Annotated in this window: 82 protein-coding genes, 1 pseudogene and 1 riboswitch (2 of these 84 running past the window's edge); of the genes and pseudogenes, 36 read left to right on the top strand and 47 right to left on the bottom strand. The window is 65.3% G+C overall.

Translation table 11 applies throughout. From position 1 onward, the window contains the following. Positions 1-409, top strand: partial view of an acetyl-CoA carboxylase biotin carboxylase subunit gene (locus OU995_RS08430; RefSeq protein ID WP_267835077.1) — the end only. 1,580 nt of this gene lie to the left of the window's left edge; 409 of the gene's 1,989 nt are visible here — the last part of the coding sequence; its start codon lies off the left edge, out of view; it ends in the stop codon at positions 407-409. A 13-nt stretch (positions 410-422) separates the two neighbouring features. Beyond that, positions 423-1,334: a hydroxymethylglutaryl-CoA lyase gene (locus tag OU995_RS08435; protein ID WP_267835078.1), complete on the top strand. Its 912-nt coding sequence runs from the start codon at positions 423-425 to the stop codon at positions 1,332-1,334. A gap of 55 nt (positions 1,335-1,389) precedes the next feature. Here OU995_RS08435 and OU995_RS08440 read toward each other — a convergent pair whose 3' ends face one another. Then, complete coding sequence (locus OU995_RS08440) at positions 1,390-1,902, bottom strand: hypothetical protein (protein ID WP_267835079.1); 513 nt, start codon at positions 1,900-1,902, stop codon at positions 1,390-1,392. A 496-nt stretch (positions 1,903-2,398) separates the two neighbouring features. On the opposite strand from OU995_RS08440, the gene OU995_RS08445 reads away from it, so the two are divergent. Continuing rightward, positions 2,399-5,392 (top strand): di-heme oxidoredictase family protein, encoded by a 2,994-nt coding sequence (locus tag OU995_RS08445; RefSeq protein ID WP_267835080.1) that lies wholly within the window; start codon positions 2,399-2,401, stop codon positions 5,390-5,392. 118 nt (positions 5,393-5,510) lie between these two features. On the opposite strand, the gene OU995_RS08450 is transcribed toward OU995_RS08445, so the two are convergent. Further along, positions 5,511-6,032, bottom strand: coding sequence for a hypothetical protein (locus OU995_RS08450; protein ID WP_267835081.1), 522 nt, complete (start codon positions 6,030-6,032; stop codon positions 5,511-5,513). Positions 6,033-6,141: 109 nt separating this feature from the next. On the opposite strand from OU995_RS08450, the gene OU995_RS08455 reads away from it, so the two are divergent. The 3 genes from OU995_RS08455 to OU995_RS08465 all read left to right on the top strand — a co-directional run bounded on the left by OU995_RS08455 (position 6,142) and on the right by OU995_RS08465 (position 8,343). After that, entirely contained in the window at positions 6,142-7,632 is a 1,491-nt protein-coding gene (locus OU995_RS08455) for a C25 family cysteine peptidase (RefSeq protein WP_267835082.1), read from the top strand. After that, complete coding sequence (locus OU995_RS08460; RefSeq protein WP_267835083.1) at positions 7,622-7,900, top strand: hypothetical protein; 279 nt, start codon at positions 7,622-7,624, stop codon at positions 7,898-7,900. Before OU995_RS08455 ends, OU995_RS08460 begins: the two co-directional genes overlap by 11 nt. 140 nt (positions 7,901-8,040) lie before the next feature. Beyond that, entirely contained in the window at positions 8,041-8,343 is a 303-nt protein-coding gene (locus OU995_RS08465) for a DUF883 family protein (protein WP_267835084.1), read from the top strand. Between the two features lie 125 nt (positions 8,344-8,468). On the opposite strand, the gene OU995_RS08470 is transcribed toward OU995_RS08465, so the two are convergent. Then, positions 8,469-10,718 carry a putative bifunctional diguanylate cyclase/phosphodiesterase gene (locus OU995_RS08470; protein ID WP_267835085.1) on the bottom strand — a complete coding sequence of 750 codons (2,250 nt, stop codon included), beginning with the start codon at positions 10,716-10,718 and terminating at the stop codon, positions 8,469-8,471. Between the two features lie 149 nt (positions 10,719-10,867). Here OU995_RS08470 and OU995_RS08475 point away from each other — a divergent pair, with 149 nt between their 5' ends. Both OU995_RS08475 and OU995_RS08480 read left to right on the top strand, forming a co-directional pair. Further along, positions 10,868-11,251, top strand: a complete 384-nt coding sequence (locus tag OU995_RS08475) for a phage holin family protein (RefSeq protein ID WP_267835086.1) — start codon at positions 10,868-10,870, stop codon at positions 11,249-11,251. Further along, positions 11,251-11,736 (top strand): hypothetical protein, encoded by a 486-nt coding sequence (locus OU995_RS08480; RefSeq protein WP_267835087.1) that lies wholly within the window; start codon positions 11,251-11,253, stop codon positions 11,734-11,736. The genes OU995_RS08475 and OU995_RS08480 overlap by 1 nt, the downstream gene beginning before the upstream one ends. 95 nt (positions 11,737-11,831) lie before the next feature. Here OU995_RS08480 and OU995_RS08485 read toward each other — a convergent pair whose 3' ends face one another. Then, positions 11,832-14,240, bottom strand: coding sequence for a YgiQ family radical SAM protein (locus OU995_RS08485; RefSeq protein ID WP_267836211.1), 2,409 nt, complete (start codon positions 14,238-14,240; stop codon positions 11,832-11,834). Between the two features lie 270 nt (positions 14,241-14,510). Continuing rightward, positions 14,511-15,263, bottom strand: coding sequence for a TetR family transcriptional regulator (locus OU995_RS08490; protein WP_267835088.1), 753 nt, complete (start codon positions 15,261-15,263; stop codon positions 14,511-14,513). A gap of 259 nt (positions 15,264-15,522) precedes the next feature. Here OU995_RS08490 and OU995_RS08495 point away from each other — a divergent pair, with 259 nt between their 5' ends. The 4 genes from OU995_RS08495 (at position 15,523) to OU995_RS08510 (ending at position 22,699) form a co-directional block, all read left to right on the top strand. Further along, complete coding sequence (locus OU995_RS08495) at positions 15,523-16,776, top strand: efflux RND transporter periplasmic adaptor subunit (protein WP_267836212.1); 1,254 nt, start codon at positions 15,523-15,525, stop codon at positions 16,774-16,776. A gap of 28 nt (positions 16,777-16,804) precedes the next feature. Beyond that, complete coding sequence (locus tag OU995_RS08500; RefSeq protein WP_267835090.1) at positions 16,805-19,969, top strand: efflux RND transporter permease subunit; 3,165 nt, start codon at positions 16,805-16,807, stop codon at positions 19,967-19,969. A gap of 48 nt (positions 19,970-20,017) precedes the next feature. Further along, positions 20,018-21,448: an efflux transporter outer membrane subunit gene (locus OU995_RS08505; protein WP_267835092.1), complete on the top strand. Its 1,431-nt coding sequence runs from the start codon at positions 20,018-20,020 to the stop codon at positions 21,446-21,448. A gap of 231 nt (positions 21,449-21,679) precedes the next feature. After that, positions 21,680-22,699 carry a sce7725 family protein gene (locus OU995_RS08510; protein WP_267835093.1) on the top strand — a complete coding sequence of 340 codons (1,020 nt, stop codon included), beginning with the start codon at positions 21,680-21,682 and terminating at the stop codon, positions 22,697-22,699. On the opposite strand, the gene OU995_RS08515 is transcribed toward OU995_RS08510, so the two are convergent. Beyond that, positions 22,641-24,911, bottom strand: a complete 2,271-nt coding sequence (locus tag OU995_RS08515; protein ID WP_267835094.1) for a molybdopterin-dependent oxidoreductase — start codon at positions 24,909-24,911, stop codon at positions 22,641-22,643. The two genes, OU995_RS08510 and OU995_RS08515, sit on opposite strands and share 59 nt — an antisense overlap. A 98-nt stretch (positions 24,912-25,009) precedes the next feature. On the opposite strand from OU995_RS08515, the gene OU995_RS08520 reads away from it, so the two are divergent. Further along, positions 25,010-25,858 (top strand): alpha/beta fold hydrolase, encoded by an 849-nt coding sequence (locus OU995_RS08520; RefSeq protein WP_267835095.1) that lies wholly within the window; start codon positions 25,010-25,012, stop codon positions 25,856-25,858. 34 nt (positions 25,859-25,892) lie between these two features. Here the strand turns inward: OU995_RS08520 and OU995_RS08525 are convergent, their stop codons facing one another. Further along, positions 25,893-26,273: a PilZ domain-containing protein gene (locus tag OU995_RS08525; protein ID WP_267835097.1), complete on the bottom strand. Its 381-nt coding sequence runs from the start codon at positions 26,271-26,273 to the stop codon at positions 25,893-25,895. Between the two features lie 70 nt (positions 26,274-26,343). Continuing rightward, positions 26,344-26,769 (bottom strand): hypothetical protein, encoded by a 426-nt coding sequence (locus OU995_RS08530; RefSeq protein WP_267835098.1) that lies wholly within the window; start codon positions 26,767-26,769, stop codon positions 26,344-26,346. 280 nt (positions 26,770-27,049) lie between these two features. Between OU995_RS08530 and OU995_RS08535 the strand changes: the two genes are divergently transcribed. Beyond that, positions 27,050-27,709, top strand: a complete 660-nt coding sequence (locus OU995_RS08535; RefSeq protein WP_267835099.1) for a DUF1134 domain-containing protein — start codon at positions 27,050-27,052, stop codon at positions 27,707-27,709. 7 nt (positions 27,710-27,716) lie between these two features. Here OU995_RS08535 and OU995_RS08540 read toward each other — a convergent pair whose 3' ends face one another. Continuing rightward, positions 27,717-28,379 carry a hypothetical protein gene (locus OU995_RS08540; RefSeq protein WP_267835100.1) on the bottom strand — a complete coding sequence of 221 codons (663 nt, stop codon included), beginning with the start codon at positions 28,377-28,379 and terminating at the stop codon, positions 27,717-27,719. 159 nt (positions 28,380-28,538) lie between these two features. Here OU995_RS08540 and OU995_RS08545 point away from each other — a divergent pair, with 159 nt between their 5' ends. The 4 genes from OU995_RS08545 (at position 28,539) to OU995_RS08560 (ending at position 35,673) form a co-directional block, all read left to right on the top strand. Next, complete coding sequence (locus tag OU995_RS08545; RefSeq protein ID WP_267835101.1) at positions 28,539-31,493, top strand: adenosylcobalamin-dependent ribonucleoside-diphosphate reductase; 2,955 nt, start codon at positions 28,539-28,541, stop codon at positions 31,491-31,493. A 318-nt stretch (positions 31,494-31,811) separates the two neighbouring features. Then, entirely contained in the window at positions 31,812-32,246 is a 435-nt protein-coding gene (locus OU995_RS08550) for a glutaredoxin family protein (protein WP_267835102.1), read from the top strand. A 238-nt stretch (positions 32,247-32,484) separates the two neighbouring features. Continuing rightward, entirely contained in the window at positions 32,485-34,686 is a 2,202-nt protein-coding gene (locus OU995_RS08555) for a TonB-dependent receptor plug domain-containing protein (protein ID WP_267835103.1), read from the top strand. A 246-nt stretch (positions 34,687-34,932) separates the two neighbouring features. Continuing rightward, positions 34,933-35,673 (top strand): endonuclease domain-containing protein, encoded by a 741-nt coding sequence (locus OU995_RS08560; RefSeq protein ID WP_267835104.1) that lies wholly within the window; start codon positions 34,933-34,935, stop codon positions 35,671-35,673. Positions 35,674-35,699: 26 nt separating this feature from the next. Here OU995_RS08560 and OU995_RS08565 read toward each other — a convergent pair whose 3' ends face one another. Together OU995_RS08565 and OU995_RS08570 are read right to left on the bottom strand one after the other, a co-directional pair. Next, a complete protein-coding gene (locus OU995_RS08565) occupies positions 35,700-36,923 on the bottom strand; it encodes a Fic family protein (protein ID WP_267835105.1) in 1,224 nt (407 codons plus the stop codon). Positions 36,924-37,174: 251 nt separating this feature from the next. Continuing rightward, positions 37,175-38,590: a hypothetical protein gene (locus tag OU995_RS08570; protein ID WP_267835106.1), complete on the bottom strand. Its 1,416-nt coding sequence runs from the start codon at positions 38,588-38,590 to the stop codon at positions 37,175-37,177. A 784-nt stretch (positions 38,591-39,374) separates the two neighbouring features. Between OU995_RS08570 and OU995_RS08575 the strand changes: the two genes are divergently transcribed. From OU995_RS08575 to OU995_RS08585, 3 genes are all read left to right on the top strand, one after another. Further along, the gene (locus OU995_RS08575; protein WP_267835107.1) at positions 39,375-39,995 is read left to right on the top strand and encodes a hypothetical protein; all 621 of its coding nucleotides are present in this window, start codon (positions 39,375-39,377) and stop codon (positions 39,993-39,995) included. Positions 39,996-40,138: 143 nt separating this feature from the next. Beyond that, a complete protein-coding gene (locus tag OU995_RS08580; RefSeq protein ID WP_267835108.1) occupies positions 40,139-42,382 on the top strand; it encodes a TonB-dependent receptor in 2,244 nt (747 codons plus the stop codon). Between the two features lie 13 nt (positions 42,383-42,395). Next, entirely contained in the window at positions 42,396-43,703 is a 1,308-nt protein-coding gene (locus OU995_RS08585; RefSeq protein ID WP_267835110.1) for a PepSY domain-containing protein, read from the top strand. A gap of 107 nt (positions 43,704-43,810) precedes the next feature. Here the strand turns inward: OU995_RS08585 and OU995_RS08590 are convergent, their stop codons facing one another. The 5 genes from OU995_RS08590 to OU995_RS08610 all read right to left on the bottom strand — a co-directional run bounded on the left by OU995_RS08590 (position 43,811) and on the right by OU995_RS08610 (position 49,201). Further along, positions 43,811-44,026, bottom strand: a complete 216-nt coding sequence (locus tag OU995_RS08590) for a hypothetical protein (RefSeq protein WP_267835111.1) — start codon at positions 44,024-44,026, stop codon at positions 43,811-43,813. Between the two features lie 45 nt (positions 44,027-44,071). Next, complete coding sequence (locus OU995_RS08595; protein ID WP_267835112.1) at positions 44,072-44,284, bottom strand: cold-shock protein; 213 nt, start codon at positions 44,282-44,284, stop codon at positions 44,072-44,074. 566 nt (positions 44,285-44,850) lie between these two features. After that, positions 44,851-47,064, bottom strand: a complete 2,214-nt coding sequence (gene yccS, locus OU995_RS08600; RefSeq protein WP_267835113.1) for a YccS family putative transporter — start codon at positions 47,062-47,064, stop codon at positions 44,851-44,853. A gap of 140 nt (positions 47,065-47,204) precedes the next feature. After that, positions 47,205-48,050 carry a transglutaminase-like domain-containing protein gene (locus tag OU995_RS08605; RefSeq protein ID WP_267835114.1) on the bottom strand — a complete coding sequence of 282 codons (846 nt, stop codon included), beginning with the start codon at positions 48,048-48,050 and terminating at the stop codon, positions 47,205-47,207. Continuing rightward, positions 48,047-49,201 carry a zinc-binding metallopeptidase family protein gene (locus tag OU995_RS08610; protein ID WP_267835115.1) on the bottom strand — a complete coding sequence of 385 codons (1,155 nt, stop codon included), beginning with the start codon at positions 49,199-49,201 and terminating at the stop codon, positions 48,047-48,049. Before OU995_RS08610 ends, OU995_RS08605 begins: the two co-directional genes overlap by 4 nt. Before the next feature lie 191 nt (positions 49,202-49,392). Here OU995_RS08610 and OU995_RS08615 point away from each other — a divergent pair, with 191 nt between their 5' ends. Both OU995_RS08615 and OU995_RS08620 read left to right on the top strand, forming a co-directional pair. After that, on the top strand, positions 49,393-50,853 hold the full coding sequence (locus OU995_RS08615) for a putative DNA modification/repair radical SAM protein (RefSeq protein ID WP_267835116.1): 1,461 nt from the start codon (positions 49,393-49,395) through the stop codon (positions 50,851-50,853). Then, on the top strand, positions 50,850-51,812 hold the full coding sequence (locus OU995_RS08620; protein WP_267835117.1) for a TIGR03915 family putative DNA repair protein: 963 nt from the start codon (positions 50,850-50,852) through the stop codon (positions 51,810-51,812). Before OU995_RS08615 ends, OU995_RS08620 begins: the two co-directional genes overlap by 4 nt. A gap of 5 nt (positions 51,813-51,817) precedes the next feature. Here the strand turns inward: OU995_RS08620 and OU995_RS08625 are convergent, their stop codons facing one another. After that, complete coding sequence (locus OU995_RS08625) at positions 51,818-52,426, bottom strand: hypothetical protein (protein ID WP_267835118.1); 609 nt, start codon at positions 52,424-52,426, stop codon at positions 51,818-51,820. A 196-nt stretch (positions 52,427-52,622) separates the two neighbouring features. Between OU995_RS08625 and OU995_RS08630 the strand changes: the two genes are divergently transcribed. After that, positions 52,623-52,832, top strand: a complete 210-nt coding sequence (locus OU995_RS08630; protein ID WP_267835119.1) for a hypothetical protein — start codon at positions 52,623-52,625, stop codon at positions 52,830-52,832. A gap of 48 nt (positions 52,833-52,880) precedes the next feature. Here OU995_RS08630 and ppk2 read toward each other — a convergent pair whose 3' ends face one another. Next, positions 52,881-53,840, bottom strand: a complete 960-nt coding sequence (ppk2, locus tag OU995_RS08635) for a polyphosphate kinase 2 (protein WP_267835120.1) — start codon at positions 53,838-53,840, stop codon at positions 52,881-52,883. Positions 53,841-53,850: 10 nt separating this feature from the next. Then, positions 53,851-55,230, bottom strand: coding sequence for an MFS transporter (locus OU995_RS08640; RefSeq protein ID WP_267835121.1), 1,380 nt, complete (start codon positions 55,228-55,230; stop codon positions 53,851-53,853). Positions 55,231-55,302: 72 nt separating this feature from the next. Between OU995_RS08640 and OU995_RS08645 the strand changes: the two genes are divergently transcribed. Continuing rightward, the gene (locus tag OU995_RS08645; protein WP_267835122.1) at positions 55,303-57,072 is read left to right on the top strand and encodes a PLP-dependent aminotransferase family protein; all 1,770 of its coding nucleotides are present in this window, start codon (positions 55,303-55,305) and stop codon (positions 57,070-57,072) included. Between the two features lie 175 nt (positions 57,073-57,247). On the opposite strand, the gene OU995_RS08650 is transcribed toward OU995_RS08645, so the two are convergent. Beyond that, positions 57,248-57,808, bottom strand: a complete 561-nt coding sequence (locus tag OU995_RS08650; RefSeq protein ID WP_267835123.1) for a hypothetical protein — start codon at positions 57,806-57,808, stop codon at positions 57,248-57,250. Positions 57,809-57,869: 61 nt separating this feature from the next. Next, positions 57,870-58,841, bottom strand: coding sequence for a pyridoxal-phosphate dependent enzyme (locus tag OU995_RS08655; protein WP_267836213.1), 972 nt, complete (start codon positions 58,839-58,841; stop codon positions 57,870-57,872). 245 nt (positions 58,842-59,086) lie between these two features. Here OU995_RS08655 and OU995_RS08660 point away from each other — a divergent pair, with 245 nt between their 5' ends. Together OU995_RS08660 and OU995_RS08665 are read left to right on the top strand one after the other, a co-directional pair. After that, on the top strand, positions 59,087-60,049 hold the full coding sequence (locus tag OU995_RS08660) for a VTT domain-containing protein (protein WP_267835124.1): 963 nt from the start codon (positions 59,087-59,089) through the stop codon (positions 60,047-60,049). A gap of 188 nt (positions 60,050-60,237) precedes the next feature. Beyond that, positions 60,238-60,744 (top strand): hypothetical protein, encoded by a 507-nt coding sequence (locus OU995_RS08665; RefSeq protein WP_267835125.1) that lies wholly within the window; start codon positions 60,238-60,240, stop codon positions 60,742-60,744. On the opposite strand, the gene OU995_RS08670 is transcribed toward OU995_RS08665, so the two are convergent. The 5 genes from OU995_RS08670 to OU995_RS08690 all read right to left on the bottom strand — a co-directional run bounded on the left by OU995_RS08670 (position 60,713) and on the right by OU995_RS08690 (position 66,939). Further along, the gene (locus OU995_RS08670) at positions 60,713-63,352 is read right to left on the bottom strand and encodes a diguanylate cyclase domain-containing protein (protein ID WP_267835126.1); all 2,640 of its coding nucleotides are present in this window, start codon (positions 63,350-63,352) and stop codon (positions 60,713-60,715) included. The genes OU995_RS08665 and OU995_RS08670 overlap by 32 nt on opposite strands. Positions 63,353-63,591: 239 nt before the next feature. Then, positions 63,592-63,963: a cysteine-rich CWC family protein gene (locus tag OU995_RS08675; protein ID WP_267835127.1), complete on the bottom strand. Its 372-nt coding sequence runs from the start codon at positions 63,961-63,963 to the stop codon at positions 63,592-63,594. After that, positions 63,956-65,497: a malonate--CoA ligase gene (locus tag OU995_RS08680; RefSeq protein ID WP_420714837.1), complete on the bottom strand. Its 1,542-nt coding sequence runs from the start codon at positions 65,495-65,497 to the stop codon at positions 63,956-63,958. The genes OU995_RS08675 and OU995_RS08680 overlap by 8 nt, the downstream gene beginning before the upstream one ends. 5 nt (positions 65,498-65,502) lie before the next feature. After that, positions 65,503-66,516: a Bug family tripartite tricarboxylate transporter substrate binding protein gene (locus OU995_RS08685; RefSeq protein WP_267835129.1), complete on the bottom strand. Its 1,014-nt coding sequence runs from the start codon at positions 66,514-66,516 to the stop codon at positions 65,503-65,505. A 60-nt stretch (positions 66,517-66,576) separates the two neighbouring features. Then, a complete protein-coding gene (locus OU995_RS08690) occupies positions 66,577-66,939 on the bottom strand; it encodes a malonyl-CoA decarboxylase domain-containing protein (protein ID WP_267835130.1) in 363 nt (120 codons plus the stop codon). 136 nt (positions 66,940-67,075) lie between these two features. Between OU995_RS08690 and OU995_RS08695 the strand changes: the two genes are divergently transcribed. Then, complete coding sequence (locus OU995_RS08695) at positions 67,076-68,443, top strand: sigma 54-interacting transcriptional regulator (protein ID WP_267835131.1); 1,368 nt, start codon at positions 67,076-67,078, stop codon at positions 68,441-68,443. Positions 68,444-68,461: 18 nt separating this feature from the next. Here the strand turns inward: OU995_RS08695 and OU995_RS08700 are convergent, their stop codons facing one another. Then, positions 68,462-68,986, bottom strand: coding sequence for a response regulator (locus OU995_RS08700; RefSeq protein ID WP_267835133.1), 525 nt, complete (start codon positions 68,984-68,986; stop codon positions 68,462-68,464). A 371-nt stretch (positions 68,987-69,357) separates the two neighbouring features. On the opposite strand from OU995_RS08700, the gene uvrA reads away from it, so the two are divergent. The 3 genes from uvrA to OU995_RS08715 all read left to right on the top strand — a co-directional run bounded on the left by uvrA (position 69,358) and on the right by OU995_RS08715 (position 87,122). Next, a complete protein-coding gene (gene uvrA, locus OU995_RS08705; protein ID WP_267835135.1) occupies positions 69,358-75,027 on the top strand; it encodes an excinuclease ABC subunit UvrA in 5,670 nt (1,889 codons plus the stop codon). A gap of 329 nt (positions 75,028-75,356) precedes the next feature. Beyond that, a riboswitch (cyclic di-GMP riboswitch) is annotated at positions 75,357-75,478 on the top strand. Between the two features lie 92 nt (positions 75,479-75,570). After that, positions 75,571-86,712, top strand: a complete 11,142-nt coding sequence (locus tag OU995_RS08710) for a hemagglutinin repeat-containing protein (RefSeq protein WP_267835136.1) — start codon at positions 75,571-75,573, stop codon at positions 86,710-86,712. Beyond that, on the top strand, positions 86,712-87,122 hold the full coding sequence (locus OU995_RS08715; protein WP_267835137.1) for a hypothetical protein: 411 nt from the start codon (positions 86,712-86,714) through the stop codon (positions 87,120-87,122). The genes OU995_RS08710 and OU995_RS08715 overlap by 1 nt, the downstream gene beginning before the upstream one ends. 429 nt (positions 87,123-87,551) lie before the next feature. On the opposite strand, the gene OU995_RS08720 is transcribed toward OU995_RS08715, so the two are convergent. Next, positions 87,552-87,863, bottom strand: coding sequence for a hypothetical protein (locus tag OU995_RS08720; RefSeq protein WP_267835138.1), 312 nt, complete (start codon positions 87,861-87,863; stop codon positions 87,552-87,554). 63 nt (positions 87,864-87,926) lie between these two features. Further along, complete coding sequence (locus OU995_RS08725) at positions 87,927-88,514, bottom strand: hypothetical protein (protein WP_267835139.1); 588 nt, start codon at positions 88,512-88,514, stop codon at positions 87,927-87,929. A gap of 159 nt (positions 88,515-88,673) precedes the next feature. Here OU995_RS08725 and OU995_RS08730 point away from each other — a divergent pair, with 159 nt between their 5' ends. After that, the gene (locus OU995_RS08730; protein ID WP_267835140.1) at positions 88,674-91,382 is read left to right on the top strand and encodes a S9 family peptidase; all 2,709 of its coding nucleotides are present in this window, start codon (positions 88,674-88,676) and stop codon (positions 91,380-91,382) included. A 227-nt stretch (positions 91,383-91,609) separates the two neighbouring features. Beyond that, the gene (locus tag OU995_RS08735; protein ID WP_267835141.1) at positions 91,610-92,455 is read left to right on the top strand and encodes a hypothetical protein; all 846 of its coding nucleotides are present in this window, start codon (positions 91,610-91,612) and stop codon (positions 92,453-92,455) included. Positions 92,456-92,517: 62 nt separating this feature from the next. On the opposite strand, the gene OU995_RS08740 is transcribed toward OU995_RS08735, so the two are convergent. The 3 genes from OU995_RS08740 to OU995_RS08750 form a co-directional block, all read right to left on the bottom strand. Continuing rightward, positions 92,518-93,129: a UPF0149 family protein gene (locus OU995_RS08740; protein ID WP_267835142.1), complete on the bottom strand. Its 612-nt coding sequence runs from the start codon at positions 93,127-93,129 to the stop codon at positions 92,518-92,520. A 98-nt stretch (positions 93,130-93,227) separates the two neighbouring features. Beyond that, on the bottom strand, positions 93,228-93,455 hold the full coding sequence (locus OU995_RS08745) for a hypothetical protein (RefSeq protein WP_267835143.1): 228 nt from the start codon (positions 93,453-93,455) through the stop codon (positions 93,228-93,230). Positions 93,456-93,532: 77 nt separating this feature from the next. Further along, complete coding sequence (locus OU995_RS08750; protein WP_267835144.1) at positions 93,533-94,441, bottom strand: DUF808 domain-containing protein; 909 nt, start codon at positions 94,439-94,441, stop codon at positions 93,533-93,535. A gap of 133 nt (positions 94,442-94,574) precedes the next feature. Between OU995_RS08750 and OU995_RS08755 the strand changes: the two genes are divergently transcribed. Then, positions 94,575-95,054, top strand: a complete 480-nt coding sequence (locus tag OU995_RS08755; RefSeq protein WP_267835145.1) for a thioredoxin family protein — start codon at positions 94,575-94,577, stop codon at positions 95,052-95,054. A gap of 361 nt (positions 95,055-95,415) precedes the next feature. Next, a complete protein-coding gene (locus tag OU995_RS08760) occupies positions 95,416-96,267 on the top strand; it encodes a transposase (protein WP_267835146.1) in 852 nt (283 codons plus the stop codon). Positions 96,268-96,394: 127 nt separating this feature from the next. Here OU995_RS08760 and OU995_RS08765 read toward each other — a convergent pair whose 3' ends face one another. The 12 genes and pseudogenes from OU995_RS08765 to OU995_RS08820 form a co-directional block, all read right to left on the bottom strand. After that, entirely contained in the window at positions 96,395-96,889 is a 495-nt protein-coding gene (locus tag OU995_RS08765; protein WP_267835147.1) for a hypothetical protein, read from the bottom strand. Between the two features lie 174 nt (positions 96,890-97,063). Then, complete coding sequence (gene glmU / locus OU995_RS08770) at positions 97,064-98,437, bottom strand: bifunctional UDP-N-acetylglucosamine diphosphorylase/glucosamine-1-phosphate N-acetyltransferase GlmU (protein ID WP_267835148.1); 1,374 nt, start codon at positions 98,435-98,437, stop codon at positions 97,064-97,066. Between the two features lie 51 nt (positions 98,438-98,488). Continuing rightward, the gene (locus OU995_RS08775; protein ID WP_267835149.1) at positions 98,489-99,136 is read right to left on the bottom strand and encodes a DUF4136 domain-containing protein; all 648 of its coding nucleotides are present in this window, start codon (positions 99,134-99,136) and stop codon (positions 98,489-98,491) included. 180 nt (positions 99,137-99,316) lie between these two features. Beyond that, on the bottom strand, positions 99,317-100,273 hold the full coding sequence (ttcA, locus tag OU995_RS08780) for a tRNA 2-thiocytidine(32) synthetase TtcA (protein ID WP_267835150.1): 957 nt from the start codon (positions 100,271-100,273) through the stop codon (positions 99,317-99,319). A gap of 63 nt (positions 100,274-100,336) precedes the next feature. Continuing rightward, positions 100,337-100,705, bottom strand: coding sequence for a dihydroneopterin aldolase (locus OU995_RS08785; RefSeq protein ID WP_058937625.1), 369 nt, complete (start codon positions 100,703-100,705; stop codon positions 100,337-100,339). Positions 100,706-100,786: 81 nt separating this feature from the next. Next, positions 100,787-101,749, bottom strand: a pseudogene (locus OU995_RS08790) (NAD(P)/FAD-dependent oxidoreductase); the annotation flags it as partial. 298 nt (positions 101,750-102,047) lie between these two features. Continuing rightward, entirely contained in the window at positions 102,048-102,173 is a 126-nt protein-coding gene (locus OU995_RS08795) for a hypothetical protein (RefSeq protein WP_267835151.1), read from the bottom strand. Between the two features lie 152 nt (positions 102,174-102,325). Continuing rightward, positions 102,326-102,949: a sulfite oxidase heme-binding subunit YedZ gene (locus tag OU995_RS08800; RefSeq protein ID WP_267836214.1), complete on the bottom strand. Its 624-nt coding sequence runs from the start codon at positions 102,947-102,949 to the stop codon at positions 102,326-102,328. A gap of 94 nt (positions 102,950-103,043) precedes the next feature. Next, positions 103,044-104,033 (bottom strand): protein-methionine-sulfoxide reductase catalytic subunit MsrP, encoded by a 990-nt coding sequence (gene msrP, locus OU995_RS08805; RefSeq protein WP_267835152.1) that lies wholly within the window; start codon positions 104,031-104,033, stop codon positions 103,044-103,046. 107 nt (positions 104,034-104,140) lie between these two features. Further along, entirely contained in the window at positions 104,141-105,565 is a 1,425-nt protein-coding gene (ccsB, locus tag OU995_RS08810; protein ID WP_267835153.1) for a c-type cytochrome biogenesis protein CcsB, read from the bottom strand. Positions 105,566-105,567: 2 nt separating this feature from the next. Continuing rightward, positions 105,568-107,718, bottom strand: a complete 2,151-nt coding sequence (locus OU995_RS08815) for a cytochrome c biogenesis protein ResB (RefSeq protein WP_324288729.1) — start codon at positions 107,716-107,718, stop codon at positions 105,568-105,570. Positions 107,719-107,880: 162 nt separating this feature from the next. Continuing rightward, positions 107,881-108,501, bottom strand: coding sequence for a c-type cytochrome (locus OU995_RS08820; protein WP_267835154.1), 621 nt, complete (start codon positions 108,499-108,501; stop codon positions 107,881-107,883). A 490-nt stretch (positions 108,502-108,991) separates the two neighbouring features. Between OU995_RS08820 and yihA the strand changes: the two genes are divergently transcribed. Then, entirely contained in the window at positions 108,992-109,849 is an 858-nt protein-coding gene (gene yihA, locus OU995_RS08825) for a ribosome biogenesis GTP-binding protein YihA/YsxC (RefSeq protein ID WP_420714880.1), read from the top strand. Between the two features lie 6 nt (positions 109,850-109,855). Here yihA and OU995_RS08830 read toward each other — a convergent pair whose 3' ends face one another. The 3 genes from OU995_RS08830 to groL form a co-directional block, all read right to left on the bottom strand. After that, on the bottom strand, positions 109,856-112,312 hold the full coding sequence (locus OU995_RS08830; protein ID WP_267835155.1) for a patatin-like phospholipase family protein: 2,457 nt from the start codon (positions 112,310-112,312) through the stop codon (positions 109,856-109,858). Positions 112,313-112,317: 5 nt separating this feature from the next. Next, entirely contained in the window at positions 112,318-114,333 is a 2,016-nt protein-coding gene (locus OU995_RS08835) for a DUF1631 family protein (RefSeq protein ID WP_267835156.1), read from the bottom strand. 202 nt (positions 114,334-114,535) lie between these two features. Continuing rightward, positions 114,536-115,343, bottom strand: the end of a protein-coding gene (groL, locus tag OU995_RS08840) for a chaperonin GroEL (protein WP_058936612.1). The gene runs 830 nt beyond the window's last position; only the last 808 of its 1,638 coding nucleotides appear in the window; the start codon falls outside the window, past its right edge — the gene reads right to left on this strand; it ends in the stop codon at positions 114,536-114,538.

The following is a 115,343-nucleotide window of genomic DNA, read 5'->3' on the forward strand; positions in this document are numbered from 1 at the left end:
AGGGCAGGAGATGCCACTGAGGGTTCGCTCGGACGGAGCCGAATCGCACGAGCTGTTCCTGGCGGGGCAGCGGGTGCAGGTGCGCACCTACAAGGTCGGTGATCAGGTGGCGGTGTTTGGGGCAGAAGGTTCCGCGCTGGTCACCGAAGTGGATGTCATCGCCCACGCGGGCACAGGCGGAACGGAAGGCGGGCGGCTGAGTGCGCCGATGCCGGGCAAGCTCATCGCGTTCCTGGCCCAGCCCGGGGAACCGGTCAGCAAGGGCCAGCCGCTGGCGGTGATGGAGGCGATGAAGATGGAGCACACCATCACCGCGCCGCGTGACGGCGTGGTGGACGAATTGCTGTTTGCAGTGGGCGACCAGGTCGGCGATGGCGCCGAGCTGCTGCGCCTGCGTGCCCAGGCCTGAAAGGATCCGCATCATGAGTCATTGGCCAACCCGGGTCACCCTGGTGGATGTCGGGCCGCGTGACGGCCTGCAGAACGAGCAGGCGCAGGTCGGCACGGCGGACAAGGCGCGGCTGGTCTCCCTGCTGCAGGACGCCGGTCTCAAGGAGATCGAGGTCACCAGCTTCGTCTCGCCGAAGTGGGTGCCGCAGATGGCGGACAACACCGAGGTGATGGCGGCGGTGGAGCGGCGCCCCGGCGTGCGCTACAGCGTGCTGGTGCCCAACATGAAGGGGCTGGAAGCGGCGCTGCCAACACAGCCGGATGAAGTGGTGGTGTTTGCCGCCGCCTCGGAGGCCTTCTCCCAGAAGAACATCAACTGCTCGATTGCCGAGAGCATCGAGCGTTTTGCGCCGGTGGTGGCGGCCGCCCATGAGGCGGGGTTGAAGGTGCGCGGGGCGTTGTCCTGTGCGGTGGGCTGCCCGTATCAGGGGGCCGTCTCGCCGGACGAGGTCGATCGGGTGGCGGGCCTGCTGAGATCGGTGGGGGTGGACCATCTGGGTGTGGCCGACACGATAGGTGTGGGGACAGCGCGCCAGGTGCAGGCCGCCATGGAACGCGCGCTGCGGCATTTCCCGCTGGTGGAGGTGAGTGGGCATTTCCACGACACCTATGGCCAGGCGCTCACCAACATCTTTGCCTGCCTGGAGATGGGCGTACACAGTTTTGATGCCAGCATTGCGGGGCTGGGGGGCTGCCCTTATGCCAAGGGTGCGACCGGCAACGTGGCGACCGAAGAGGTGGTGTTCATGCTCAACGGGCTTGGTATTGAGACTGGCATTGACCTGGACCGTCTGGTGGATGCGGGAGCGTTTATTTCCGGGGTGCTCGGGCGCGCGCCCGCTTCGCGCGTGGCGCGGGCGGTGCTGGCGAAGCGGCAGGCTTAGAGGCCAGCCGTAAAGGTCAGCCGTAAAGGTCACGCATAAGGGTGCCGCATAAGGGTCAGGTCATCGGTGTCTGCGATGCGTTGGCCTGATGCAGCGCCTGGGTCAGCAGGTGGGTGCTGCCCGCCTGCTGCTCCACGGCGGCGATGAAGCCCGGCAGATCCCGCAGCCACAGAGGCACGGTCAGCGGGCTGGCATGGGCCGGAATCCCCACCTTCAAGTAGCGCAGCCCCATCAGTGATGCGGGTGTCACGGACTGGATGTCCCCCCATTTCACAGTCCGATAAACACCCCAGACGTTGAAGCATCGCAGCGCTTGCGGCTGCACCCGGACCGGGTAGGCGAGCACAACCAGACCATCCACCAGCGTCAGCAGCGCGCCGAGCACCAGCGGATCCACCACGGCGTCAAGGAAACCCGCCCCGTCAGGCAGCCGGCTGGACTGGTATTGCGCCAGTGCCTCCAGTGCGAGATTCAGCACCCCATACACCAGTACAAACCAAAGGCAGCTTCGCCACATCGGATACATCCGGGCGTGGAAGGACTGGGCAGATGCGGGGATGCTGGACATGAACGCCGTGAGGGATGCGAATCTCAGCCGGATGTTAGAGGTTGCAAGCCGGTGAAGGCGTATCCATCTGACATCTATCGCAACAGGCCGGTGGGCACATCAGTGTGCTGAACGATCCCTTCAGGGTGTTGCATCGCGACGGTTGATTCAAAGTATCACCCTGCGCGTTTATCGCCAATTTCGCGCGATGCCCGCCACGCCCTCGTCGGGCCCCGCAATCAACAAATCGCGACGACGCCGACCAATTGCGGTGGGTGAACTGACAGTATTTGTCGGTTCTGACAAAAACTGACCCCAGCCCCCACCGCTTCCCGTGGCGAATCGCATCCTTGGTACACGGCCGAGGAGGCCAAAGGTCGGACTTTCAAGGGGTGTAGACCACTTTGTGACCAATAGCAACCGGCACGTTAACTGCAAGACATACGGGGAAGACCACCTGGAGCCCGTTACCGCGCGCGTCCTGGTGTCCCGTTTCCTCGGACTTGCAGGAGCGCACATGCGCAACAACGTATCAGAGACCGACCAAAAGTTGGGTTGTCCCCCGCCCCCCGCCCTGTCGCGCGGGCTATTGTTCAGCGCTGTGCTGGCGCTCAGTGCCGTCAGCGCGCTGTCGGGTTGTGGTGGTGGATCCTCTTCTGGCGACGCCGCCGGGACGCCCCCCAGCAGCGGGAGCCCGGCGCCCGCACCGATCCCGGCGCCCGCGCCAACGGCTTCGTCACCCGAGCCGGAACTGCCGCCCACCACCACCCCTTCGCCGTCCACCGGCACGCTGCCCACCGGGGGCGGCACTGCGGCGCCGGCCCTGCCGCCCGGCCTGCAACTGCCGTCGGGCCTGGACCTGAGCAAGCCGGGCGCGGCCCTCAAGATCGCCAACGCCACCTCCAGCGCCACCGAGAACAACAACAACGGCCCGGATAAAGCCTTCGACGGCAGCATGACCACTCGCTGGTCCAGCGTGCCGGAAGACACCGCCTGGATCCAGTTCGACTTCGGCACCAAGACCCCCATCGGCTACATGCAGCTTGCATGGGAAAACGCCTATGGGAAGGAATACGCCGTCCTCGCCTCCGATGACGGTCAGACCTGGTACCAACTGCGCTATGTGGCTGGCGGCAAGGGCGGCACCGAAGAATTCTTCAATCTGAATGCCAACGTCCGCTACGTGAAGATCCAGGGCGTGGCCCGTGGCACGCAGTATGGCTATTCGCTGTTTGAAGTCAGCTTCAAATCGCCGGGTAGCGACAACACGCTGGCCTCGGTGGTGAGCTCGGCAACGCCGACGCCTCCGCTGGGCAGCTCGGTCACCTCACCCGCCATCACCGCCCCGCTGGAGCAAGTGCAGTTCACCCTGCCCGACGGCACCCTGGTGACCCGCTTCGGCTTTGTCGGCCGCTCCCGCCATGCCCGCGAACGTGGTGAGGACTGGGCAGAAATCGGCTATGGCACCAACGACACCGTGGATGCCAACGGCCAGCCTCGGGACAAGGGGCCGGGCGCCTATCTGAACTTCATTGCCAACTACTTCAAGAATCGCACCTGGGGTGTCGAGTTCATCGACAACAGCCGGGTGGCCGGGGTCACCAAGCCCCGCATCATCATCAACCAGTACTATCAGCAGGCCCAGCGCGGCGGCGGTCATTCGTTCTTCCGTCGCTTCGATGACCCGGGTGTCACCGGTTATGGATGGATGTCGCCCGGCACTTTGCTGGACAACACCACCTACACCGACGGCTTCAATGACCTGACCTCTTGCCCCGTGGTTCCCAAGCCGCCTGAAGGTGCGCTGGCCAAGCCCAATACCGGCTACAACGGCGTCATCGGCGCCAATGATGGCTGCTCCGTGGTGCTGGACAACGTGCCCGGCCATCGCGACGTGGGCCCGGACGCCAATGGCGTGCTGGTGCCCACCACCACGGTGGCATCGCGCAACCTGAAGGTGGGCGATGCCATTGAATTCACCGGCTCGTTCTTCTCCAGCCGCGCCGCCATGGACGCCATTGGTGATAGCGGCAACTTCCGCTATTACACCAATGAGGTGACGTATGTGGTGGGCAGCGGCCTGCGGCCCTGGTACGGTGTCCAGCCGCGCCTGATGAATGCGCCGCTGCCGGACGAGACGCTGCTGGGCGGCACCGGCTCCATCTCTTACGACTACGCCGACAACGCCACCTTCATGTTCCAGCAGCCGAGCACACAGATCGGTATGCAGAACATGCAGCGCTTCACCGAAGGCCGCCGCTGGATCCACAGCAACATGTGGACGGGCGATCACAATGAAGCCGGCAATGACCGCAATACGGCGGCCGTGGGTCTGCAAGGGCCGCGTTTCAACCAATCGACCTGTTTCGCCTGCCACATCAACAACGGGCGAGGACTGGCGCCCCAGGTGCTGAACCAGCGCCTGGACACCATGGCCGTGCGTACGGCCACCCTGGATGCCAATGGCAAGCAGGTGCCGCACCCGACCTATGGGCTGGCTGTGCAGATGAATGCCCGGTCGCAGACCACCGGTGCGCTGCAGGACTGGGGCATGGCCGTTCGGGTGGCCGGCTTCGACACCAAGACGGTGACGCTGGCGGACGGCACGGTGGTGACGCTGAGCAAGCCGCGGGTGAGTTTTGATGGCCCGACGCCGTCGGTGTTTTCGCTGCGTGCCGCGCAGCCGATGATCGGCATGGGCCTGCTGGAAGCGATTCCGGACGCAGACATCCTGGCGCGTGTGCGCACCACGCCCGACGAAGACGGTGTGAAGGGGCAGGCCAACCTGGTCTATGACCCGGAAACCGGCGCGGTCCGTGTGGGCCGCTACGGCTGGAAGGCCGCCAAGGTCAGCCTGCGCCATCAGGCCGCCAATGCCGCGCTGCTGGACATGTCGGTCACGTCGCCGCTCTACCCGAACCGCGACTGCCTGGCCGGCCCGGCCCAGTGCAACCGCAACAAGGTGGAGAAGGGCTTGTCCGAGGACGATCTGCAGCTGATCACCCGTTATGTGGGTCTGCTGGGCGTACCGGCGCAGCGCAGCCTCACCAGCGGCTTCCCCAAGGGGGTGACGCCGCTGCCCTACCTGGACGTGAATCCGACCCAGGTGGCCGCAGGTGCCAAGCTGTTTGCCTCCATCCGCTGCACGGCCTGCCACATCGCCGAGATGAAGACGGGCCTGGGCACGGAGCTGGCGGAAAACCGCAACCAGACCATCCGCCCCTACACCGATCTGCTGCTGCACGACATGGGCAGCGAGCTGGCCGACACCCTGGTGGAATCCCAGGCGGCCGGCAACCAGTGGCGGACCGCGCCGCTGTGGGGCATCGGTTATACCGAGTACGTGGCGGGCACCGGCGTGAAGGTGGGGTATCTGCATGACAGCCGTGCAGGGACGCTGACCGAAGCCATCCTGTGGCACGGGGGGGAAGCAGCCGCCAGCCGGCAGCGCTTTGTCAACCTGAGCACCGCAGATCGCAAGGCGCTGCTGGCCTTCTTGAACTCGCTCTGACGACGGGCGCATACCCACGCTGCGACGACGGGCGCAGCGCAACGCAACAAGGCGGCCTCGGCCGCCTTGTCCACTTTCTGGGCGCGCCGTCCAGCGTCGTTGCGACGGAACGAAGGGCTCACCCCCGCATCGCCGCTTCCACCCGTTCGCGGAACATCGCAGCGCGGCTCGCGTCTGAATGCTCCTCGATCCGTTCGCAGCAGAGGTCCACCCATTCCATGAACCGGCTGTGGGTGTCTGCCTCCCGGGAGCGGTTGCGCAGATCGGCTTCCCGGCCGGCCAGCATGCGGGTCACCAGGTCCAGGGCAAAGAAGCGCGCATTGACCAGCCGCTTGGCCGCCTGGGCCCGCTCCGCCGCCTGGGCCGCCAAGGCCATCTCCTGGGCCCGCTGCGGTGAACGCGGCGCTTCCAACGGCGCCGGCAGCTCAATCAGCCCCTTTTCCTGCAGCAACTGGACGCTGTTCTCGCCCAGCCCCAAGCCGCGGCCGAGGCGGCACAGCTCCGATGCGTCCCGTTTCCCGTCCACGGTGATGAGCAGCGCGCGCAGGGCCGGCGCCAGTTGCCGCTGCCCGGGAGCGAGCAGTTGTCGAGCGAGTTCGGTTTTGCGAGGGGCTTGCATGGCGGGGCGGATGTTGCGCATGCTCCATGGAGGCTTGATGACACCGCCATGACCCGTTCTGGGGGACGTGCATTGCGGCACAGGTCCAGCCTGTCCACAATCCACCCCATCAAAAACAGGGAGGACACTCATGGACAAGTTCATCGTCATGCACCGGGGGGCCCTGCGGTCCAAATACCGCACCGAAGGGCTGGCCCGCATCGAGGCAGCGCTCAAGCAGTTGGTGGCGGCCGACAAGCGCCGGGGTGTGGATACGCAACTGCTGCCCATCGACATGACCGGGCCGATGAAAGCCATCGGTGCCGCACCGGTGCAGGGGCCGCCCGATGCCCGCAGCCTGAAGAAGGCGGTGGATGCGCTGGTGCAGGCACGGACCCCGCACTATGTGGTGCTGCTGGGCGGCCCGGATGTGCTGCCGATGGTGCCCCTGCGCAATGCGGCCCATGGGGGCGACCTGGGCGACGGCGATCCGGTCGTGCCCAGCGACCTGCCTTACGCCTGCGAGACCGCCTACAGCACCGATCCCAATCGGTTCCTTGGCCCGACTCGCGTGGTGGGCCGGATTCCGGATCTGCCCGGGGCCCAGCGGCCGGACCTGCTGCTGCAACTCATCCGCTCGGCTGCCCGCCACAAGGCGCTGCCCAGGGAAGACTATCTGGAAAGCTTTGGCCTCTCGGCCGAGGTGTGGCAGGCGTCTACCCGGCTGAGCCTGATCAACACCTTCGGCCATGCGGACGCGCTGCATCTGTCGCCGCCCGAAGGCCCGGCATGGACCAAGGCCGAGCTGGCCCCGCGCATGCATTTCATCAACTGCCACGGCCAGAAGGACATGCCGGAGTACTACGGGCAGCAGGGGGAGGCGTATCCGGTGTCGCACCGCTCGTCCCTGATCCGGGACCGGATCACCGCCGGCACGGTGATCGCCGCCGAATGCTGTTATGGGGCCCAACTGTTCGACCCCGCCCTGGCGGAGGGCCAATGGCCGATCGCCCTGCGTTATTTGGGGGACGGCGCCACCGCCTTCCTGGGGAGCACCACCATCGCCTACGGTCCCAGTGAAGGCAATGGGTCGGCCGACCTGCTGTGCCAGTATTTCCTGCAGCGTGTGCTCGCGGGAGCTTCCACCGGCCGTGCATTGCTGGAGGCCCGGCAGAAGTTCGCCGGAGAGCGGACCCACCTGGATCCGATGGACCTGAAGACCCTCGGTCAGTTCTACCTTCTGGGGGACCCCTCGCTTCAGCCGGTGAGCTTTGTCAGCCACGCACTCACCCGCACCCGCGCCTTCCGCAAGGCCTTCGCGACCGTGCAGGACCGGGGCGTGCGCGGGCTTCGTCGCGAGAAGCTGGAACGGGACGGCCGTTACCTGGCACGCGCATTGCCCTCTCTCAAGTCCAGCGATCAACCGCCGTCCGCAGCGGTGCGGTCCGCCATCGAGCCCATGCTGAAGGAGTCCGGCCTGTCGCCGGCCACCTGCAGCCGGATCAGCTACGACGTGGCAGGCACACCCGGGCAGCGGCGGGTCCATGTGTACAAGGGTTGGAACGCGGCGCGCCTGCTGGCGCTCGTCGCGACCGAGCAGGACGGGTTGCTCCTGCATGTCAGGCGCATGCATGCCCGCTGAGTTCTCTCCCGAAGACGACGGTCGCACCTGCTTGCAGGGGCGGCTGGTCCGTGAGGTGATTGACCGGGGCAGCAAAAGCGAAAGGCTGGCGCTGCGCCTGGAACTCGAGGACGGGGAAAAGGTCCTGCTTCGCCGCCAGGGCGGGCATCCGATCCGTGACCCGGTCCTGGAGGCCTTGGAGGGACAGGTGTTGCGGGTGTCTGGCCAGCAGCGGGATGGCTACTTTTTTGTGCAAGACATCTGCCGGTTGGATGACCAAAATCAATAACCGTTCGGGAGATGCCCGTGCGGCAGGGTCGGTTACCTTCAACGACTTGCTGCGGGTGCCCGGACGGACGTAAAACCTGAGGTTTCCCCGATTCCTTTATGGGATCTCTGCATCAGCAACTCAACGAACTGGAGAAAAGCATGGCCAAGAATCCTTCCGACCGTCTGCTGGCGGACCTGCACCAGGTGGTGACCGACGCGGAATCCCTGCTGCGCGCCACATCGGATCAGACCAGCGCGACCGCTTCGGAACTGCGTGCCCGTGTGCAGGCGACGCTGGACCGTGCCAAGGGCAGCCTGGGGGATTTCCAGGCAGCCGCGATTGATCGCGCCAAGGCGGCTGGCAAGGCGACGGATGACTACGTGCACAGCAATCCGTGGGAGTCGATCGGCGTGGCCGCCGGCGTCGGCTTGCTGTTGGGGCTTCTCATCAGTAGGAAGTAAGGCCCCCCAGTCGCTTCGCTCCTGCCCCCGAGGGGCGCCAGCCTGCGGCCTGGCAGAGCCAGTTCCGCGGCTGTGGCCTGGGGGCGGGCGCCAGTCGCTTTGCTCTTGGCCCCGAGGGTCGGGGGCTAGGTGGGGCGGTGGGCGCGGAGCCAGTCTTCGAGCTGGTCGGCGGGCATGGGACGCGCAAAGTGCCAGCCCTGGCCTTCGTGGCAGCCCAGCGCCAGTAGGTGCTGGCGTTGCTCTTCGGTTTCAATGCCCTCGGCAACAACGCGCATGCCAAGGCTGCAGCCAAGATTGACGACCAGTTGCGCAATGGTGGCGCCAGCTGCACTGCTCTGCGCCTCGTGGACAAAGGCACGGTCAATCTTCAGGCGCTCTACGTCCAGACGACGGAGCTGACTCAGCGACGAGAATCCCGTGCCAAAGTCATCAATGGCCACCGTGGCCCCCGTGCTTCGAATCTCCGCCAGCACCCGTAAGACCGTCGAGACCTCTTCCATGGCCATCGATTCCGTGATCTCCAGCTCCAGCGCCGATCCGGGAATCTCGGCATCCATCAGCGCGCGACGGATCGAATCAATGAAGCCGTGGTGACGGAATTGCGCCAGTGAAATATTCACCGCAATCCGGAAATCATCAAAGCCGTTGCGCCGTAATTGAGCAATCTGGAAACAGGCCGTCCGCAGCACAAATTCACCGATCGGGACAATGAGGCCCGATTGCTCCGCCAACGGAATGAATTGGTCCGGGGGCACAAATTGGCCGTCCGCCGTGCGCCAGCGCAGCAAAGCCTCCGCTCCAATCACCTGTTGCGTCGCCAGCTCCACCTGCGGCTGATACACCACAAACAGCCGCCGCTCTTCAAAACTCGCCCTCAGGCCCTTGAGCAGCTTGAAACGCTCCCGCGCATCAATGCCCATTTCGGCATGGAAATACTGCGACGCGCCACGGTTCTGCGCCTTGGCACGCTTGAGCGCAATCTGCGCATCCAGCAAAAGCTCCGAACCCAAAGCCCGCGATTCGGCCAGACGCACCAGCCCGGTGGTGGCACTGAGCTGCAAGCGCTCGCCAGAGACAGTGAACGGGTCGTTGAACAACTCGGCAATCCGGTCCCCATTCACCACCTCTTCCGGCCCCAACAGTCCAAAGGCGTTGGAAGAGATGCGGGCCATGGCCGTGTTGTGGCCCAGTTGGCCCGCCATTCGCAGGGTGACCGCCTGCAGCACCTGGTCGCCAAAACGATGGCCAAAGGCATCGTTGATGTCGGCAAAGTCGTCCAGGTCGATCAGCGCCAGCGTGATGCCGTCCGGCGATTTGAGGTTCTGCTCCAGCACCTCAATGAAGCGCGTGCGGTTGGGCAGCTGCAGCAAGGGGTCGTTGTACGCCTGGTCCGACAGCTGGCTGTACAGCACCACATTCTCGAAGCCGGCCGCAATGTTGGAGCTGAACGCACGCAGCAGTTGCTGGTCCAGGTCTTCCATCGGCCGCGGCACTTCCACCAGCACCGCCATCTCGCGGCCGTTGGGAAGCCCAAAATACATGACGGTGCAGCCGTCTTCATGCAGATGATCACCCAGCGCCAGGCTGCGGCTCAGCAACTGCCGAACGCGCTGCACCGGAACATGGCGCAGCGGGCGACTCACCAACGAGCTGTATTGGCCCGCCGCCGCAATCACACGCGCTTCACCACTCGGGTCGTTTTCGCTTTGCAGACACACCACACCATCGGGCAGGGTGCCCAGCAAGGCACTCAGCAACGTAATGACACCTTCGGCAAAGCTCTGCATGCCACGCAGCCGACCCAGCTCGGCACTCGCCTCCACAATCATCTCCATGCCTTCACGGCTGGCCTCCAGGGCCCGGATCTGACGGTAGGAACGAATCGCCGCCGTGAGCACCGTGTACAAACGGGTGCGAGTCAGCTCTGACTTGGTCTTGTAGTCATTGATGTCGTAGGCCTGGATGGTCTCGATCTCCGGGGCATATCCCGGCTGACCGGTCCGCAGCACAATGCGCAAGGCGGCAAGCTTGAGCTCATCCCGGATATGGCGGACCAGTTGCAAACCGGCATCATCCGACTCCATCACGACATCCAGCAGCACCACGGCAATGTCATGCTCGCGGCCCAGCAGGCGCCGAGCTTCGGCGGCTGATCTGGCGTGCAGGAAGCTCAGTGGCTGGCCCTCGACGGACAGGCCCTGCATGGCCAACTCGGTGGCCTTGTGCACGTCCGAGTCGTCATCCACGATCAGCACCCGCCACGGGTGCTCGGACACGGCCGTGGTCTCGCGGGCGGCGTCCTGGTCGTCCAGGAACTGCAGCACGTCGTCGTCGTCGACGACGGCAGAGTTCGACGAATGCTGACGATCAGACATTGAGAGACCTTGTCGTGACGCCCGTGCGCGACGGCACGAGACGTTGCCTTGACTTTAGCTGAAGCCTCCCCCGCAGATGTGGCTTGTACGCCATCGTTTCCCCCGATTCAGTGGTAGGGTGACACGGTCGAGGACGAGGAGAAAGTCACATGGAGTCGCAGGAGCTGAATCTGGCGGACCGATTGCGCCGGATGGCGGCACACACGTTGTCACTTGCGCGAGTGCGCCTGGAACTGCTGGGCGTGGAGCTTCAATCCCAGCTGCTGCGTCTGTTTGCCGCCCTGACCGGCCTGCTCTTGGCCTTGCTGCTCGGGGTCGCCTCCCTGCTGATGCTGGTGTTTGCCGCCCTGTTGTGGGTGCCGGACGCATGGCGGGCCCCTCTGGGCCTGGCCCTGGGGCTGGTGCTGTTGCTGGCCGCCGTGCTGAGCTGGCAATGGGCCAAACGCCAATTGGCCGAAGGGGATCCGTTTGGCGCCAGCCTGGCCGAACTGGCCCGGGATGCCCGCGCCCTCGGTGAGACGGAGAGCCGCTGATGTGGCGAGACATGCAGCAGCGTCTGAAGCTGCGTCAGCTCGATCTGCAATTGCGCAGTGCCGAATTGCGGGTGCAATTGGCGCAGGACGTTCGAGCCCTGGAGCAGCCTTTGCGCTGGGCGGACCGGGCGCACGGCCTCTGGCGGCTGCTTCGCAGTCTGCCCAAAGCCTGGCAGGCGTTGGGAGCCCTGGGCGGGCTGGGAGGCCTGTTCGGGCTCACTCGGCTGTTCAGAAGGCCCGGTCGGCTCGCGAGGCTGTGGACCTGGCTGACCTTGGCGCTGAAGGTCTGGCGCTGGGTGCGGCCGCAGGCACCTTCGCCGTCCGGAGCGGATCCGGGGACGGAATCGCGGGCTGAATCCAGGACTGAAGCGCGGACGGAAGCACGGACAGAAGCGCGGTCGCCATCGGCGGCAGCGGTTGCACCTCAGCCCCCGGTGGCGCCGGATGTGGCGTCGTCGCAGACGCCCCCATCAACGCCCACATAGACGCCCCCCACCGCACCCCTCAACGCCCCGATCAACACCCTTACGGGCGCCTTCACGGACGCCCACGCAAACAAACGCCCCCCGCAAAGCCCCGATCAGGGCCGACCGCGTTTGAGGCTCGCACCACGCGGGGCGGTAACGCTGGACTTGCTGCCACCCGAGCGCTGCACCGGCCCCCCGGTTTTTGGCCGACCACCCTGAGTCGTCTGCGCAGTACGCGGCGCCTGGGCACCCACCGGCTTGCGCGCCGCACCGGTTTCCCGTGGCGGAAGCCCGGTGTGCTGGGTCAGGATTTGTCCCGCACGCGGTTTGTTCGGCGCGGTCTTTTGACCGGCCTGCGTTGAATTCTTGCGGCGCGCTGATTCATAACCACCGTCGGTGGCCGGCTGGAAGGTCGGGATCAGGTGATGTTTGCCGTTGCCGATCAGGTCGGCGCGGCCCATGTCCTTCAGCGCCTCACGGAGCAGCGGCCAGTTGTTGGGGTCGTGATAACGCAGGAAGGCCTTGTGCAGGCGGCGCCGACGCTCCCCCTTGACGATGTCCACCGCCTCGCTGTCGCGGGTGACCTTCTTCAGCGGATTCTTGCCCGAGTGGTACATCGCCGTGGCCGTGGCCATGGGGCTGGGGTAGAAGGTCTGCACCTGGTCCGCCCGGAAGCCATTGCGCTTGAGCCACAGCGCGAGGTTCATCATGTCCTCGTCGGCCGTGCCCGGGTGGGCGGCAATGAAGTAGGGGATCAGATACTGCTTCTTGCCAGCAGCCGCACTGGCCTGCTCAAACAACTGCTTGAAGCGGTCGTAGGTGCCAATGCCCGGCTTCATCATCTTGGAAAGCGGGCCGCCCTCGGTGTGCTCCGGCGCAATCTTGAGATAGCCGCCCACATGGTGGGTGACCAGTTCCTGGATGTATTCCGGGGACTCGATGGCCAGGTCGTATCGCAGACCGGAGCCGATCAGGATCTTTTTGACCCCACGCAAACCACGCGCACGGCGATAGAGCTTGATCAGCGGGCCGTGGTCGGTGTGCAGGTTGGGGCAGATGCCGGGATACACGCAGCTGGGCTTGCGGCAGGCGGCTTCAATCTCGGGGCTCTTGCAGCCGATGTGCCACATGTTGGCCGTCGGGCCGCCCAGGTCGGAAATGATGCCGGTGAAGCCTTTGACCTTGTCGCGGATGTCTTCAATCTCACGAATGATCGAGTCTTCGCTGCGGCTCTGGATCACACGCCCTTCGTGCTCGGTGATGGAGCAGAAGGTGCAACCGCCGAAGCAGCCACGCATGATGTTCACCGAGAACCGGATCATCTCCCACGCCGGGATCTTGGTGCCGGCGTCATGGCTGCCGTTTTCATCCGCATAGCGGGGATGCGGGCTGCGGGCATAAGGGAGGTCGAAGACATGGTCCATCTCCGCCGTGGTCAGCGGGATGGGGGGTGGGTTCAGCCAGACGTCGCGGTCCACGCCGCTGGACGAATGCCGTTGCACCAGCGCGCGCGCATTGCCCGGATTGGTTTCCAGATGCAGCACCCGGTTGGCATGGGCATACAACACCGGGTCGCTCTTGACCTGCTCATAAGCCGGAAGCCGGATCACGGTGCGGTCACGGGGCGTGGTGAGGGCACGGCCGTCCTGCCCGGTGCGGGCCAGCGGCTGGCGCACGATACGGATCGGCTTGACCTCGGGCATGCCTGCGGTCACGCCTGCGATGGCCGCAGCGCCTGCCGGGGCCTGCGCATCCGCAGTGGCCATTGCAGGCGTGGTCGCCTGGGACTGCTGCTTGGCGCAGTCGGTGCCTTGATCGGCGGCCACCTCGTCGGTGGTCATGTAGGGGTTGATCAGCGCCTCCACCTTGCCTGGCGCGTCCACCTCGGTGGAGTCGATCTCGAACCAGCCATCCAGGGATGCATCGTCCGGACGGCGCATGAAGGCCGTGCCGCGCACGTCGGTGATGGATTCAATCGGTTTCTTCTGGGCCAGGCGGTGCGCAATCTCGATGATGGCCCGCTCCGCATTGCCATAGACCAGCAGGTCGGCCTTGGCGTCCACCAGAATGCTGCGGCGGACCTTGTCCTGCCAGTAGTCGTAATGGGCAATGCGGCGCAGCGAGGCTTCAATGCCGCCGATGATGACCGGCACGTCCTTGTAGGCTTCCTTGCAGCGCTGGGTGTAGACCAGCGTGGCCCGGTCCGGCCGCTTTCCGGCGGCACCGCCCGGGGTGTAGGCATCGTCCGAGCGGATTTTGCGATCAGCCGTGTAGTGGTTGATCATCGAATCCATGTTGCCGGCCGCCACGCCGAAGAACAGATTGGGCTTGCCCAGCGCCCGGAACGGGTCGGGGGAATTCCAGTCGGGCTGGGCAATGATGCCCACGCGGAAACCTTGTGCTTCCAGCGTCCGGCCGATCACCGCCATGCCGAAACTGGGATGGTCCACATAGGCGTCGCCGCTGACGATGATGATGTCGCAGCTGTCCCAGCCGAGCTGCGTCATTTCCTCGCGTGACATCGGCAGGAACGGCGCCGGGCCAAAACGCTTGGCCCAGAACGGACGGTAGCCTGTGAGGGCCTTCGGGCGCGTTTCGTGCTCGGACGATTTCTGGCGAGTGTCCTTGGCGGACGCCTTCCGGCCGTCCTTCCCCACGGAGGGAGCGGCGGGCGTGGAACGCTCGTCAGCGGGCAGGGCGGAAGTCGGGGGCAGGGTGACGGACACGGCGGCGGCTCGGCGGGGGTAACCGGGTATTGTCGCTGTTCCCTCGGGTTCACCCCAGGGGAGACCTCACAAATCCGGGGCTTTCAACCGGGAATCGGGCTGGGCGTCGGCCGCCGTCATGGGGGATTGGGCCGATTCACAGACCGCCTGTCGGCCCAGCGTATGGCGTTCCGCCTCGGTCAGCGGGCTGAACCGGTTGGGCACCGGCACCGCCAGGCTGGACAGATAGTGCTCCAGCTGGGCCTGCCCCACCTCGATCAAATCGAAGGATTCCGGGTCCAGCATCCAGTGGTGCAGCAAGCCGCCCACCAGGGCCATCAGGCCGATGGCGGCTCGCTGGGTATCCAGGCCGGGCGGGAGCTGGCCCAACTCGATGGCGCGCTCGAAGGTGCCGCGGTTGTGCAGGGTCCAGTCCCGGTGCGCCACCACCTTGCGCGCCAGGATGCTGGTCATTTCACCAACAAACTCCACCCGCAGATTGGCGATCTCAAAAGCCCGCCGGGTGCGTGCATTGTTGACGGTGCAGTGAAACACATTGAGCAGCCCCAGCCGCAGGTCTTCCAGCGGCAGGTCGGGCGATGCGGAGGTGGCCGCTTCAATGCCTTCCTCCAGCGGCATGGTGGCCCGCTGCATCATGGCGTCGAACAGCTGGACCTTGTCCTCGAAGTGCCAGTAGACCGCCCCACGTGTCACGCCGGCCGCCTGCGCAATGTCTTGCAGCGATGTGCGGGATACGCCCCTCTCATGGAACAGCTGTTCGGCTGCGTCCAGCAGGCGGGTGCGGGTCTCCTGGGCTTCTTGTTTGGTTCGGCGGGCCATGGGGGCATTGTAGGCGGCTAAACATACATGCGTGAATGTATGTATATACTGCACGCGTTGTGTAGTCGAGTTGCGCCTGCGCGTTGGTCAAACCGCTTTTTTCGCATTTCCACCGGTCGCATCCCTGCCCTGTTGAGGTGGGGGAACCCCGATGAACATTGCGGAAGGACGGGCCGATGCCGATGATGTGCCGACGCTGAAAAGCTACGTAAAAACACCAACAAGCCACCATCTGATTCACAAGAGGAACCCCATCGTGATGTCCTTCCCTCAGCCGAAAGAACAACCGGGGGCGGAGCGCCCGGGCCTGCAGGCCGGCGCTCGTTTGCTCTATCTTCTGCCCCTGGTGGTCTCGCTGGCCACTGTCCTGACCGCCTGCGGCAAGGATGACAAGGCCGCAGCCGCCGGCAAAGGGGGGGGCATGCCGCCCGCCCAGGTGGGTGTGGTCACGGTGGGCACCCAGGCGGTGGCGCTGCAGACGGAACTGCCCGGCCGCGTGGAATCGCTGCGCACGGCGGAAGTGCGCGCCCGCGCCACCGGCATTGTGCTCAAGCGCCTGTTCACGGAAGGCGCCGAAGTGAAGGCCGGCCAAGCGCTGTTCCAGATCGACCCGGCCCCCTATCAGGCTGCCCTGGACAGCGCCAATGCCAATGTGGCCAAGGCGCAGGCCAATCTGGCCCAGGCGTCGGCACAGGCGGAGCGCAACAAGCCGCTGGCGGATGCCAAGGCCATCAGCCAGCAGGACTACATCACCTCGGTGGCCACCGCCAAGTCGGCCGAAGCTGATGTGGCGGCCGCCAAGGCCGCCGCCGTGCAGGCCCGGCTGAACCTGGACTATGCCCGCGTCACTGCGCCCATCTCCGGGCGCATCGGCCGTGCGCTGGTGACCGAAGGTGCGCTGGTGAGCTCCAGCGAGGCCACCCAGCTGGCCCTGATCCAGCAGGTCAGCAGCGTCTATGTGAACTTCACCCAGTCGGCCAACGAGGTGCAGAACCTGCGCCGCGCCCTGGCCAACGGCCAGCTGCGCAGCGCCGGCAGCGGCGCGGCCCAGGTGCAGGTGGTGCTGGATGACGGCACGGTCTACAGCCGCCCCGGCAAGCTGCTGTTCACCGACCTGACGGTGGACACCACCTCCGGCCAGGTCACCCTGCGCGCCGAAGTGCCCAACCCCGACAACACCCTGCTGCCTGGCCAGTATGTGCGCGTGCGCCTGGCCCAGGCGGAGCTGCCGTCGGCCATCCTGCTGCCCCAGCAGGCGGTCACCCGCGGCAACGACGGTGACACCGTGCTGGTGGTCGGTGCCGACAACAAGCCGCAAGCCCGTAAGGTGCGCATTGGCAACGCCGTGGGCAATCAATGGGTGGTGACGGACGGCCTGAAGGCCGGCGAGAAGGTCATTGCCGATGGCTTCCAGAAGATGATGGTGCCGGGGGCTCCGGTCAATCCGGTGCCCTTCACGCCTGCCAGCGCCGCCAGCGGTGCTCCGGCAGGCGCCTCGGCTGCCGGCCACTGAGCCCTGACGCTCAGGAAGGATCCAAGACATGGCACGTTTTTTTATTGATCGCCCCATCTTTGCCTGGGTGATCGCGCTGTTCATCCTGGTGTTCGGTGGAGTGGCCGTCACCCAATTGCCGGTGGCGCAGTACCCCACCGTCGCGCCGCCGTCGCTGGTGGTGAGCGTGGTGTACCCGGGCGCTTCCGCCAAGACCCTGGACGAGGCGGTGGTCTCCGTCATCGAGCAGGAGCTCAACGGGGCGCCAGGCCTGGCCTACATGGAATCGGTGAGCCAGGCCAACGGCACCGGCACCATCACCGTCACCTTCGAGTCCGGGACCAACATCGACCTGGCCCAGGTGGAAATCCAGAATCGGCTGTCGCGCGCCGAACCCCGACTGCCGTCGGCGGTGACGCAGCAGGGCGTGAAGGTGGACAAGTCCCGCTCCAACTTCCTGCTGTTTGTCACCTTGTCGTCGAAAGACGGCTCGATGGACCCGATTGCGCTCGGTGACTACGCCGCGCGCAACATCGTCCCGGAAATCCAGCGGGTGGCCGGCGTCGGCCAGGCCCAGCTGTTCGGTTCCGAACGCGCGATGCGCATCTGGCTGGATCCGGCCAAGATGCTGTCGTTCAACCTGACCCCGACGGAAGTCAACTCCGCCATCTCGGCCCAGAATGCGCTGGTGCCGGCCGGTGTGCTGGGCGACCGCCCCAACACCACCAGCCAGACGATGTCGGCGACCATCGTGGTCAAGGGCCAACTGGAAAACAAGGCGCAGTTCGAGAACATCGTGCTGCGCGCCAATGCCGATGGTTCCACCGTCAAGCTCAAGGACGTGGCCCGCATCGAGCTCGGAGGCCAGAGCTACTCCACCTACGCACGCCTGAACGGCCAGCCGTCCACCGGTATCGGTATCCAGCTGTCGCCCACCGGCAATGCGCTCGGCACGGCCAACGCGGTCAAGGCCCGGATGGAAGAGCTGAAGAAGTACTTCCCGGACGGCGTGCTGTATGAAGTGCCGTACGACTCGTCCAAGTTCGTGAAGATCTCGATCTCGCAAGTGGTCGAGACGCTGGTCGAGGCCATCATCCTGGTGTTCCTGGTGATGTTCCTGTTCCTGCAGGACTGGCGCTACACGCTCATCCCGACGCTGGTGGTGCCGGTGGCCCTGCTGGGCACCTTCGGCATCATGCTGGCCATGGGCTTCTCCATCAACGTGCTGACGCTGTTCGGCATGGTGCTGGCCATCGGTATCCTGGTGGACGATGCCATCGTGGTGGTGGAGAACGTGGAACGGATCATGAGCGAGGAGGGGCTCTCGCCCCGTGAGGCCACCAAGAAGGCGATGGGCCAGATTTCGGGCGCCATCATCGGTATCACCACGGTGCTGATTGCGGTGTTCGTGCCGATGGCCTTCTTCGCTGGTTCCGTGGGCAACATCTATCGCCAGTTCTCGCTGGCGATGGTGGCCTCGATGGCGCTGTCCGCGCTGATGGCCCTGTCCCTGACGCCGGCCCTGTGCGCTACGCTGCTCAAGCCGGTGGATGCCGGTCACCATCACGAGAAGCGCGGCTTCTTCGGCTGGTTCAACCGCAGTTTCTCGCGCACCGCCAAGGGGTATGAAGGCTGGGTGTCCCGCCTGCTCAAGCGCAGCCCCAGCATGATGGTGGCCTTCGTGGCCATCGTCGTGGTGGTCGGCTGGCTGTATGTGCGCATGCCGACGTCGTTCTTGCCCAATGAAGACCAGGGTTACCTGATCGTCAACGTGCAGTTGCCGCCGGGTGCCACCTCCAACCGCACGGAAGCCGCCGTGGCCGCCGTGGAGCAGTTCCTGCACAAGCAGCCGGAAGTGGCGGACACCATCGGTGTGATCGGCTTCTCCTTCTCCGGCCAGGGCCAGAACGCCGCACTGGTGTTCGTGCCGCTGAAACCCTGGGATGAGCGCAAGGGGGCTGAGCACAGCGCCAGCGCCGTGGCGGGCCGGGTGTTCGGCGCGATGATGGGCGGCGTCCGCGACGCCTTCATCTTCCCGCTGTCGCCCCCGCCGATTCCCGAACTGGGCAACGCCACCGGCTTTGCACTGCGCCTGCAGGACCGCGGCGGCCTCGGCCACGAGGCACTGCTGGCCGCTCGCAACCAGCTGATGGGCATGGCCGCGCAAAGCAAGATCATCACCGGCATGCGTCCGGACGGTCTGGAAGATGCACCGCAGCTGCAGATCGACATCGACCGCGACAAGGCGCAGGCCCTGGGCATCAACTACGGCACCATTGCGGCCACCCTGGGCACGCAGCTGGGGTCGTCCTATGTGAACGACTTCCCGAGCTCCGGCCGCATGCAGCGCGTGGTCGTGCAGGCAGATGCGCCCAAGCGCATGACGCCGGAAGACGTGCTGGCGCTGAACGTGACCAACGGCAGCGGCAAGGCCGTGCCCATGTCGGCCTTCGCCACCAGCCGCTGGATCACCGGTCAGATGCAGGCCACCCGCTACAACGGCTATCCGGCCATGCGGCTGGCAGGTGATGCGGCCCCGGGCGCTTCCACCGGTCAGGCGATTGCCGAGCTGGAAGGCATGATTGCCAAGCTGCCGGCCGGCATCGGCTACGAGTGGACCGGCTTGTCCCGCGAGGAACAGCTGTCCGGCTCGCAGGCCACCATCCTGCTGGCGTTCTCGCTGCTGGCGGTGTTCCTGTGCCTGGCCGCGCTGTATGAGAGCTGGTCGATTCCGCTGGCCGTGCTGCTGGTGGTGCCGCTGGGTCTGCTGGGTGCGCTGGCCGGTGCCACGCTGCGGGGCATGCCCAACGACGTGTACTTCAAGGTCGGCCTGATCACCATCATCGGCCTGTCCGCGAAGAACGCCATTCTGATCATCGAGTTCGCGAAGGACCTGCAGGCGCAAGGCAAGGGCTTGGTGGAATCCATCCTTGAGGCCGCCCACCTGCGCTTCCGCCCGATCATCATGACCTCGCTGGCCTTCATCCTGGGTGTGACGCCCTTGTTCTTTGCGTCGGGCGCCGGCTCGGCCAGCCAGCGGGCGATCGGTACCGGCGTGCTGTCCGGGATGATCACCGCCACGCTGCTGGCCGTGATCTTCGTGCCGGTCTTCTTCCTGGTGGTGCGCCGATTCTTCAAGGGCAGCGAACGCCAGCGCAAGATGTATGCGCATGAACTCGAAGGCAGCAATGCCAAGAACGCCGACGGCGTGTGATGAACGTTGCGAGCCCCGGCGCAAGCCGGGGCCGTGCGGAGAATTCGAATGATCAAAAACAGTTTGACCGTCCTGGCCTCGGCCGTTGCGGCCCTGGTACTGACCGGCTGCATCAACCTGGCGCCGGAGCATCAGCGCCCCGAGGCGCCGGTGGCGGGGCAGTGGCCGCAGGGGCCGGGGGCGGAAGCGCCCGGCGCCCAGGCTGCGGCCCAGTTGCAATGGGAGCAGTTCTTCCATGACGCGCGCCTGCGCGACCTGATCACACTGGCGCTGAAGAACAACCGCGACCTGCGGGTGTCGCTGCTGAATGTGGAAGTGGCACGTGCCCAGGCAGGTGTGGCGGCGGCCAATCGCTGGCCCACCATCAATGCGGGCGTGTCGGCAACCCGTGGGCCGGAGACGACCAGCTCCGGCGATGTGCAGATCGTCAGCACCTATCAGGCGGGTCTGCAGATCAATGCCTATGAGCTGGATCTGTTCAGCCGGCTGAAAAACACCAGCGAGTCGAGTTTTGCGACCTATCTCGCCACGGCCGAAGCCGCGCGGACGGCACGCATCTCGCTGATTGCCAGTGTGGCCACGGCCTATCTGGCGGTGCAGGCGGATGACGAGCTGCTGAAACTGACCGAGCAGACCGTGGCCACCCGCCAGGACAGCCTGAAGCTGACGCAGTTGAAGTTCGACAACGGGGCCTCGTCCAAGCTGGACCTGAACACCGCTCAGTCGTCCTACGAATCGGCTCGCGCAACGCTGGCCCAACTGCAGCGCACCCGCATGCAGGACATGAACAGCCTGACCCTGCTGGTGGGCCAGACGCTGCCGGACAACCTGGCCGCTGCCCAGCCGCTCAGCGGCCAGACCATGGGCGCTGTGCTGGCCGGTCTGCCGTCGGAAGTGCTGATTCAGCGTCCGGACGTGCGCCAGGCCGAACAGCAACTGGTGGCGGCGGAAGCCAACATCGGTGTGGCCCGTGCGGCGTTTTTCCCCAGCATCTCGCTGACGACCAGTGGCGGTACCGCCAGCAATGCGCTGTCCGACCTGTTCAAGCGCAGTGCCTGGAGCATCAGTGGCTCGGCCCTGCTGCCGCTGTTTGACTTTGGCAAGAACCAGAACAATCTGGAAGCCGCCAAGGCCAACCGTGAGATTGCCGTGGCCAACTACGAGAAGGCGGTGCAGACCGCCTTCAAGGAAGTGTCCGATGCACTGGCCGGCCGCGCGACCCTGGACGAGCAACTGCGCGCCCAGGATGCCCAGGCCGAAGCTGAAGCCTCCCGCCTGCAACTGGTGGAGCTGAGCTATCGCAATGGCGCGGCTTCCAACCTGGATCTGCTGGACGCCCAGCGGTCCAGCTTCGCGGCGCAGCAGTCGGCACTGCAGGTGCGACTGGCGCAGCTGCAGAACCAGGTGCAGCTGTACAAGGTGCTGGGCGGCGGCACCGAGCCGGCACCGGCGGCGCAGAACGCCAAGGCCCCGTCCTGACCGGCTGAACCCTTCGCTGGTTCGCCCCAACGGCATCGGTCCGCAGCTCAGCGGCCGATGCCGTTTTTCATTGGGGGCATCGGTTCGCCACTACAAATATTTGTGGAGTTCCTACCCTTGTTGAGGTGGCATTTGATCGGTTGATCCAACTCAACTTAGCAAGCGAGGGCCCTGACGAAAGAAGAGGCTGTCTGCATCATCGGCGCCCCAGGTTTACTTGTGGCGATCCCCATGTACTTTCCCTATCTCCACGGCATGCAAAAGGAGATGCTGGCGCTGCGCCAGTCCATCACGCTCTTGGCGTCAGAGGCATGTGTTCAACCGGTGATTGAGCCGGTGCGGCATGTGCTCGCCTCCTTGCGGCACACGCTGCAGGCGTGTGAGAGCGAAGGGCTGACGGCGTGGATGGTGGTCAATCCGATGCTTCAGGAATTTGCCGGTGTGGGTGCCGCACCAGCGCTGAGCTGGGGACGGCATCTGCTGGCCTCGGTGTCCTCACCGCGCCGGTATCTGTGCCCGACCTTGTTGCTGCATGCCGGTGTCACTCCGGATGTGGTGCGGCTGTTTGCGCAGAGTTACGCCGGGCAGGTGGTGGGCGTGGTGATGGCGGAGGAGCCGCAGGCGCTCATGCATCTGTATGAAGCCTTGCAGGGGGTGCAGGTGGCGCGGGTCTTTCTCAAGCACGGGCCCTGCTCGTCGGCGCTGCGGGAGGCGCTGGCTCCGGCCCAGGTGGTGTGGGTGGAACCGCTGGATGCCAACATGCCGGAGGCACTCAAGCGGGTGGGCATGGGCGGATTCCTCCAGGAGCGGCGGTTCTTCACCGATGCCGTCTCGCGTTTCAAGGACGTGGGCGGTGCCGGGTTTTCGGACTACACCAGCCTGCCCTCCCTGCCTTACCCCGGCGGTGGGCCCACCGGCTGCTTCCATTTGGCCTTCCACCAGATGGGCGGGCCGATGGACCAGGCGCTCTGCCTGGAATTCTTTGTGGCGGAGCGGCAGTTCCCGCCGCAGCGCCTGGCCGAAGCCCGCTTCATCCGCGCCTTGCAGCTGTTCCATCTGGCCCTGGACCGCCGCGACGCCTGCTTCGGCCCCACCGAAGCGGTGCGCCGCTTTGTGGGGTGCCACATCCGAGGCGTGCCACCGACCCAGGCGATTGCCCGACAGTGGCAGCTGATGCACCACCTGGAACTGGTCAGTGGTTTGCTGTCGGGACGCTTTCCGCCGCACTCAGGCGCACCGGCACCCCGCTGAGCACCGAGGTGCCGGAGACGGGGTCGCGGTCGTCTTCGTCCAGCAGCAGGTTCATGTTGACACCCGGATGCTGCGCGGCCACTTGCAGCCGGGCGCCGGCCAGATCATGGCCCCAGCCGTGCGGCAGGCTCACCACGCCGGGGCGCATGGCGTCGCTCACTTCCACCTGCGCCAGCACGCTGCCGCGGGCATTGCTGAGCCGGGCCGTCTGGCCGGTGTCCAGGCCGGCGCGTGCGGCATCGTCCGGATGGATCAGCAAGGTGCAGCGTTCCTTGCCCTTGGCCAGCACCGGCAGGTTGTGCATCCAGCTGTTGTTGCTGCGCGTCTCCCGCCGGCCGATCAGCAGCAGTTCAGGGTCCAGCGGACGCTGCAGCGCTGTGCGCACCGATGCCACCTCGGCCAGCAGCGCCGCAGGGGCCAGTTCGATGCGGCCGGAGGGCGTGCGCAGGACTTCGGGAATGCGGGGTGTCAGCTCACCCAGGTCGATGCCATGCGGGGCGGCGCGCACCTTGGCCAGGTTCAAGCCGTCCGGCCGTGCGCCAAAAGCGTCTCCATAGGGGCCGCTGCGCAAGGCCAGGTCCAGCCAGCGCGCGGGGCCGGCGCCGCCGTCCAGCATCGCCAGGCATTCGGCGGCACGGTCGCCCGCGCTGCGTTGCAACTCGGCTTGCAGGGCCTGGTCGTCCAGGGCCTGCAGATCGGCCTGCGGGCCCAGGCCGTTCACGATGGCCGTGAGGCGCAGCAGGGTCTGCCATTCGGCCTGCGGCGCCGGGGCAGCTGCTGAGGGCGGCAGCACCGGCCCCGACCACCGCGCATGGTTGCGCCAGGACAGCTGCGCAAACACCAGGTCGTAATGCCAGTCCTCCAGCGGCGACGGCGGCGGAAGGATCAGATGGGCATGGCGGGTGGTTTCATTGATGTAGGGGTCCAGGCTGAGCATGAAGTCCAGCCCTTGCAGCGCGCGGGCCAGCCGCGCCCCATTGGGGGCCGACAGTACCGGATTGCAGGCCACGGTGATCAGCGCATGGATCTGCCCGTCTCCCGGCGTCTCGATTTCTTCGGAGAGGCAACTGATCGGCAACTCGCCCATGATTTCCGGCGCACGGCTGACGCGGCTGTGGCGACGTCCGACGGTCACGCCCTTGCCCTGGCCGGGGCGTCCCAGCGTGTTGGCGGCAAAGGCGGCTGCCTTCGGGAACATGAGCCCCCCCGGGCTGTCCAGATGGCCGGTGAGGATGTTGAGCACGTCGATCAACCAACTGTTGATCGTGCCGAAGCGTTGGGTGCAGGTGCCGATGCGGCCATACAGCGCCGCGCGGGGGGCCGCTGCCAGATCGCGCGCCAGTTGGCGGACGGTGGCCTCGGGCAGGCCGGCATGTGATGCGCAGTGCTGGGGCGTGAACTCGGCGGCCAGCGCGCGCAGATCGTCCAGCCCGTTCAGATGCCCGGTGAGCCGGCCGGGGCGGACGAGGTCCTCGGCAAACAGCGTGTGCAGCATGCCCAGCAGCAGGAAGACATCGCCGCCCGGGCGGATGGCATGGTGCTCATCGGCCGCCTGGGCGGTTTCGGTGCGGCGCGGGTCGATGACGATGATGCGGCCGCCGCGTGCGCGCATGGCCTTGGCCTTGCCGCGAAAGTCGGGCACCGTCCAGAGGCTGCCGTTGCTCACCGCTGGATTGGCACCCAGGATGATCAGCAGATCGCTGCGCGGCAGGTCTGGCACCGGCACGCTCAGCCAGTGCCCGTACATCCAGCCGCAGGCCAGCTGCTTGGGCATCTGGTCCAGGGTGGAGGCGGAGAAGATGTTGCGGGTGCCCAGCGCCCGCGCCAGACCGGGGAAGTAGCTGAACAGGCCGATCTTGTGCGAGGCCGGATTGCCGATGCTCAGGCCCACACAGTCCGGACCGTAGGATTGGCGCAAGGCCGGCAGGCGGCGGTCGATCTCTTCGAAGGCCTCGGCCCAGCTGATGGGCACAAATTGCCCGTCCGCCTCGCGCCGCATTGGCTGGCGCAGCCGGTCGGGGTCTTCATGCAGATCTTTGAGGGCCACGCCCTTGGGGCACAGATATCCCTGGCTGAAAGGATCGTGTTCGTCGCCCCGGATGCTCACGACCTGGGGCGCGGAGCTGCCCTGCGTGCCTGTGGCCGTGCGGATCTCCAGCCCGCAGCTGGCTTCGCACAAGGGGCAGATGCGGTAGTGCGTCTGCGGGTCCATGGCTGTCTCCGTTCATTCGTCTTGTGCGGACGATTGTGAGTCGGCCTGCATACCTGGGTCGTCATGTACGCGACAGGGAGCGCGGCATACTGCTGCCCATGAAAATCGACATCGGTGGCGGCGTTCGCCTTTATGTGGATGTGGAAGGTGCGGGACTGGTGCCCGACGGCCCGCGCATGCGGGACAAGCCCACGCTGATTTGCATGCATGGTGGCCCGGGCTTCGACCACAGCGCCTTTAAACCGGCGTTCAGCCAGTTGACCGACTTGGCGCAGGTGATCTATTACGACCATCGCGGCCATGGCCGCAGCGATCCACGTCCGTCGTCCGAATGGAATCTGGATGTCTGGGCGGATGACATCGTGCGGCTGTGTGACGCCCTCGGCATCGAGAAGCCCATCGTGCTGGGACAGTCCTTTGGCGGTTTTGTGGCCCAGCGCTACATCGCCCGGCATCCGGCGCATGCCAGCAAGGTGATTCTTTCCAGCACGTCGCACCACATGGGACTGGAGCGCAAGCTGGCTGCGTTCGAGCGCCGCGGCGGCCCGCAGGCCCGTGCGTTGGCGGAAGCCTTCTGGGCGCGGCCCAGCCACGACACCTTCCAGGCCTACTGGAGCGGAGTGCGCCACCTCTACAACACCCAACCGGCGGCAGACCCGGAAGCGGGCAGCCGCACCCTGGCCAATATTGAAATCCTGCTGCACTTCGTCGGCGGCGAGAAGCAGGACCTCGGCCTGCTGCAGGGCCTGGCGGGCGCTTTGTGCCCGGTGCTGGTGATGGTGGGGGAAGACGACCCGGTCTGCCCCTTGGAAGATGCCCTGGAGATCCACGAGGCGCTGCCGGCCCAGTGGCGGCAACTGGCGCGCTTCCCGGGTGTGGGCCACGGCGCTTGGCGGGATGATCCGGTGGCGGCCTTTGAGGTGTTGCGCCGGTTCATTGCGGCGTAAGCGCTTGGGGGCGACCGATGCCGCTGGCGCCGTCTCAGGCGGGAGAGGCCGCCAGCGCCCGGAGGTCACGCTCGGCCAGCGAGGGGTCACCCAGGTTGAGTTCGATCAGCCGGCGCAGGTGGGTGATGCTTTCCAGGTCGATGCCCAGACTGAGCAGCCCGGCCCGCTGGCGGTCGATGTGGGCCACCTGGACCGCCATGGAGATCCGGCCCTCATGCGGCAGCAGCGGCAGATCCAGCAGGGCGAGCATGCCGGGTTCCACGGGCGCGTCCGGCGGCAGCAGCAGCAGCGCGCCTTTGAGCGACAGGTCCAGCACCTGCACGGCCACCCGATGCTCGACGGTCACGAGATGGGCCGAGCTGGCAAAGGCAATGCGCGAGAAATGGCGCCGCTCATGGGCAGAATCGTTGGACATCACGGCTTCCCCAGTTTCGACTGACTATCCTCTGCCTCGCGTCCGGCGTCAAAGCCGGCGGTGGGGGGGGTCAGAGGTCGGCGTAGATGGTGGATTTCTCGATCGCCTGATGCAGGCGCGAGGGGGCCAGGGATTCCAGGCCCATCGTTTCCAGCAGATACCAGGACGCCCGCAGCAGCGCGGACGTGGCCTGCCGCAGGGCCGCCACTTCCGGGGAATCCTGCCGGTCCATCATCTGCTGCAGTTGGCGGTTGGGGGCATGCCCCGGCACTTCAGGCAGTGAATAACCGGGATGGTGCTGCGCCACCCGCGACAGCAACTGCTGCACCTCAGGCCCGTGTTCCGGCGACTGGATCAGCCGCGCCAGGTCGCCCAGCAGGCGTTCGCCTGCAGCGGCCAGCAACTGGGCGGAATGGTCCGCGCCGCCAGCGATGTAAAGCGCGGAGGCCATGTCCAGGTATTCCAGGGCTCTCGCCAGACGGGGCAGGTCACTCACGGGGTCCTCCTTGATGCTTTTTCGCTTTTGTCGGCGGTGGGTCGGGTCGGGCTGCCGGGTGGCAAGGTGCCCATGGGGATGCTGGGGGTGGCTCAAAGAATGCCAATCTTGTTGTCCTGCCGCGACCCTCCGCGTTGGCGTTCGCGCAGTGTATAGAACGGCACGCCGGGTTGTCGCGCCGTTTGTCACAAGCAGGCGTAGCATCGTCTTGCAAAACGTGTCCGCCCGGAGAACCGCACCCATCTGGTGCGCCGGCATCATGGAAAACCCGGAGATGAGCATGAATCCCCTTGAGTCCCCCACCCCGAGCGCGGAAGCCCTCTTGTCCTCCCAACAAGACCCCTCCCGCCGGTTGGCGCTGGCACGCCTGGGCCGCGCGGCGGCGGGAAGCCTGATCCTGCCGGCGGCGGCTGGCCTGAGCTGGCCGGCGCTGGCCGCTGAAGGTCAGGAGGAGGAGGACACCTTCGACCAGGATTCAGTCCTCAAGGACGCGGCCGACTTCTTCGGCCAGACCACGGAGGGCTTGGCCAAGGTCATCGAGAAGGCTTTTAAGGAGCAGGGGCGCCCCAATGCCTACATCAAGGGGCAGGAAGCGGCGGCGGCCATCACCGTGGGTCTGCGCTATGGGGACGGCTCGCTGGTGATGAAGCGAGGCGGCGGTACGCACGTGTATTGGGCGGGCCCGTCGGTCGGTTTTGATCTGGGCGCCAATGCAGCCAAGGTCTTCACCCTGGTCTACAAACTGCCCAAGGCGGGCGCCATCTTCCGCCGTTTCCCCGGGGTGGATGGCAGCCTTTATTACGTGGGCGGTGCCGGCGTCAACTATCAACGAGCCGATGGCATCACCCTGGCACCGATCCGCCTGGGGGTGGGCCTGCGCGCGGGCGCCAGCGTGGGCTACATCCACTACCGCCCGGAAAAAACCTACAACCCGTTCTGACCTCGGCTCAGCCGGTGCGCAGCGGGCCGCCCTCGCGCTGGCTGCGATCCAGGGCGCCCTCGGCGCGGGCCAGGAAGGCCCCGCCGGTGTCGCCCGGGCCGCGCCAGGCGGTGAGGCCCATGGCGAGCGCGCCGGCGCTGGTATGGTTCTGGAACCAGACGGTGCGGATGCGCTCGCACACCTTGCGGCCGGTGGGCAGATCCACATCGTGCAGCAGCATCAGCATGGCTTCGCCCTTCCCCAGGGCCAGCACATCCTGGGCGCGGCATTGCTGACGCAGCATTTGCGGCAGCACGCCGGCCGGTGCGCGATTGGCGCCCAGCGCCACCAGACAGAACGACAGGTCCGGCGAGCTGCGCTGATGCTCCGTCAGCCGTGCCAGCAGTTGATCCCGCGACGCCAGCGGCGACGTGCCGGCCTGCAGGGCGAGGGTATGGAAACGCTTGTAGAAGCGCAGCGCCGCCGCCCAGTCCTCCTCGGCCTCGGCCAGGGCACTCAAGGCTTCCTGCAAGGGGGCATGCTCGTCGCCATGCTCCCGCTGCAGTGCCAGCAGCTGATCACGGGCAGCGGTGAAGGCCCCGTCCTGGATCAGGCGTCGGGCTTCAGCGCATTCATGTTCCAGCTCACCGAGGGTGCCGGGGCTGGATCGCAAGACCTTGTCGGGGTTCATGGGATTCAAGAATAGTGCGCCGTTGCGAATCGGCCCATTGGGGCTTCCCAGCGGAGTGCCTGCTCACGCCGCCAAAGTTGCAGCTTTGTGACTTGATGTAGCTCAGACCGGTAGTCCCCGACCGGACTAATATCGTTCGATCGTCTTGTGGAGATCCGAATGACGCAGCCCTCTCTGCCCTCAGTGCCAGCCCTGCCCACACAAGTTGGGAACTCGTCTGGCGCGTTTGCAGCAGACAGCCTTCCCGCCCAGGACATCAGCGCCGAGGTGCTGTTGGAAAAATACGCCAAGGGCACCGAACGCGAGTTGGAGGACGTGCGCCAGCGGGTGGCCCGTGCATTGGCCCAGGCGGAATCGGCCGAGCACCGGCAGGACTGGGAAGCCCGGTTTCTGGATGCCCAACGGCGCGGTTTTGTACCGGCCGGGCGCATTGCATCGGCTGCGGGCACCGAGTTGTCGGCCACGCTGATCAATTGCTTTGTGCAACCCGTCGGCGACTCGATTGCCGAGGAGGAAGACGGCATTCCCGGCATCTACACCGCATTGACCGAAGCCGCGGAAACCATGCGGCGCGGTGGCGGGGTGGGCTATGACTTCTCTCGCATTCGGCCCAAAGGCGCCTGGGTCAAGTCCACCCAGTCCAGCGCTTCCGGGCCGGTGAGCTACATGCGGGTGTTTGACCGCAGCTGTGAGACGGTGGAATCCGCTGGCTCCCGCCGTGGGGCGCAGATGGGGGTGTTGCGTTGCGACCATCCGGACATTGAAGACTTCATCCACGCCAAGGACCAGGGGGACCTCCGCAACTTCAACATCTCGGTCGGTGTGACCGATGCCTTCATGGAAGCTGTGGAGGCCGACGCCGATGTGGAGCTGGTCCACAAGGCCGTGCCCAGCGCCAAACTGCGGGCGGCCGGGGCGATCCAGCGTGCCGATGGGCTGTGGGTGTATCGACGCGTAAGGGCTCGCAAATTGTGGGACCAGGTGATGCGGTCCACCTACGACCATGCCGAACCGGGTGTTTTGTTCCTGGATCGAATCAATGCGGACAACAACCTTCACTACTGCGAAACCATCAGTGCCACCAACCCGTGCGCCGAACAGCCGCTGCCGCCGTATGGGTGCTGCTGCCTCGGCTCGGTCAACCTGACCCTGTTTGTGGTGGACGCCTTCAGCCCGCAGGCGCGGTTTGACGAAGAGGGCTTTGCCGACGTGTGCCGGGTGGCGACCCGCATGCTGGATAACGTGCTGGATGTCACACCGTGGCCGCTGCCCAAGCAGGCGCACGAGGCCGCCAACAAGCGACGGGTGGGGTTGGGCTTTACCGGACTGGGGGATGCCCTGATCATGCTGGGGCTGCGCTACGACGGCGAGCCGGCGCGGCAGATGGCCCGCCGCATCAGCGAGGTGATGCGGGATGCGGCCTATGAAGCCAGTGCCGATCTGGCAGTGGAGCGGGGGGCCTTTCCCCTTTTTAATGCCGACCTGTATTTGTCAGGTGGAAATTTCGCCTCTCGGCTGCCGCCATGGCTGAAGGACAAGATCCGGGCCCAGGGGCTGCGCAATTCGCATCTGCTGTCGATTGCGCCCACCGGCACCATCAGCCTGGCGTTTGCGGACAACGCCAGCAACGGCATCGAGCCGCCGTTCTCCTGGAGCTACACCCGCAAGAAGCGGATGCCGGACAACAGCTTCAAGGAATATGCAGTGGAAGACCATGCCTGGCGGCTCTACCGCCATCTGCATGGGGGGGACGCGCCGCTGACCGAAGCGTTTGTCACCGCGCTGGAGTTGAAGGCGGCCGACCATGAAGCGATGGTGGCGGCGGTGGCGCCCTATGTGGACACCTCCATCTCCAAGACGGTGAACGTGCCGGCGGACTATCCCTACCAGGACTTCCAGGATCTTTACCGCCTGGCCTGGAAGAGCGGCTTGAAGGGGCTGGCCACCTATCGGCCCAATCAGGTGCTGGGGTCGGTGCTGAGTGTGGAGCCGGTGGCGCAGCCCGAACCGCTGAAGCCCGAGGTGGGGCCCAACCAGCGCCTGCGTGTGGACCGTCTGCCCAAGCCGGTGCTGGCCTCGCTGCGCTGGCCGAGCCGGCCCGAACTGCCGGGGGGCAACCCGGCTTGGTCCACCATGATCCGGCACCCGCATGGCGACTTTGCGCTGTTTGTGGGGGAGCTTCCGGCGGAAGGGCCGGAGGCGGGGCTGTTCGGGCGCACGCTGCCCTTCGAGGTGTGGGTGAATGGGGCGGAGCAGCCGCGCGGGCTGTCGGCGCTGGCCAAAACCTTGTCGATGGACCTCCGCACCAACGACACGGCCTGGCTGCGGCTGAAGCTGGATGCCTTGGCCACGGTGGCGGAAGAACGGTCCTTTGAAATGCCGATGCCCCCGCTGGGAGAGCCGCGGCTGTTCCCGGGCGTGGTGGCGGCGACGGCGGCGGTGATCCGCTGGCGCTGTGAGCAACTGGGGGCGCTGCAGGATGGCGGGCCGACTCCGGTGATGGATGCGATGTTCTCGCGGGAGGAGCCGCGCACCGGCACGATGGGTACGCTGGCCTGGGCGGTGGACGTGGACAACCCGGCCACCGGGGAGGTGTTCACGCTGACGCTGAAGGAGGTGAGCCTGCCGACGCCCGAAGGTGGCGCGGTGACGCGACCCTGCGCGATGGGCTTCTCCGGCAACTATCCGAAGGCGCTGGATGGCTTGGCGCGGCTGCTGTCACTGGACATGCGGGTGCTGGATCCGGGCTGGATCGGCATGAAGCTGCGCAAGCTGCTGAATGTGGGGGAGCCGCTGGGCCACTTTATGGCGCCGGTGCCGACCTTGTCCGGTGAGCGGCGCCAGCAGGTGTGGCCATCGACCGTGGCGTATGTGGCACGCTTGATCATCCACCGCTATGCGATGTTGGGTGTGCTGGACGAGCAGGGCTTCCCGCTGGTGGATATGGGGCTGCTGCAGCAGGCACCGTCCTCGGCGGCCCGGACGGTGGCGACAACGGCTGGTGTTCCTGCCATGGCGGGCAAGAAGTGCCCGGAGTGCGGCAACCTGACCGTGATCCACCGGGATGGGTGTGAGTTCTGTACGGCTTGTGGGTTTGTGGGGCAGTGTGGGTGAGGGCAGGCGGAGATGAAGACGCACGGTTTGTGCGCCGCCTGGCTTTGGGCACGAACACTGCGCGGATGACGCTGCTGTTGGCGCCGTCATCCTTCAACCGGGCTGCGCTGAACTACGCAGATCTCATTCGCAGCTTGAATGACAGACCGGGCATTCATTTATTCTTCATTGTAAAGAACGCATCGTTTTGACGTGCGAAAGACACCGGGGTTATCACCAATGAAAGAGCACGGTTCGTGTATGGAATGATTCCTCGCATTACACATCGCAGTTGAAGATGCGGGCGCCTTTCCGGCAAAGGGGGTGCCAGGGAGTTTCATGCAGTTCCGTTCCGGCTCCAGGACGAGCCGCCTCATTGTTGAGGCGTTGTTGTGCCTGTTAATCGTTGCAATCGCAATTCCTGCGGGAAAGTTCACCGCGTATGCCTGGAACGACTTCAGGCAGAGAGCTGTGCAAGGTAACTTCTCAAGTTACTTCTCTGGAAAAGATCTCAAGATTTCCGTCTACGGAACAGAGAGTTGCCCGGCATGTCAGCGAGCAAGAGCCATTCTCAATGAGCAGGGCATCAGCTTCAACGATTTGAGAATCGACCAGAATTCGTCCGCCCGTTCAGAGTGGAAGGCACTTGGTCAGGATAGCTTTCCCGTATTTCTAACTGCTGGCCATCGGTTGACTGGCTTTCAGGAAGCACGCCTTCTTGCAATGCTGCAAGACGAGGGCTTTAGTCTTGATTCATCCAAGAGGCATCAGTGAGCACGACCCTTCGCAAGACCCTTGTGTTCATTTCGGTATTCGCGACCTTTGCGGTCTCATTCGGAGAGGCTGCTGCCGAGTTCGATCCCAAGCGGTGTATGGAGCGCTGCCTGGAGAGAACGAAGGACCGGGAGAAGTGTGACTACATCTGTGACCCAACCAAGAAGTAGTTTTATATCGGCTGCTGTCTCGCCATTCCCATGAGTCAGGCGCAGCCCTCTCCCGCCTAAAATTTTTGATGAAGTGCAATCAGGCCCCGGCCTTCGCCATGCTGGCCTGTGCCGGCGCAGCTCTTTCTTCTTACGCCGCCACCCCGACCCCTCAGCAGCTCGACAAGGTCGAAGTTCAAGGTGAGGCGCTCAGCGATCTGCAACAGCGGCAGGAGTTCGTGGCCGGCAAGATCGTGGTTTCTCGCAAAGCCATTGAGGCCAGCGGCCAGACGACGGTCTTTGAAGTCCTCAAACGGGAACCTGCGGTGACCGTGGGGAGCAATGGGCGTCTTGGCTTGTTGGGTCTGCCGGGTTACACGCAGATTCTGGTGGATGGCAAGCCGCCTTTGCCTGGCCGCGATCCACTCGAACAGGATGTGGTGCATATCGAGCGCATCGAAATCATCAAGGGGTCGATGGCCGAATTCGGCCCCTTCGGTATCGCTGGAACCATCAACATCGTCACCCGCCGGGTTGAACGCAAGACCAGTACTTCGCTCCGAAAGGGGCTCGCCGCTGGGCCGGCAGCCGCAGACGCAAACCAGGCCTGGTCCAACAGCATTCGTCCAGTGGATGAGCCCTGGTCTCTGTCCAACCGGATCTCCATTCGGCACAAGGAGACCGATGTTCACAAGGACACCGACACCTATGACAGCGGCAGTCCGAGCGAGGCAACGCTGCAGGACCGATCACAAAGCCGTGGCGTGGATCAGCTGTCCACGTTCAGCGCAAGCTCCACGTATGCCTATCAATGGTCGAAAGAGGTCGACATGGACGCGTCCCCAGTGCTGCTGTACTGGCAGACGGATGTGGACACCGATGAGACCCACCAATGGCAGAACCCCTCGGGTCGCATCAGCAATGCAAGCGGCAGCAACCGGGGAACGCTGTTGAGCGCAGCCCTGCCGCTGAGCTGGCGGTACCGCGCGGACGACGGTGGCCGTCTGGAACTGCAGTGGGAGTCCTCTCGAAGCTTTGTGGATCGAGATTCAGACCGGACCGATAAAGACGTAGGGGGTTCGAGCAGCACGCTTCGGCAGAGCCGCCGCAATGAGCGCTTGTTCGTCGATTCCCTGCGGGCCCAGTTCGCCCCCAAGAGTCCTGAACATCATGCGCTGAAGTTGGGTTTCAGAGCCAGCTGGCACCAGAACATGACGGCCCTGGAAAACACCGTGAACGGTGTGCCTGACGCGTCGTTCGCTACATTCGGCCAGGGGCAGGTGTTGAGCGGCCCCACCGCAAGCGCTTTTGCTCAGGATGAGTGGACCCTCTCCAAGCATTGGGCGGTTAACGCCGGCATCAGCATGGAGGGGCGGCGACTGTCCATTCGTGAGGGCAGTGAGCGCGCCCGCGCCAGCTACCGCCTGGTGTCGCCTTCGCTTCACGTCGCTCACAAGCTGAATGATGATGGCACCAGGAAGTTGCGCTTCTCCATTGCGCGCAGCTTCAATTCGCCTTCACTCGACCAATACATACAACGCCCCACCATCCATCCACTGGCGCCGTGTTCACCCACGCTGGGTTGTGGTGCCAACACACTGGCTTATGCCGACACAGCAGGCAATCCGGGCTTGAAGCCAGAACGTGCCTTGGGCATCACGCTGTCTTACGAGCATTACGTCGGCAAGGATTCGCTGGTGAATGTGGATGTCTTTCAGCGTCGATTGAATGACACCATCGGGGAGTCGGTTGCGCTGGAATCGGTGCCATGGGCTTCGGTGCCCCGCTATGTGGTTCGACCGACCAATCTGGGTCGTGCGCGGATCCAGGGCGCCAGCGTGGATGCACGGCTCAATCTGCGTGACTGGCTGCCGTCGGCCCCGCAATGGGAGCTGAGGTTGGGCACGACATTGGCCAGCTCCGAGCTGGAGAATCTGCACGGTCCCGATCACCGGATGGCCGGTCAGACACCGTGGTCCGCCAAGGTCGGCATGCGATACAAGGTGAGCAGCATGCCCCTGGAGCTGTCAGCGGATGCGAACTGGGCGCCCGGGCTCTGGTGGAGAAGTGCCGTGGATCATCGGCTGTATCAAGGGCGGAGACAGGATGTGTCGATGCAGGCGAGCTGGACCGTGAATCCGGCGATGAAGTGGCGTTTCTCCCTGAACAATCTGTGGTCGCCGGTCACGCAGCGGTCCGATGTCTACAGTGGCAGTGGGGCAGAGGCCCGAGTGGATAGCCGTCAGCGGACGGAGCCAATGGCCGGTGTTACGCTGGAATTGCGATTGTGAAACTCAGCGCTTGCGCTTGCCGGGTTCACACCGCCGTGATGCCAATGCAGCATTGGTGAAAGTCGCGCGTTACGATGGGCTCGGCTGTTTGCTCAGCGATGTTCCAAGGCTTTGAAAGAACCACACGTGAATCGAGATTTGGCGGATGTCTTTACTGGAAGTCCCGAACACTGTGTGGCAGTCATGCAGTCGGTGATTGAGGAGATCAGGCAAAGGAAGCCGAGTGCCAAGCTTGAGTTGGACTCTATGGCCACGTGGATCGCTGACTGCACGGAACGAGCCATCCGTCACGCCGAGTCGCCCATCGAGAAAGCGTGCATGGGCGGTCTGCTGCTCCGGTTCCTGTTTGACTCCCCCCATGGCGCCCTGGTGACGCAGCCCCTTCAGAACGCGAAGGCCGACGCTGAACGTATTTCGAAAGCGATTGAATTGCGGTGGGCGCTGGAGCTGGCTTGGGACCGGCACGTGGAGAACTACAACGAAGACCTTGCACAGGTCGCCGATGAACACAAGCAGCAGTTCAAGGCGGAGGATCCGCTCGAAGCCTCTTTCGAGGATTACTGCAAGCAGCTCGTCTCCAAAGGCAAGCTGAAGCCGGACGATTACGACACCATTGTCAACGACCCGATCGTGTCAGCAGGCTGGCTGGCCTGGTCCGCTTTCATCCTGTCGCCGCAATCTGTCTTCCCCGGGTTGGGGGCCGGCTCGCGAGACGCGCGGGTGGACCTGTATATCTGGTGCCCGGCGCAGCCCAAGCTCCAAATGATTGTGGAATGTGACGGCTACGAGTTCCACGGCAACAAGGACTCCTTCACGGCCGATCGTCAGCGTGACCGCAACCTGCAACGCGCAGGCTATCAGGTGTTTCGTTTCTCGGGCACGGAACTCTTCAACGACATGAAGAAGGTGGCCGACGAAGCCTTTGTGACCGCTGTGGCTCTTCGCTTTGGCGTGGAAGGTGGAGAGAAGGAACTTGATCTGACTTGATGTGGGGGTGAGTCAGAGAGGTCTCCTTATCGGGCTGCCGCCGCATCGGCCTCAGCCTCGGGCCAGAGGCTGGGAAACAAGAATCGCAGGGCATCCAACGGGATTCCGAAACGCACTTGGCCGCGCGGTGAATCTGAGCGCAACAAGCCCGTGTCCAGCAGCTTGCCGATCAACGTCGTCGCCGTGCGCTCGCCAAGGCCGGTCATGCTCGCAAAGTCGCCTCGCGAAATCTCGCCTTGAGTCGCGAAGAGGTAATGCAGTGGTCGCAACGCTTCCATGCGTAATCCACGCTTGACGACGTGCTCTTCGTGCGCCAGCAAGGCTCCCAGGCGGTTCTGCATCTCCCGCAGGTTAAGCATCTGAGACATGAAGCGCACTTGGTCCAGGCAGACGCCAATGAAGAATTCGATCCACTCCAACAACATCCGTTCGCTGAGTTGGCCTCGGCCGTCCAGGTCGCCCATTCGGGCCATGTCGGCATTGCCTAAACGCTCGCTATAGCGTTCCGCCTGGCGAGCAAGTCCACGTAGCGGTGACCATAGGCCACCAGTCAACTCAAGAGCGCCCAGCACAGCCAGGCTGTGCAAGCGAGATGCTCGACCATTGCCGTCGAGGAATGGGTGGATCCATACCAGACGATGGTGTGCCGCTGCGGCCGCAACGATCTGCAGTTCTCCTCGGCGCACGCCTCCGTAGACCTTACTCCAACGCTCCAACATGGCGGGCAGCGCTGCGGCGGCAGGCGCGACGTGGTTTTTGACTCGAACCTCCCTCGTGCGAATTTCGCCGGGCAAGACAATCATCTCTTCTGTGACCGCACCGTTGGCATCATGGAGACGGACCACCCGATCCGCGTCCTTGAGTTGCCCGAACAGATGGCGGTGGATCCTGCACAGGAACTCCGCAGAGTAAGCCTCGACCAGGCTGACCGGCTGTTCGTAGAGCCATTGTTCGGTCGCAATATGTGCCACCGCAAGGCGTTGAAGTCGGGCTTTTTCCGCGTCAGCGGAGAAGTCCAGTCGCAGGGCCTGCTCGATTTCCAACGGTCGGGTGTGCTCGCCCTCGATCTTGTTCGAGTAGTACGAGTTCATCGATCGCAACAGTCGAGCCAACTCTTGACTGACTCCGTTCTGACAAGCGCCGGTCAGGCGTGCGGCTTCGGTCCGAAGATCATGTGACATTGCCAGCACATGGTCGGCTTGGGAATCTCTCGGCAAGAGCGGTTCAAACTGCGACGGATGGTTGTACATTTGCGCATCACGTTGCGTGATCGCATTGGATCACTAATTCCTTGATTTTATGAGGTAAATTGCAACTTGTGCTGATAAGTTTGCGGATCCATATGCATGCGGGGCGGGTGAGGGCTCGGCCAGGCACTCAGCGGCGTCATCGCGAGCGCATTTGCGTAGGAGGCGTGGACCGGCGGCAGGTATTGCGCGGGCGCAACGCCGGCATCAGCATGGAATTGCGCTTGAGCTCTTCAGTACCGGCTCGCGTCGGTTCAAGACGGCAGCTGGGCTGCTTTCATGAATCGCGCCAACGTCTCCAGATGCTTGTCGTCACCCGCTTCAGCGGCCTGCGCACGCAGGTGCTCAACAACTGCCGCAGCCTCGTCTTCGACCTGGAGCGTGAGGAACACAAATGCCCAGAGCCAGAGCTGGCCGAGTTCTGTCTGCACATCGTCGTAAACAAGCGTCTTGCGCACCCGCGCTACCAGCGCCCGGTCTGCGCTCAGTTCCACGAATTTGTCGCGCTTGCTCATGATCCCCGGCATATGTGAGAAGGACCTCGCATAGCGCAGAAATTCCAGGGACGATCGGTACAAGGCCAGCGAGGGCGTCGGTTCAGAGGGCAGCCGCCCGAATTGGTCGTGCCCAAACAGGAACAGCGCCGCATGCACGGGCAGCATGCAGACCGGATAGCCGCGCCACACGATGCTGCGCAGGGCTTCATAGGCGCGGTACAGCAGCCTGAAGTCCTCCTCGGATTTCAACGAGGGAGCGTGATCCAAACGCAGAAGGTGATAGAAGAATGCCGTCTGCTCGCCCTCATTCAGAAACTTGCCGGCCCGTCCGATCAGCGGGGTGATCTGGTGATGGTGGCTCGGCCAGAAATCGCCTTGCTCACCGCGTGTGAGCGCACCGGCTTCGTTGGTCATGAAATCCAGCAGCAATCGGCGCTCAGGGGAGTCGGGGCGGGTGTCGTTTGCCGGGGTCGTCGCAGCGGTGCCCGGTTCATCCTCGCTTTCACTCCGCGCGTCTTCACTCGTAGCGCCAGCCTGGTCGTGGTCATCGCCACTGTCGTCACCATCGCCAAGGTCCGAGTCCGAGGCAGCGCCCTCCAGAAACGGCCGCTTCCAATCGTCAAAGGCCGCCTGCCACCGGGCTTGAGCCGTATCGACAACAGGCGCCGGGTCTTCGACGGCCTTCAGCCCGAGCGTCGACTTCAGCCAGTCCCTGTAGGCGTCAATGCCCTCATCGAATTCGCTGTCTTCGTCGTCTTCCTCTTCATCGTCATCCTCGTCGATGTAGAAAAAGACACGGTCGTGCGCCACGTAGGGCTCAACGTCCAGCGCCGCGAGCTGCAGCAGGTCGCGCACATGGCTGGCAATCACCCATTCCCCACCTTCGTCGCCAAACACAACCACGGGCCACTGGGACGGTAGCGAACCGTCCTCGGGATTCCACAGCGCATAAAACGACCCTGACCCGTTCGCCACGGCAAAGGCAACCAGACGTTCCAGGAACGCGGGCTCGGACGACCACCCGTGGACCAATCCATGGGTCTCGCTCAGCGTGAGATAGAGGCTTTCTGTGTATTGGGTGCCCAGGTCGTTCTGGAAAGCGAGCAGGCGGGAGAGTTCCTCCGGCACAGGGTGTCCACGGAAGAGGGCAGCAAAGTCGGCTTGGGCAATCATTGGGGCTCCAGGCGGGAGAGCGTGCGTCAAACAGCGGCGAGCCCATTGATCCCGTCATTCAGCCAGCAAGGGTAGCGGCGGTGCCCTCCGCCGTCATGTGACCTTTGTCTGCTGGCGCGCGCCGCGAGTCGATCAGCGCTGCGCCTGCAGGACCCTTCACGTCCCGCGCTCTGCGTGCCCGTTCACTGCGTCCCTGCTCAGTCCACGATCAGCGTGTACGTCACCGCCTGCGACATCGACAGCAACGAGCCGCCAAACTCCACCACGTGCCGCCTGGGCGGCAGCGGCTTCAGCACGGCGTCGTCACCATGGGCCGCCGCAGGAGGAGGTCCCGGCCGGGGCCCACACCTCGCCGCTTTGATTGTCTGCGCACAGCTCGCCGGTCTTGTCGGCGACGAGGCTCCATTCAGTCGGAAAGGAGGCGCCCAGTCCCACCAGCGTTGAGACCACACCGATGGCGACACGCCCCCAACCTGCTCATCAGGCGGCACCAGGACCGATGCCCCTGCGGGGCTGCCTGCATACGCGATGCCCCCCGCGGCAACCGGCACCAGAGCGGCCATCGCCAAACGCAGGGGGTGGAACAGCGTCACAAAACGGGACAGCGCATGACAACGCCGATGGAATGAAGGCGGCGAAATCATCACCATGGACATCATTCATTGATGCCCCCTCGCAACACCCATTCGCCCTCTTGGGGGGAGCCGGGTTCACCCGCTCGGGTCAGGCATCAAGCTCCAGCAGAATTCGCGGTTCACATTGCCTCACAAATCTGACAAATCTCATGTCTGTGCGTTACTGGATGCTGGTGCTGCTGGCTTGGTTTGGGCTGTCGTTCTCGCAGAACGCATTGGCAGCCACCTATCGTTGTAGTTCGGCGACCGGGCAGGTGTATTTCTCGGATCGCCCCTGCGGGGGCACGTCAGACGCCGCGACGGGCGGCACCAAGCTGGGGGGCGCGGGGCCGGTGGAGCAGGGGGACCCCCGCGCTCGTGCCTACAGTTACACGCCAACCATCCCCAAACCCCCGGAGCACGCCAAATATCTGGTGGGCCCCTGCGCGGAGATGGAAGAAGCCATCCGTACCGCGCCCGTGCGGGGCATCCAGGGCCAGACCTTGCGCAGTCTCTATGAGGACTACCGCACGAAATGCGATTACCAGGTGAGGGAAGCACAGGAGCGGGTGAATGCCGACAAGCGTGAGCAGGACCGTATGCGCACCGAGCAGCGCCAGATGGCTGCGGCCCAACAGGCAGAGGGCCAGCGTCTGGACAACCAGTGCGCCAACATGCGCGCGGTGATTGCCGACAAGCGCGCCAGTCTCTCCACGCTGAACGACCGTCAGCGGGAGCTGCTGCAGAACATGCAGGACAACTACAACCGCACCTGCATCAACCGCCGCTGAACTGCAACACCGCAGGCCTCTACAAATAAGAGCAATTCTCAACAACCGGCTAGAATCCCCAGCCAAGGGGCTCAGCCAACCGTTGTGTCGGACCAGCCGGTGGCCCTGTCCACCCTTCTGAGTCTGCTCTTCGAGAGTCCTGCATGCATCTGCGTTTCCATGCGCTGGCCTGGGCCAGCGTTTGTCTTTTTAGCGTCCCGTCGTCCCAGGTCCTGGCCCAGGTCCTGGCCCAAGGCGTAGCCGCCACCGGATCGGCCGCCGCTGCACCGGCACCTGCGGGCGCCGCTTCCAGCACCGCAACCGCCGCCGCTGCCAACGCTCAGGCCAACGCTGACGCCACCGCGCAGTCCGCATCCACCAACGGCGTCCAGACCCTGGGCCAGGTGGTGGTCACCGCCACCCGTGGCGCCAAGGCCTTGGACAAGATTCCCGGGGCTGTCAGCGTCATCAGCCGGCAGGAGATCGATACCCAGGGCTTGGTCAGCGAAGACCCCAGCGCGCTGTTGGCGCTCCAAATTCCCGGTTATGCGCCTTCGCGCCAGAAACTGAGCAACTTCGGAGAGGGTTTACGGGGCCGCAATGCATTGTTGCTGCTGGACGGCATCCCGCAGACCAATCCGCTGCGCCTGGGCGGTCGGGAAGGTTATTTTGCGGACCCGATGATCGTCTCTCGCATGGAGGTGGTGTCCGGCGCATCCGCCGCGCAAGGCATGGGCGCCACCGGCGGCATCATCAACACCATCACCCGACGGCCCACCGAAGAGGGCACCCGTCAGACGGTCGAACTCAAATACGGCACGCAGTTCCATGGGGACACCGCCAGCTGGAAGGCCGGCTACATGGTGGAGCACAAGAGTGACTTCGATGTGGTGGCCTACGTCGGCACGCGGCTGCAAGACATCGGGGTGGATGGTGCCGGACGTCCGTTGGCGACGGAGTCCCTGCATCAGTCCGCCGATGGTTTCATCAAGATCGGCAAGGATTTTGGTCCGCAACGGCTGCAGCTGATGCTCAACCGGTACCGTGCTGATGGTTTTGATGACCGGGTGGACGTACCCGGCGACCGGGCCACCGGGCAACCGACCACGTCGGCACCCGGCACTCTGGCGTATGACGCGCCTCGCAATGAGGTGCGCTCGGCGAGCCTGGAATGGACCCATGCCGATCTGGCGCAGGGCGCAGCGTCGCTGCAGATTTTCAAGCAGGACTTCCGCGCGCGTTACAGCGGCGGCGTGATTGCCACCTTCCAGGACGCCAGCATTGCCCCGGTGGGCACGCTGGTGGACCAGAGTGAAATCAAGGCCGACAAATGGGGCGTGCGCGCCAGCTGGGTGCGTCCGGACTTCTGGACGCCGGGACTGGAGCTGACCCTGGGCGCGGACTACCTGGACGACGAGTCGCAACAGCGCCTGACCCAGACCGACCGGGTGTGGGTGCCGCCGATGGCCTATCGCAGCCTCGCGCCGTTTGGCCAGCTGGAATACGAATGGGGCTCACTGACCGTGCGTGGCGGCTTGCGGGATGAACACAGCCGCCTGCGTGTGGACGACTACAGCACGCTGGCGTATTACGGGAGCCGCGCGGTCGAAGGCGGCGAGCGCAGCGCCAGCAAGCTGGTCAAGAACCTCGGCGCGGTCTGGCGTTTCGGCAACAGCGGCTGGTCCAGCTTTGTGTCCTACAACGAAGGATTTGGCTCCCCGGATGTGGGCCTGATCCTGCGGGCCGTCAATTCCGCCGGCCGCTCTGTCTCCAACCTGGTGGACCTGCAGCCCATCCTGACCGACAACGTTGAAGTCGGCGTGGCCTGGCGCGGCAGTGAGGGCAGTGTGTCGGCGTCGGTGTATCGCTCGCATTCGGATCTGGGCAGCCAATTGGTGGTCAGCAATGGCATCGGGTCGGTGCAACGTGTGCCGATCACCGTGCGCGGCTTCGAGATCAGCGGTGAATGGCGCCCCTCCAAGGATTGGCAGTTCAACGGCAGCTATGCATTGACCCGAGGCCGCACGGCCAGCACCGCTGATGGAAGCCTGGATCTGGACCTGGGCGCGCGTTCGCAAGGGCCGGACAAGCTGGTGCTGGGGGCGCAATGGCGCCTGGCGCCGGGATGGCAGGCGAACTGGACGCAGTCGGTGTATTTCTCGCGCGATGCGAATGTGGGCAAGTTCTCCGGCAAGACCTCGTTGGAAGAGCATTTCAAGGGCTACACCGTGGCGGACGCGTCGGTGAGCTGGGATTCGCCGTGGGGTCAGTTGGGCGTGGGCGTGGAAAACCTCTTCAATCGCAGCTATCTCACCTATTACGCGCAGGCCAACTATTCCGGCACCGCAGACGACTACTACGCTGGCCGGGGACGATCACTCACGTTGAGCTGGCGGCGCAGCTTCTAAGGCGGTCAACGGCATGTGGCGCAAGGGCCTGAGCTGGCTTCATCGATGGGCGTCTCTGGTGGCCGGCCTGGTGCTGGTGGTGCTGGGGCTGAGTGGCAGCCTGCTGGTCTGGCAGGCGGAGCTGGATGCAGCACTCAATCCTGGCTGGTTCAAGCCCCTGGCAGTGTGTGACACAGGGCCGACCACACCCCCTCCTGCGCAGACCGAGCCCACCGTGGCGCCGCCGACCACCGTCGCGCAGGTCCTTTTGCTGCTGCAACAGCATGCCCCTGGTCGTCGCGCCGCGATTGTGGTTGCGCCGCACGAACCGGGGGCGGCGTATCAGGTGTGGGAGCGCCGCGATGGGAAGGGCGTGCGCCGTGAGCATTTCATTGATCCGGTCTGTGGACGTTACCTGGGCTTTCGGGATCGAGGCCTGGTGAAGTGGGATGCTGCGCACCTGGTTCCCACCGTGTATGAACTGCATCGCTACTTCTGGAGTGGGGAAGCGGGCGCCACAGTGGCAGGCACGGGTGGACTGGTGCTGTTCGGGCTGGGCCTGAGCGGCCTGGTGCTGGTGTGGCCGAGGCAAGCCCGCCGTTGGGCGTCCTGGCAGCGTGTGCTGACCATACGCTGGGATTCAGCACCGGCCCGTCGCTGGTATGACGTCCACCGCACGGTGGGCCTGTGGCTGGCGCCCTTGCTGTTGTTGCTGAGCCTGACCGGTGCCGCGCTGGTGTTTGGCGACACCACACGGACATGGGTGGGGGCCCTGTTGCCGACTCAAGCGGATGCTCGCTTGCCCCGTATGAAAGCGTCTGCCGCCACTCAAGCGTCCTCCGACGAACAGGCGTCAACGACCGAGGCCAAAGCCAATTCCACTGCCACTGCCACTGCCACTGCCGAGACTCAGGCATTGACCCCAGATGAATGGGTCATGCGTGCCCAGCAGGAATTTCCGCAGGCGCAATGGAGCCGCTTGACGCTACCCACGGGCACCGGCCCGGTGGAGGTGCGGTTGCTGCAGCCCGGGGAGCCCCGTGCCGACACGGGCAACACACGGGTGCGGCTCAGCCCGCACGGCAAGTTGCTGAGTCGCTATGACCCCTTGCATGCGCCGGCGGGCAATGTGCTGCTGAATTGGTTGTTCCCGCTGCACAGCGCCGAAGCCTTTGGATGGGCCGCGCGAATGCTGTGGAGCGTGTTTGGAGGGGTGCCCGCATTGCTGCTGGGGACGGGGTTGTGGTTATGGTGGCGCCGTCGGCGGGCCGCCGCCAGGCAGCAGCCCTCTGCAGCGCAGATGCCCCAGGCGATGGAGCCGAACGGGCCGAGCGCGGGGTAAGTGCCAGCGCTGCCGGTACTGCCTCGGGTGGCTCACCGGAACCGCTGCTCCGAACCGCTACCGATCGGAAGCGGTCTCAGCCATGGACCCTGTGAAGGGTCCCGTGCTCAATGGCGACGTGCCCAGTTCGCCCCTTCGGTGGTGGCGTAACGCAGCGCGGAGGCAGAGGACGGGAAGCGATGGATGAAGCGCCAGATCCGGTCGGTGCTGGTAGCGCCGGTGCCGGAGCGGATGGAGACGGAGGCCACGAATTGACCTTCGGTATCCGCGTGACTCATGGGCGAGACGATGTAGCGTCCCACCTCGATATTCTTGTTTTGCATGTTCTTTTTGTGTGGGGAGGAGGGGCCGACCAGCGGCCCTTCGGATCAAAGCACTCGAATTTTGGCCGCTTGCAGGCCCTTGAGACCGTTCTTCGACTCGAATTCGACTTGCGAGCCTTCAGCCAGGCTACGACGGCCCGCATCGCTGCGGATTTCACTGTGGTGGGCGAAGTGGTCTTTGGAGCCATCAGCGGGGCTGATGAAGCCGAAGCCCTTGTCGTCGTTGAACCACTTCACGGTGCCGGTCTTGGTTGTCATGTTGTTTCCTTTGGGATGAACGGAAGTTCCCGGCGTGCGGAAGCACACAGGGTAGACACACGCAAGAACTGACAGCGGGGGGATGATGCTGAAGCGAGCCGCTCGCAATAGAGGTCTTGGGGAGACCAGCGGGGCCGCAGAAAAAGACCTCAGAGGAAAGGTCTTGGGCGAATCTATGAGCCGACTCTAACACGCGGTTCTCGATTCAGGGGTGCCTTTCGGATAAAAGGGGCATTCGCGGCAAGTTCTCTCAAAACAGACGGTCCGCGTGGAACCTCGATGCCCAGCGGGTTCACAGCGATCGGGTTTCAGGCGGCTTCACAGGACGAAAATCAAAAAAGGTGATCGTCTAAATTGAAGCGACCATCACCATTCGTGTCGCGCTCAACTGTTGGAGTTGTTTTCGATTGGAAAGCCCGATTGTTCAGAAACGGTGCTTCTCTTTCCTGAAAAAAGTAAGTGCCGGCAGGCAGTCGGCCAGCATCACGGACCCCGTCTCCCTGAACGTCTTCTCCGTACACCTGCCCAGTGACTCTTTCGATTTGGCAAGGCGCTGCGTTCAGCGCTCAACGAAACCGACTCAACCGCAATTCAGCCGACACTTCCGCAGGCGCCTCCTGGGTCGGTTCCACCAGTGCCACGGCTTGCGCATGCAGGTCCGGCAGCAAACGCAGGCACAGCGCCAGTTGTGCCTGTACGAGCCGTAGCGAGTCAGGCGCTGAGGAGGTCAGGGCCGGGACCAGTTCCGGCGCCAGAACCAGATCCGCCGCAACGCGCGGCGGTTGGGCCTCCAGCGCATTGGCGATCGCGTCCAGCGTGATCAGCAGCGTCTGCACCGCACGAGCCGCCGCACCATCCTCCGGCAGCGCCAGTCGCTGATTGCGGTGAGCCCCCAGCGCCGACAGATAGTTCAGCAAGGTGTGCGAGAGCACCAGAAACCGCATGCCTTGCGGCGCCAGATGACGCACATGCAGGGGCTCCTGACGCATCGCCGCCAACGCGCGGGAGAGCGCTGCGTCGGCGATATGCGCATTGCGTCGCGCCAGGCGATAGGCCAGATGGTCCCGCTTGCCAGTCTGGTACTGCGCCATGATCTCCCGCAGGTATTGGGCCTGGCTGCGCGCCGCCTGTCCCGCCAGGCGGTGCAATTGATGGGACTGCCAGCTCGGCAGGATCAGCCACACCGCCAGCCCAGCAATGACGCTGCCGGCCACCGTGTCCAGCAGGCGGGGCAGGATCAACCCGAATCCGTCACCCGCCTGGTTGAACGACAGCAGCACCAGCGAGGTGATGGCCGCCGTGGCCAGGGTGTAGCGGGTGTGCCGCGAGGCGAAGAACACCACACCGGCCGCCACGGTGAAGCCGGCTTGAAGCAGCAGGTCCGGGAACAGGCGCAGCAGTGCCCAGCCCACCACAAGCCCCAGCACCGTGCCGCTGATCCGCTGGGCCAGACGCGTCAGCGTGGCGCCATATTGCGGCTGGCAGACGAAGACGATGGTCAACAAGATCCAGAACCCGTGGCTGTCACCCGTGCTGAGCATCACGCCATAACCCGCCGTCAGCGCCACGGCCAGCCGCAAGGCATGGCGCAGCAACGGCGCGCGCCAGTTCAACTGGGCACGCAGACGCTGCCAGGCTTCAGCCAGGCTGCGCGGGTCTCGATCCAGCAGGCTGGTGTCGGCCAGCGGTTCCGGCGGTTGCAGGGCAGAAGACAGGGCGAGGTCCAGCGCGGTGAGGTTGGCGGCCAGACCCCGCAAGGCCGCCAGCCCTCGGTCCCGTCCCTCATGTCGTGGCCCGGGGGCCTGCTCCACGTGGCGCAATGCTTCTTGCAGGTCTTCGATCGCATGGGCCGTGGTGCCATGCCGCTTCCAGGGCGGCTGACGGCGGATGTGGCGCGCGAGGCTGCGGCAATCGCGACCCAGCAGGGCCAGCAGGCGTTGGCAGCGATACAGCACGTCACTGTGAAAGAAGTGCTGGGCCAGCACTTCATAGTGCTCATGCGAGGACGTAGTGCGCTCGTGCACATCCTGCGCCACCAGATAGGCCTGCATCGCCTCGCGCAACCAGGCCGGCGGTGTGCCAGTGCCACTGCGGCTGAAGAGGGCCTCCTTGCACCGGCTCAAGGCTTCCACCACACGGCCGTTCTGCAGCGCCAGCGCCACGCGGCGGCCTTCCAGATCAGCGCCGCGCACCGGTTCCAGCAGGCCGGACTTCAGGCGCAGGTATTCGCCCAGGCTTTCGTACAAGGTAGCGAGATGCTGCCGCACCGGCGGCGTGGGCAGAAGCGCGGCCCATGACACCGAGATCACCCCATACCAGGCGGCGCCCAGCAACAGCAAGGCCACGGCCTCCACCGCATGGGGCTTGGAGGACAGCGAGGCATAAATGGCCAGCACCAAGGTGGCAAATGCCATGGTGCGATAACGCTCACCCAGGGCGCCGAGCAGCGTGAGCACGATGGCAGCAACGGCCAGCAGCACCCCTAGCAGAACGGAGTGCCCCAGACTGGCCTGCACGGCCAGCGCCATCGCGGTGAAGCAGACGAGGGTGATCAACTGGACACGCAGGCGCCCCCGCCAGCTGTCGTCGGTTTCTGCCAGGGCGCTGGCGATCACGCCCAGCAACAGCGGCAGTGCGGCGGACATGTGGCCACCCCACCAGCAACCGGCCATCAGGCTGGCGAGTGCCAGCAATGCCCGCAAGCTGCCGGACACGGCTTCGCGCTGCCACAACTGGTAGCCCAGTTGCCACCAGCCCTTCACTTCACCCGCAGTCAACACCGTCCTACCTCCCTTGGCTTACCGGCACCGAGGTAGCAAGTATCGAGCCGAATGCGGTCGGGTTCGCGGGCGGCGTCGTTGAAGCTGCCCGCACAGGGATTCAATTGTCGTTTGTGACGGCGCGGACACACGGTAGTGCCTCACGCCGTCGACAACGCCCCCTCCACATGATGCGGCAGCACCAACCCCGGCCCTTGGACCGGCGTGACCTGCACCAGCGGCGCGAATTCCGAGCTGACATCGCCAAACAACATGGCGAAGGCCACATCCGCCGCATCGCGCCCGGTGCCGATGCGCAAATAGCCCATCGGGATGCCCAGGCCGGACGGGTCGAAGATGTACCAGCGCTCGCCCAGCCACACCTCCACATAAGCGTGAAAGTCCATCGGCTTGCTGGCGTAGTCCGTTCCCGTGACATACCGAGCCGGGATGCTCAAGGCACGGCACAGCGCAATCATCACGTGTGCAAAGTCCCGGCACACCCCCACACGGTCGGTCAGCGTCTCCACCGCGGACGTCCGTGTGGTGGAGCCGGCGCTGCCATATCTCAGCTTCTTGCGAACCCAGTCCCGCACGGCCAGCACCCGCTCGTAACCCGCAGGAAGCGCGCCAAAGGTCGCCTCGGCAAAGTTGAGCAGCCGGTCCGATTCGCAATAGCGGCTGGGCATCAGGTAGGGAAGCACCTCTTCCGGCAGACTGGACACCTCCGTCTCCATCAGCAGCGCTGTTGATTCAATCAGAGGCCGGCCGGTCACCGCCGCCTGGTAGGTCAGATGAAACCGTCCCGCCGGTGCCTTCACGCTGAGCAGCCGGTTCATCGTGCCCGGCACACCACGCTCGTGCCAAGTGGCGCCGGGGGTCATCTCCACACGTTCATCCCCGACCTGCTGATGAGCGGTGGTGGACGGCTGAACATTCAACAGCAGGCTCGCATGCCCGTCGTTCACCAGATAGTCCAGTTCGAAATGCAGATTCATCCGGATCATGTGGCCACTCCGGACATCCCATCCTGCGCGCTGGCCGAAGGGGCGTCGGAATGCGCGTCGATCAGGCAGTGGATGAAATGCAGCTTGGCCACCACGGCCGCCGGCAGCACAAAGGGATAGAAGTCCGGCTGCCCCATGGCGCGGGACATCTCATTCATGACGCAGGTCACCGCCACCCAGTCCCGCAGCAGCGACAGGAATTCAAGCCCGGTGGGATGGTCCTGTCGCCACAGGTCCCTGGCCAGAAAGGGCGCGCCACCCGGGCCCCTGCCGTCCGGGCTGTCCAGCGTCTGGGCGCCCACCACCATGCCGAAACTCTGAGCCGTGTCCAAGGTGTCGCGCAGATGCAGATAGTGGGCCCAGGTTTCCGCCCAGTCCTCCCATGGATGGGCCCCGGCATAGGCCGAGATGAAGCGCTGCTTCCAGCCCTTTTGCGGGCCCGCGTCGTAGTGGCGCTTCAGGGCGGCGGCATAGTCCTGCCGCTCGTCGCCGAACAGTTCCCGAAAGGGTGTCAACCATGCCGTCTGGACCACCAGTCGATCCCAGTAGTAATGCCCCACCTCATGCCGCAGGTGCCCCAGCAAGGTCCGGTAGGGCTCACCGAACTGGACGCGGGCCCGCTCCCGGAATGCATCATCGGCTTCTTCTATGTTGATCGTGATGACACCTCCGGCATGCCCCGTCATCACCGGTGCGCCAGGTTCGGAGTGAAGAAAGTCGAAGGCCAGGCCCCGGGCGGGATCGTCCGCCTTCGGCACCACCGGTAGTCCCAAACCGATCAGTTGAGACACCATCCGGCGTTTGGCCGACTCCATTCGGCGCCACAGTTCGGCGTTGCCCGGGTAGGACTGGTCCGGAATGATCCGGCTGAGGCGGCAGCTCAGGCACAGCGCCGCCGTGGCACCGCCGTCGTCCCGCACCAACCAGTTGCAGCCGATCGCGCTGGAGAAGTTCTGGCAGCGGCGGTAAGGAATGCCACGCCGCCCGTCCAGATAGAACCGGTCCGGCGCCTCGGCCGAACGCAGCGCATACAGCGCCCCTTCATCCGCCACATAGCCCAGGGCCGAACCGCAGGACAGGCAGGAAGAGTTGCGGAAGAACACAGGCTTGCCGCAACTGCACTGGTAATTTCGGGCAAGCGTGGAGGTCATGAGGGTATAGGAAGGTTGGACAAGGAAGGTTGGACAAGGAAGGGATACCGCCTCCAGGCAAGTCCCAAGCCTGCCAGGCGTGGGGGCGGGGCGCCATCATCGGTGGTCGGGGCCCACCCACACCAACTGTCTGCTGACATCCATGAGCCTGCAAAGGCTGTATATTTATCCAGCAATTTCGCAGAAGTACCATGGACATCAACCGCAAGCTGGCCATCCTGGCCGACGCCGCCAAATACGACGCCTCTTGTGCCTCCAGCGGCACGGACAAGCGGGACAGCACCAAGGGTCAAGGCATTGGCTCCACGCAAGGCATGGGCATCTGCCACAGCTATGCGCCCGACGGCCGCTGCATCTCGCTGCTGAAGATCCTGCTGACCAATCACTGCCAGTACGACTGCCTCTACTGCGTCAACCGTGCATCCAGCAATGTGGCTCGGGCGCGCTTCCGGGTGGATGAAGTGGTGTCGCTCACGCTGGACTTTTACCGGCGCAATTACATCGAAGGTCTGTTTCTCAGCAGCGGCATCGTCAAGAGCCCGGACTTCACCATGGAGCAGGTGGTGGAGGTGGCCCGTGTGCTGCGGGAAGAACATGACTTCCGCGGCTACATCCATCTGAAGACCATTCCCGATGCCAGCGAGGACCTGCTCCGCCGGGCCGGCCGTTATGCCGACCGCCTCAGCATCAACGTTGAACTCCCCACAGAGCAGGGCCTGCAGCAACTGGCCCCGGAAAAGAATGGGGGGGCCATCCGGCGCTCCATGGGCCGGCTCAAGCTGCATATCGACGATGCCAAGGAGGCGCGCAAGGCGGCGGCGGCCACGCCCATCCGGATGATTCCCGGCGCTGCCACCCGGCCAGCCAAGCCACCCCGGTTTGCGCCGGCCGGGCAGAGTACGCAGATGATCGTCGGCGCCGATGGCAGCGATGACCGCAGCATCCTGCGCAGCAGTGCGCATCTCTACAGCAGCTTCCGCATGCGGCGGGTCTATTACTCCGCTTTCAGTCCGATTCCCGATGCCTCCCAGGCCTTGCCGCTGAAATCGCCGCCGCTGGTGCGTGAGCATCGGCTCTACCAGGCCGATTGGCTGATGCGCTTTTATGGTTTTGGCCATGAAGAAATCGTGGACGACGGCACCGGCCTGTTGCGGCTGGATGTCGACCCCAAGCTGGCCTGGGCGCTGGCCCATCCCGAGCGTTTCCCGGTGGACCTGAACACCGCGCCGAAGGAGTTGCTGCTGCGCGTGCCCGGCCTGGGCGTGGAGTCGGTGGCCAAGGTGCTGCAGTCGCGACGGCTGCGGCGCATACGGGCGGACGATCTGCGGCAGATGAAGGTGCCGCTGCGCAAGGTGCTGCCGTTTGTGGTGGCGGAGGGGCACCGGCCCCGGGCGGAGGTGGGCGAGCATCTGCTGAAGCAATGGGCGGATGCCGCTGGCTCCGCTTCGCGCCGGGCAGCAAGCGGATCTTCGCGAATGCTGCTCATCAACCCGGGTGTTGGCGCACTCGCTGCACCCGAAGCTTCGGACGCGTCGGCTGCGTCCGACACGTCCGACGCAGCCAGCATCGTCGTGCCCCATCCTGTCCCCGATTCCATTCCCCATTCCATCCCCCCGCTCGTTTCTCCCGTTCAACTGGGCCTGTTCGCATGACGCGGGTGGTTCTTCAGGGGCCTGCGGATGTTGCGGGCTTTCGCCGTGCAGCCCGCGCGTTGCTGGCCGCAGGGGCGCACCCGGACCACGTGAACTGGTCCACCGGAGAAGCGCCGGACGATCTCTGGGGCGCCGCAGAACTGGCCTCATCCGACCCTCAGAGCCATGAGGGCCATGAGGGCCATGAGGGCCATGAGGGCCCAGGGGGTCACGAGCGCCAGGAGCCCCATGCGCTCGATGACCGCGAGCCTCCAGCGGAAGGGCCATGCCCGGCCAGCGCCCCCCGCCTCTCCGTGCCTGCCAGCTTTGTCCGCTTGTGCGACACCACACTGCTCCACCGCGACCCTCAACGATTCGCCTTGATGTACCGGCTGCTATGGCGGCTCAAGGCCATGCCCTCGTTCTGGCAGGACACGCTGGACCCCGAGCGCCGCCGGGCCGAGCAAATGGCGCGTGAGGTGCGGCGCGCCATCCACAAGATGCATGCGTTTGTGCGTTTCTTTCCGGTCGAGGATCAGCAGGGTGAGCAATACCTGGCCTGGTTTGAGCCCGATCATTTCATTGAAGAAGCGGCCACGCCGTTTTTTGCGCGGCGCTTCGCCAACATGCGGTGGGCGATCCTGACGCCGCGCTGCTCGATGTCATGGGATGGACAGGCGCTCCAGCAGGGCCCGGCTGGACGGCGGGAAGACGTGCCGCCGATGGATGCAGGCGCCGGGTTATGGCTCACCTACTACCGCAGCATCTTCAATCCAGCCCGACTGAAGGTGCAGATGATGGAGAAGGAAATGCCTCGGCGCTACTGGGCCAACCTGCCCGAAGCGGCCCTGATCGAACCGCTGATTGCTCAGGCCCAGGGGCGGGTGGAGAACATGCTTAGCTCGGAAGCGACCACGCCACGAAAAATCCGGCCCATGCAGCCCATCCAGCGAGATGGGCAGGACCCGCCCGATGCCTGACCCCGTCAGTTCACCAGCGCAGTGCCCGCCGGCTGCGACTGCGGCTGTGACTGCACACGGCTGAAGGCACGGAAGTGACGCGCGGAGAGGCGCGGCTCCCCCAGGTCTTCATACAGCAGGCCCAGCTCATAGTGCGCGTCGGCCAAGCCGCCGTCCAAGGCCAGCGCACGATGGTGGGCTTCAACTGCCTCGGCTTTTCTCCCTGCGGCGGACAACACACGCCCGGCCTGGAGCTGCAGCATCGCCACATCGCTGCACCATCCCAGCGCCTGGTCCACCACCTCCAGCGCTTCGTCATGACGCCCCTGGCGGCTCAGCAGGGAGGTCAGTTCCGAGAACGCCGCCGCGTCACACGGGTTCGCGGCAATCGCGTGTCGCAAGCCGGCTTCCGCCCGCGCCTCATCGACCGGGTCGGTCAGGCGTGCCAGGTCTCGCAGCTGATCCACGGCGGCGTTGGTCCAGCGGCGAGCCAGGCCAAACGCCTGCACGTCCTCGGCGCGGAAGGCCAAGGACATCAACACACGGCCTGCCGCTTCGACGTCGGCGTGAACCACCAACGGGGAAGCGGACGTCGCAGACGGAAGATCGGAATGGGCGAAGGCTGGAGCGTTCATGATGTCGTCTTGGTCGTGGTGGTGTCGTGTTCGAATCACTGCCACGGTACCGGGACGCCCGCCCTTGTGATGCCAGCCGATGGGGCGTTGTGTCGTAGGACAAGAGGAAGTGCCTCCTGGAGGCTCGCCACTTGCCCTGTCGCGCCCCTGCAGCCCATCGGGTCGCAGGGCAGGCCAACAACTGAAAGTGGACATCATGGACACCTGGAGTACCCAAGTCATCGCCCATGTGGAGAACGGCGACTTCGATGGCGCACTCGCGCTGATCCAGCATTGCCCGGCTCAATCCCTGCTGGATGAGCTCAAGGCTGCTTTCGCCCGCACGGGCCTGGACCATGGCGCGGGTGCGGCCCGGCTGCTGGGGGCGGTGCTGGAGCGCCAGATGGCCCTGGGGGCGCGGGCCTGAGGTTTCAGCCCCTGCCGCCGGGCCGCGCCGCAGGCATGAACTAACTGCTCAGAACCGCTCCGGCACAAACATCTCACGGGGGACGGGCTGCCGCATGTAGTCGGCATGCCGCTCGCGCTGCGGCAGATGCACCTCAGGCCGCTCCACCTCGTGATACGGGAAGTGGTCCAGCAGATGCTGGATGCAATTCAGGCGTGCACGCTTCTTGTCGTCCGCCGCCACCACCCACCAGGGCGCTTCCTGGATGTGGGTGCGCTCCAGCATCAATTCCTTGGCCCGGGTGTAGTCCTCCCAGCGGCGGCGGGACTCCAGATCCATGGGCGAAAGCTTCCATTGCTTCAGCGGATCGTGAATGCGGCCGAGGAAGCGCAGGTGCTGCTCTTCATCACTGATGGAGAACCAGTACTTGATCAGCCGGATGCCGGAACGCACCAGCATCCGCTCGAACTCGGGCACGGAGCGGAAGAACTCTTCCACGTCGTCTTCGGTGCAGAAGTCCATCACGCGTTCCACGCCGGCCCGGTTGTACCAGCTGCGGTCGAACAGCACGATCTCGCCAGCCGCAGGCAGATGCGGCACATAACGCTGAAAGTACCACTGGGTTCGTTCGCGGTCGTTGGGGGCGGGCAGGGCCACCACCCGGCAGACGCGCGGGTTCAGCCGCTGGGTGATGCGCTTGATCGCCCCGCCCTTGCCGGCGGCATCCCGCCCTTCAAACAAAATGACCACCTTCTGGCCGGTGTGCTGCACCCAGTCCTGGAGCTTCACCAATTCGCGCTGCAGGCGGAACAAGTGCTTGAAGTAGGAGAGCCGTTCGCTGTGTTCGTCGCAGTTGACGTTCAGGGAGAGCAGGGCCTCGTCCACGGCGCGGTCCTCGATCTCGAGTTCCAGCTCTTCGTCATAACCGTCCAGCAGATCGCGGCGGATGCGCGCGACGAGTTCCTTCTCATCGATGTCCGCGCCGGTCTTGCGTTCTTCCTCATCACCCTCGTTGGATCGCCCGCTCATGGTCCTGCCTCTATTGTTGTGTCCAACGGTCGATCATTGAACGGTCCAATGACGGCGTCGTGACGGGTGTGTTGGAACTGTCCCTGCCAGGGGGCACGAAGCCCCTGCGGACGAATGCATGCGGGTAGTGTCGTTCATACCAGCCCTGTGCGTCCGACGGGGAGAGCGCCAGGAGCTGGCGCAGGCCGGGCACCGCCAGCAGCAGCAGCCCTGACGCCAGGAAACCGATACCCGCCCACCGGTAGGCGTCTTCCACGGCGCCGTGCTGAAGCAGCCCTCCTGCCAGCAGGGGCGCACCGGTGGATGCCATGGACGCCACCGTCAACTGCGCCGCCGCCATGCGCGCCCGAAAATCTTCCGGCACGGCCAGCGACCGGACCGTCTGCCCGGTCAACTGGGTGACCGAGATGCAAAACCCGATGACTGCCATCAAGAGCGCCAGCAACGGCGCATGGCGACCCACGGACATCCCGGCGACACACAGGCCGCACAGGCTCACCGCCATCATCATGGACCGGTATCGCCCCAGGCGCTGGAACAGCACGTCCGTCGCGCCGAACACACCCACCAGGACGCCGACCGCCAATGCAGCCTGGCAAGCACCCATCCACAGGGCCGACGCGCCCATGGATTGGAGCCGCAAGGGGAGCAGCAGCCCCACCGCCGGGGCATAAAAGAGCATCATCAGGGCGCCTGACAGGGTCCACCATCGGTCCACACGCACCCGCCACTTGGCTTTCCAGCCTGCCTTGAGCAACGTGATCCAACGCTCGCGCCCGGGGGGCATGCCAGTCGCGGGGACGCGCCAGAGGGTCATGGCCACCGCTGCCGATGCTGCCGCCAGCACGCCATGAACCGCGAGGGCCAGCGACATCTGGCCCCATGACCATGCCAGCCCGACCAAGGCCGGGCCGCACAGGCTGCCCACCGCCTGCAGGGCCCGCCGCCAGCGGATGGCCGCCGTGACCTGTTCTGCGGGCAAGGCCTCCACCAGCATCGCCGACTGAGCCGGTTGCGACACGGCCTGTGCCACGGCAGCGATGACACCGCAGCTCATCAGCAGCCCCAGGCTCAGGGGCTGGTGCCAGGCCGTCACCGCCAACAGGGCAGCGACCATCAGCAGCACGGCCTGAGCCCCAGCGATCAGGCGCCCCTTGGCTTGCCGGTCTCCCAATGGAGACAGGGCAGGCACGCTGATCAGTGTGGCCAGGGCCAGCACTGCGCTGTAGGTGGTCAGTGCCACGGCACCCAGCGCCTCTGCCATCCACCACAGGACTGCGCCGTGGCCGACACTGGCGGCACACAGGCTGAGCAGTTCCACCAGCAGCAGAGCGCGGGCGGAGCCCGGCAGGTCGATGACACGGAAGGGAAATTGGAGTCGGAGGCGCATGGCGGCACTCTAGGCAGCGCAGGACGTCTTGGGCAGACCCAGCCCACCATGCCGCCGATGGATACAGCCCCCATGCACAGCTCCGATGCACAGCTCACGTGGGGTAGCCCCAGCTGTATCCATCGTCGGCCACAGGTTCTGTATCGATCCATCTGGCCTTGCGCGCGGTATCGTGACGGTTTCCGCTCCGTCGTGTGTGCCTTGCCTTCATCTGCCAAGCCCTTTCCCCGGAAATCCGCCAGGGATTCCTCCGGAGACTCCTCCAGGAGTTCCTCCGGAGACCCTCCCGCAGACGCTCCCAGGTCCCCTGCCGGATCGTCGACCTTTCGCTATCAACGGCTCGCCGACCAGCTCACCCAAGCCCTGCGGGACCGGCGGTTTCCGCCGGGCTCTCGGCTGCCCTCGGTGCGTGAGTTGTGTGAGACGCACGGGGCCAGTCTTGCCACCGTCACCCATGCGCTGCATCGCCTGGAGGATGCGGGGTGGATCGAGGCGCGCCCGCGGCAAGGCTTCTTCGCCAGCCCGGCCTCTGCCGATCCACCGGGGCCGACGACATCCACACCGCCCAGACTGCCCGAGGCGCTCGATGCACGGCGCGAACGGCTGATGGCGCTGGCCGCTGCGCGGGACGAATACCTGTCCCTGGGCCACTTGGCCCTGCCGGATGAGCTCCTGCCGCAAGCGGCTTTCAGGCGCCTCTTCCATCGGCATCTGCGGGCGCCGGCGATCACAACGGCTACGGTGGCGGGGTCCGCCCGGCTGAAACAGCGGCTGGCGGACCGGTTGAATCGACGGGGATGTGAGGTCGTGGCGTCGGAGGTGGTCGTGACACAGGGCGAGGGAGAGTCCCTGCGCCTGTGCCTGGAAGTGCTCACCCAACCGGGTGACCGCGTGGCCGTCACCCGGCCGGTGCCGCTGCGGCTGCTGGAGTTGTTGCACTCCCGGCGCCTCCAGGTCGTGGAGCTGTCTGCGGACGGGGCGCTTTCCGATGGTGGCGTGGATTCCGATGGCGTTGACGCCGACCGGGTTGACGCCGATGGCGTTGATTCACCTCTCGTTGATTCACAGCGCGTTGATCGGTCACCGTCGGGCGTCCACGATGCGCAGCGGCTTGTGCGCGCACTGGCCGAGCAGATCGCAGCGGACCCTCCCGTGCTGTGCATCGTGGACATGACCAGCTCGGCGCTCGCAGGGGTCAGCTGGGACGATGACTCTGCCCGGGCGCTTGTCTCCCTGTGTACGCGCCACGATCTTCCGTTGATCGAATGTGATCTGTTTGGTGAATTGCCCCTGCGCCCCGATGCCCCCCGGCCGCTCAAGGCCTTCGACCCGGCGGATCGCGTGCTGCATTGCGGCAGCACGGCGTGTATCACCGGGGTCGGGCTGGCGGTGGGGTGGGTGGCGTCGGGCCGTCATCGTCTTCAGCTGACCGCCGCTCGTGCCGTGCATGGCGAGTTGCTGCCCGGGCTCACCGATGCCGTGATGGCGGATTTTCTGGCGGGCCCCGATGCGGATCGGCATCTGCGGCGCCTGCGGCGGCAGTTGCTTCGCCGGATGCAGGACTGGACTGCGGCGGTTCTGGCCGCCTTCCCCTCCGGCACGGTGGTTCAAGCAGCGCCGGCCGGGCATCAGTTGTGGTTGACGCTGCCGCAGGGTCTCAACGCCGTGGGTCTGCTCACGGCGGCCCGGCAGCATGGTGTCAGTTTTGTGCCGGGCGCTGTGTTCACCGCAGGGACTGCCCTTGATGCCTGCCTGCGTCTGACCACGGCCCATGCCCTGGACGAGACGCGGCGGGCGGCTGTTCAACTGCTTGGCCGATTGGCCAGTCAAGGGCTGGCGTGAAACAAGCCCACTTGCCAGCCATCCTTCTATGCCCCATCCCACTCACCCAGGAGCACCCATGAGCACCCATGAGCACCCATGAGCACCCAGCAGTGGGTTGTGACAGCCAGCAGCAGCCGAAGTGGCTGCCACAGCAGCGCCACAGCCGCTGCCAGACTCTGCAGCAGCAGCGCGCTCAGGTCCCCGGAATCAGCGCCCCGAGCACGGCCAGCATCAGCGTGCCGCCGCCGGCCAGCAGCAGCAGCCAGTTCCAGCCGCTGAAACGGTCATTGCGTTCATGCGCGGGCACTTCCCGCGCATTGATGGCGTTGGCCAGCGACTGGATCGGCACCATGGGCAACACCGCCAGCAGCGGCACCCACCACAGCGGGGATTCGAACTGCCCCATCAGTTGCAGCAAGACCCAGAGGATCGCCGCTGGCGCTGCGTGCAGCCCAAGGCTGAGCCCCATCGCGCGACCATGGCGCTGGATGCGTGCAAAACACGGGTAGCAGAAGATGGCAGCCAGCAGGCTGCGCAGGGCCGGGTTGATGCCGGGTTCCCGGTCCCGAATGCGTCGCCAGTTCATGTAGAACCAGAACACCGCATAGAAGTTGAAGCTGCACAGCATCATCACCACCAGCTTCTTGCGCGAAACGGCGAAGAAGGGAGGCAGCACTTCCAGCTGGGCGGTGGCTGGTGGAGGCGGCTGCAACTCGCCCATGGCGGCGGCGCTCGAAACGGTCGGGGTGATCACGGCCGCGAGCCTACCCGAACTGGTGGGCCAAGGGCAGGGTGGCTGCCCCCAAGGACGTTGTTCAGGCGCCTCGTCCGGCCTGCCCCCACTGCTGCAGTTGCGCCAGCGTGGCTGTGGCGCCGCCGCAGACGATCACCAGCACATGCTCAAAACCCGTCAGCTGCTCCGGCTGGTCGTACACCACCGCCAAGGCCGCGCCGCAGGCTGGCTCCACCAGCACACGGTGATCGTCCAGGAAGCGCAGGCAGCCGGTCACCGCTTGCGCATCGGACACCCGTGCGCTGCGGATGTCATGGGTCTGCGTCAGGGCCCAGGCATGCTCCGCCACCCGCTTGGCACCCAGCGAGGTGGCAATGCTGTCGATGGACGGCAGGGTGACCGGCGCACCGGCCGCCATGGCTGCATGCAGCGATGCCGCACCGGAGGTCTCTGCAGCGATCACCGGAATATGGCCCAAGCCCTGGCGCACCAGCCCGGCCACCACGCCGGACAACAGCCCGCCGCCGCCCACCGCCACTACCACCGCATCCGGCCGCAGACCGGCGGCCACCACCTCGTCGATCATCGAAGCATGGCCTTCCCACAGCAGCGGGTCGTCGAACGGATGCACAAAGGCGGCGTCCGGCGTCAGCACCTGCATGGCGAGTTCGTTGGCTTCCTGCCAGGTCTTTCCGTGGACGCGCACGTCCGCCCCAAACAGCGCCAGCAGGGACTTCGCCCGCTCGCTGGTCGTCTCGGGCACCACCACCAGCACCGGCAGACCCAACTGCTGACCGGCGTAGGCGACCGCCAGCCCGGCATTGCCGCCACTGGACGTGATGAAACGCTGGGCGCCTCTCCGGGCATAGGTCTGGCAGGCATGGCCCACCCCACGAATCTTGAAGGAGCCCGGCACCTGCAAGGCTTCCATCTTGAGATGGATGCGAGGCGAGCGCCCGGCGCCGAGGCTCAGGGATTCAATCAGCGGGGTGGCCGCGTGAAGTGGGGCTTCCGGAGCCTGGGAGGCTTGAGGCGAGTGAGGCGGGGGATGCAGGTGCGGCACGGTCGGACAGAGGCTGATCCATGGAACAGCCAGTGTGCCACGCGGGCTTTCGCTATCGGGGCGTTCGGCCCGGCACGACACCCCGGCACGACGCCCCAAAGTTGGGCGCGGCCCGTGCGCACGGCGGATCAATCCTCGTCTACCCGGGCACGGACCGCAAAAGGGTCGCGTCCCTGCAACGCGAAACGATCGCCCCACCGGCCATGGGTGCGTTCATCTACCGCGACAATGCACCCATGCGCGCGCTCATTGAATTGCTGATCCAGCATGACTTCCTGCTCATCTTCCTGGTGACCTTGGCCGCGCGCATTGGAGCCCCGGTCCCTGCCGCGCCTCTGCTGGTGGTGGCCGGTGGCCTCGCGGCCGCAGGGCGGCTGTCCGGCCTCAGCCTGGTGGTGGCGGCGGTCCTGGCGAATGTCCTGGGTGATGCGGTCTGGTTCGTGGCCGGGCGGATGCATGGACACCGGGTGCTGCGGCTGCTCTGCCGCGTGTCCCTGTCGCCGGATGTGTGCGTCCGCCAGAGCGAGAGCCTGATTGCCCGCTGGGGCGGCAGTTCGCTCCTGGCCGCCAAATTCCTGCCTGGTATTTCCGTAGTGGCGGCGCCGATGGCCGGTGCATTGGGCATGGGCTGGCGCCGGTTTGTGGCCTACGACGCCGTGGCGGGCCTGGTCTGGACGCTGTGCTTCCTCGGCCTTGGCCTGGTGTTCAGCAATCAGATCCAGGAAGTGCTGGACGCGCTGGCCAATGCCGGCAAATGGGCCTTGGTCACCATCGTTGTGCTGCTGGCGGTGGCCGTGGCGTGGCGTTGGTGGCGTCGTCACACCATGGCCCGGATGCAGGGGGAGGTGGAGCGCATCAGTGTGGAAGATGCCGCCGCGCTGATGGATCAGGACATGACCCCTGTGTTCATCGATGTGCGCAGTGACACCGGCCGCGCCGCCGACCCGCGCACGCTGCCCGGGGCCTTGCCCATCCCCCTGGCCCGGCTGACGGAGCAATCCGACCAGTTGCCCAAGGACCGGCTGCTGGTGTTGTATTGCAACTGCCCCAATGAAATCTCCGCAGTGACTGGTGCCCGCCAGTTGCTGGACCGCGGGCATGCCCGGGTGCTGGCCCTGGAAGGGGGCCTGGACGCGTGGGAGGTGGTGGAACGGCGCCGCGCTGCGGCCACGCCGCCGACCAGTGAATCGCTTGCTTGATTGCCACGGCAGCCCCGGCGGTAGCGCTGCATCCTCGTCGCGACTGAAGTGACCCCGCCTCGGGTGGGGGTGCTGCTCCGCAAATCCTTGCCCGAATGCCCAGGATGGTGACGGTGGGCCGTCGGCGTCCCTCATTTCGAGGAGACACCCACCGCCCAGCCTGGCCCGCCACTTGCATACTCGCGGGCATGCAGTCCATGCCCACCATCCTGGATCTGGAAGCGTCCGGCTTCGGCCGAGGCAGTTACCCGATCGAGATCGGTTTTGTGGAAGGGCGCGGATTGCCCTTCTGCTCGCTGATCCAACCCGCACCCGACTGGGACCACTGGGATACGCAGGCCGAAGCGCTGCACGGCATTTCACGCGAGTGTCTGCTGCGCCATGGGCGGCCGCGCGGCTGGGTCGCGGAGGAAATCAACCGCCGCCTGGCGGGTCAGACGGTCTACACCGACAGCTGGGCATTTGATTACAGCTGGCTGGCCAAGCTGTATGACAGCGTCGGCATGCACCAGCACTTCAAGCTGGACGACCTGCGCAGCCTGCTCAGCGAAGAAGAGGCGCATCGATTCGGCGATCTGAAACAGCAGATCCGCCACGAGGTGCAACTGCGGCGCCACCGCGCCAGTGCCGACGCTAAATTGCTGCAGATGACGCTGATGCGGGTCAAACAGCCGGCGCCTTCGGCTCCGGGCTGAGGGAACAGACTCTGCCCCGGGCCTGCCCCCGGCCTGCCCGTTTGGCGTGATAAAGCTGGGCATCGGCCTGAGTCACCAGTGCGTTGATTTCCACCTGCCGCGCCCACTGCACGCAGAAGCCCACACTGGTGCCGATGTGCAGTTCCAGGGCGCCGATCCGGAAGGGCATGCTCAGGGCATGCACCAGCTTTTCGGCCACCACCTGGGCATCGTCCGGCTTGGCCACATGGTGCAGGAACACCGCGAATTCATCCCCGCCCAGGCGCGCCACCAGATCCTGCGGCCGCAAGGCATGGCGCAGCCGGCCGGCCACCGCCTTCAGCAGCGCGTCGCCCACCGGATGGCCGTATTCGTCATTCACCGGCTTGAACCGGTCCAGGTCCAGATAGAGCAGGGCGACCAGCTCGCCCCGGTCGCGGGCCCGCTGCAGAGCGGTCTCCACATGGCTGGCAAATCCGGCCCGGTTGAGCAGCTCGGTCAGCGTGTCGGTGTTGGACGCCTTCAGCAATCGGATCTGTTCCTCCTTGATGTCGGTTACATCACGGCCCACGCCGTAGGCGCCGATGGGCGTGCCGTTTTCTCCCAGCAGCGGGGCATAACTGAGCTCCAGATATCGCGGGGCGTCGCGGTCCGGGGTTTCTTCGTCACGCCATTCCACCACGCTGGATTCGCCTGCCAGAGCCCGCTGGATCAGCGGCTGGACGACCGCATACAGCGTGCTGCCCAGGACCTGATCGGCGGCCCGACCTTCCCAGGCACGCGACGGCAGCCCCAGCCGCTGTTCCAGCGTCCGGTTGCAGAAAAGCACCCGCTCGTCGGTGTCTACAGCCAACATCTCGACGGGGACGCTGCGAGCCACAGCGCTCATCACTGCCTGGGTGCGTTCCCGTTCCCGCTCCACGGCCAGCTCGGCGCTGATGTCACGCAGCATCCAGGAAAAGTTGCGGACGGTCTGGTGTTCGTCGCGATGCAGGATCAGGGTGCAGTCCACCGGCAGGTGGGGCCCCGAGCGCGTCCGCACGGCCCAGCGGCCATGCCAGTGGCCGTCGCGCATCACGGCGGGCAGGATCTCCCGGTGGTATCGCTCATGCCCGCCTTGCACAAAAAACTGCGACTGATGCAGATCGTTCAGCGGTGCATCGTCGGCCATGCCCAGGCGCTGCCGCACTGCCGGGTTGAGATAGACGATCTGCCCGTCGATCGAGGTCTGAACGATGTAGTCGGGGGAGCTGTCGATGATGGCGCTCAGCATGCGCGCCGCCTCCTGCTGCCGGACCGGCTCCGTCACGTCCAGCACGGTGCCAGCGTAGGCAACGATGCGCCCGTTCAACCGCATTGGCCGGGTCCGCACCGCCAGCACCATCTCGGTGCCGTCCGCCCGGGTGAGCTGGCGCAGGCGGTCCATGGCATGGCCGTCGCGCACGCTGGTGATCCAGTCTTGGCGCGCCGCGTCGCGTTGATCTTCCGGCAGGCGGTCGAGCCAGCCCCAAGCCAGTTGCGCCCGGTCCAGCTCCAGCAGCTGGAGATAGGTTTCGTTGGCATACACAGTGCGGCCGTCCAAAGCGGCCCGGAACAGGCCCATGGGTGAAGCGTCCGCCGTTGCTTCGCGTTCGGCTTCGGCCAACTGGTTCCGGTGCTGCACGCGGGTGAGCCAGACCATCAGCCCCACCGCCGTCAGGCTCACCAGCAGAGAAAACGCGAGCACCGCACGTCGCTGCGCCAGATAACCGCCCAGGACACGGTCCTCGGTCAGCGAGACAAACACCCGCAGCGGATAGTTCTTGAGGGTCCGGTAGGCGACGATGCGGTCCTGCCCGTCCAGCGAGGCATCACCGGTTTCAAACTGGCCGGCCGCCGGTGCGCTGGCAGGCAACCGGCGCTCGGGGCGATCTTCCAGCACCTTGCGCCCCAACAAGTCGGGCAGTTCGGGGACGCGGGCCAGCGCCGTGCCGTCCGCCCGCTCCAGGAAGATGGCCATGCCGGGCCGCTGCTGGCGGGCACGGTAGAGGCGCAGCAGGCTTTCCACATCAATGAAAGCCACTGCCGCTTCGAACATGCCGTTGTCGCCGCTCAACCGGATGGTGAGCGGCAGCACCATCCGGCCGCCCGGGCGCAGGCTCAGTGGCGCGCCCACGATGACCGGAGGCGCGCCCTTGTCGCGAAGCTCCCGCAGGAAGCTGTCCGGGCCCAGGGACGTAAACGGCGTGCTCCCGGAAGGAATTCGCCAGAGCCGACCATCGGTATTGGCCAGCATCAGGTCGGTCATGCCGCGCGAGCTTTCGCGCAGCGTGTCCGTCAGCAGGCTCACAGTGGCGTCCTGACCCTGGTCCTTGGTGCGGCGCGTCAGCAGCAGCAAGTCCAGCGTGCGCAGGCTGCCTTCGGCTTCGTGCAGCAGGCCGCCGGTCTCGCCGGCGGCGTTGGCGGCGGTGTTCTGCAACTCGTCCTGCACCTCCTGGATCAGCGAGCGTGGATAAATCACGGCAAACCAGGCCACCAGCGACCACAGCACCACCAGCACCAGGCCCAAGGACAAAAACGGGCCCAGCACCAGCAGGCTCTTCGTCAGGAGAGCGGCGTGAAATGACCGGCTGAAGACAAGGGAGGACATGCCCTGGATTGTCCTCGTGTGGCGTACGGCGTCATCCGCCGATCAAGGGACAGGGGCTGGACTTTTTCTCGTCGTATCGATCTGCGTTGAAACAAGACGTTGCCGTCCGTGCGTTCGTCTCCCGGTCCGGGCGCTTCATGGGGCGGCGAGAAAGACCCATAGAAGAGGCAGCTGCAGAGGACTGCGGTCAAACAGCGCCGTCACCAGCCCCCGTCACCAGCCCCCTTCACAAGCCCCCGTCAGCCACCGCCATCAGAAACTCCGGGTGTCCGCCCCAAGCTTGGAGCATCGACCGGAGTCGGAGTCGCGGATGCAGACCCGGACAACGCCGCCAGACAGGCGAGGCACAGGCACTGCCCGGGATAGTCCGCCGCCAATTGCGCCTTGAGCGCATCCGACAGCCGCAGTCCGAAGCAGGCGCAGTGGCCGTCATTCACTCCACAATGAAATCCGCCGCCGCAGCGCGGGCAGGCCATGCTGCTGGTGCCACCAAGGCCGGTACTGCCGCCGTTGCTGGTAGTGCTGGTAATGCCGGTCATGTCGGCAGTGCCGCTGGCGCTACTCGCGCTACTGGCCGTGGAGGCCGTAGCGGCCGCCTTGGCTTCAGACAAAGGTCATTCCCCAATGGTCCCTCAGCACATTTTTCTGCACCTTGCCCATGGCATTGCGAGGCAGCTCCTGCTGCACGAACACATGCTTGGGTACCTTGAAGCCGGCAATCCTGTCCTTCAGGGCAGCGATCAGCACTTCACCCTTCAGCGAAGCGCCCGGACGCGGCACCACGACGGCAATCACCCCTTCACCGAAATCCGGATGTGGCACGCCCACCACGGCGGATTCGGCCACGCCCGGCAACTCATTGAGCCAGCCTTCCACCTCAGCCGGATAGACGTTGTAGCCCCCGGAGATGATGAGGTCCTTGCTGCGGCCGACGATGGTGACGTAGCCCTTGGCATCGGCACGGCCGACATCACCGGTCTTGAACCAGCCGTCGGCGGTGAATTCCTCGCGGGTCTTCTCCGGCATGCGCCAGTAGCCCCCAAAGACATTGAGGCCCTTCACCTGGATATGGCCGATCTCCTCCGGGCCACAGGCCCTGCCCGCGTCATCGAGGATGCGCAGCCCGATGCCGGGCAATGGGCGCCCGACCGTGCCGCCGACACGGTCGCCCTCCGCCGGACGATACGGGTTGGAGGTGAGCATCACTGTTTCGCTCATGCCGTAGCGTTCAAGGATGGTGTGGCCGGTGCGCTCCTGCCAGGCCTGGAAGGTGTCGATCAGCAGCGGCGCGGAACCGCTGATGAACAGGCGCATGCCGGCACAGGCTTCACGGGTCAGGCCCTGCTGCTCCAGCAGCCGGACATACAGCGTCGGCACGCCCATGAACATCGTGGCGCCGCGCAGGCGCGCGACCACCGCCGGCGGGTCGAATCGGTTGAACCAGAGCATCCGTGCACCGGCCAGCAGCGCGCCGTGCGAGGCCACAAACAGGCCATGCACATGGAAGATCGGCAGCGCATGGATCAGCACGTCCTCCGCACGCCAGCCCCAGTGGTGATGCAGCACCTGCGCGTTGGACAGCAGGTTGGCATGGCTGAGCATGGCGCCCTTGCTGCGCCCGGTGGTGCCGCTGGTGTAGAGGATGGCGGCCAGGTCGTCCGGCTGGCGCGCCACGGTCTCGAACTCATCACTCATCTGCAGCGCCCGGTCCAGCAGGGTGCCGGTGCGGTCGTCATTCAGGCTGAAGACCCACGGCACGCCAGACTGGAATGCCAGCTTGCTTACCCAGCCGAAATTCTTCCCCGCACACACCACCACGGCCGGTTCCGCATTGCCGATGAAGTACTCCAGCTCGGCGGCCTGATAGGCACTGTTGAGGGGCAGGTACACATGGCCGGCGCGCAGCACCGCCAGGTAGAGCATCAGCGCTTCCACGCTCTTGTCCACCTGCACCGCAATGCGGCTGGCTGGGGGCAAGTCCAGCGAGGCGAGCAGGTTGGCCATCATGGCGGTGGCCCGATCGAGGTCGCGCCAGGTGTAGCGCTGGCCGGCCTCCGGGCCGTCGGCGCATTCAATGGCCCATTGGTCCAGATCCTTGGGGAAAGAGGCCCGCAGGGCCGCAAACAGATTGGTCATGACCTGCATTGTCCTCAGTCCAGCTTGGCTCCGCTGGTCTTCACCACTTCGGCCCAGCGCACGATTTCCCCACGGACGAACTTGCCGAAGGCATCCCCGTACAGATTGGGCGTTTCCGTGCCCAGGCCGTTCCAGGTGCTGCGCAGTTCTTCGGCGGCAAAGGCCTTTTTCAGCTCGGCCTGCATGGCAGTGATGACGTCCTTCGGCGTCCCCTTGGGCGCCCAGAGCCCATACCAGGTGGCCACCTGATAGTTGGGGATGCCGGCTTCCACGGCGGACGGGATCTCCGGGAAGCCCGGTGCACGCTTGGCCGAGCCCACCGCCAGGGCCTTGATGCGGCCGCTCTTGATGTGGGTGGCGGACGACGCGAGTCCATCGAACATCAGGTCCACCTGACCGGCGATCAGGTCCTGCAGCGCCGGGCCGGCACCCCGATAGGGGATGTGGGTGATGAAGGTCTTGGTCTGGATCTTGAACAGCTCACCCGCCAGATGGTGCGACGTGCCGTTGCCGGCCGAGCCATAGTTGAGTTTGGCGGGGTTCTTGCGCAGCAGCTCCAGCAGGCCGGCCACATCCTTCACCGGCACCTTGCCCGGATTCACCACGATCACCTGCGGCACGCTGGACAGCAGGCCCACGGGGATGAAGTCTTCTTCCAGCTTGTATTCGAGCTTGGGGTACATGGCCGGGGCGATGGCGTGATGCACCGCGCCCATGAAGAAGGTGTAGCCGTCCGGGGCGGCCTTGGAGGCCAGTGTGGCGCCCACGGTGCCGCCGGCACCGCCCTTGTTGTCGATGATGAACTGGCGTCCGGTCTGACGGGTCAGTTGCGCGCACAGTGGGCGGGCAAAGGTGTCGGTGCCGCCGCCGGCCGGAAAGGGCACCACCCAGGTCACCGGCTTGTTGGGCCAGCCGGCCTCGGCACGGGCCAGGCCCGGCCAACCCGCCGACCCGGCCAACAGGCCCAACGAGGTGCCGGCGGCCTGACGCAACATCTGGCGGCGTGAGCGGGATTGATCTTCAGTCATGACAATGTCTCCGTTGTGGTGGGAAGTGTCGCGGTGCGGCGCATCGGGCAGGGGCTGCCCTCAGAGGCAGGCACCCACCGCGCGGGAGTGGGCAATCTCCCCGCGGGTGAAGTCCTCATGATGGGACTCGATGCGATCCAGGTCGTCAAGATAGTTGACCATCAGGCCGTGGGACTGCTTCATGCCCTTGGCCGATCGGTCTCCGGCGATGTTCAGGCACTCCAGCCGCGCGCCGTTGTCCAGATGGAAGCGCGCTACCGGGTCGCCCCCGCTGAGGGGCGTCTGACCCACCAGATAGGCAGCGGCCAGGGTTGTCAGCTCGGCCTGGCCCAGGCTGTTGGCCTGGCCGCGCTCAGACAGCAATTGGCGCGCAGCCACCAGCCATTGACGGGCGGCACGGGAGTAAGTCCAGGATCCAACCATGGCGCGGTTTATAGAGCGATTTGACGCCTTTGTGGCTGCTCCCTAACCCGCAGTCCATTCGGTCTTGGCACTGCTACATTGGATTGCAAAGCCGCCCGGGACGAGGCGGCGGGTCTTGAGCCCACCAGGAGACACCATGAACGAGATGCCCAGGGATGTGAAGGCACGTCAGCCTCTGGCTACGCCTGCGGGCGACCTGACCGCGCAACCCTTGATGGACCGCCTGGCCTGCTTGCAGGCCGAGCTGGACGAAACGCGACGTCAACTCGCGCTGGCGCAACAGTGGCATCGACGGCCGGAGCACCGGATCATCGATTTTGTGGGCGGCAGCCCCGCCGCGCAGGAGGTCAAGCGCCAGGCGCGGCGGGTGGCCCAGGCGGATGCCCCGGTGCTGCTGATGGGGGAACCCGGCAGCGGCAAGGCGCTGTTGGCTCAAGCCATCCATGCCGCCTCCCGGCGCGCGGCCCGGCCGCTGCTCACGTTGGACATCTCCGCCGTGCCCCGGGCCTTGCTGGAAGCGGAACTCTTCGGCACGGCACACGGCGTCATCGCCCCTGATGGCGAGCCGGTCGCCGGGCGTCTGGGCCTGGCCGATGGCGGCACCTTGTTTCTGGAGGAGATCGGAGACCTGCCGATGGGCTTGCAGGCCAAATTGCTGCATGTCCTGCAGTCGCAGGAGGTGCCGCCCCTGGGCGGGGGCGCGGCGCGTCCGGTGGATGTGCGGCTGATGGCGTCCACCAGCCGGGATCTGGCGGGCATGGTGCAGCGGGGGCAGTTCCGGGCGGACCTGTATTACGGGCTGCATGTACTGCCGATCCGTGTGCCGGCGCTGAGGGACCGCATTGAAGACATCGAGGCGGTGGCGGAAGTGTTGCTGGAAGATCTGTCACGCCGGGGCGGGCTGCCGCCCAAGTCGCTCGGCGCGTCGGCCCTGGCGGCCTTGCAGCGGCGGCGTTGGCCGGGGAATGTCCGCGAATTGAGGGATGTGCTGGAGCAGGCCTTCCTGGCGGGCAGCAACCCGGTGCTGACGGCGTCGGATCTGGCGCCGCTGCTGGCCACTGCGTGGTCGGAGACATCCGCTCGGGGATCGGCTCAGCCACAGGTTCAGGCGCAGGTCCAGCCGCATGGGCACCCTGCGGCTGGGACTTCGCCGGGCGCAGGGCATGCCGGTGCGCTGACGTCAGCGGAGCCCGGGGGGCAACTGCTCTCAAGGGCGCCTCACAGGGATTCAGCGCTGCGGCCCGACGGCTGGCCCACCGGCCTCGCGGCAGGATTTTCTGCAGCCCTGCCGGGCGCGGAGGCCCGGCCCGAGGGTGCTGACGAGCCCCTACCTTTGCCGACCCTGTCGGCCCGCAAGGCGCAATTGGAGCGCGAAGCGATCGCCAATGCGCTTCGCCGCACCAAAGGCAATCGCGTAGCGGCCGCCCGACTGCTGGCGATCTCCCGGGCGACGCTCTACGAAAAACTGGCCCGCTGGCCGGAGCTGGGCAGACGGACGGAGTGACGGAAGGACCGCCTGCAATCAGTCGTTGAGCTGAGGCAGGTCCAGCCAGCGTGCCAGGCGGCGACGCAGCGTCAGGAAATCCAGCGGCTTGGTCAGATGTTCATCCATGCCGGCCTTGAGGCTGTCCGCCACGTCGCTGTCCAGCGCATGGGCGGTCAGGGCCAGGATGGGGAACCGGGGCAGCCGCCCCTGCGCCTGCTGTTCCCGCAACCGGCGCGCACATTCCAGACCATCCATGCCCGGCATCTGGATGTCCATCAGCACCAGGCTGGGGGCGTCCCGTTCACACAGGTCCAGGGCTTCCTGGCCATTTCGGGCCAATTGCGTCTTCAGGCCCATCAGCGCCAGGAATTCCAGCGCCACCACCTGATTGATCGGGTTGTCTTCCACAAGCAACACAAAGCTTTCGCCAGGTTCGGGGCGCTGGCCGGAGGTGGCGCCATCGGTGGCAGGACCTGGCACCGAGCTGGGGGAAGTGGAGGCGTCAGACGACATCAAGACCAGGGTGGTCTCGGGAAGCTGATGGCCGTCTTGTCTATCCATGTGTTGTTGCCCCTGTCATCGTTGACTTGGGGTAATCCCTGGTAAGTGGTGCCGAGTTGCTGCACTGCGGCGACCGGGTCTCATTGTTGCCTCAGCCCCACCAGAGTAGCAAGTCCGTCACGGCCCATGCTTGTCGGGCCTTGACAACCGTAACCAGACCATGGGGCATCAGCCGCAGGTTTTCAATTGATTACCAAATCATGCGCCAAGGCGCCACAGGCCCCGCCAAGGAGGGCGGCTCGCGCCCCCCCAACGGGCGATCCTCAGGTCGAAGCACCGACTTGATCAAGGCCAATTCCGCTGCTGTCAGTTCCTGTCAGTACCCCTCCCTAGAATGTTTGGCCTCTGCCCTCATTGAGCCTGCCCACAGCATGTCTGATTCCGACATCCGCATTCGCGGCGCCCGCCAGCACAACCTGAAGAACCTTGACCTGGACCTCCGGACGGGGGAACTGACGGTGGTGACCGGGCCCAGTGGTTCGGGCAAATCCAGCCTGGTGTTCGATACCTTGTATGCCGAAGGGCAGCGGCGTTATGTGGAGACGTTCTCCGCCTATGCACGGCAGTTCCTGGACCGGATGGACCGTCCGGCGGTGGACAAGGTGGAAGGCGTGCCGCCGGCCATTGCCATCGACCAGACCAACCCGGTGCGGACCAGCCGGTCGACCGTGGGGACGATGACGGAGCTGAACGACCACCTCAAGCTCCTGTTTGCGCGCGGCGCCGAACTGTTCGACCGCGACACCGCGCTGCCGGTGCGCCACGACACGCCGCAGACGATTTATGCCGACCTGCTGGACCGCACCCGGGACCACGACCCCCGCCTGGTGCTGACCTTCCCGGTGGAGCTGCCGGAATCGGTGAGCCCGGAAGAGGTGCAGCAATGGCTGTCGGCCTCCGGCTTCACGCGGGTGCAGGCGGAGCGCGTGAAAGACGGACGCAAGGTGCTGGATGTGGTCGCGGACCGTTTCCGCGTCCAGGGCGTGGAGCAGGCGCGGGCGCTGGAAGCCATCGAGCTGGGCCTGAAGCGGGGCAGCGGCCGCCTGTCGGTGTATGTGCTGCCAGCGGGAGAGGGCGCCGAGCCGGTGTTGTGGCGTTATTCCACCGGCCTGCACTGCCCGGAGAGCGACATCCGTTATGCGGACCCGCAACCGGCGCTGTTCTCCTTCAATTCCGCCATGGGCGCCTGCGACAGCTGCCGTGGCTTTGGCCGCGTGATCGGCGTGGACCTGGGCCTGGTGATTCCAGACGAGCGCAAGACCCTGCGCGGTGGTGCCATCAAGCCGATGCAGACACCGGCCTGGAAGGAATGCCAGGACGATCTGCTGAAGTACGCCGGTGAAGCGGGCATTCCGCGTGACACCGCCTGGAATCAGATGACCCAGGCCCAGCGGGACTGGGTGATCGAAGGCAGCCCGAACTGGAACGGCAACTGGAACAAGCAGTGGTACGGGGTGCGCCGCTTCTTCGACTATTTGGAGAGCAAGGCCTACAAGATGCACATCCGTGTGCTGCTGAGCAAATATCGCAGCTACACGGAATGCCCCACCTGCCGAGGTGCGCGTCTCAAGACCGAAGCCATGCTCTGGCGCATCGGCTCCAAGACCCTGGCCGATGCGGCCCTGTCGCCGGAGACCGAAGGAGGCACCACCTACCATCGCTTCATGCCAGAGGGCGTGCGCTGGACGCAGGAGCAACTGCAGCAATTGCCCGGCCTGTCGGTGCATGACCTGATGCTGCTGCCCATCCACCGGCTGCGCCATTTCATGGACCATCTGCAGCTGCCCGGCACGCTGCTGGACGAGGCCCTGAAGCTGCTGATGGATGAAATCCGCAACCGCCTGAAATACCTGGTGGATGTCGGCATCGGTTACCTGACCCTGGACCGCCAGAGCCGCACGCTCTCCGGCGGAGAGGTGCAGCGGATCAACCTCACCACGGCCCTGGGCACCTCGCTGGTCAATACGCTGTTTGTGCTGGACGAGCCCAGCATCGGCCTGCATCCGCGCGACATGAGCCGCATCGTCGAAGCCATGGGCCGACTGCGGGACGCGGGCAACACGCTGGTGGTGGTGGAACACGACCCGGCGGTGATGCTGGCCGCCGACCGGCTGATCGACATGGGCCCGGGCCCCGGCCAGCAGGGCGGGCAGATCGTCTTCGACGGGACGCCCGAGGAAATCCGCTCGGCCGACACCTTGACCGGTGCCTACCTGGGCGCTCGCAAGCAGGTGGGCATGGGCCTGAAGCGGGTGGTGGACGAGCACACACCCCGTCTGATTCTGGAAGGCGCACGCGAGCACAACCTCCGCAACGTGGATGTCGACTTCCCGCTGCAGCGCATGGTGACGGTGACCGGCGTCTCCGGCTCCGGCAAGAGCACGCTGATGCAGGACGTGCTGTATCCGGCCCTGGCGCGCTGGTTCGGCCAGGCCACCGAAACGCCGGGCGCGCATGACCGGCTGCTGGGCGCCGACTGGCTGGCCGATGCGGTGTTTGTGGATCAGTCGCCCATCGGCAAGACGGCGCGGTCCAACCCCGCCAGCTATGTGGGGGTGTTCGACGAAATCCGCAAGCGCTTTGCCGATGCGCCGCTGTCCAAGGAGCGCAGCTACGGCGCCGGCATGTTCAGCTTCAATGCGGGTGATGGCCGTTGTCCGACCTGCGGCGGCTCGGGCTTCGAGCATGTGGAGATGCAGTTCCTGTCGGACGTCTACCTCCGCTGCCCGGATTGCGATGGCAAGCGCTTCCGCGCTGAAATCCTGGAAGTGAAGCTGGAGCGTGCCGGGCGTCAACTCAGCGTGTCCGATGTGCTGGACCTGACCGTGGCCGAAGCGCTGGCGGTCTTTAAGGACGACCGCGAAGTCGTCAACAAACTGCAGCCGCTGTCGGATGTGGGCCTGGACTATCTGACCCTGGGGCAGCCCGTCCCGACGCTCTCCGGCGGCGAGGCGCAACGGCTCAAGCTGGCCGGGTTCCTGGCCGAAGCAGCATCCCGTCCGCGTCAGGCCACCGCCACCAAGGGCACGCTGTTCCTGTTCGACGAGCCGACCACCGGCCTGCACTTCGACGACATTGCCAAGCTCATGCGGGCCATGCGCAAGCTGCTGCAGGCCGGGCATTCGCTGATCCTGATCGAGCACAACCTCGACGTCATCCGGGCCTCCGACTGGGTCATCGACCTGGGACCGGAAGGCGGTGAAGGCGGCGGGCATGTGGTGGCCGTGGGGACCCCGGAGCATCTCAAGGACCATCCCACCTCCCACACCGCCAAGGCGCTGCGCGAATACGCGCTGGACATGGACCGTGCGCCGGTGGCGGTGGCCGAGGAAGGCCGGCCGCTGCAGTCGTTGGTCCGCCAGCGTCGCAAGGCAGATGAAGCGATCCGCATCGTCAATGCGCGAGAACACAACCTGAAGTCGGTGGACGTGAGCATCCCGCGCGGACGCTTCAATGTCATTACCGGTGTGTCCGGATCGGGCAAGAGCACGCTGGCCTTCGACATCCTCTTTAATGAAGGTCAGCGCCGCTATCTTGAATCGCTCAATGCTTATGCCCGTTCCATCGTGCAACCGGCGGGTCGGCCGGAAGTGGATGCGGTGTGGGGTATTCCGCCGACGGTGGCGATTGAACAGCGACTCTCCCGTGGCGGACGCAAGAGCACGGTGGCCACGACCACCGAGGTCTGGCACTTCCTGCGCCTGCTCTACGTGAAGCTGGGCGTGCAGCATTGCGCCAAGGACGGCACGCCGGTGCGGCCGCAAAGCGTGGAGGCCATCGCTGCGCAGTTGATGCGTGAATACAAAGGCCGCCATGTGGGCCTGCTGGCGCCGCTGGTGGTCAACCGCAAGGGCATCTATACCGATCTGGCCAAGTGGGCCAAGGGCCGGGGCCATACCCACCTGCGGGTGGATGGTGAATTCCTGCCGACCAGCCCCTGGCCGCGCCTGGACCGCTTCAAGGAACACACCATCGAGTTGCCGGTCGGTGACATGGTGGTGAGCCCGGAGTCGGAGGCCGAATTGCGTGAAATGCTCGCCAAGGCGCTGGATCAGGGCAAGGGTGTGGTGCACCTGCTGGCGCCGCTGGACGGTCTGCACGACGCCATCCGCAATGCCCGCCCCACCGCCGGCATCGGCGAACTGCGTGTGTTCAGCACCAAGCGGGCCTGCCCGCTGTGTGGCACCAGCTATCCGGAACTGGACCCGCGCCTGTTCAGCTACAACTCCAAACATGGCTGGTGCACCACCTGCGTCGGCACGGGCCTGGCGCTGACGCGGGAGCAGCGCAAGGCGCTGGACGACACCCAGCAGGACAAGGACAACCGGGGCCGTGAGCAGAGCTTCCCTGCTGAGGAGGCCGAAGTGGAGGGTCTGAGCGACCAGCCGTGCCCGGACTGCTGCGGTTCGCGGCTGAATCCGGTGGCCCGTGCGGTGACCTTTGAGGATGAGACGATTGCCACGGTGGCCGGCTGGAGCGTCCACGAGGCCCGGCAATGGGTCTCCAGCCTGGCCTTGACCGGGCGCGATGCGGAGATTGCCCGTGATGTGGTGTCCGAAATCCAGGGCCGGCTGGAGTTTCTGGAAGAGGTCGGCCTGGGTTATCTGACATTGGACCGCGCCGCACCGACCCTGTCGGGCGGCGAAGCGCAGCGCATTCGTCTGGCCGCTCAGCTGGGCAGCAACCTGCAGGGGGTCTGTTATGTGCTGGATGAACCGACCATCGGCCTGCATCCACGGGACAACCAGATCCTGCTGAAGGCGCTGTCCACCCTGGGCGACAAGGGCAACACGCTGGTGGTGGTGGAGCACGACGAAGACACCATCCGTCGGGCTGACCACATCATCGACATCGGCCCCGGCGCCGGCAAGCGCGGCGGCCAGGTGGTGGCGCAAGGCACGGCGGCGGATCTGGCCAGGAACCCCGACTCCCTGACGGGCCGCTTCCTGTCCCACCCCCTGCTGCACCCGTTGCAACCGCGGCGCGAGGTGGATCTGTCGCAGAAGGATCAACCGCGCCTGAAGGTGCTGGACGCCTCGCTGCACAACCTGCGCTCGGTGACGGTGGAGGTGCCGCTGCATCGGCTGGTGGCGATTACCGGGGTGTCCGGCTCCGGCAAGAGCACGCTGGCGCGGGATGTGCTGCTGGCCAACATGGCGGCGGCGGTGCCGCTGCGCAAGGCGCCGTCGCGCTGGCAGGGCTGCGCCGGCATCGAGGGCCATCAGCAGGTGGATCGTGTGCTGGAAGTGGACCAGACACCCATTGGCAAGACCCCGCGCAGTTGCCCGGCCACCTATGTGGGCTTTTGGGACGCCATCCGTCGCCTGTTTGCGGAAACGCTGGAGGCGAAGGCGCGTGGTTATGGCCCGGGCCGGTTCAGCTTCAACACCGGCGAAGGTCGTTGCCCGGCCTGCGAAGGGCAGGGCATGCGCACGATTGCCATGAGCTTCCTGCCGGACGTGAAGGTGCTCTGCGATCAATGCCACGGCCAGCGCTTCAATCCTGAAACCCTGGCGGTGAGCTGGCGTGGCAAGAGCATCGGCGAAGTGCTGCAGATGGAAGTTGATGAGGCGGTGGAGTTCTTTGCCGCCATGACCAACATCTCCCACCCGCTCAAGCTGCTGCAGGACGTGGGGCTGGGGTATCTCACGCTGGGGCAGCCGAGCCCGACCCTCTCCGGGGGCGAGGCACAGCGGATCAAGCTGGTGTCCGAGCTGGTGAAGGTGCGGGATGACGTCACGCGGCGCGGGCAAAAGGCGCCTCACACCCTGTACGTGCTGGACGAACCCACGGTGGGCCTGCACATGGCCGATGTGGAGAAGCTGATCCGCGTGCTGCACCGGTTGGTGAACGGGGGCCACAGCGTGGTGGTGATCGAGCACGATCTGGACGTGATTGCGGAAGCCGACTGGGTGCTGGACCTGGGCCCTGAAGGTGGATCCGCCGGGGGGCAGGTCGTGGCGCAGGGCCAGCCGGAGACGCTGGTGGCGCAGGGCACACACACCGGGAAGGCCCTGGCGCCGGTGCTGGCTCGTTCATGATGGGCTGACGCCCGCCGGGCCGGATGGCCGGAGGGCGAGGGCGACCGGGACCGGTTGTCCTCCTGCCCCCAACGCGATGCGGACTCATCGCCTCCCTCGGTCAGGACGAAGGGAGGCGTATTTTTTTGGCATGGCCAACGTTCTGGGAAGAACCTTTTTTACCTTGATGCGGGTCAGCGCCTGGTGTCCGGGCGCTCGCTGGATGTCAGAAGACCCGCTTGGATGTCTCCCGAAAATCGCGGTGATCAATGGCCTCCATGTGCCATATCGGGGGCGATCAGCCTTCCCTAAAGTTTTCACGCATGTCGTCCGGAGGTGCAAACCAGACGGTCGACCCAGGGCAAAACCGGCGTGAGCCGGTGACGCAAAGCTTCCGGTCTCCGAATTCACCTGTGCCAGGTGGCATGCGCCGTGCAAGACAGCGGCGCTGAGAGATAGCGGGGTTGCCCATCGCTGGTCGATGGAGCGCCTGATCGCGGCTGAATCAGCGGCCGATGAGGCTTTGCGCGTCCTGGATGGAATCCACCAACCAGCGCGTGAGCCATGAACCGACTTCAATTCCGGATTGTTTTCAACCTGCGGCGCGGCCAGTTCATGGCAGCGGCGGAGACGGTGCGCAGCCAGAGCAAGGCCACGGGCCAGAGTGACGGCCCGGCGCGAAGAGCATTCAAAGGTAGCGAGCCAAAGGCGCCTGCCGGCTGCGGGCCGCCCGCGTTGATTCCCGTGGCCGCAGCGGTGGCCATCGGTGCGGTGGTGGCCCTGTTGGCGTCGTCGCCGGCCCATGCGGGCTGGCAGGACTGGGCGCAACAGCGGGCCGTACACCCAGCACAACATCGACCTGAAGCGCCAGCCGCTGCGCAGCCCCTTTTGCAGATCAAGGCGGATGCTTCAGCGCCCAGGCAGCAGCAGCCGACGGTGTTGACGGCGCCTAACGGCATCCCCTTGGTCAATATTCAGACCCCCAGCAGTGCGGGTGTCTCGCGCAATACCTACAGCCAGTTCGATGTCAGCGGGCAGGGCGTGATCCTCAACAACGCCCGCACGGAGACCTCCACCCAATTGGGCGGCTGGGTGGCGGGCAACCCCTGGATGGCCAAAGGCGAAGCGCGGGTCATCCTCAATGAGGTCCACAGCGGCGCGCCGAGCCATCTCCAGGGCTTTGTCGAGGTGGCGGGGCGGCGGGCCGAGGTGATCGTGGCCAACCCGGCGGGAATCCAGGTGGACGGCGGCGGGTTCATCAACGCCAGCGGTGCCACCTTGACCACCGGTGTCCCTCGCTGGGACGCCGCCGGACAGGTGAGCGGCTTTGCCGTGCAGGGCGGTTCGATCCGCATCGACGGTGCAGGGTTGGATGCCCGCCAGACCGACTACACCGCGCTGCTGGCACGCGCGGTCGAGCTCAATGCAGGGCTCTGGGCGCAGGAGGCAAGGATTCAGACCGGCACACAGCTGATGTCAGCGGCGTCGGCCGGTGCCGGATCGGGCGGTGGCGATGCGCTGGCACCCGCCGGAGAGCGGCCGCGTTATGCACTGGACAGCTCATCGCTCGGCGGCATCTATGCGCAGCGAATCACCTTGGTCGGGACCGAAGCCGGGTTGGGCGTTCGGCAGGCCGGGCAGATGGTGGCCGGGCAACTGACCCTGCAAGCGGATGGGTGGTTGGAGAACAGCGGCACCGTGTATGCCCAAGGCGCAGGGGTCGATGCGGCCAATGCTGCCAATGCGGCCAATGTGTCCGATGCTTCTCCGTCCTTGTGGGTGGGGTCCGGCCAAGGGGTGCGCAATGCGGGGTGGCTGGCCGCCCAAGGCTCGGCGCTGCTGAGTGCCCCGCGATTGGAGGGCTCTGCGAGCAGTGTCACTGCAGCCGGCGTGTCGTCGGATGGACAGCTCGGCAAGGGGCCGGCGACGTTAACGCTGTCCGCCACGGAGTCGATGCAGCAAGCGGGGCTGCTGGTGGCACCGTCGCGGTTGGACCTTCAGGCGCCGCAGACGCACCTCAACGGCGCTCAAGCCCAGGCTGAATCCGTGCAGATCAGCGGCTCGGATCTCTCTGCACGCGGCGCAAGCCTGGTGGCCGGGGAGCAGATCGGCTTGTCAGCGCGGGCAACGCTCGACTTGAGCCAGGCCCAGTTGCAGGTGGGCTCGCTGCAAGGGACGGATGACGGGGCCAGACGTGATGCCACTGGTGCCGTTGGTGCCGTTGGTGCCGCTGGTACCGGCAAAGGCCATGCCACGCTGAGCGGCCAGGTCGTGACCCTGGATGGCGCCATCCTGTCCGCCGCAGGCGGGTTGCAACTGCAGGCCAACGGAAGGCTCTCGGCCAGCCGCGCGGTGATGTCCGCCGACACGCTGGATGTTTCCGCTGGAGAGGCGGACCTGCATGGCGCAGAACTCTTGCAGTTGGGAACCACAACACAGCGTCTGCTGGTCGATGGCGCGTTGAACGTCGATGCTGCCCGCATCGCCACTCGTGCAGAGAACTTCAGCGTCGCCGGTGACACCTTGAGCGGTCGCGGTGCACGTGTCGAGCATGCCGGTAGCGGCACCTTGTCCTTGGCTGGACAGGCGCTGCACCTTGAAAGCGCGCTGGTGCAGACGGGCGGAGCCTTTCAGATGCGCAGCCATCAGGCCTTCCTGGATCACGCCAGTGTGCAGGCGCAGTCCCTCGACTGGCAGACCGGGCTGCTTTCACATCGAAGCGCCGTCACTCAACTGGCGGGCCTCACTGCCTCGCAGATCGTGGCGGACGGGGCCGTGGACAACCAGGGCGGCCGCATCGAAGCCAACGGCGCGTTGATGCTGCAGGCAGACAGCATCAGCAACCGTGGTGGGCGTGTGGCCACCCTTGGTGACTTGAGGCTGGACGCGGATCGTGTGGTCAATCGGCAGGGGCAGTTGCTCAGCCGTGGCCATCTGCTCCTGGGAGGGACGGGCACCCGGGGCGCGTCCAGCACCTTGGACAACACCGGGGGACAGGTGGCGGCGGAGGATGTCTCCGTGCACATCGCCGATGCACTCAATGAAGGGGGCCTGCTGTCGGCCCGCCGTGAGGCCGTCCTGGCGGTGGGGACCTGGCACAACGCCGATGGGCGAGTGGACGCTGGGGCGCTGCATCTGCAAGCGTCACGCCTGGAGGGCGCAGGCAGCCTCTATGCGCGGGGCAACGCCGCCTTGACTGCGGGCGTGATTCACACGGCCGGTGTGCTGGCCGCGGCCGGTGAGTTGACTGTGCAGGCCGGCGTGTTGACCAACTCCGGCTTGGTGGCGGCGGGGCTGCGAGAGGACGGATCCCAGCATGACGCCGGGCACCTGTCCATCGGCACTGGGGAACTGAACAACAGCGGCGCTGTTCAAAGCGGCGGTCTGTTGAATGTCGCCGTTGATCGGCAGTTCATTCACAGCGGGGTTCTGTACGCCGGAGGCTCCGCCGAGGTGCATGCCGGGCAACTGGTCAACGCGGGTTCCATCGCGGCGCAAGGTGATCTCCAGGTGATGGTGGATCAGGTCAGCGGCGGCGGTGCGTTGGCGGCTGGCCTCAGGCAAGACAACACACTGGCGACACAGGGAGACCTTTCGCTGGCCGCGACGCAGTCCGCCCAGTTCCATGGGGCGGTCACGGCGGCCGGCGGGCTGGCGTTGGCGGCACCGACCCTTCAACTGCAGGACGCGCAGATCCTGGGGAGGTCGGTGTCGCTGTCTGCGAGTGGGGGTGATCTTTCTCTCGATCGTGCCGTGGTGGTGGCCGTGGGGGCGCCAGAGGCGCGCAACGGCGGATATGCGCTGGTATTGCAATCCCAAGGCGACGTCGTGACCTCACGCGCCCAGATCAGCGCGCCAGCGCTGTCCGTGGCCGGACGTGACTGGATGAATGCGGAGGGCAAGGTGGCTCAGACCGCATCAACCGGGTCGATGGCTGTCTCCTTGTCGGGCGATCTGAACAACCAGGGCGGTGTCATCGCATCGGTGGCGCCGCATCTGTCGCTCCAGGCGGGTGTGGTGAACAACGACGCGGGGCGCATCGTGCAGGCAGGCGGCAAGCTGCAGCTTCGCGCTCATGAGTGGTTCGGTGCTCAGGGGCAGGTGCTGGCTGCTGGGGCCTTGCTCTGGCAGGTCGACAACACCCTGACGCTCACAGGGGCCCACACGCAAGCCGAACGGGTTCAACTTGAAGCGGGCGACCTCAGGCATGACGGCGGCACGTTATTGAGCCTCCAGGACGCCGCAGTGGCGGTCCAGCGGTCGATGGTGAACCGCCAAGGAACGATGGAGTCCGGCGGGGGCCTGGACCTGACGGCGGGATTTCTTGTCAATTCGGAAGGGACAGTCCAGGCGGGCGGTCCCCTCCGCTTGCGTCTGACAGAGGTGGACGGCCTGAGCAATCAGGATGGGCGAGTCAGAAGCGGTGCGGATCTGACCCTCGAAGCGCTTCATGTTGACAACCGTCGTGGTTGGGTGGGCAGCGATGGGGCGTTGTCCTTGAAGGCCCGAGGAGATGTACTGAACGCCGATGGGCATGTGCTGGCGGGGCAGTCGCTGGTCATGGACGTGGCAGCGCTGAGCAATCAAGCGGGGCGCATGGCCAGCATCCAGGGCGGGGTGGTGCTGGACAGCGCCGGGCTGCTGGACAACTCGGGCGGGTCCATCCTGGCGGCGTCCGAGATGGCGTTGAGCGCCAAGGGCGTCGTGAATCAGCGGGGCGAGTTGGCCGCCTTGGCGTTGGTGGTTGATACCAGAGGCGGAGCTTTTGACAATCGGGCGGGACGCCTGCTGTCGAGCGACTCGCTTCAGGTCAGGAGTGGCGAGTTCAACAATCATGGCGGCTTGCTCCAATCCCAGGGCACCCTGGCGGTGAGCACGGCAGGTGCTGCGCTGACGAATACGTCGGACGCTGACATCACCCACCTCACCGGCATCCGGTCCCGAGGTTCACTGCAGCTTGAGACCGGGAGCCTCCACAACAGTGCGGGCATCACCGGTGGAGCGGTGACGCTGCACACGGGCTCGCTGGTCAATCAGCAAAGCATTGAGGGACAGACGCTCGCGCTCAGTCTGACGGGTGGGCTGGACAACCAGTCGGGCCAACTGATTGGCGCGCTGGCCACCACCATCACTGCAGGGACGGTGGTCAACCGGGGTGGTTTGATCTATGGCGGCGAGTTGCTGGATGTTCTGGTGCAACGGTCGGTGGGCACCAGTGCAACCGACGACACCAACGGGATCGGCGTCAAAGGTCCAACCCGTCTGAGTCACCCAGGGGGTTCGAGCGGTGACTTCGTGAATGACGGAAGTCTTCGTTCTGGCGGTGTGCTGAGCATCGCCGCCGACAAGGTCGACAACCTTGCTCGCGGTGAACTGAGTGGCACCCAAACGCGCTTGACCCTCAGCAGGACCCTGACCAATCGCGGGCTGATCGATGGCGATCTCGTTCACCTTCACGCGGACCACCTGCTGAATCGGGGCAGCGGACGCATCTACGGCGGTGACATCACCGTCACCGGGCGGGCGCTGACGAATGAGGCGGAAGGCGCGGCGGCGGCAGTCATCGCATCGCGCGGGGATCTCTCCGTGTCCATGACCGGGGCTGTTTCGAACACGGCGCAGTCGCTGATCTTTGCGGACGGTGTACTGGGCCTGCGAGCCGCCAGCCTGGTGAATGAGAACGCCAGCATCGATGCCGGTCGCAGCTTGCAGGGGGACATCACCGGCAGCATGGTGAATCGCAGTGTCCATGACGGCGTGGACAGCCTCCCGCAAGACCCCAACGCGCCACGCGTGTTGTGGAGCCAGGCGTTCATCCGGAGCGGCGGCGACATGGCGTTGTCGGCCGACCAGCTCATCAACAGTGGCGCCACCATCGAAGCGCGTGGAAACCTGGCGCTGCGCTCCGCAGAAATCCACAACCTCAACCCCTATCTGGTATGGCAGAAAGTTGCCGGCGCCACCACCTCTGGCTGGGAGTTTCAGGCGCCGGGCAGCACGGTGCGCTACAAGCCGGATCAGATTCGGGTGCTGTGGGCGGTGAACTACGACGGCACCTCTTGGACCAGTCCTTGGGGCAGTGATGCACAAAGTTCCCTGGAGCCGTTTGTCTACGAGTTCCATCCCAGAACCTCCACCTGGTCCCAGGACACCTACAACCGCAAGATGCTGCTGCCGTCGCAGCGTTACCCCCACCAGGTCTTTGGCCGTTACCTGGGGGGCTGGGGCGGCGACGTGGATGGCGCCGCCCAGCGTGCATTTGAATGGCGTCCCAGCGCAGACCATTCCTGGCTGCGCTGCGACAACGACATGGGCTGCGAGGATGTTGCCGTGCCTGGCGCGCACTACGCCGCCAGCGACCGCGTGTGGTCAGACTTCGACATCACGCCGGGAGACGATGCCGCATTGGATCTGGCCCTGGCGGCCTTCTATGCCGACACCAACAGTCGCCTCGTGGGGGACTTCACGGCCTTTCACTACACCCGCAGCGCTGAAACTGCCAAGGTCACGCAAAGCGCTGCAGGCCAGATCATCGTGGGCGGCGCGCTCAGTGTGGAAGGTGGGCGCATCGTCAACGACATGAGCCGCATCGTGGGCCGTGACGGTGTGGACATCCAGGCCTCCTCCATCGACAACCGCACGACCGAGGTGACGGTGGCGGGCCGGGAGGACGTGGACGTCTACGTCACGAGGAACGACGGTTCTGGCATCCCCAATACGGGCATCCGCTATACCGCGACCTCGGCCGACATCCACGGCACGGTGATGCTGACGCTGCCGGATGTGGCGACAAGCGCTGCTGCGGCTGTGGCTCCTGGAGAACGCCAGTCATCGGCGGCTGTTGGCAGTGGTGGTGATGGCAGTGGGGGTGGCGTTGAAGTACCTTTGCCCGCGAATGAGGCGGCCGGCATCGGCGCACCGGCGCAGACAGCGCGCTGGGCGCTCACGGGCATTGGGGCTGCAACGGCCCGTCGAGCGACGGCGGATGTGCGGTCTGGACCTGCCGGCCTGACCCCAGCCACGCCAACGGCGATGGGGGTTCAGGGGCTGGACACCAACGGCCGCTTGCGTGCTGTGACGCCCAATCTGCGCCTGCCGACCAGCAGCCTCTTCCAGCTGCGCACGGATGCAACTCGCGGCTACCTGATCGCAACCGATCCACGGTACGCCAACGATCGCACCTGGCTGTCCAGCGACTATCTGCTGCGGGCGCTGGCCCTTGACCCGGCGATCAGCCAGAAGCGGCTCGGTGATGGGTTCTATGAGCAACGCCTGGTGCGGGAGCAAATCGGGCAGTTGACGGGCAGTGCCTACCTGCAGGGCTATGAGAACGACGAGGCGATGTACCGCGCGCTGCTGAGCAACGGTGCCAGCTTTGCGCAACAACACCAGCTCATTCCTGGTGTGGCGCTGACGGCCGAGCAGATGGCGCAGCTGACTACTGATCTGGTGTGGCTGGTGGAGCAGCCTGTGACCATGGCGGACGGCAGTACCCATCGGGTGCTGGTGCCCCAGGTGTACCTGTTGCCTCGTGACGGGGATCTCGAGGCGAGCGGTGCCTTGATGGCCGGTAACCGGGTGACGCTGGCGCTGAGCGGCGGGCTGGACAACAGCGGGGAGATCCGCGCTGGAGATGGCGAACTTCTCGCTCGCGCCGGCACCATCACCAATACCGGCGGCGTGCGTGGCACGCGGGTGGCTCTGAGCGCTCGGGAGGATGTACGCAACCTGGGGGGAACGCTGGCGGCGAAGGACACACTGAGTCTCAACGCCGGCCGAGACCTTGTCGTCAGCACCACCACCCTCGGCAGTTCCACGGCCACCAGCCAGCGCACGGTCCTGGACCGTGTCGCCAGCCTGAGGGCCGCAGGGGATATGGTGTTGCAGGCAGGGCGGGACGTCACATTACAGGCGGCCCAGATCACGCAGGGCACCGAAGGTTTTCCACCCGCCTCAGCGGTTGCGTCGGTGCCAGTCCAAGCTGCCCTTGGCGGACTGCTGGTGCAAGCGGGCCGCGATCTTCAACTGACCACGGTCCATACCAGCAGCAGCGACCGCGCCACAGTTGACGCGAGCAACCACCTTCATCAGAGCCGCGCTCAGGAGGTCGGCAGTTCCTTGCGGGCGGGGGGGGCTGTGGTCCTTCATGCGGGCCGGGACCTCACCGCCAGAGGCGCGAGTGTCAATAGCCAAGGCACCGTGCAACTGCAGGCTGAGCGGGATGTGCTGCTTCTGGCGGCACAAGCGACCGAAAGCCTGGACGAGGCGACGAAGAACAGGGTGAAAGGCACCCTTCAGTCCACCACAACGACCACCCAGGTTCACCTCGACCGCACCAGCGCCGTGGGCACCACGATCTCCGGTCAGGCCGTTGCGGTCCATGCAGGACAGGATGTGCGGGTGCAGGGATCGAATGTGGTCTCGGACAACGGCACCGTCGTGCGAGCCGGGCGTGATGTGAGTCTGGCGCACGCCCTGGACACCCGCCAGCGGCAGGACGATCGGCAGCAGGTCACCTCCGGCGTCATGGGCGCTGGGGCCGGCTTCATCGTCGGTACGCGTGATCAGCGCGGTGGCCACCAAAGCAGCACCGAGACGGTGGTGGCGTCCACGGTGGGCAGCGTGACGGGCCCTGTGACCCTCGTGGCGGGCCGGGACTACACCCAAACCGGGTCCATTCTCCAAGCACCGCAAGGCGACGTGGAGGTGCAGGCACAGAAGATTGCCATTGCCGCAGCAGCCCAGCAAGGGCATGACGTCCAGACATCCGCCGTTCGGCAAAGCGGGCTGTCTGTCTCCGTCGCTGCCCCCGTGATCAACGCCCTTCAATCGGCGGCTGAGATGGCGGCGAACATCGACAAGGTGGGCGATGCGCGCATGAAGGCGCTGGGTGCTGCCTCCACGGCCATCAAGGGCAAGGAAGCCTGGCAGGCGCTTCAAGCTGACCCCAAGGCGGCTGGGGGCCTTTCGTTCAATGTGACGATGGGGGCCAGCCGTTCCGAGAGTCGCAGCGAGACCCTCAGCACCCAACACCGGGGCAGCGAGATCACGGCAGGTGGCAAGGTCCGTCTGAGCGCACAGGGGGCAGGGCCAAGCAGCAGCATCGGAATTGAAGGCTCGGACATTGCTGCGGCCCAGACATTGACACTCCAGGCGCAAGGCGAGATTGACCTCTCCGCTGCGCAAGACCGGGTCACGCATCAGAGTCGCAATACGTCTTCCAGTGCAGCGGTCGGCGTGGGGGGGCAGGTCGGCTCCCAGGGCAGCTCGATGGGATTCACCGCTAGCGCAAGCAGCAGTCGTGGGCGGTCCGACGGGCAAGACCTCATCCAGCGCAACACACACCTGCAGGGGCAGCAGGTCACGCTGGAGTCGGGCCGGGACACCACGCTCCGAGGGGCGGTGGTGAGCGGTGACAGGGTGCAGGCCAGCGTCGGCGGCGATCTCAGGATCGAGAGCCTGCAAGACACCAGTCAATTCACGAGCAGCAGCCAGCAGGCAGGCGGGCATGTGACCGGCGGCGCTGGCTACAGCGGCAGCGGCAGCATGGCGAAGAGCCAGGTCAACAGCCACTTCGCCAGCGTCACAGAGCAGAGCGGCATCCGGGCTGGCGACGCTGGCTTCCAGGTGCAGGTGAATGGCAACACCGCCTTGAAGGGCGGTGCCGTTACCAGCTCGCAGGCGGCCGTGGACAACAAGGTGAACAGCTTCCGATCCGGGAGCCTGACCTTGACCGACCTGGAGAACAAGGCGGCGTTCGAGGGCTCGAGTTATTCGGTGTCCACGGGGTTTGGAAGAAGCGCGGAGGCGGAGGGCCCGGTTGGCGTCGAGCCACAGGGTGACGTCTTCTCGTGGAAGCCGGCCAAGGCTACCGGCGCTTCGGGGGACTCGGCGGGTGTCGGCACGGTGAGCGGCAGAGCCACCCGTATGACCCGAGCCGGCATCAGTGGCGTTGCAGGCGACGAGGCCGCACGCACCGGGGATCCCGAGTCCGGCATTGCCCCGATCTTCGACTCACAGCAGGTTCGGCAGGAACTGGCTGCGCAAGTGGCGATCAGCCAGACGTTTGGGAAGGAGGCTGCCCGGCAGGTGGGGGACTTCGCTGAGGCGCAGCTGATCAAAGCCGAACGTCTGCAAGTGACGGTGGCTTTAATGCCCCCGGGGCCCGAGCGTGAGGCGGTGGAAGCCGACATTGCGCGAATTCGGACCCTCTGGGGCGATCACGGCCTGTTGCGAGTCGCGGCGCATTCCGCAGTGGGAGCGCTTGCCGGTGATGTCGCCGGAGCGGTGGGAGCCGGTGCCAGCCCGCTGCTCACCACGCAGGTGGCCGATACCTTGAAACAGGCGGGTGCAGGCCCCGAACTCACCCAGGCGATCTCGACGCTTGCGAGCTCCGTGCTTGTTGGTGCCGCCAGCGGAACGGTGGGTGCCGTCTCCGCCTTCAACGAAGCGGAGAACAACACCAACCATCTCTCACCCTTCCGGGAGGTGCGCGAGGCGGTCAGGAAAACACAGGCGCGTTTGGAGCTGGCGTGTCATCCCAACTGCACCGAGGCGGACTTTCGCCGCATTGATGCGCAGTCGGCTCAGATGTATGCCGCAGCGACGCTCGTTCATCTGGCGCTGAACGGCAAGGCGCTGACGGCCCAAGAGACCGCTCAACTGGCGCAGACAGCCACCGAAATGCTGCCTTTCTTCGGCACAACGGAAGCCGTCTTCCAGGTGCTGACTGGCAAATCGTCGGTCAGCCAGGAGGAGGTCAGTCGGTTTGTTGCAGGGCTGGGCACGGTGCCGGTGGCGGGGCCGTTCCTCAAACGCGGGGCAAAGACGACGCTGGAGTTGGCGTCTCAACTTTCCGACCAGATCAAGGCGGCTCTCAAGGCGGACAACGTGGCGCTGGCCGCCGCCAAGTTGAAAGAACTGGACGCCCTGGTCGGTTCGGGGCGTTTGGATGTCGATGCGCTCGCTTCGCGGTTGAATGATCTCAGCGCGACCGATGTTCGGAAGATCATCCTGATGGAACCCGAGGCGGCGAATAGCCTGGCTCGCCGTTCCAGTGGCGCGTTGGAGAAGAACGCGGCTTATGTCTCGACAGACGGGCGCATTCATCTCACTGATGCCAAGGGGGAGATTCGACCCCAAAGCTCATGGTCTGCGGCGGCGAATGATGGGGCCGCTACGGGCAACACGGTTGGCCTGACGCGGGAAGACCGACTGGTCCTGGAGGGTGACGCCAAGCGCGCCAAGATCGTGCAGAGCATCAGTGACGCCGCGCAACCTTCTGTGAAGGCCATTGTTGCCCTCGATGCAGAAGCGAAAGTTGGGTTCAGGGGAAGCGTTGCCAGCGGACTGAAAAACGCCACGAAGCTGGGCCCCAGTGGGGAGCGGGTGGCGTTCGACGGGTTCGTGGCAACTAAGGACGGGGTGTCCTATTCGGGGCCTCAAGGGTTTGATGTGGATTTTTTTGTAGTGAGTAAAAATATCTATGAAAAAATAGATAGTCGCGGTAATTTCAAGAATATTTTGGGGTTTGATGGGTCGCTCAAGAGGATGTTTTCGGGGTATGGGGCTGCCTTGCGGAGTGATCCTGCTCTTCAGGGGATGAAGATTGAGGTCCCTGTTTTTCGTGTGTATACGCCAGAGCAAATTCAAAGAAAATTGAATGCTGGCGATGCACAAATCTATTTCTTTTTGGACGAAAATTAATGAAGGAAAAGGCTTTTATTATGGAGATCGTGTTTCGCTCCGATCGCCCGCTGAAGGAGCTTTCAGCTCAATGCTCGCAGATCTTTGAAACGCAGTTCGTTGAAACGGATCAATTCGATGAGGTGCCCGGACATGTGGCGCAGATTGGCGAGGTGGAATTAGAACTGATGAAGGCGCCTGATGAACATCCGACACGGGAGAGTACGCTGAGCATCCGCGCGAGAACCGAGCTGGAAATCGAGGACTACGTGGCAACGCTTCCCGCGATTTTTCGCGAGATCTTCGTCAGCAAGCCCGTCAATTCTCGGGGGTTTATTGAATGCTCCGAAGAACTTCAGAATGCATTTTTGGCAAGGGGATTCTCCGATTGCATCTCCTGCCTACTTTTTGACCTTAAATACGACGAATAGAAAACCGCACCGAATACTTCTCGGAACCCCTCTTGCTGGAAGAGTTCTCAGCTCAATGCTCGGCCATTTTTGAGATGCAGTTCGTCGAAACAGATCGATTCAACGAGGTGCAATTTTTCGCGAGTTGCTCGTCAACAAACCTGTCAACTCTCGAGCGTATATTGATTGCTCAGACGAACTGCAGCGAGCACTTTTGGCGAGGGGATTCTCCGACTGCATTTCATGCGGATTTGTCGACAAGTGATGACGCAACTCTTCACAACACCCTGCAGAACTCGAGCCCGCTGACCATCAAGCCGTTGCGTCCCCCACAAAGCTTGCAGCGCACCAAAGGCCTCGGAGAGGCGGGCATTGTCTTGTCGCATTCAATGTGCGACGCCGTATTCAACTTGCAACGGCCCAATCAGCGCCTGTCCCAGGCGCTTGGCATCAATGAGGCTTGCGCCTTTGCCGACGTTCGAACTCGTCGCTGTGATAGACGTTGCCGTCCCATTTCGCAGCCCGTTGCTTGGCTCGTGCAATCGCGTCCCGCGCCGCATCGTGGGCCGCACGGCGCCGCTCACGCGAACTGAAGCGCAGTCCCAGGCCGGAGAAGCGCTCTGACACCGACCCTGCAGACAGGCCAAACACCCGGTGCATCCATCCGCGCCACGCTTGCTGGTAGCGCCGAGGCAGCATCATGTCCACGGCCAGCAGCACGCAGATCAGGAGACCTAGAGCAGCAATGACTTTTGTGAGCATTGGGGGGTGCTAGTGGACGCGCCGCGTTGCCGCGCGAATGCCCCCACTATACGCGACACAACCTCAATGGTCGCGGTGATGATGGTGGTCGTCCCCGCGGCGGTCATCCCAATCGCGGCGCCCGTCCCCGCGTCCGTCACCACGCCCGTCACCACGCCGGTCCCAGTCTCTCCGGTCCCAATCCCGGCGGTCCCAGTCACGACGATCCCATTCGCGGCGGTCCCAATCCCGCCGACCTTCCCAGCGCGGCGGCGGAGCCACCACCGGATACCCGTGTGGCGGGCCCGGCACAAAACCAGGGCGGTAAGCCGGCCCGTAATACGTCGGCGCGTAGGTCCGGGCATACCAGTCCTCACGCACAAAATACACCGGCCGCCCGCAAGCCCGATAGAAGCCGCAGTGCTGCGCCCAATGTGCATAGTGCGCCGGTGGCACCCGCAGGTAGATGGGGGGCGGCGGTGCATAAACCCGCTCCACCAGCACCGGCTCGGTATACACCACCGACGGCGGCGGGTACCCACCCCCCAGTTGGATCTGCCCATAGAAACCTGGCTGACCCACGCTGATGGACACCCCCACATCGCCCGCATGGGCAGCAGGGGCCGTCAGGGCGGCCAAGGCGAGCGTCGAAGCGATCAGCAGGGATTTCATGAACGGTTCCTTAATCGAACAGTTCCCCTGGGGAATCAGGGAAAGCCTGGGTGTCTAACGCGCGGTCACCGTCCGCGGTGCACGCTGACGCGGTAAGCATGTGTAGCCAAGATTTCTAGAATCTCAGGTCCCCCAACGAGTGGGGGGTGGAGAGGTACTTTGAAGCATTGGATCCTGAGCACCCTGGCGCTGGCGACCCTGGCGTCCGGGCTGGCCCTGGGCGACGGCACTGCGGCACACGCAGCCGCGCCGGCACCGGTGGCCGCCACCACGTCGCCCCTGACCCTGGAGCAGTTGTTCCGCGCCGAGTCCTATCGCGGTGAAGCCGCCAAAGAGGCCCGCTTCAGTGCAGATGGCCGCTATGTGGCGTATCTGTGGAACCCATTTGGCGAGCCGGGCACCGACTTGTATGTGCACGATACGCAAACCGGCAAGACGGTACGGGTGAGTTCGCCGACCCTGATGGCCATGGTCGAGACGCCGGAGAACCTGGATCGCTTCGCCCGCAAACTGCAGCAGAAGCGGGACGAACAGGCGGAGCGCCAGGCGAAGGAAGAGGCGCAAGCCGCCTACCTGCGTGGCGAGAAGGTGGACCTGGACCAATGGGAGCGCAAGGCGCTGGAGGCCCTGAAGGTCGAGCTGAGTCAACGCAAGGCGCGCGACGACGCCCGCAAGGCGGCAGAACAGGCCGCCTGGGGGGATGCTGCGGCATCGGCCGTGGCCGCCGCCTCGGCCCCGGCGACCTCCGCCTCGGCCCCGGCGTCCTCCGCCTCGGCCCCGGCGTCCTCCGCCGAGGCCCGCAAGCCCGCCAAAGATCCCAAGGACATGGAACTGTGGGAACTGCGTGACGAGCTGAAGAAGCAGCAGGCCCGTGACAAGCTGAAGCCCGAAGACCTCTATCCCGGTGTGTCCCAGTTCGTGTGGGCCAACAAGGGCGATGAGCTGGTGTTCAGCTATCGCGGTCAGCTCTTGCGCTGGAAGGTGGGCGCGGACCGTGCGCAGCCGCTGCTGTCCACGGGGCGCTTGCTCAAGCCGATTGCCTACACTCCGGATGATCGCGCCCTGATTGCGCAGGACGAGTCGCGCGTGCTGCGTATCCAGTTGACCACCATCGGTGTCGAGGTGATCAACCGCGAGCTCTTCAATCCCGATAATGAAGATCGCAAGTTCAAGATCGCGCAGACCACGCTGAGTGAAAACGGCCGCTGGATGGCGCTCGTGGCGGAGGCGCCGCTCACCACGCCCGATGGCAAGCCTGCGCCCAAGCCTGGCCGCCAGGTCGAGATCATGAGCTACAGCGAGCGCTTCGCTGCGGCCAAGAAGGTCGACCGCGAAGTCTCCGATGACAAGCGCGCGCTCCCGGCGATGGCGCTGTTTGTGCGTCCCGTCCCGGCTCCGGGCGAAGTCCCCGTCCGACAACCGGAGCCGGTGTTCACCCACCCCGGCGGCGATGTGTGGTTTGAAATGTCGCCGGTGGTCTGGTCCCGCGCGGGCAGCCATTACGCCTTTGCCACGTTTGAGCGTGAAAAGGGCCTGTACCGCGTCTATCTCGGACAGCCCGGCAGCAAGCCGGTGGTGGCGGTGGAACGTCGTGCGCCCATCCACCATGAACTGGTGAACGTGATGACGCCGCAGTTCACCCCCGATGGCCGTGACCTGGTCGTGATGCTGGCCGACAAGGGCTGGCGTCAGCCCTATGCTTTGAGCCTGCAGGGCAGCGATCGCACGGTGCGCCCGCTGGTCAACGGCGATTTCGAGGCCTACCAGGTGCTGGGATTCACCCCGGATGCCAAGACGATGTTTGTGGTGGCCAACAAGGATGACTACGCCGCCATGAATCTTTGGCGTGTGGACCTGAAAGACGGCCGCATGACCGCGCTGGGGCGTTCCCCCGAATATCACCGCAATGCCACGGTCGCCCGCAACGGCCAGTGGCTGGCCGCTGTGGCCGGTGACTGGGCGCACCTGCCGGAACTGAAGCTGATCAAGGGCCAACCGGCCGTTGGTGGTGTCGAACCCGGACGTGTGCTGACCACCAGCCATGACCCGGCCTGGGCCCAGGTGAACCCGCTGCAACCAGAACGCTTCAGCTTCCGCAATCGCCACGGCGACAGCATCCCCGCTTATGTCTTCAAGCCGCAGGGCTGGAAGCAGAGCGACCAACGTGCTGGCATCGTTTATGTGTATGGGGGCCCGTTGAATGACCGTCATCTGGTCGAGACGGACAGCTTCCAGAACACCGGGTATCTCTTTGCCATGTACATGGCGGTGAAGTATGGGTACGTGACGGTCACGGTGGACCCGCGCGGGCATTCCAACTACGGAGAACGCTTTGCGGATGCCAACTGGCAGCAACCCGGGCAACCGCAAGCGGAAGACCTGGAAGACCTGGTGGCCTACATGAAGGCCAACCTGGGGGTGGATGGCAGCCGCATCGGTCTGAACGGCTGGAGCTTCGGCGGCTTCCAGACGCAGTACACGCTCTACACCAAGCCGGATCTGTTTGCGGCTGGCATCGCGGGCGCGGGCCCGACCGAGTGGGAGAACTACAACTCCTGGTATAGCGGGCGCACCATCGGCCCGGTGGACCGGACCAAACCCGTGCTGCGCAAGTACTCGCTGTTGCCGCTGGCACGCCAGCTGAAAAAGCCGTTGCTGCTGGTGCATGGCATGCAGGACCCGAACGTGTTGTATCAGGACACGGTCAATGTCTATCGCGCCCTGCTGGAGTCAGGCAAGGAAGGTTTGGTCGAACTGTTCCTGGACCCGGATGGCGTCCATGCCCTGGGCGGCGCGGTCAAGCCGGTCGGCCAGCATCGCAAGTACGAAGCCTTCTGGCTGCAGCATCTCGGCGCTGCCCAGCGCTGAGCGACCCAGGGCCGTTCCGGGCCCTGCCCATCGGCCCCTCCAGGCCGGTGGGCCACTGGAAAGCAGGGGGCACTGACGTGTATCGCGGAGCCCGCCCACTGACTCGCGCCAGTCAAAATGAATGGTGTTTCGAGCGGGGAGATCGGCCTTGATCTTCATCGTGAAACGGGCACCGCACTCCGTGGATCATGAGCCATTCCCTCGATGGCCTGAACCGGAGCCGCACCATGACGCACACGACCTCTTTCCCATCCGCCCCTCCTCCCCCTGCCTCCAACCGTCCTCATCGTCCTCATCGTCCCACCCACGCCAGTGCCAACAACCCAAGGTTTGACGCACCACATCAAGCCTGCCCTCCTTCGTGGGGCGACGACGCTTCGGACGACAGGTTCGACGAGCGCTTCGATCCGCGCTTCCGTGGCCACTTTGATGAGCACTCCGATGAGTCGCTGAACGAACTCCTCGATGAACTCCTGGCGGACCCTCTAGCAGGCCCCTTCAACACGGCGTTCGGCGATCTCACCAGCGACCCCTGCGGTGAGCCCTCTCTCCCAGCATCCGGCCCTGCGCAGGGCGAGCCCAGCCGGCCCTTCACCATGATGGCGCTGCTGGACAGCCGCCCGTTGCGCGACCTGGATGACGCGGAATTTGAAGAATTTCTCTACGCCTCCCGCATGTATCCCAGCCGCAGCCGTTTCATGCCAGGCAATGCTGAATGGCTGGCGCCTCGCCGGGACATCACTGTACGGGTGGCCCTGGAAACGCTGCGTGAGCGCATGCAGCAGGCGGTGGCCTCCGCCGAATTGGTCGCCCGTCTGGAACGCGACTATCAGGATGAGAGCCCACTGCCCGACGACGATGAAGCGCTGCTGGTAGCCGCCGCCGTGCGTGACAACCTGCGCGAAGCGTTGGGCATGCTCGGGGTGATTGAACGCGCCCTGGCGCGGGAATCAGCTGCGGGCGACAGGGATGTCTCCTTGGCCCCTTCGTCCGATCGCGGCTGGGGAAGCTTCCCGGAGCACGAGGTCCGGGAACCGGTGCCCACCTACCGCGTGCTGGCCTTGGCGGCCTGAGCGGGACGGCTGGCGCCGCATGGGAGGTCTGCCCTCCCGGCGCCGGTCCGTCCAGAGCGCTGTCAGTCGGCAGCCTGGCGCAAGGTCCACAGGGTCAGCACACCCTCGGGGACCTCACGGCTCAAGGCATCGCGCCAGTGCAGATCTGCCAGCTTCTCTTCGTCTTCGGCGGAGAGTTGCTCCTCATCACCACCCAGCAGGGCGATGGGAGCCAGGGCCGCCGCCGTCTTGGTGTGCTCAAACAGCGGGGCCCAGGCCTCGCCATCCTGATCCACGCCGATCATGAAGCCTGTACACCAGTCTTCAGCATCCACCAGTTGCTGCTCACCTTCTTCGGCGATGCTGAAGATGGGTTCCCATTCGTCCTGCTTGGACGTCCATTGCACCGAGAGGCTGTGAACATGGCGCAGCAGCAACAAGGCAATGCGCTTGCGCTGCTTGCCGCTGGTGAACGGATCACCACCGCCCCACACCGGCGCCATCCAGTCGGCCCCCGGCTTCTCGCTCAGGGACACCGGGCTGAGCAATAACGCGCTCAGATAACCATCAATCGCCTCGATATTCATCGCGGCATCGGTGGGCAGCTCGGACAACCAGTCGTCCAGGTCTTGAAGCTCGTCGTCGGTGAGCGGGAGATAGTCCGCCTTCTCGGGTTGGTACTGCGGCAGTTCCATGGTGATTCGAATCTTTCAGCAATCAAAGGGCTTGGCCTGGGGGCCAAGGCAGGGTCGGTGGACAGGTCTGAGTGCACCCGAAGCGGCACACTCGCCCATCAGCGTTGGCTGCGCGCCTTGCGGCCGTCGAATTCAGCCAACTGTGTCTTGAGCAGGGCCATCAGCACGCGTGCATTGGCTTCGCTCATGGTGATGAGGCTGGAAGGCTCAATGCCTTCCACCGGCTGGCGTGCGTTGACCAGCGCGTCCACCTTGAAGCTCACCGTGCCGTGGCTGGAGTTGGAAGCGGCCTTGAACTTCTGGATCTCAATCTGATGCGTCTTCATGCCGTGATTCTCCGCGATGCCGCAGGTTCAGGCTGAACGTTACCAGCACCCGGCGGCTCACCACGGACAGATCACGCTCAGCGCTTGCGCAGCCGCTGCACTCCACTGACTACGGCCAGCACAAGCGCACCCGCAACGAGGCCCACCACCACATCGCCCACCAACTGCAGCGCCGACTGCACCACACCGGTCACACCCATCCCCTGCACGCCATGTTCAATGCCATGGTGCAGCGCCGGCCATCCGTGGGTCAGGATGCCGCCACCGACCAGGAACATGGCTGCCGTGCCCAGCACCGACAAGGCTTTCATCAGCCAGGGGGCGAGCGCCACCAGGCCGCGGCCCACCGACTGCTGCCAGGCAGCCGCGCGGCGGCTGAGCCACAGCCCGATGTCGTCCATTTTCACGATGCCGGCGACCAGGCCATACACGCCGAGGGTCATCACCAGCGCGACGCTGGACAGCACCAGCAACCGTGCCGTGAAACTCGCGTCGGCCACCGTTCCCAGGGTGATGGCAATGATTTCGGCGGACAGGATGAAGTCGGTCCGGATGGCACCCTTGACTTTGTCCTTCTCCAGCGCCTCGATATCGGCTCCCGGTTGTTCCAGGGCGGCCTCCAGGGCCTTTTCCTCGGCCTCCGGCTCATTCCCATGCAGCCAGCGGTGGGCCAGCTTTTCCACGCCCTCAAAGCACAGGTAGGCACCACCCACCATCAGCAACGGGGTGACGGCCCAGGGCGCCCAGGCACTGATGGCCAAGGCCGCAGGCACGAGAATCGCCTTGTTGATCAGGGAGCCCTTGAACACCCCCCACACCACCGGCAGCTCCCGGTCCGCCCGAACGCCGGTGACTTGCTGGGCATTCAGCGCCAGATCGTCACCCAGGACGCCGCTGGTCTTCTTGGCGGCCATCTTGGAGAGCAGGGCTACATCGTCGAGGACGGTGGTGATGTCGTCGAGCAAGGCAAGCAGGCTGGAGGCCATGGCGGTGTGAAGCGGCGGAAGGCCGCCGATCGCTAAAAGTAAAGAAGCTGCGTTTGTACCGCATGCGCCCATCGGTATTTCCGATACGGCCGGGCGGTGCGCAGGGCCTTGTTGGCGATGGCACACTTACAGGATGAAACGACGCACTACCTCCTTCCTGATGGCCGCGAGCCTGGTCCTGGCCGCGTTGCCGGCCGCCCGTGCGGCTGAAACCGCTGCTGCAGGCCCCTACAACGAGCAGGCGGATGCCCGGGTCGACATCAACCAGGCGATTGCCAAAGCGAGCGCTGAGCACAAACAGGTGCTGGTGGTCTATGGGGCGAACTGGTGCAAGGATTGTTTGGCCCTTGATCGCGGTTTCGGGCAGGGATCGTTGTCGCAGGAAGTGGGCAAGCGATTTGTCGTTGTGAAGGTCAATGTCGGTCGATTCGACCGCAATGTGGACGTGGCCAACCAGATGGGTGTCACCCTGAAGAAGGGCATCCCCACTGTGGCGGTGCTGAGCTCGGAGGGGCAGGTGTTGGGCGCCACCGTGGGCGGCGAACTGGCGGATGCCCGCAACATGGGCGAGGACGCCGTGTTGCAAGTGCTGGCGAAGCTCGGCAAAAGCTGACCGGCCACCTCGGCGTCATTGCCTCGCTCTTGTCATTTCTTGTCCTCGCTTGCCCTCGCTTGCCAAAAGCGAGGACTGACCCCTTCTCAGTCTCCTCCGGACGACTTCGCTGCGGCTTAGCCGCACCTCAGCCGTCCCTCAGCCGCACCTCAGCCGCACTTTCACCGCGCCTGCCCGCTGCCCTTGCGGTACTTTCCCGGCACCTTGCCAATACCTTCCCGGCGCGTTTTCCCCGCACCCCCCACACTCGCTCAGCGGTGTCACGTCTTGCGCCGCAGCATCAGCCCCAGAGGCGCTTGCGTCCCTCCCAACAGTGGCCCGGCACCTTGTTTTTTGGCAGTGGCTCGCCTACTTTCAAGCCATGGCCAGGCCGCTTCGCATCGAATTTCCGGGTGCCGTCTATCACGTGGCCACACGTGGGGAGAGCGCTGTATTCGTCGATGACGAAGATCGCCACCTGCTGCTGGAATTGCTGGACCAGGCTGTCAAGCGTTTTGATGCACAGGTGCTGGCCTACGGTCTGGGTACGCAGCACTATGAGCTGCTGATGTTTACCCGCCAGGCCAATCTGTCGCGCCTGATGCGCCATCTCAACGGCGTCTACACACAAGCGTACAACCGCCGCCACAACCGCACTGGCCATGTCTTCCAGGGCCGGTTCAAGGCCGTGCTGGTGGATCGGGAGCATCTGCTGCTGGACGCCTGCCGGTATGTGGAGTTGGTGGGCGTGCGGGACGGACTGGTGGACGATCCGGCGCAATGGTCCTGGAGCAGCTTCCCGGCCCACTCCGGCATGGTGGCGTCGCCGCCCTGGCTGGAGGTGGAGGGCCTGTGGAGCCATGTGCTGGGACGCCTGCCCCAGACGGCATCGGACCGACGCCGTGCCGCGCAGCGTTATTACGGGCTGGTGGAGGCGGAGCCGGCACTGGACATCTGGGGCCAGCTTCGCCACCAGATCTTTTTGGGTGATGCTGCCTTTGTTCAGCGCACGGTCAGCCTGAGTGAACGGGCGCCCCGGTCACCCCGTCCCCGCGGTCTGCGGGAATGGATGAGAAACAGCACCAGCCGCGAAGAAGCGCTGTATCGAGCCCATACCGAAGGTGGGCAGTCGATGACGGCGCTGGCGAGGGAACTGGGCTTGTCGGTGTCTCGTGTCAGCCGTTTGATTGCGGGACATGAACGCGGTCATCGGGAGATGAGCCGCCGCCACTGACACCATGGCGGCGGGCGCCGTCAGGGACGGCACCTACAAACCCTTCGATTTCCAACAGGCCGCCTAGAGCACCCGCAAGATGCAGGTGCCTGAAGCCCACGCCTGAAGCCCCCGCTTGAAGCACCCGCTAATGCAGCGCGTGCGCCGGGGCCGCCGGGCAGGCCGCTACCGAGTGATCGAGATCGGCCGCATCATGCCAGGCGGCGGTGGTCATGTCACGAGCGGCGCTGAGCTGGTGGCAGAGTTCCGCCACCCCCAGACCGTCGGCTTCGCCCTCCGGCAGCGGCAACGCGTTGATTTCAGCCGGCAGGTCGGCCAAAGCACCGAGCAACTGGAACAGCAGATCCAGATCCGGTCCCCCGTCGCCCTCCATCGGGGCTTGCTGGCGGGCCAGCCCAAGGCTGCGACAAAGGTAGAAGCAGGCTTGGGCGGCGTCATCACACATGGCGTGGGACAAAGCCAGCTGTTCCAGCGCTTCACTGCGAGCGGCCCGAGCTTCCGGCGTGTCCGCCTCGGCATCCAGCGCCTTCATCAGCCCGTCCAATGCAGCCGTTTCCGGCGCCACGACGTCGTCGTCTCGCACGGGCAGCAGCTCGGTCGTTTCAGCAGTACGGATCGCCATGGAACACCCAGGTGGATCTACAACAGGGCGAATGCTAGGAAACCTTCGCCCCGGTCGCCTCCCGTGGTCCGGGGGGCTGGCCGCTTGGCGCGGGGCCACTTGATGCACATGTCACGAATCAACATGCCACAAGTGGCCGCGGCGCAAACTCAGCTTAAAGGGATTCTGAACCCCTCATTTCTTTTTGACAGGCCTCACCCATTCAGATATCACGATTTGTCGGCCGCGCGCCACGGCCAGCTGCCCCGGCGCCACATTCTTGGTGATGGTGGAGCCGCCGCCGATGGTGGCGCCGTCGCCCAGCGTCACGGGGGCCACCAGCACGCAGTTGGAGCCGACATGCACATCGGCGCCGATGGTGGTGCGGTGTTTGTTGGCCCCGTCATAGTTTGCGGTAATCGACCCAGCGCCGTAATTGACGCGCTCACCGACGGTGGCGTCGCCCAAGTAGGCCAGATGGTTGGCCTTGGCCCCCTTGGCCAGGGTCGAGTTCTTCACTTCGACGAAATTGCCGATGTGAACCTCGGCACCGAGCTGGGCGCCCGGACGCAGGCGGGCAAACGGGCCGATCAGTGCACCTTCACCCACGCTCGCGCCGGCGGCTTCGCCGTCAATATGGGTGAACTCGTGGATGCGGGCCCCTGCATCGATGGTGGCGTTGCGAATCACGCAGTTGGCGCCAATGCGAACACCGTCACCCAGCGTGACATTGCCTTCAAAGACGCAGTTGACGTCGATCTCCACATCCCGGCCGCAGGTCAGCGTGCCACGCACATCCAGACGGGCCGGATCCGCCAGGCGCACCCCCGCATCCATCAGCGCTTCCGCCTGCTGGCGCTGGAAGCGGCGCTCCAGGTGGGCCAGTTGCGACGGGCTGTTCACGCCCAGCACTTCGGTTTCGTCGGTGGTCGTGACCGCCACCACCGGCACCCCCTCCGCCACGGCCATGGCGACGATGTCGGTCAGGTAGTACTCCCCCTGCGCGTTTTGATTGCTGAGCTGGCTCACCCAGCGCTTGAGCGCATCGGTGGGGGCCGCCATGATGCCGGTGTAGCACTCACGGATCAGCCGCTGATCCGGCGTGGCGTCCTTGTGCTCCACGATGGCCTTCACCGCCGTGCCGTCCCGCACGATGCGTCCATAGCCGGTCGGGTCGGCGTATTCAATGGTCAGCAGCACCAGCTGGCTGCCCTGGCAGGCCTGCACCAGCGCCTGGGTGGTGGGCGTGCTGATGAGGGGCGTGTCGCCGCTGAGGATCAAGGTGCTGCCGCCGGCCTCCAGCGCCGGCACGGCCTGCTGGATGGCATGGCCGGTACCCAGCTGAGGCTCCTGCCGCACAAAGCGGATGCCATCGCCGGCCACGGCCGCTTCGACCTGGTCCGCCCCGTGCCCGGTGATCACGATACGGGCCTGTGCCTGCAGGGCCGCCGTGCGAGACAGCACATGCCGCAGCAGCGAACGGCCCGCCAGCTTGTGCAGCACCTTCGGCAGGGACGACTTCATGCGGGTGCCCTTGCCCGCGGCCATGACAACGATGTTCAGCGACATAAAAAAATCGCGGCTTCCAGTGGAAAACCGCGATTATCGTTGCCGCGCGTGTCAGCGCCCCGGTGAGGGCGGCAGAGGCACGGAGACCGAATGCGGCTCTGGCCGGGTCTGGGGGAAGTCCGCGAACGAGGCCTCGAACAGGGCCGCCAGCATCCGCTGGTCGCCTTCGGTCAGGCCGTCATTGCTGGCGCGGGCCTCATACAGCGGCTCATTGCTCTGGCGGTCGCGCAGCAGCAGGGCCACTTCCCGGTCATAGCGCCGCTCCATCATCGGATCCATGGGGTAGGCATAGCCCCAGCGGTTGTAATAGGGCCGCCAGGCCGGACCGTAGCGCCATTGGAAGTAGTTGCCGTTCCAGCGCCACCACAGCGGGTCATCCCAAGGGGCCGGTGAGCTACGGGTGATGCGTGCGCCAATCGACACCAGCACATCCGCCGTTTTGGCATCTGTCGCGGCGGTGAAGCCCGCCTTCTCCAGCGCGCCACGCGCCGCATCTTCCAGACGGGCCTGCGCCTCCGCATTCTGCTGCTGGGAGGGAATGCGCTCGAAGGCATAGGTGCCGGGTTGACGGCCCGCCGGCCAACTGCCGAAGGACTGCGCCTCGGCCGAAACGCTGTTGAGCGCCGCGCAGCCGGTCAGGGCCAGCAAGGCGGCGGCGCCGACACTGGCCAGGGCCAGACGACGATGGACATGGAACATACGGGCCTCCTGAAGTCGAACCTGAGTCGATGCCCACGCCCCTGCAGGCGTGCGGCCGACCCTTCAGAACAACGATTGTGACCGTGTCCGGTTGACCCTGTGTGTGAGGGCCAGGTAAGGATTCGGTTTCGATCAGGTTACCGGGGTGGCGAGCAGCGCAGGCCCGACGTTCCGGCGCGCTTATTCCTGGTCGTCGTCCCGCACCAGGCGGATCACCGAGCCGGAACCGCCGGCATCCGTCCCGCAGTTTTCCTCTTCGTCGAAGGCGATGTCGCCGTCCTGGACCGGGGCGCCGGTGGCCTTGATGGTCTCGAAGGGGAACAGCGACCGGTCCATCATGTGGGAGGTCACGATGTTGCCCATGGCGGTGAACATGTTGTCCACGCGGCCGGGGAAGCGCCGGTCCCAGTCCTGCAGCATGGCCTTGACGGTGGCGCGCTGCAGGTTGGGTTGGCTGCCGCAGAGGTTGCAGGGGATGATGGGGAATTCACGGTGCTCCGCCCAGCGCTGCAGGTCGGACTCCCGCACATAGGCCAGCGGGCGGATCACCACGTTCTTGCCGTCGTCGCTGACCAGCTTGGGCGGCATGCCTTTCATGCGGCTGCCGAAGAACATGTTGAGCATCAGCGTGGTGACGATGTCGTCGCGGTGATGGCCCAGCGCGATCTTGGTGGCGCCCAGTTCACCCGCCACCCGGTACAGGATGCCGCGCCGCAGCCGCGAGCACAGGCTGCAGGTGGTCTTGCCTTCGGGCACCAGACGCTTGACGATGGAGTAGGTGTCCTGTTCCTCGATATGGAACTCCACGCCGCGCGAACGCAGATAGGTGGGCAGCACGTCCTCCGGGAAGCCGGGTTGCTTCTGGTCCAGGTTGACCGCGACGATGTCGAACTTGATCGGCGCGCGTTCCTTCAGGTTGATCAGGATGTCCAGCAGCGAATAGCTGTCCTTGCCGCCGGACAGGCAGACCATCACCTTGTCCCCGTCCTCGATCATGTTGAAGTCTGCAATCGCCTGCCCCACCTGGCGATGCAGCCGCTTGGACAGCTTGTTCATCTCATGGGCATGCTTCTTGGCGGCCGCCTCCGCAGCACCGGTCTCGGGGCTTTCAACAACAGCGGTCGTGCTCTCAATCATGGTCAGTCCTATCTCAAATTCTGGGTGCGGTTCACCACGGCCCGCATTCGCTCATACGGGTCGTCACCACTGCCCGCATTCGGCGCTGATGGCCACCTGGCAGTCGGGGAAGATCTCCAGCTTCGTCACCTTGATACGCACACCCACCACGCCCGGCAGTTTCATCAGCCGTGTGCAGAGCTTGCCCAGCAGGGCCTCCAGCAGGTCGGTGTGCTCGGCCGTGCATTCGTCGATGATGATCAGGCGCACGCGGCGATAGTCCAGCACATGGCCGATGTCGGCATCCCGCGAAACAATCATCTGGGCGCCCAGATTCACCTCGGCATCCACCTGGATCGGTTGGGGGCCTTCCCGCTCGAAGTCAAGCACACCCAGGTTGGCGCCGAAACGCAGACCGGTGATGTGAATGACCTGGCGGTTGTTGCGGCGCAGCGCGGCCGGCGGCTGGGCCTCGCGCAGCGGCCGCAGGAAGGCTTCCACCTGCTTGGCGGCCACCACGCCGTCCCCCAGTGCGGTCTGGACGCAGGGATGCTGGCGAGCACTGGCGTCACCCGCCACAAACAGCCCCAGCACGCCGAAGCGGGGTTCGTCACGGAACGGCTGAGAGGGGGCCGTGACCCCGGCGCGTTGCAGCGCATCGGCCACCAGCAGCCAGGCGGACGGCTCCGGCTCATACCCCAGCAGCACGGCCACATGGTCGAAGCGCTCGTCGCCGTACGCTTTGGATTGCACCAGCACGCCGTGGTCCTGCGCAAGCACGGCGGTGGGCATTGCCTGGCCCGGGCGGCGCCGGATGCCGGGTACGGCATCCATCTGCTGCAGCAGATGGCTCTGGGCCCGCCAGTCGGAGCGGGACCACAGGGTCACGTCATGGCCGTGGGCATGGAGGAAGAGGGCGTTTTCGACGGCGTTGTCGCCGCCCCCCAGCAGCAGGACCTTGCCCGGGGGCAGGGTGTCGCGGCGGGCGGTCAGCTCGATGGTATCCATCACCCGGCCCAGACGAGCGGTGGAGGGATACAGCGGGGAAGGGTGTCGCGGCGTCAGGCCGGTGGCCAGCACCAGCGCGCGGGCTCGCAGCGTCTGGCGCTGGGCATGGTCGGCGGCATCGGGGCCCTGGGCGTCGCCGTCCAGGTGGATCTGCCAGCCTTGTTCGGGCTGCCAGTCCAGATGGTGGGCACTGCGGTGCAGCAGCACATGCACCCCGGCCTGCGCCTGGGTGTGGCGGGCATACCGGTCTCCCAGCGAGGCCAGGCTTTCACCGGGCTGGCCGAGCAGCCAGTCCTGGTGGTAGGTCAGCGCTTGCAAACTGCCGCAGAGACGGGGCTCGCGTTCGATCAACGCCACACTCAGGCCGAGCTGAGCCAGCCAACTGGCCGCACTGCAGCCCGCCGGGCCGCCTCCGATGATGGCGGCGTCCAGGACAGCAGGGAACGTGGAATGGATGTCCGGCGTGGAGCCGGGGGAGGCGTCGGGCATGGCGGGCGGTGGCCTGCGGAAAACCCGGGATTATCCCGGATGGGCGGCGAAAGCGATCAAGCCGGGGTTTTCGTTGCGCTCGACAGGGTGATTCGTCACGCGCTGGCCCCCTGCAGCGGGGTCTTTCGGATCGCAGACCATCCGCGTGGGCCCGAGGAAGGGATGTCGAAGGCCGGTTGGGGAGCCGGTATGACGGACGCGGCAAGATGCCTGACACCGGGCCGGGGGACGATGGCCGAAAGAGGTCGGAAAATCATGAAGATGCGGCGCTCTGATCCGTCTCGCAGGGATTTGCCGGTCATCGCCGCGTCTTCATCTTCATCTGCGCCTTCACCTTCACCTTCACCTGCATCTGCATCTGCATCTGCACCTGCACCTGCACCTCCAGCGCGAGCAATGGGAGCTCCGACCACTGCACCGCCACCGGCCGCCGCTGCAACGGCCGGGTGGACCGCGCACTGAACCCGCGTCAACCCCTTGTGAGCCCCCTCAGCGTCTGAGCCGCCCCAGAAGCCCCTGAGCGGTCACCTAGCCGCCGCGCAGTGCGCCCTCAAGCGGCGGCCCCACTCTCGCTCGTCAGCTAGCCCGCCGCACGCGGGACGCGGCGGCCTTCCATAGCCGCCAGCCAAACAGCCCCGCCAGAATCCCACCGTACACCGACGGCTCGGCGAAATTGTTCTTGCCGGCGCGCATCCAGATGAAATGCATCAACCCGACGATGGCGATGGCATACACCAGCTTGTGCAGCCACTGCCATCGCTTGGCGCCCAAGGCCTTGATCGCCCGGTTGAAGGACGTGGCGGCCAGCGGCAGCAGCATCAGCCAGGCCGCAAAGCCCATCAGGATGAAGGGGCGCTTGGCAATGTCCCGCAGGATCTCCGGCACATCCAGGCTCATGTCCAAGAATGCATAAGCCACGAGGTGCAGCGTCGCATAAACGAAGGTGAACACCCCCAGCATGCGCCGGAACCGTGCCAGCGCCGGTTGGCCCGTCCATTGACGCAGCGGCGTCACCGCCAGCGTGATCCACAGCAGCCGCAGGGTCCAGTCGCCCAGACCGCGGATGACGGCTTCCGCCGGATTGGCGCCCAGCTGGAAGGTGAGCACGCCATAGGTGTACCAGGCCAGCGGCAGCAGGCACAGCACAAACAGGATGGGTTTGGCGACCGGATGGAGCAGGGGATGGCGGGCCGCCCGCACGGCGGGAGTGGCCCGCGAGGGGGCACGGGGTGCTGTCGCTGGTGGCGCTGGCGGAGACGATTCCGAGGAAGTCTGCAAGAGGCGCTCCGCCCGCTCAGTAGAACTTCTTCAGGTCCATGCCAGCATACAGCTGGCCCACCTGGGATTCATAACCGTTGAACATCAGCGTGGCCCGCTTCTTTGCAAAAAAACCGTCCTCGCCGATGCGGCGCTCGGTGGCCTGGCTCCAGCGCGGATGGTCCACCTTGGGGTTCACGTTGGAGAAGAACCCATATTCCTGCTGCGCCGCTTTGGTCCAGCTGCTCACGGGCTGCTGCTCGGTGAAGCGGATCTTCACGATGGACTTGGCCGACTTGAAGCCGTATTTCCAGGGCACCACCAGCCGCAGCGGTGCGCCATTCTGGTTGGGCAGCACCTCGCCATACAGGCCAAAGGCCAGCAGCGTCAGCGGGTGCATGGCCTCGTCCAGGCGCAGGCCCTCCACATACGGCCAGTCCAGCACGCCCGAGCGTACGCCCGGCATCTGCGCCTTGTCCGCCAGAGTGGTGAACTCCACATACTTGGCCTTGCCGGTCGGCTCCGCTTTCTTGAGCAGTTCCGACAGCGAGTAGCCTTCCCAGGGGATGACCATCGACCAGCCTTCAACGCAACGCAGCCGGTAGATGCGCTCTTCCATGGGCGCCAGCTTGAGCAGGTCTTCAATGCCATACCGCCCTGGCTTGGCACATTCACCTTCAATGGCCACGGTCCAGGGGCGCGTTTTCAGGGTGTGGGCGTTCTGGGCTGGATCGCTCTTGTCGGTGCCGAACTCGTAGTAGTTGTTGTAGGACACGACGTCCTCATACCGCGTCAGCTTGTCCAGGGCCATGGCGCCCGGCACCGCACTGCGGGCCCCGGGCAACTTGGCGAGCTTGCCGGGGCCGGTGGTCTGCGCTGTAGCCTCCAGGCCAAGTCCAGCCCCAAGGCCAACGATACCGAGTGCGCCGGCCGACTTCAGCCAGTCGCGGCGGTTTTCATAGACGGTGCGCGGGGTGATGTCGGAGGACGGGATGCGCAGACCGTCGCGCTGACGCAGAAAATGCATGGCCAACCTTTGAGGTCGCCCGAGATAGGCGGACCCCCGGACCTTACGCGATCAGCCCGCGTTTTGCATGAGACCAGCCTTAAATCCCGACTTCAGCGCCCCCGCGTTCACAAAGTGCCGTAGGAGTGCAGGCCGGAAAGGAACATGTTCACGCCGAGGAAGGCAAAGGTGGTGACCAGCAGGCCAATCAGGGCCCACCAGGCGGAGATCACACCCCGCAGCCCCTTCATCAGGCGCATGTGCAGCCAGGCCGCATAGTTCAGCCAGACGATCAGAGCCCAGGTTTCCTTCGGGTCCCAGCTCCAATAACCGCCCCAGGCTTCGGCGGCCCAGAAGGCACCCAGGATGGTGGCCACGGTGAAGAACGCAAAGCCCAGGGCGATGCTCTTGTACATCAGGTCGTCCAGGGCCTCCAGGGCAGGCAGGCGGGCCGTAAGCGGCCCACGCAGGGCCACACTGATGGCCAAAAAGACCGCAACACCCGCCATCTTGCCGGCCCAGCCGTCCAGGCCGGTGACGGTTTCCGGCGCCAGGGTGGCGCCAAAGCGGAAGGCCAGCAGCACGGCCACCAGCCCCACCGGCACGCCGATCAGCCCGATGACCAGACTGCGCGGCGGTGCGGTCTTGAGCAGCGTGGCCAGGGCCACCATGGCGGCCAACGAGAAGCTGCCATAACCGATGAAGTTGGCCGGCACATGGATCTTCATCCACCAGCTTTGCAGGGCGGGCACCAGCGGTTGGATCTCATGGGCTTCGCGCGCCACGGTGTACCAGAGCAGGAAGCTGACGGCGGCGCTCACCACCAGCATCACATAGGCGCCCAGCGCCCGGGTGCGGAAGCGCTGCTCATAGTAGAGATACATCAGCGTGGTGAGCCAGGTGAACAGCACAAAGACTTCGTACAGGTTGCTCACCGGGATGTGGCCGATGTCCGGCCCGATCTGGTGGCTTTCAAACCACCGCACCATGGTGCCGATCAGGGCCATGCCCACGGCGCCCCAGGCCAACCGGGTGCCGATGGCCTCCGCCGCACTGTGGCCACCGGCGCGCTTGAAGAAGCCCAGCCAATAGAACAGGGTGCTCATGTAGACCAGGAAGGCCATCCACAAGATGGCGCTCTGGCTGGAGAACATGTACTTCAGCAGAAAGACCTTGTCGGCGGCCGCCAGGTCGGCACCAAAGCTGTCGGTCTGGCGCAGGTAGAGCTGAATGGCCATCAGGCTGATGGCCCCCACCACCACGCACAGCAGCCGCAGCGGCCGCCAGAACCATCCCAGCGCGATCATCGCGGGTGTGGCGCCGAGCAGAATGCCCTTCTCATACACATCCATCGAGCCCTGGTAACGGGTGAAGGCAAATGCCGCCCCGAACAGCACCAGCGCTGCAAATAGCCAGTCGGTCAGGTCCCGCTGGGCGTACCAGCCGCGTTTGCCCACCACCAGCGTGCGGGCGGAGGCGGCAGCCAGCGTGGATTCCAGGGTGGAAGTCTCGGCGTGCATCCGGCTCTCCACGGTTGAGGTGGTGGTGTTCATGTTCAGGCCTCCTCATGCAGCAGTTGCTGCTTGAGCGCGTCAAATTCCGTGGGCAGGTCAGGCGTGTCCCGGTTGCTGGACATGGCCATACGAACCCGGGTCTGTTCCGGACGACCGGGCGCCGATTCCAACCAGATCCAGAGACGGCGCTCACGAATGTAGAGCATCGCAAACACGCCGATGATGAGTAAGATGGCGCCGGCATACACCAGGGTTCGGCCCGGGGCACGCGTCACCTGGAACACACTGGCCTGCACCTGCTTGAAATCCTTGAGCTGCAGCAGCATGGGCGCCGGGTAGAACATCGAATCCGACAGTGAGAGCACCGCCTGCGTCATGAACGCCTGGGTCTTGGCACCCGGTTCAGGGGCCGGTTGGCCCAGTTGCTGCTGGCCCTGCTTGTAGAGTTCAAACAAGCTGCCGTTGAGGATGCGCAACAGCACTTCGGAAACACGCCCCCGGTCGCTTTCCGGCACTTCCCGCTCGACAAAGTCCGACAGCGCGGGCAGGCCCCCCACGGCGGCGCCCTGTGCCGGCGCATCCGCCCGCAGGCCGGCCGCGCCGGCAAACAGGGTCAGCACCCGCAGGCTGGTGGCTTCCAGCTGTTCCCGCATTTTTGGATTGTCGGCCGGCGAGGCGGCTTCGGCATAACGGCGTGCCGCCCGATTGCGCTGGGCCGGGTCCGCCAGGGCGCGTCGCATGGACAGCCAGCCGTCCATGCTGTCTTGCGTATCCACCGGCACCCGCAGGTAGCGGAAGTTCTCACTGGCCGATTCACGCACCCCCAGCAGGAACACCCGCTGGCCTTCCAGTTCCAGCGGCAGCATGTAGTTGTTGTATTCACGAGCCTGCCCACTGGCGTCACGGATCTTGTAGCTGAAGGACGGGCCAACATTGCGCAGGTTCTTCTTGCTGCCCGTGGTGGCGCCTGAACCCAGGTGCTGCTCCAGTCTGCCGACCAGATCCACCTTGCGGACATCGATCCCGGCGGCGTCGCTGGCGCCTGGCGCACCGGCCGAGGCGCCGCCCAGGTTCTCGACGTTGATCACCCGCAGGTCGGAGAACTCCATCGTGGCCTTGCTGTCACCCTGCGTCATGGTGATGGCGCCACCGATCTTGCCGGTGAGGTCGGCCTCGTCGCTGCCGGAGAGATTGCGCATGCGCAGTTGCAGTTCGGAGCCGCCGTCCTCGAAGCTGCTTTGATAAAGCGTCAAACCCTTGTAGGTCACCGGCTCATTGACCTTGACGGTGGCCTCCTGGCTGGCGCCGGTTTCTCGGTCGTGGATGACGATGTCGCTGGCAAACAGCTTGGGCATGCCAGTCTCGTAATACTCCACCTTGAACTTCTTCAGTTCCACTTCAAAGGGCAGTTCCTGCATGACCACGCCAGTGGGCATGTTCAACAGTGCGGCCGCACTGCGGCTGCCTTCCGGCACAAAAAGATTGCCGCGGAAACTGGGGTTGCCCGGGCCGAGGCGGTTTTCGGCGGTCATCTGGTTGAAGTCCGCGCCCTGGTAGATGGATTTGCCCTGCGCCCACATCACGGTCCGCACCAGCAGGTCGCCGTCAAACAGCCCGCCCAGGCAGATCAGCACGATGGCCGAGTGAGCGGCCAAATACCCCACTTTGTGGGCAGCCCCCTTCTTGGCGCCAATCATCACCCCGGTGTTGCGCACCTGCGCACGGGCCCGCCAGCCATGGGCCGCCAGCCAGGCATTGATCTGCTGCAGCGAGGCTTCCGGGTTCAGATGCAGATAGCCCAGGCCCTTGTGGCGGAAGGCCTGCAGGGATTGCTCCCGCACCGATTCCTTGTAGTTCTTGAAGTCACGCAGGATCTTCGGCGTGTGGCGGGCAATACACAGGCTGGTGGAGATCACCAGGAAACCCATCATCAGCAGGAACCACCAGGCGCTGTAGACCGTGAAGAGGTTCATGCGGCCAAACAGCTCGGACCAGAACGGGCCAAACTGATTGACGTAGTTGTTCATGGGCTCGTTCTGCTTGACCACCGTGCCGATGACCGCAGTGATGCAGATCACGACCAGCAGAGAAATGGCAAAACGCATCGACGCCAGCAGTTCCATGGCGTCGGCCAGGGGGGCGCGGAGGGCGGCCATGCTGGTGGCAGGGCGGGCAGAAGACTTCTCGGTCATGGGGCCATTGTCGCGGGCATCCGTGAGCCTTGCGGGACGCCCATGTAACAAGCCGGCGCAAGCACCGGCTGATGGACAAGCACCGGTGCGAAGACCGGTGCAGAAGAGGCCGCCCGTGCGCAGGGCGGGTCTAGGAGGGGCGAGGGCGCCGGCGGCGGGCCGTCAGCGCAGGCCGGCGATGTAGTCGGCCACTGCCTTGATTTCACGGTCGTTCAGCTTGGCGGCAATGGCGGCCATCGGGGCATTGTTGGCCCGGGCCCCCGCGCGGAAGGCTGTCAGCTGGCTTTCGGTGTAGTCGCTGTGCTGGCCACCCAGACGTGGATACTGCGCGGGAATGCCGGCCCCATTGGGGCTGTGACAGCCGGCGCAGGCGGGCACCTGCTTGTCGGCAATGCCGCCACGGTAGATCTTCTCGCCCAGCGCGACGAGTTCCTTGTTCTTGGCGAACCCGGGCTTGGCCTGCTTGCTGGCGTAGAAGGCGGCGACATTGCGGATGTCGTCATCGGACAGTGTCGCGGCCATGCCGTTCATCACCGCATTGACGCGCTTGCCTGCCTTGAATTCATGCAGTTGCTTGGACAGATAGTCCGGATGTTGCCCCTGCAGGATGGGGTTGGCGGGGCTGCCCCGGGACCCGTCCGCGACGTGGCACGCCGCACAGACTTGACTCGAGATGGTCTGACCTTTGGCAAGATCAGGCTTGGCCGCAGGCTTGTTTTCCGCCGCCACTGCAGCGCCGGACAACAGAACCAGGCTCGACAACAACAAAGAGACAGTCTTCATGAATGTGGAGGGGTTGGATGAGCGCAACCGAGAAATCTTACAATGGCGACTCTTTAGCACCCGAAGCGCGATGACCGATTCCAACAAGAAACCCGCTTCGGCGACCCCAGGGAAACCCGCAGGCCGCACAAGCTCCGGGACAAACACTGCCACTGGCACCAGCACAAGCACCGGGGGCGCCCAGGGCGAAACCGCTCGGTCACAGGCCGCCACCGCCCGGTCCGGACCCAAGGGCCTGACCCCGGCGGCACAGGCCGCCAAGGCCGCCAAAGCGGCCAAGATTGCCAAGGCCGGCGTGTCGCGGAAGTCCCGCAATCTGGCGGCCAAGAAAACCGCCAAGCAGATGGCCCAACAAGTGGCCAAGCAAGCGGGCAAGCCGGCAAACAAGCGCGCCAAGCCCGTTCTGCCGGTCAAGCCGAAGCGCAATGAAGACGCCAGCGCCGCCCCAGCGGTGAATCCGGACGCCCCGCTGACCCCGGCCCAGCGTGCCCTGGCCTGGGCCCACAGCGCCCGGTTCCTCACCACGGCCAGCCAGTTGCATCACCTGCCGCGCAATGGCGTGCTGCCGGGGCAGGAGACCGATGACGAGGACCTGCCCGGAGAGGAAGCCGCTGAGTGGACGGATCCGGTGGATGCCACCGACCTGACCGCCGAGGGGGCTCAGGACGGTACTGCGGAAGCCCTGCCCGCGCGCCTGCTGCCCGAGATTGCCTTTGTCGGCCGCTCCAATGCCGGCAAATCCACCGCCATCAACACGCTGGCGCAGCAGAAGCGGCTGGCCTTTGCGTCCAAGACGCCGGGCCGCACCCAGCACATCAACCTGTTTGTGCTGGGCCCGAAGGAAGCGCCGGATGCGCTGTTTGCCGACCTGCCCGGTTACGGCTATGCCGCCGTGGCGCGGGACGCCAAGCTGCGCTGGCAGCGTGTGATGGCGGACTATCTCAGCGAGCGCGAAAGCCTCTCTGGGGTGGTGCTGATGGTGGACTCCCGCCACGGCCTGACCGATCTGGACAAGCAACTGCTGGAGTTCGTCTCCGACCGCGTGACCGCAGGCGAAGTGAGCCTGCTGGTGCTGCTGACCAAGGCCGACAAGCTCAACCGCAAGGAAGGCGCCGAGGCGCTGGCGCAGGTCCAGAAGGAGCTGGGCGTGCTGGCGACGGAAGATTCCGACATCGCCATCACCCTGTTCTCCGCCCTGAGCAAGCAGGGCCTGGACGATGCCGCCGAGCTGATCTACGAATGGGCCCATCGCGCGCCGCGCGTGTTGCGCGGCGACGACCATGAAGGCTATCAGAAGGGCCCGATGGACCCGGGGTATGAGGCTGAAGACGGCGACGACGAGGAATGACCTCGATCAGGGGCGTCCGATGAACACATACAAGGACGTTCCCGCCTTGGGCGCATAACCCAGGCCCACGTACAGCGGCCCCAGCCCGGTGTCCGACCCCAGGAAGATGCTGCTGGCGTAGCGCAGATCCTTGGGGTTGATGTCCCGGCGCGTGGTCCAGGTGTTGCCGGCTTCCAGCGTCCCGCCCACAAAGAAGCCTCGTGAGAGGAAGGGCGAATCATTGAGCCGCCGGTAGTACGTGGCCCGGGTGAACAGCAGCGCATTGCCGCTGAGCTGGTTGGGCTGATAACCGGAGAGCTGGTGGAAGCCGCCCAGTGTGTAGCCACCCAGCCCGGAGTCGTCCGGCTGCCGCACCGCCACGCCGCGCATGTAGAAGCTCAGGGTGTGTCCGCCAAAGCTCTTGGCCACCGTCCCATCCGCGCTCACCCGCACGAACCGGCCGCTGTTGAGATTCTTGTTGTCCTGACGGCCAGCTTCCGCTTCGGCGGTGAAGCGGTAGCCGTGCTGCGGGAAGTTGGCGTAGTCCAGCTGGTCGACCACCGTCTTGAGCCGCAGGCCGGTTTCGTGGCTGGTCCAGCGCAGCTTGCCGCTTTCGGGCGTCACCAGGGTGATCAGGTCGGGGCGGGCATAACGAATCTGGCTGACCGCCCCCAGCCGCACCTCGCCCCAGCGGCCCCACGGCTGGCCAAGGTCGATACCCACGCTGGCATCGCGCCGCACCAGCCGGGACTGGCCCAGGTTGGCATTGTCCGGATCGTTGTCGTCATAGACGATCTGCTTGCGCTGGTTGGCTTCGGCCCAGCCGGACACAAACCAGTCGTCCGTCACGCCCAGCCGCACGCCCAGCGGATGGTAGAGCTCCGTGTAGAGGCGAGGTGTCTCACCGATGGTGACCTGGTTGCGCCATTCGGTGCCCCGGTCGGTCAGCCAATGGCGGTTGTGGCTGATGCGCAGATTGAAGAAGCTGTCACCGCTGGAGTCGGTGGACAGGTCCATGCCCACACGGAAATAGTTGGGGCCCCACGGCTTGTCATCCATGCTGAAGACCAGGGTTTCGCCTTCGTCGCGTTTTTCGACGTGGTAGTCCACCCGCTCATAGTCGCCGCTGGACGAGAGAAAGCGCATGTCCCGCTCGGCCGTGGTGTTGTCGAATGGCACCCCGGCTTTGGATTCCAGCTGGCTACGCAGGCGCTCGGGATTGGTCAGCTCACTGCCTTCCAGCTTGATCGCCGCCAGCAGCGGGGCCGGCGGTTTCAGGCCGGTGCGGGCCATCTGCCATTGGGCATATAAATCCGGGTCGACCGCGTAGGCGCGCAACTGCGGCAGCATGGCTTCGGCGGCTTCCTCGCCCAGGCGGATGAAGTCGGTGGCTTTGTCGAAATCGCCCGAAGTGAGTTTGCCCAGCTTTGGTGTGATCAGCAGATCTTCCCCCGCAGCCATCGATGCCAGCGAGCGCTGCACATTCTGCTCCGTGAGGATGGTGATCATCTGGGAGGTCAGGCCCAGCAGAGAATTCAGTGATTCCCGTCCGGCCACCGGTGTGCCGACGTTGACGGCGATCAACCGCTGCGCGCCCATCTCCCGGGCCACGTCCACCGGCAGATTGTTGACCAGCCCGCCGTCGCCCAGGATGCGGTCTTCCCATTCCACCGGCGCAAACACACCGGGCACGCTCATGCTGGAGCGCAGGGCCAGTGCCAGATCGCCTTGGGCCAGGACCCGCTCGGCGCCGCTTTCCATGTCGGTGGCGACCGCGCGGAAGGGCGTGGGCAGACGGTCGAAATCCGTGACGTCCCGCACGGGAAGTGTCAGGCGGCGCAGCAGCGCCTCCAGCCCGCGGCTGGACAAGGTGCCGGTGGGCACCCGCACCTCTCCGTTGCGCAGACCGAATTCAATGGTGGCGGAGAAGGCGAAGTCCTCTTCCTTGCGGCGCTGGGAGAGATCCTGGCGGTCGATGCGGCTGGCAAACAGGCGGTCCCACGCGATGCGCTTGAGTTCCCGGTCCAGGTCCTGGGCCGACATGCCGCTGGCATACAGGCCGCCAATGATGGCGCCCATGGAGGTGCCGGTGATGACATCCACCGGAATGTGTTGCCGCTCCAGCACTTTGAGGATGCCCACATGGGCCAGTCCACGCGCGCCGCCGCCTGACAACACCAGACCCAGGCGCGGCCGCGGGCCGTTGGCCGTGGGACGAGGTGATGCGGGCGCCAGGCTGGACAGCGGGGCGGGAACGTCAGTCAGGGCATCGGCCGGCAGCCGTTCCGTGGGCGGGGCGGTCGTATTGGCGGGGGAGGCCGAGGGGCCTGAGGCGGGAGGTGCACCCGCCAAGGCTGCAGCCGACGTCGAGGGGCGCAGCCCCCGGGACACGATCGAGCCGGCGCCGGCAGGGGTTACATGCAGGCACGCGACCACCACCAGGGCACCGACCCGCAGCGGCGGGCGGCGAAGCAACACGGACATAGACCTCAGCGCTGTTGTTCCAGATCCTGCATGAGTGTGCCAATGGCACGTTGCAGCAGCGGCTCGGGTTCCAGCATGGTGATCAGCCCGTTCACCACCAGTTGCTCCAGCGCGCCCCGCGTGAGCGAATGACGGTCATCCGGCAACTGGCTGACAAAGAGGAAGAGTTGGCGGCTTTCGCTGATCCAGGCCACCTGCGCAGTGACCCATTCGCTTTGCACGAACAGGTGGTACCAGTTGCCGATCTCCATGCCATTGATCCAGTCCTGCAGGGCCACGCGCGCATCCGGCGAGCGTTCGTCCGCAAACAGGCCGATGGGCACGGTGGGCAACTGGCCGCGGTCCACCCGCTCATGCGCCCAGCGCGACGGCAGTTGGGACTCGCGTTCAGCCAGCAGCTGCTGCAGCACTTCTTCCGGTGTGAGCGCGGGCCGACGCGGCCCGCTGTCTGCGGGTGCGGTCTCGTCGGCGGGCAGCCCGCGCAGCACACGACCGTGTTGGCGCATCAGCTCGTTCATGAAGGCCTGGCGCTGCAGAGGCGGCAGGGCGATGCTGTCCATGCCGCCCTCCAGGGCCTGCACCAGGCCCGGCAGACGGGCGCGCAGCAACTGCCGGGCCGTGTCGTCCGCATGGGGTTGCACGCTGTGCAGCAATCCGTCCACCAGATCCACATAGGTGGTAGCTTCATCGGAATCACGGCCGAACTGCACCATGGCCTGGGCGATGACTTCCACCCAGGGGCCGAGCAGGAAGCGGCGCATCAGCTTGCCGGCGTTGGCATCGTCCAGCTGATGCTGCAGTTGCTCGCGCAGCAGCCGTTGCCATTCCTGGCGCTGCTGTTCGCGGTCCAGCCTTTGCAGGGCGACAGCGCTGTGCTGCCCCCGCTGTTCGGCCTGCTCACGGATGAACTGTTCGACCTGGACCAGCGCTTGCTGGAACTGGCTGGCCGCTGGCTGCTCGGAGGCAATCAGCGGCTGGATGACCCGATCCACGAGCTGCAGAAAATCCTTGAGGCCGGGGTCTTCGGGGGACCCGAAACCGGCGCCATGGGCCGCGATGCGGTTCAGCAGCAGCCAGGTGGGGTGGTCCTGCCGCTTCAGCAGCGTCACGTCGTGACGGGAGAGCCGCACGATGGCCACTTGCAGTCGGCCCATCAGCACCTTGAGCTGGGGCTGCAGGCTGTTGTCGGCCAGGATCTGGTCATACAGCCGGGACAGCAGGTCACCACCCTTGGGGCCGCCGGGGGCACCTGGGCCCAGGCGCGGGCTGGCAATCTCATCCAGCCGATGGGGGCGCGTGACGGAGTCCAGCAGCAGCGCCACCTCGTCCAGCGTGGTGTTGGGGGCCTGCGGATTCTGGTTGAGCGCCTTGAACTGGCGCATGCGCAGGTCGGATTCCTTCACGGCGGAGCCATGGCTTTGCAGCATGCCGCTGAGCTGGGCCTGGCGCAGTTCGCGGCAGAGCAGGGTGAAGATCGGTTGCAGATGGCGGGCCAGGGGCGCCGCCGCAATGCGCATGAGCTTGTAACGGCCCTCGGCGTCCAGGTCCACGCCTTCAATGGCGCGGGAAAGGGCATGGGCGAAGATGGCCGCCCGCAGCGGGTTGTCGCTCTTCAGCGGCCGTGCAATGCCTCGCAGCGCGCCAAAGAAGTTGCCCAGCTGATGAAGTTCTGCCCGGGTGTTGTCTTCGATGGTGTTGATGACGTGGGCAATGGCCACGTCCTTCAGCGCCTGGTTTTCGTCCACCAGGCTGAGGCTGAGGCTGTCGTGATGGACCACCGCCGGGCGGTCCCGGGCGAGCGGGTCCTTGCCCTCGGCGGCCAGGCTCAGCAGCCGGCTGAGGGAATCTTCAAAGTCGGAAGAAAAGTGCGCCCGACGCTTGGCCCACCCAGCCGTCAGCTGGTGGTGCTCCAGGCGGCTCTTGAGTTCATCCTGGATGCCACCGTAGACGGCATGGGCCAGGGAGGGAACATGAGCCAGGGTCTCCAGGACCAGGGATTGCTGCGAAGGCGCTTGGACCATCTTGAATGTGTAAGTGCGCCGCCATTATCGGGCCTTGCCCGAACCGCCGTGCATCCCCTGGCAGGGCGGGAGCATCAACCCGGAGTCAGTACGCGGAAGGTTGTCACAGGCGGGCGGGGCGCCTTCAAAAAAAAAGGGCCGCCGAAGCGACCCTTTGCTGCAGTGGGGCAGCGTGGACAGGGCAGGGCCCCGTCCGCGGACATTACATGTCCATGCCCATGCCGCCCATGCCACCGGGCATGGCGGGAGCAGCGCCTTCGTCCTTCGGCGATTCGGCAACCATGCACTCGGTCGTCAGCATCAGCGAAGCCACGGAAGCGGCGTTCTGCAGGGCGGTACGGGTGACCTTGGTGGGATCCAGGATGCCCATTTCGATCATGTCGCCGTAGGTGTCGTTGGCGGCGTTGAAGCCGTGGTTGCCGTTGCCGGCCAGCACGGTGTTGATCACCACCGACGGTTCGCCGCCAGCGTTGGCCACGATCTCGCGCAGCGGGGCTTCGATGGCCTTCAGGACCAGCTTGATACCGGCGTCCTGGTCAGGGTTGTCACCCTTGATGGTGCCAGCAGCCTGACGGGCGCGCAGCAGAGCCACACCACCACCGGCCACGATGCCTTCTTCCACGGCAGCGCGGGTGGCGTGCAGCGCGTCTTCCACGCGTGCCTTCTTTTCCTTCATTTCGACTTCGGTGGCAGCGCCGACCTTGATCACGGCCACACCGCCGGCCAGCTTGGCCACGCGCTCTTGCAGCTTTTCGCGGTCGTAGTCGCTGGTGGCTTCTTCGATCTGCACGCGGATTTGCTTCACGCGGGCTTCGATGTCAGCAGCAGCGCCGTTGCCGTCGATGATGGTGGTGTTTTCCTTGCCCACTTCGACGCGCTTGGCTTGGCCCAGGTCGGCCAGGGTGACCTTTTCCAGGGTCAGGCCCACTTCTTCAGCGATGACCTTGCCACCGGTCAGGATGGCGATGTCTTCCAGCATGGCCTTGCGGCGGTCGCCGAAGCCAGGGGCC

The sequence above is a fragment of the Roseateles sp. SL47 genome (assembly GCF_026625885.1).
Lineage (GTDB): Bacteria > Pseudomonadota > Gammaproteobacteria > Burkholderiales > Burkholderiaceae_C > Roseateles.

What these genes read in the sequence shown, in the direction of transcription:
- ccsB (WP_267835153.1), bottom strand. Translation starts at nt 105,565, where the DNA reads ATGAACACCACCACCTCAACCGTGGAGAGCCGGATGCACGCCGAGACT.
- OU995_RS08760 (WP_267835146.1), top strand. Translation starts at nt 95,416, where the DNA reads ATGGCCAGGCCGCTTCGCATCGAATTTCCGGGTGCCGTCTATCACGTG.
- OU995_RS08440 (WP_267835079.1), bottom strand. Translation starts at nt 1,902, where the DNA reads ATGTCCAGCATCCCCGCATCTGCCCAGTCCTTCCACGCCCGGATGTAT.
- OU995_RS08580 (WP_267835108.1), top strand. Translation starts at nt 40,139, where the DNA reads ATGCATCTGCGTTTCCATGCGCTGGCCTGGGCCAGCGTTTGTCTTTTT.
- OU995_RS08620 (WP_267835117.1), top strand. Translation starts at nt 50,850, where the DNA reads ATGACGCGGGTGGTTCTTCAGGGGCCTGCGGATGTTGCGGGCTTTCGC.
- OU995_RS08615 (WP_267835116.1), top strand. Translation starts at nt 49,393, where the DNA reads ATGGACATCAACCGCAAGCTGGCCATCCTGGCCGACGCCGCCAAATAC.
- OU995_RS08565 (WP_267835105.1), bottom strand. Translation starts at nt 36,923, where the DNA reads ATGTACAACCATCCGTCGCAGTTTGAACCGCTCTTGCCGAGAGATTCC.
- OU995_RS08830 (WP_267835155.1), bottom strand. Translation starts at nt 112,312, where the DNA reads ATGTCCGTGTTGCTTCGCCGCCCGCCGCTGCGGGTCGGTGCCCTGGTG.
- OU995_RS08740 (WP_267835142.1), bottom strand. Translation starts at nt 93,129, where the DNA reads ATGGAACTGCCGCAGTACCAACCCGAGAAGGCGGACTATCTCCCGCTC.
- OU995_RS08605 (WP_267835114.1), bottom strand. Translation starts at nt 48,050, where the DNA reads ATGATCCGGATGAATCTGCATTTCGAACTGGACTATCTGGTGAACGAC.
- OU995_RS08745 (WP_267835143.1), bottom strand. Translation starts at nt 93,455, where the DNA reads ATGAAGACGCATCAGATTGAGATCCAGAAGTTCAAGGCCGCTTCCAAC.
- OU995_RS08625 (WP_267835118.1), bottom strand. Translation starts at nt 52,426, where the DNA reads ATGAACGCTCCAGCCTTCGCCCATTCCGATCTTCCGTCTGCGACGTCC.
- OU995_RS08555 (WP_267835103.1), top strand. Translation starts at nt 32,485, where the DNA reads ATGAAGTGCAATCAGGCCCCGGCCTTCGCCATGCTGGCCTGTGCCGGC.
- OU995_RS08670 (WP_267835126.1), bottom strand. Translation starts at nt 63,352, where the DNA reads ATGTCCTCCCTTGTCTTCAGCCGGTCATTTCACGCCGCTCTCCTGACG.
- OU995_RS08480 (WP_267835087.1), top strand. Translation starts at nt 11,251, where the DNA reads ATGTGGCGAGACATGCAGCAGCGTCTGAAGCTGCGTCAGCTCGATCTG.
- OU995_RS08460 (WP_267835083.1), top strand. Translation starts at nt 7,622, where the DNA reads ATGCCCGCTGAGTTCTCTCCCGAAGACGACGGTCGCACCTGCTTGCAG.
- OU995_RS08545 (WP_267835101.1), top strand. Translation starts at nt 28,539, where the DNA reads ATGACGCAGCCCTCTCTGCCCTCAGTGCCAGCCCTGCCCACACAAGTT.
- OU995_RS08570 (WP_267835106.1), bottom strand. Translation starts at nt 38,590, where the DNA reads ATGATTGCCCAAGCCGACTTTGCTGCCCTCTTCCGTGGACACCCTGTG.
- OU995_RS08470 (WP_267835085.1), bottom strand. Translation starts at nt 10,718, where the DNA reads ATGTCTGATCGTCAGCATTCGTCGAACTCTGCCGTCGTCGACGACGAC.
- OU995_RS08485 (WP_267836211.1), bottom strand. Translation starts at nt 14,240, where the DNA reads ATGTCACGCGAGGAAATGACGCAGCTCGGCTGGGACAGCTGCGACATC.
- OU995_RS08765 (WP_267835147.1), bottom strand. Translation starts at nt 96,889, where the DNA reads ATGGCGATCCGTACTGCTGAAACGACCGAGCTGCTGCCCGTGCGAGAC.
- OU995_RS08490 (WP_267835088.1), bottom strand. Translation starts at nt 15,263, where the DNA reads ATGGCCCGCCGAACCAAACAAGAAGCCCAGGAGACCCGCACCCGCCTG.
- OU995_RS08750 (WP_267835144.1), bottom strand. Translation starts at nt 94,441, where the DNA reads ATGGCCTCCAGCCTGCTTGCCTTGCTCGACGACATCACCACCGTCCTC.
- OU995_RS08680 (WP_420714837.1), bottom strand. Translation starts at nt 65,497, where the DNA reads ATGCAGGTCATGACCAATCTGTTTGCGGCCCTGCGGGCCTCTTTCCCC.
- OU995_RS08590 (WP_267835111.1), bottom strand. Translation starts at nt 44,026, where the DNA reads ATGCAAAACAAGAATATCGAGGTGGGACGCTACATCGTCTCGCCCATG.
- OU995_RS08725 (WP_267835139.1), bottom strand. Translation starts at nt 88,514, where the DNA reads ATGAAATCCCTGCTGATCGCTTCGACGCTCGCCTTGGCCGCCCTGACG.
- OU995_RS08475 (WP_267835086.1), top strand. Translation starts at nt 10,868, where the DNA reads ATGGAGTCGCAGGAGCTGAATCTGGCGGACCGATTGCGCCGGATGGCG.
- OU995_RS08700 (WP_267835133.1), bottom strand. Translation starts at nt 68,986, where the DNA reads ATGGATAGACAAGACGGCCATCAGCTTCCCGAGACCACCCTGGTCTTG.
- ttcA (WP_267835150.1), bottom strand. Translation starts at nt 100,273, where the DNA reads ATGATTGAGAGCACGACCGCTGTTGTTGAAAGCCCCGAGACCGGTGCT.
- OU995_RS08535 (WP_267835099.1), top strand. Translation starts at nt 27,050, where the DNA reads ATGAATCCCCTTGAGTCCCCCACCCCGAGCGCGGAAGCCCTCTTGTCC.
- OU995_RS08515 (WP_267835094.1), bottom strand. Translation starts at nt 24,911, where the DNA reads ATGGACCCGCAGACGCACTACCGCATCTGCCCCTTGTGCGAAGCCAGC.
- OU995_RS08455 (WP_267835082.1), top strand. Translation starts at nt 6,142, where the DNA reads ATGGACAAGTTCATCGTCATGCACCGGGGGGCCCTGCGGTCCAAATAC.
- OU995_RS08640 (WP_267835121.1), bottom strand. Translation starts at nt 55,230, where the DNA reads ATGCGCCTCCGACTCCAATTTCCCTTCCGTGTCATCGACCTGCCGGGC.
- OU995_RS08560 (WP_267835104.1), top strand. Translation starts at nt 34,933, where the DNA reads ATGGCCACGTGGATCGCTGACTGCACGGAACGAGCCATCCGTCACGCC.
- OU995_RS08685 (WP_267835129.1), bottom strand. Translation starts at nt 66,516, where the DNA reads ATGACTGAAGATCAATCCCGCTCACGCCGCCAGATGTTGCGTCAGGCC.
- ppk2 (WP_267835120.1), bottom strand. Translation starts at nt 53,840, where the DNA reads ATGAGCGGGCGATCCAACGAGGGTGATGAGGAAGAACGCAAGACCGGC.
- OU995_RS08710 (WP_267835136.1), top strand. Translation starts at nt 75,571, where the DNA reads ATGAACCGACTTCAATTCCGGATTGTTTTCAACCTGCGGCGCGGCCAG.
- OU995_RS08540 (WP_267835100.1), bottom strand. Translation starts at nt 28,379, where the DNA reads ATGAACCCCGACAAGGTCTTGCGATCCAGCCCCGGCACCCTCGGTGAG.
- OU995_RS08715 (WP_267835137.1), top strand. Translation starts at nt 86,712, where the DNA reads ATGAAGGAAAAGGCTTTTATTATGGAGATCGTGTTTCGCTCCGATCGC.
- OU995_RS08835 (WP_267835156.1), bottom strand. Translation starts at nt 114,333, where the DNA reads ATGGTCCAAGCGCCTTCGCAGCAATCCCTGGTCCTGGAGACCCTGGCT.
- OU995_RS08525 (WP_267835097.1), bottom strand. Translation starts at nt 26,273, where the DNA reads ATGTCCAACGATTCTGCCCATGAGCGGCGCCATTTCTCGCGCATTGCC.
- OU995_RS08465 (WP_267835084.1), top strand. Translation starts at nt 8,041, where the DNA reads ATGGCCAAGAATCCTTCCGACCGTCTGCTGGCGGACCTGCACCAGGTG.
- uvrA (WP_267835135.1), top strand. Translation starts at nt 69,358, where the DNA reads ATGTCTGATTCCGACATCCGCATTCGCGGCGCCCGCCAGCACAACCTG.
- OU995_RS08645 (WP_267835122.1), top strand. Translation starts at nt 55,303, where the DNA reads ATGCACAGCTCCGATGCACAGCTCACGTGGGGTAGCCCCAGCTGTATC.
- OU995_RS08695 (WP_267835131.1), top strand. Translation starts at nt 67,076, where the DNA reads ATGAACGAGATGCCCAGGGATGTGAAGGCACGTCAGCCTCTGGCTACG.
- OU995_RS08510 (WP_267835093.1), top strand. Translation starts at nt 21,680, where the DNA reads ATGTACTTTCCCTATCTCCACGGCATGCAAAAGGAGATGCTGGCGCTG.
- OU995_RS08550 (WP_267835102.1), top strand. Translation starts at nt 31,812, where the DNA reads ATGCAGTTCCGTTCCGGCTCCAGGACGAGCCGCCTCATTGTTGAGGCG.
- OU995_RS08520 (WP_267835095.1), top strand. Translation starts at nt 25,010, where the DNA reads ATGAAAATCGACATCGGTGGCGGCGTTCGCCTTTATGTGGATGTGGAA.
- OU995_RS08690 (WP_267835130.1), bottom strand. Translation starts at nt 66,939, where the DNA reads ATGGTTGGATCCTGGACTTACTCCCGTGCCGCCCGTCAATGGCTGGTG.
- OU995_RS08665 (WP_267835125.1), top strand. Translation starts at nt 60,238, where the DNA reads ATGCAGTCCATGCCCACCATCCTGGATCTGGAAGCGTCCGGCTTCGGC.
- OU995_RS08630 (WP_267835119.1), top strand. Translation starts at nt 52,623, where the DNA reads ATGGACACCTGGAGTACCCAAGTCATCGCCCATGTGGAGAACGGCGAC.
- OU995_RS08815 (WP_324288729.1), bottom strand. Translation starts at nt 107,718, where the DNA reads ATGACCGAGAAGTCTTCTGCCCGCCCTGCCACCAGCATGGCCGCCCTC.
- OU995_RS08445 (WP_267835080.1), top strand. Translation starts at nt 2,399, where the DNA reads ATGCGCAACAACGTATCAGAGACCGACCAAAAGTTGGGTTGTCCCCCG.
- OU995_RS08735 (WP_267835141.1), top strand. Translation starts at nt 91,610, where the DNA reads ATGACGCACACGACCTCTTTCCCATCCGCCCCTCCTCCCCCTGCCTCC.
- msrP (WP_267835152.1), bottom strand. Translation starts at nt 104,033, where the DNA reads ATGCATTTTCTGCGTCAGCGCGACGGTCTGCGCATCCCGTCCTCCGAC.
- OU995_RS08595 (WP_267835112.1), bottom strand. Translation starts at nt 44,284, where the DNA reads ATGACAACCAAGACCGGCACCGTGAAGTGGTTCAACGACGACAAGGGC.
- OU995_RS08775 (WP_267835149.1), bottom strand. Translation starts at nt 99,136, where the DNA reads ATGTTCCATGTCCATCGTCGTCTGGCCCTGGCCAGTGTCGGCGCCGCC.
- OU995_RS08435 (WP_267835078.1), top strand. Translation starts at nt 423, where the DNA reads ATGAGTCATTGGCCAACCCGGGTCACCCTGGTGGATGTCGGGCCGCGT.
- OU995_RS08585 (WP_267835110.1), top strand. Translation starts at nt 42,396, where the DNA reads ATGTGGCGCAAGGGCCTGAGCTGGCTTCATCGATGGGCGTCTCTGGTG.
- OU995_RS08500 (WP_267835090.1), top strand. Translation starts at nt 16,805, where the DNA reads ATGGCACGTTTTTTTATTGATCGCCCCATCTTTGCCTGGGTGATCGCG.
- OU995_RS08450 (WP_267835081.1), bottom strand. Translation starts at nt 6,032, where the DNA reads ATGCGCAACATCCGCCCCGCCATGCAAGCCCCTCGCAAAACCGAACTC.
- glmU (WP_267835148.1), bottom strand. Translation starts at nt 98,437, where the DNA reads ATGTCGCTGAACATCGTTGTCATGGCCGCGGGCAAGGGCACCCGCATG.
- OU995_RS08820 (WP_267835154.1), bottom strand. Translation starts at nt 108,501, where the DNA reads ATGAAGACTGTCTCTTTGTTGTTGTCGAGCCTGGTTCTGTTGTCCGGC.
- OU995_RS08505 (WP_267835092.1), top strand. Translation starts at nt 20,018, where the DNA reads ATGATCAAAAACAGTTTGACCGTCCTGGCCTCGGCCGTTGCGGCCCTG.
- OU995_RS08660 (WP_267835124.1), top strand. Translation starts at nt 59,087, where the DNA reads ATGCGCGCGCTCATTGAATTGCTGATCCAGCATGACTTCCTGCTCATC.
- OU995_RS08575 (WP_267835107.1), top strand. Translation starts at nt 39,375, where the DNA reads ATGTCTGTGCGTTACTGGATGCTGGTGCTGCTGGCTTGGTTTGGGCTG.
- OU995_RS08610 (WP_267835115.1), bottom strand. Translation starts at nt 49,201, where the DNA reads ATGACCTCCACGCTTGCCCGAAATTACCAGTGCAGTTGCGGCAAGCCT.
- OU995_RS08495 (WP_267836212.1), top strand. Translation starts at nt 15,523, where the DNA reads ATGTCCTTCCCTCAGCCGAAAGAACAACCGGGGGCGGAGCGCCCGGGC.
- OU995_RS08720 (WP_267835138.1), bottom strand. Translation starts at nt 87,863, where the DNA reads ATGCTCACAAAAGTCATTGCTGCTCTAGGTCTCCTGATCTGCGTGCTG.
- OU995_RS08755 (WP_267835145.1), top strand. Translation starts at nt 94,575, where the DNA reads ATGAAACGACGCACTACCTCCTTCCTGATGGCCGCGAGCCTGGTCCTG.